This is a genomic window from Ruegeria sp. (assembly GCF_965199275.1).
GTDB lineage: Bacteria > Pseudomonadota > Alphaproteobacteria > Rhodobacterales > Rhodobacteraceae > Ruegeria.
This window is the reverse complement of the sequence record NZ_CBDAQX010000009.1, coordinates 57,282-171,134: the sequence shown is the minus strand read 5'-3', so window position 1 is coordinate 171,134 and position 113,853 is coordinate 57,282. Positions and strand designations below refer to the sequence as shown.

Sequence of the window (113,853 nt, the reverse complement as noted above, 5' to 3'; positions counted from 1 at the left end):
ACGAAAGCAAACTGGTGACTGTCTGGGCCGGGTTCTCAACCAAATGGTACGGAGAGCTGGCTCAGAACGAAGCGTTTCTGGACGCGGCATGGGTGACGATCCGGGTGGCGGTGTTCTCATCGACGCTGGCAACCATTCTGGGTACCGCCGCGGCCTATGTCCTGGTACGCGGAGGGCGCTTCTTTGGCCGCACCCTGTTCTCGGGAATGATCTATGCGCCGCTGGTCATGCCCGAGGTGATCACAGGTCTGTCCCTGTTGCTGCTCTTCATCGGCATCGGATTGGACCGGGGGATTCTGACCATCGTTCTGGCCCATACGACCTTTTCGATGTGCTTTGTGTCAGTGGTTGTTTCCTCGCGTCTTGTGACCTTTGACCAGTCGCTGGAAGAGGCCGCCTTGGACCTTGGCTGCTCACCCGCGCAAGCGTTTCGTCTGGTGACCCTGCCGATCATCGCGCCGGCGGTGATCTCAGGCTGGCTGTTGGCGTTTACCTTGTCGCTGGATGATCTGGTGATCGCGTCCTTTACTTCGGGTCCGTCTGCCACGACTTTGCCGATCAAAATCTTTTCGGCCGTGCGGCTTGGTGTTAGCCCTGAGATTAACGCGCTGTCGACCCTCATGATTGCTGTTGTGACCATCGGCGTCATCACTGCCTCATTGGTCACCAAGCGTGCCATGATGCGGCAAAAGCAGGATGAGATGGCCGCTATGCGCGCCGAATGAAACGGATATTTCCAGACTACACCTATGGTGATGGGCCAAGGCAGGGGTGCTGGTGGGACGAAACTATTGCCGCCCCCAATTGGCCCGAACAGCAGGGTGATTTGCAGGTTGATGTAGCCGTCATCGGCGGCGGTTTCACCGGAGCTTCAGCCGCATTGCATCTGGCGGATGCCGCCGTGTCTGTCGCAGTGTGTGAGGCCGAAACACCCGGTTGGGGGGCTTCGGGACGCAATGGTGGGTTCTGCTGTTTGGGTGGATCAAAACTCAGCTACAAGGCAATGTGTCGTCGCTATGGAGAAGTCGCGGCGCAAGCGTATTCCGAGGCTGAAAGCGACGCGGTGCAACTCGTCGAAAGCCTTCTGGACCGCTACGGGATCGACGTGGATCGGCACTCCAAAGGCGAGACGCAACTGGCCCATTCCCACCGCGCGATGGAGGCGCTGAGGCACAATGCCGAAGAGAAGGGCATACTGCATGAAGCTGCTGATCTACCCGGTCTGGGCCTGAACGGGCCGTTTCACGGTGGATACACAACTCCAGTTGGGTTCGGCCTGAATCCCCGGAAATATCTTTTTGGCCTAACCCAAGCCGCGCAGGCACAAGGCGCAGTGTTTTTTCAGAACAGCCCCGTTCTGAGCGTTAAAAAGACCGCGTCAGGTTTTGCTGTACAAACCCCAAAGGGCCAAATCCGAGCCGACAAGGTGTTGGTGTGCACCAATGGGTACTCCAGCGAAGATATCCCGGCCTGGATGTCGGCTCGTTACATGCCTGCCCAATCCACTGTGCTGGTCACTCGTCCTCTGACACCGGACGAGAAGGCGGCGCAGGGTTGGACCTCGGATCAGATGTCCTACGATACGCGCAATCTCTTGCACTATTTCCGCCTGATGCCGGATGGCCGGTTCCTGTTTGGCATGCGGGGCGGGCTGCGGTCCTCACCCAAATCCGAGGCGGCGATCCGAATGCTGGTGCAGCGCGACTTCAAGCGTATGTTCCCAGCGTGGTCCGAGGTGTACGTCACTCATATCTGGTCGGGCATGGTATGCATGTCGCGCGATCTAGTGCCCTTTGTCGGGCCGGTTCCGGGGCAGGCAGGGATGTTTGCGGGCTTTGCCTATCATGGTAACGGAGTCGCCATGGGCACCTATAGCGGCCGGGTCTTGGCGCGGTTGGCGCTGGGTCAGACCAGCGGAGTGACAAATGTCATGTCCGAGACAGCCCGACGCTTTCCTTTAGGCCGGTGGCGGCGCGCTCTGATGCCACCCGCCTATGCCGCCATGGGGCTGGCCGATCTGTAATCCGCCGCTAAAAGCCGTGCGGAAACAACCCATCGGCGCTTGAGGCCTGCGTGAAAATACTGGAACGTGTGGCAGATCCCATGAAACCCGACCGGAGGGCAGAAGATGAAAATTGGCGGCGTTCACTACCACTCGATCTGGCGCGACGCTGAAAGCGGCGAGGTCAGGATCATCGACCAGCGCTGGCTGCCGCACGATTTCCGGATCGCCACGTTGTCCTCGCTGGCCGAGTTTGAGGCTGCAATCCGCGAGATGTGGGTGCGTGGCGCGCCTCTGATCGGGGCGACCGCTGCCTATGGTATGGCGGATGCGATGTCTCGTGACCCTTCTGATCAGAACTTTGAACATTCAGCTTCGGTTCTGAACGCGACCCGGCCAACGGCGGTGAACCTGAACTGGGCGTTGCAGCGCTGCCGGGAGGCCCTGCTGCCTCTGCCAATTGATCAACGCGCCGCCGCGGCCTGGGCGCTGGCGGATGAAATCTGCGAAGAGGATATCGAGATCAATCGCCGGATCGGAGAACATGGGCTTGCTTTGATCCGCGACATCGCCGCCCGCAAACCCTCGGGTGAGCCGGTGCGCCTGCTGACCCATTGCAATGCCGGGTGGCTGGCCACCGTGGATTGGGGCACTGCGACCAGCCCAATGTATCAGGCGCATAACGCTGGTTTGCCGATCCATGTCTGGGTCGATGAAACACGACCCCGGAACCAGGGGGCCTTGACTGCGTGGGAGCTGGGCGAACATGGCATCAGCCATCAATACATCGTCGACAATGCAGGCGGTCATTTGATGCAGCATGGTCTGGTCGATCTGGTGATCACCGGGACGGATCGAACAACCTCGACCGGCGATGTCTGTAACAAGATCGGCACCTATCTGAAAGCCCTGGCCGCGCATGACAACAACGTGCCGTTCTATGTGGCCTTGCCTTCACCCACCATCGATTGGACGCTGCGGGACGGGGTTGCCGAAATCCCGATCGAGGACCGACCGGACCGCGAAATCTCGCATGTGTTCGGCATGACAGAGGACGGCATCGGAGAGGTTTGCGTGATCCCCGAAGGCTCGGATGTGGGCAACCCTGCCTTTGACGTCACGCCGAACCGTCTCGTCACCGGCTTGATCACCGAGCGGGGCGTCTGCGAAGCCAGCGCCGAAGGTCTGGCGGCCATGTTCCCTGAAAAGGTTGGCCAAGCCGCCTGAGCGCAGAAAGACAAGGATACAAAAGACATGATCGAAAACATGTACAAGGCGCAGGCCGCCGCAGACTGGCGTGCGGCTGCCGGGGCCGATCCGGCGGATCAGGAATTGGCAGAGCGGGTCTACACTTCGCGCCTCATCGGTCAGAACCCGGATCTGCTGATGCATGGCGGGGGTAATACGTCGGTCAAGCTAGAGCGCCCCGATCTGTTCGGCGAGATGCGGCCGGTTCTGCACGTCAAAGGCTCGGGCTGGGATCTGGACACGATCGAAGCGCCCGGACTGCCCGGTGTCTGGCAAGAGCCACTGTTGAAGCTACGCACACTCGATAAGTTGTCGGATGAAGACATGGTGAACTATCAGCGCTCAAGCCTGCTGAATTCGGCCTCGCCCAACCCGTCAGTGGAAACGCTGCTGCATGCCTTCCTGCCACACAAATACGTCGATCACACCCACGCGACGCCGTTTCTGATCCTCGCCGACTTGCCCAATGCCGAGGAGGTCTGTCGCGAGATTTTCGGCGACCGGCTGGGGATCGTGCCTTACATCATGCCCGGTTTTAGCCTCGCGAAGGCGGCGGCGGATGTGTACGACGCCAATCCTGATGTTGAGGGGCTGCTGCTTCTCAAACATGGTCATTTCGCCTTTGGCGCCACCGCGCAGGAAAGCTATGATAAGATCGTTCAGCATACCAATGAGGTCGCGGACTATCTCGGCCTGACCGAACTTACGCCAATTGGTGAACGTCTACCTGCAAGCGGGCTGGATATTTTGCCCGTCTTGCGCGGTGTGATCGCCGAGGTCACGGCGGATCGGGACGGTGCGATGCCTGTCTTTGATCTGAGAAATGGCCCTGTGACACATGCGTTTATGGCGCGCGGCGATGTGGATGCACTGGCAACGCGCGGCATGGCCTCACCGGATCACGTTCTGCGCACCAAGGGCTGGCCGCTGGTGCTGAAACAGGCGGATTTGGCTAACCGAGAGAGCATCAAGGCCAAGGTCGAAGCCTTCGCTGCGGATTATCGCGCCTATTTCGACCGTCAGGCCCCTGAGGCTGCGGGACCCAAGACCATGCTGACCCCTGATCCCAAACATGCGTGGATCGAAGGGATCGGTGTTCTGGGGATAGGGGTGAACGCCAAGGCGGCCTCAGCCTCGGCTGATCTGGCCGAGCAGAACATCCGCGTGCGCGCTGTCGCAGAAGATGCGGGCGGGTTCTATCCCATCGGTGAAAAGGACATGTTCGATTGCGAATATTGGTCGTTGGAGCAGGCAAAGCTGGGCAAAGGCACCCCTCCGCCGTTTCAGGGCCGGGTCGTCATGGCGACCGGAGGGGCAGGCGCGATTGGTCTGGCAACCGCCAAGGCTTTTGCCGCCAAGGGGGCGAATGTCGTTCTGGTGGATCGGGATCAAGCGGCTCTGGATGCCGCACTATCCCAGTTGGGTCGCTGGCATTCGGCCTGCGCGCTCGACATCACGCAAGCTGACGCTGCCGAAACCGCGATGACCGCTGCGGTCGCCGCTTTCGGGGGGCTGGATATTCTGGTGTCCAATGCGGGTACGGCCACAGGCGGCGCTCTGGTCGAGCTGGAGGATGCTGCCTTCCGCGCGGCTTTCGAGTTGAACTTTTTCGCGCATAAGGCCTTTGCCACCGCCGCTGCCAAGCTGATGCAGGATCAGGGGCGTGGTGGGCAGATCTTGTTCAACATCTCCAAACAGGCGGTCAATCCCGGTCGCAATCTAGGCGCCTATGGAACCCCCAAAGCCGCCACGATGTTCCTGATGCGGCAACTGGCGCTGGAACTGGCGGGGTCTGGTATTCGGGTCAACGGGGTCAATGCCGACAAGATACGTTCGGGTCTGCTGACGGATGCGTTCATCAAGGAACGCGCCGCCGCGCGGGGTGTCAGCGAAGAGGTCTATATGGGCGGTAACCTTCTGGGCCGCGAGGTCGAGGCGCATCATGTCGCCGAAGGCTTTGCCAATCTGGCCTTGATGGAGCGCACGACCGGCCACGTTATCACGGTCGATGGTGGCAATACCGAGGCCGAACTGCGCTAGCTTCGCCCCCAAAAAAACCACTGCGCGCGACCGATGAACGGCCGCGCGCAGGAAAAACGTGTCAAATGCGGCGTTAGAAATGCGCCGATTGAGTGGCCGGGTTTTTCGCAACCGGCGGGGCGAACTTGGTCAGGTCGATCCCTTCAACCGAGGCTTTGTATTCCTCGATCGTGGGCGTCCGGCCCAGAATGGCCGACAGGACAACAACCGGGGTCGAGGCCAGCAGGGACTCACCTTTCTTGTCCGGCGCATCTGCCACGACGCGGCCCTGGAACAGGCGTGTCGAGGTCGCCAGAACCGTGTCGCCCTTGGCGGCCTTTTCCTGGTTGCCCATGCAAAGGTTACAGCCGGGACGTTCGAGATACAGGATGTTCTCGTACTCGGTCCGCGCCTTTTCCTTCGGGAACAGGTCGTCGAATTCGAAGCCTGAGTACTTCTCAAGCACTTCCCAGTCGCCTTCTTCCTTCAACTCGTCGATGATGTTGTAGGTCGGGGCTGCGACGACCAGTGGGGCCTGGAACTCGACCTTGCCGGTTTCCTTTTCGAGGTTCTTCAACATCTGGGCCACGATCTTGATGTCGCCCTTGTGCACCATGCACGAGCCGACAAAGCCCAGGTCCACATGCTTTTCAGCATTGTAGTACGAGATCGGGCGGATCGTGTCGTGAGTATAGCGCTTCGATACGTCGGCGTTGTTGACATCCGGGTCTGCGATCATCGGTTCAACGATCTGGTCCAGATCAACGACTACCTCGGCGAAGTATTTCGCGTTATCATCGGGGCGCAGCGCTGGCTTTTCGCCCGACTTGATCTCGGCAATGCGTGCATCGGCGATGTTGATCAGCTTTTGCAGCATGCCGTTCTCATGCTCCATGCCCTTGTCGATCATGATCTGGATGCGGGACTTGGCCAGTTCCAGCGAACCGATCAGAGTCTCGTCATTCGAGATACAGACCGAGGCCTTGGCCTTCATCTCGGCAGTCCAGTCGGTGAAGGTAAAGGCTTGGTCGGCCAGCAGCGTGCCGATGTGAACCTCGATCACGCGGCCTTGGAACACGTTGTCGCCATGCTGTTCCAGCATCTGCGCCTGGGTGGCATGCACCACGTCGCGGAAATCCATATGCTCGGCCATCGTGCCCTTAAAGGTCACCTTGACCGATTCAGGGATAGGCATCGAGGCCTCACCTGTGGCCAGCGCCAGCGCCACGGTACCCGAGTCCGCCCCGAAGGCCACGCCTTTGGACATACGAGTGTGGCTGTCGCCGCCGATGATGACCGACCAGTCATCCACGGTGATGTCGTTCAGCACTTTGTGGATCACGTCGGTCATCGAATGATAGACGCCTTTCGGGTCACGCCCGGTGACGAGGCCGAAGTCATTCATGAACTTCATCAGGCGGGGGGTGTTGGCTTGCGCCTTAGCATCCCACACAGAGGCCGTGTGACAGCCGGACTGATACGCCCCGTCGACGATGGGCGAGACAACGGTTGCCGCCATCGACTCAAGCTCTTGCATGGTCATCAGGCCGGTTGTGTCCTGCGAGCCGACGATGTTGACCTTGACGCGCACGTCCGATCCGGCATGCAGGGTTTTGCCGGGCGTGGTGCCAACGGCGTTCTTGTTGAAGATCTTTTCAACCGCGGTCAGGCCCTGGCCCTCGTGGCTGATTTCTTTCGACGGAGCAAAGACCAGCGGTGCCGCTACACCCAGTGCTTCGGCCGCGAATGTCTGCAGTTTCTTACCGAAAACGATGGCGTAGGAACCGCCTGCCTTCATGAATTCAACTTTTTGCGGCGTGAAGGACGAGTTCACGTCGACTAGCTCTTCCCCGTCTTCGCTCAGCAGTTTGTGGTCTTTGGTGTTGATCTTCAGAACCGTGCCAGTGGCAACCGAGTACTTTTCTTCCAGGATCGGGTTGCCGTCATTGTTCAGGATTGCGTTGCCATCCTCATCCACCTTTTTGACCCAGTTCTTCAGGTCCAGTCCGATGCCGCCGGTCACGCCGACGGTGGTCAGGAAGATCGGCGAAATGCCGTTCGTGCCTGCAACGATGGGGGCGTAGTTGACGAAGGGCACATAGGGGCTGGCTTGTTTGCCGGTCCATAGGGCCACGTTGTTCACACCCGACATACGGGACGAGCCCACACCCATGGTGCCTTTTTCAGCAATCAGCATGACGCGCTTGCCGGGGTGTTTCAGCTTGAGCGCTTCGATCTCTTGTTGCGCGGTCTCGGAGATCAGGCATTTGCCGTGCAATTCGCGGTCCGCGCGCGAGTGTGCCTGATTGCCGGGCGACAGCAGGTCGGTCGAGATGTCACCCTCGGCGGCGACATAAGTGACGACTTCGATCTCTTCGTCGATGTCAGGCAGTTTGGTGAAGAACTCGGCCTTGGCGTAGCTTTCAAGGATGTCTTTCGCGACGGCATTGCCAGCATCGAGCGCAGCTTTCAGCCGGTCGGTATCCGCGTCATACAGGAAGACTTGAGTCTTCAGCACCTCAGCCGCCTTGCCCGCAATCGCTACATCGTCACCCAATGCCAGATCCAGCAGTACCTTGACCGAGGGGCCGCCCTTCATGTGAGACAGCAGCTCGAACGCGAAATCCTGCGAGATTTCTTCGACATCGGCCTGACCCAGAATGATCTCTTTCAAAAACGCCGCCTTCTCACCCGCGGCGCTGGTTGTGCCAGGCAGGGTATTGTAGATGAAGAAATGCAGCGAGTCCGCGCGGTGTTCGTTTTGAGAGTCGCGGATCTGGTCAATGATCTCTTTTGTTAGGGCACCGTCATCGACGGGTTTGGGGTTCAACCCCTGCTCTTTGCGTGTTTCAATCTCGGCAAGGTAATCAGTATACAGGCTCATGGCTATCCCGACGTATTGGCGTTAGAAGGTGCTTGAGGTCCCGGTCTCAGACATGGATCTGACGCCCGGATATGCTCTTTGTATGCGGCGGTATACTAAATCATCAGGGATTGCAAGTTGCGATACTGGGACAGGTTGCCCCAGGCGCGATGTGTTATTCCCGGAACGCCCGCGTGAAGTAGTCGGTCAGCGGCTTGGTCAGGTAGGACAGCGGAGTGCGCTCATCCGTTTTGATCATTGCCTCCACCGGCATGCCCGGCAGAAGAGTTTGCCCATTCAGGCGATCCAGCTGACCGTCATCGGGGACCAGCTCGGCCTGGTAGAAGGTAAAGCCTGTGCCCTCGTCGGTAAATGTGTCCGCTGAGACATTGATAACATGGCCATCAAGTTCCGGGGTTTCCCGCTGGTTGAAGCTGGGAAAGCGCAGGGCGACTTCTTGCCCGCGAAACAGCTGGTCCACGTGGATCGCATCAACCTTGGCTGCCACCAAAAGGGGCGTATCCTGCGGCACCACATACATCATCTGTTCAGCCGGTTGGATGACCGACTGTAGGGCGAAAACCTGACTGTCATAAACGGTTCCCGAAACGGGCGCGCGAATATCCAGACGCGAGAGGCGCTCGGTCAGCGATAGGCGCCGTTCAGCAAGCTCGGCGATGCGCGTCTGTGCGTCACGCAGCGTTGTGATCGCTTCTTCGCGGCGGGTCGCGTTCAGCTCCAATATCTGGATTTCGGTCGAGGCGATCTGCCCTTTGAGCCGGGCTATGGTCGCTTCGAGCCGCCCGATGGCGCCGGTCAGGTTGGCCTCTTCCCGTTGCAAGGCCGATACGCGGCTGGCTTGTGTGAGGCCGCGCTCCAACAGGTTTTCCTGATCCTTCAATTCTTCACTGATTAGCTCAATCTGCGCGCGCGCTGCGGTCAGTTGTGCTTGCGTGCCGTCAATCTCGCTTTCGATTTGGGTCTTTTGCCGATTTAACTGTTCTGTTTTCTGCGCCAGAGTTTCTGCGCGGGCGTCAAACAAGCGCTGTTGACCAGCGATGAGGTCGGGACTGATAGATTCCCGATCTTGAACCTCGCGCAGCTTTAACGCCAACTCCTCGGAAGTGGCGCCATCGCGTTCCGCTTCCAACCGGGCCTGACGGCTGAGCAGTTCGAACAATTGCGTCTCAACCACGGTCTTTTCCGAAGCCAGAAACGTATCATCCAGACGCAGCAGAAGTTCGCCGCTTTCCACCAGGTCCCCGTCGCGCACAAAAATCTCGCCGACGACCCCGCCATCGGGATGCTCTACCACCTGACGGTTGCTTTGCACCTCGATCACACCTTGTGAGATGATCGCACCGGCCAGTTGGGTCCGAACGCTCCAGATGCCGATGCCCACAACAAGGATGAGCAGCGCAACAAAGCCCACAGTTGCAGGGAAGGTTATGCGCCAACTGCGGCGCGCGGGAGGGTTGCTCATTTCTCACCCACTTTATTCCTGACTTCCGACATTTTTTCGTATAAGTCATTGATATTATTATGCCTTGGTTGCCAAAAGGCACTACACGGACTTTTTTCGCCAGCGATTGTTTCGGAGTGTTGAGGGAGCTCAGGCTTTGGTCTGGCCAGTTTTTCGGGTGCGCCCGGGGGGTATCTTGAAAGGGGCTTCGTTCCAGGTCAGGCCGACGCAGGTGAGGATGCGTCTGGCATCGACCGTGGCATGGCTTGGCATGCCGTAGCGGTCAGGGGTGCCTTTGTGGCGCAGGATCGAGAGCTGCAATGCGTTCAACTCGTTGCGGATACGAGCCGGGCTCATCGGGTGTCCGAGCAGGTCCAGATGCTTGCGCAGGTGCTGCAGGCAGCAGAAGGCCATGTAGCAGATGGCGATATGGGCCCGGACCCGACGCGGCGACCAGTGATAGATGGGCCGGATTTTCAGATCGTGCTTGTTGGTGCGGAAGCAGGCTTCGATCTCCCACAACTGGTGATAGCGGGCAATGACGTCCTGTGCCTCCAGTTCGTCCGCACCATGAACAACAATGGCATGCAGCCCGTCCCATTGTGCCGCTGCCTTGATCTTTGCATCATCCAGCGTGACGTCCCCGCTGTCGGGGAAGGCCAGGAAGCGGCCATATCCCCGGCTGCTGAAGCTGCCGGGTTTGCGAGAGCGCTTGAGCTTCTTGTGCAGCTTTTCGATTGCCTTGTCGCGCTTGTGGGCATCATTGCGTGCCCGGGTGGGTGACCAGGTCACAATGACCCGCGCTCCCTCCTGGTCGATCACCTTGTACCAGCCCTTCTCGGTTGCCTCTTCAGAACCGTGTCCAGCCCAAGGCTGGCGTCCCTCCGGGCTCAAAATGTTCGCCTTCACGGCGGCCGGGGCGGACTTCATGCGATAGCCGAGGATGTAGGGCAGACCCTTGTTCTGCAACATCTGCTGGTTGTCCTTGCTGAGCATGGCGGCATCGGCCACGAACGTGACCCTGGCCACGTCGAAGCGTCCCTCCAACGCCTTCAGCGCAGCTTCCAGCGTATGACCTTCCCAGGTGTTTCCCGGGAAGAGTTCATAGCCCACAGGCAGCCCATCGGAGGTGACGATCAGCGCCAGCATGACCTGAGCGCGGTGATGCTTGCCATCCTTGCTGAAGCCCTTGGCCAGAAGATGATCCTGCTCGACCCCGTCCGCATCCTCGGCCGGGTCCTCGCGCTCGGTGTCAAAGGCCAGGGTCGTGCAATCGTAGAACAGCACGGTCACTGGCCCGCCCAGCAACTTCTCTGCCGCCGCGTGAGAGGTTTTGCAAATCCCGTCTATCACCGGCGTATTGATGTAATCCATGCTCCGATAGACCACGTCCAGATTGAGCGTGATGCCTGCCTGGTTCTCCAACGCCTCCACGGTCGCGCGCTTGCTCTCGGGCTGTGCGATCCGCGCCATAACCAGCTCTTTCACAATGCGATTGGCACTTTTACGCGCCGCCCCCAGAAGGGCCCCCCAACCCAGTTGGTCATACATCGTCCCCATGACATCCCGCAGACCCAGAGAGACCCGCGCCTCCTCACGGCACTCGGCAAGATCAACGCCAAGCTTGTCCGGCCGCGGAGCGCGGCGCACCAGCGCCTGCAGATCGGCATATTCCGTGGGCGTGAACAGTTCCATTTGCGGCGAGCGATCAATGCGTAATTGCTCCATCAAGCGGCCCGCCAGACGCTTGATATCCTCAATCTCGCTGTCGTTATGGGCCACACCCACATGGCGCAGGATCTTCTGGCGTACCTTGGAGCCGGTGCGGACGGATTCAACGATCTGGATCCGTGTGCGGTTGAGCTTTGCGTCATGTTTGGTGCGGATGAACATGGGCGAAGAGGTTAGCCATCTGAAGGCCCATGTCAATACTTTTTATAATAATGGGGCACTACAACGCGCCTCTGAGCAACCACACCTGAAAACAAACCAAAAACCCAGTCAGATCAACAAAAAGGTCGGAAGTCAGGCTCTACCACCTGACGGTTGCTTTGCACCTCGATCACACCTTGTGAGATGATCGCACCGGCCAGTTGGGTCCGAACGCTCCAGATGCCGATGCCCACAACAAGGATGAGCAGCGCAACAAAGCCCACAGTTGCAGGGAAGGTTATGCGCCAACTGCGGCGCGCGGGAGGGTTGCTCATTTCTCACCCACTTTATTGAGGTGTCGTTTGATTGCACCGGCGTTCTGAACCATCGAACCCAGAACTTCGTCCCGGCTGCCTGCTTTTACGATCTGGCCTTTCTCGACCACGATCAGGTCATCACATTCGGAAATTGCCTGCGGGCGGTGTGTCATGATGATTGCGGCCTTGCCGCTTTTCTTGAGGCTGCGCACCGCGCGGTTCAACGCCTCGGTACCGTCGGCGTCCAAGGCTGAGTTCGGCTCATCCAGGATCAGCAGAACAGGATCGCCATAGAGCGCACGCGCAAGCGCGATCCGTTGTTTCTGACCGCCGGACAACTGGCTGTCATTGCCTTCCAGAAAGGTGTCATAACCCTTCTCCAAAGACATGATCAGCTCATGTGCGTTTGCCTTCTTGGCGGCGGCGACAACAGCGGCGTCATCGGGTTGTTGCGACATCCGGGCGATGTTCTCTGTCACCGTTCCGTTGAACAGCGTGACCTGCTGCGGCAAATAGCCGATGTAGTGGCCCAGATCATCTGCTGCATATTGATCTAATGTCGCGCCACCCAAGCGAATCTCGCCCGCTGCGGGGGTCAACAGACCCAAAAGCGCCTTGGCCAGAGTTGTCTTGCCCGAGCCACTTTTGCCGATCACACCCAGCGCCTTGCCGGGTTCCAATAGCAGCGAGGCATTGCGCAGGGTTGGCTTTTGAACGCCGGGCGGAATGACCGTCAGACCTTTTGCGACGAGACGCGCCTCGGGCACGGGCAGCTTGGTTTTGGTCTGCTCGGGTGGGGTTTCATCGAGGAAAGTGCCAAGACGAGACCACGCGGTTCGCGCGTTTTCGATCAGACCCCATTGGCCCACCGCCATTTCCACAGGTGCCAAAGCCCGGCCCAGCAAGATCGAACCCGCGATCATGGCCCCCGCTGTCATCTCGTTGCGCAACACCAGCCAAGCGCCAAGCGCTAGCATCGCGGATTGCAGGAACAGGCGCAGCGATTTGGTCAAAGACGTGAAACTACCGGTCCAGTCGCTGGCCGAGATGCTCTGTGACAAGGCGTTGCTGCGCTGTGACAACCAGCGCTGTGCAACGTCGCCCTGCATGCCTTGCGACCGCACAACTTCGGCGGCTTGCCGCGCTTGTTCCGCAAAGGCATTGGCCCGGCCTGAGGCAACCTGTGCTTCGGCCACCTTCTGTTTGGTCAGGATCTGGTTGAGCAAGGCAATGACGATCAGCAAGGACCCACCAGCAACCGCTAGCCAGCCGAGCAACGGGTGGAACAGGAAGATCGCGGCTAGAAATACAGGCGTCCACGGAATATCCATAACGGCGAGGAAAACAGGTGACGCGCAAAGCGACCGCACGGCCTCCAGATCCCGCAAGGCCGTTGCTGGGGCCGAGCGGATCTGTGGATACAGTGCCCGCCGAATGGTTCCGTCAAAAACCCTCTAGTCCAGTGAGGATTGGAACTTGGCTCCGAACCGTGCCACGATCCGGCCGCGCGCGTAATCCAGCATGGCCATCAGACCGTATAGTAGCCCAACCAGCAGAAACAGCGCCGTAAGCGTCTCGACCGAGCGCGAACTGAGAACCCGGTCATAGACCTGCAGCATGAACAGCGGCCCGGTCAGCATTAGCAGGTTGACGAAGATGCTGAATAGAAACGCGACACCCAGAAACGATACGCTCTGGTTGCGCACGCTCTGAAGCTCTCGCCTCGGGTTGGGCGGTTTGCGGTTTGTCTGTTTCAAATCAATGTCCCCGACACGATGTCCAGCCTGATGCGGCTACGTTTTTTTACCGCGAACCGAGTCTCGAAGAAAGAGTTAGGGTATGCAACTCGATCGTCAAAGGACCAGCGAAATCCGGCCAAACGGCCAAAATCTGGCCGGTTCCCGTCGGGTCCAGCAATCCAATTAGGCATTGCAAGTTTTAGAATGATTTGGATTATCAAGGGCACGTTGATCGCGCTTCGTCGATCACCCGCCATCCGTGCGGGTTAAAAAAAGAATTGGGGAGACTACAATGAAAGTGAAACACTTGTTGGTCGCAGCCAGTGCCATGGCCCTATTGGCTGGCACTGCCTCTGCGGAAACGCTTCGCTGGGCACGCGCAGGCGACTCGCTGACGATGGACCCGCATGCGCAAAACGAGGGTCCGACCTCAGCCATGGCGCATCAGATCATGGAAACGCTGGTGATGCGCGACCATTCCGGGGCGCTTGTGCCGTCGCTGGCGACCGAGTGGGCCCCGTCTGAGGAAAACCCTAACGTCTGGGTGTTCAAACTGCGTGAAGGCGTGACCTTCCATGATGGCGCCGAGTTCGACAGCGAAGACGTTGTCTTCTCGCTCAACCGCGCGATGACGCCGGATTCGGACTACAAAGAGCTGCTGGCCTCGGTCAAAGAAGTGCGCGCGCCGGACAAATACACGGTTGAGATCGAAACCGACGGTCCGAACCCGATCATGCCCAACAACCTGACCAACATGTTCATGATGGACAAGGCCTGGGCCGAGGCGAATAACGCCGTGAAGGTGCAGGACTATGAAGGGGGCGAGGATACATTCGCCGCCAAGAACGCAAACGGTACCGGCCCGTACAAGCTGGTCAGCCGTGAACCCGACGTGAAAACCGTTCTGACCGCGAACGAGAACTACTGGGGCAAGGATGAGTTCCCCCTGGAAGTGACCGAGATCATCTATACCCCGATCCAGAACGCCGCGACCCGGGTTGCTGCTTTGCTGTCGGGGGAGGTCGATTTCATTCAGGACGTCCCCGTTCAGGATCTGGCCCGCGTTGCGGATACCGATGGTCTGGACGTACGGACTGCGCCTCAGAACCGGGTGATCTTCTTCGGCATGAACATGGGGGATGCCGATCTGGGTTCGGACAATGTGGACGGGAAGAACCCGCTGGCAGACGTACGCGTGCGTCAGGCGATGTCCAAGGCCATTAACCGGGATGCCATCAAGCAGGTCGTTATGCGCGGCCAGTCGGCCCCTGCTGGCATGATTGCACCGCCTTTCGTGAACGGTTGGGATGAGGGCATGGACAGTTCCTCCACGACCGATATCGAAGGCGCCAAGGCGCTGATGGCCGAGGCTGGGTATCCAGATGGGTTCTCGATCACGCTGAACTGCCCCAATGACCGCTATGTCAACGACGAAGCGATATGTCAGGCTGCCGTTGGCATGCTGGCGCAGATTGGCGTTACGGTGAATCTGGATGCCAAACCCAAGGCGCAGCATTTCCCGCTGCTCTCGAACCTCGAGACCGACTTCTACATGCTGGGCTGGGGCGTTCCGACCTACGACTCCGAGTATATCTTCAACTTCCTGGTTCACACCAAGGGTGAGAAATACGGCTCGTGGAATGCGACTCGCTACAACAACCCGGATCTGGACGCCAAGATCCAGGGGCTGGCCTCTGAAACGGACCTTCCGAAGCGTAACGCGCAGATCGCCGAGATCTGGCAGGTTGTGCAGGACGATCAACTGTATATCCCGATTCACCATCAGGTGCTGAACTGGGGTATGAAGTCGAATGTCGGCACAATTGTTGAGCCGGAAGATTCGCCGAAGATCAAATACTTCACCATGAACTAAGGTTCAGGGTGCAAGACAGGGCAGGGCGCGGACCAGCGCCCTGTCATTTGGTGTTTCACGACTGTTCACCTAAAACAGAGAGGTATCGCCATGACCTTCAAGGCAACGGCCATCGGTTTGGCCTTTTTAGCCGCAAGCGCCGCTCAGGCAGCCGAGTTCAAATGGGCCTCGACCACCGATCCACAGACCATGGACCCGCACGCCGTCAACTCGGCCGCTGTTCTTGGGTTCCTCAACAATGCCTACGAAGGACTGGTCCGCCGCGGCAAGGACATGAGCGTCGAGCCCGCTTTGGCCACTAGTTGGGAATCGATCGGAGACGGCGAAGGCTGGCGGTTCACCCTGCGCGAGGGCGTGACGTTCCACGATGGCAGCACATTCGACGCGGAGGACGTTCTGTTCAGTTACCAACGCGCCTCGGATGAAGTTTCGGATACCCGCAGCTGGTTCGCACCGATCAGCGAGGTCAGGGTGGTCGATGACTACACCGTCGATTTCATGACCACAGCACCCAACCCGCTATTCCCGTCGTCCATTGCCAATTGGATGATCATGGATCAGGGCTGGGCTGAGGCGAATGATGCCGCTTTGCCCGACAAGGAAACCGGGAACTACGCGACGCTGAATGCCAACGGCACCGGTGCGTTTCAGATCACCGCACGCGAGCCCGGTCTGCGCACCGTTCTGGAACCTTTTGAAGGTTGGTGGGGTGAGGCAGAGCACAACATTACCCGCGCCGAATTCAACCCGATCCAGAACTCTGCCACCGCCGTCGCAGCCTTGCTGTCCGGCGATGTAGATATGATTGAGCCCGTTCCGATTCAGGACGTGGCGCGCCTTCAGGGCAATGATGAGGTCGAGGTCATTCAGGGGATTGAGGCCCGCGTGATCATGCTGGGCTTTGACCATCAGGCCGAGGCCCTGAAATACACCGACGATGCTGGCAAACCCAACCCGTTCCAGGATGCGCGTGTGCGTCAGGCCGTGGCGCATGCGGTGAACGTCGATGCCATACTTGCCACGATCATGCGCGGCAATGCCGAGGCGGCCTCACAACTCGTCAGCCCAGCGATGAGCGGTTACTCAGCAGCCAATGCAGAGCGCCCCGCCTATGATGTCGAGGCCGCAAAGGCCTTGTTGGCCGAAGCTGGATACGCTGACGGATTCTCGTTCGGCCTCAAATGCCCCAATGACCGCTATCTGAATGACGAGGCCGTCTGTCAGGCGATTGTCAGCATGCTCGCACAGATCGGCCTAACGGCTGAGCTGGACGCGATGCCGGTGCGCAACTACTGGCCCGAGCTGCGCGAAGACAATTATGACATGTACCTGCTGGGCTGGAGCCCGGGCACGTTCGACGCCGAACACCCCGTGCGTTTTCTGGTCGCGACCCCAAACGAAGAAAAAAAGCTGGGCAGCTGGAATTTCGGCGGCTTCTCGAACGCACGTGTCGATGAACTTCTGCCGCAGATTCAATCCGAACTGGATGAAGGCACGCGTCAGGCCATGTTGGACGAGGTCACCAGCATCATTCAGGATGAACAGGTCTATGTTCCGATGTATGTGCAGCCTCTGGTCTGGGGGACGCGCAGCAATATCGAGTTGACCCAACGGCCGGACAACTTCTTCATCCTACGGTGGGTGACCGTAAACTGACAACGCGGTTCAAGGGGCCGGGTCGTTCTGGTCCCTGTTTCGTTAGCGGTATCTTGACCATTTGGTCAGACGCGGCCTAGACAGGCCGATCAACCGGGGATTCTGAATGTTCGCATATATTGTTCGAAGGATGTTCCAATCCGTGATCGTTTTGCTGGTCGTGGGTCTGGTCGCGTTCTCGATGTTTCGTTTTGTCGGCGATCCGATCGACAACATGCTGGGTCAGGAACGCACACAGGCCGATATCGACCGGCTGAGGACGGAACTGGGCCTCGATCAGCCGTTTGTCGTGCAATACGCAAAGTTCTTGCAAGGCGCGGTTCAGGGCAACTTCGGCGTGTCCTACCGTCAGGGCCGTCCGGTCTCGACCATCATCGCCGAACGTGCGCCCGCGACGCTTGAGCTGGCCTTCGTGTCAGGCTTCCTCGCCATCACCATGGGCATCGCGTTGGGCGTCTTCACCGCGATCCGACGACAAGGGGTTGCGGCGAATATCATCATGACGGTCAGTCTGATCGGGGTCTCTCTGCCCACCTTCCTGATCGGGATATTGCTGATCTACATATTCTCGGTCGAACTTGACCTCTTACCCAGTTTCGGCAGGGGTGAGACGGTCATGATCGGGGGCTGGTCAACCGGGTTTCTGACCACCTCGGGCCTGAAGGCGCTGATCCTGCCCGCGATTACGCTGGGCCTGTATCAGATGACCCTGATCATGCGTCTGGTGCGGTCAGAGATGCTTGAGGTCCTGCGCGCCGATTACGTCCGTTTCGCCCGCGCCCGAGGGCTTTCGGACAGGGTGATCAACTTCCGCCACGCGCTGAAAAACACGCTGGTGCCGGTGATTACGATCACGGGTCTGCAATTGGGCTCGATCATCGCTTTTGCCATCATCACCGAGACGGTGTTTCAATGGCCCGGTGTCGGACTGCTGTTCATCAACGCGATCCAGTTCGTCGATATTCCCGTCATGGCCGCCTATCTGATGCTGATCTCGGTCATGTTCGTGACGATCAACCTGATCGTCGATCTTCTTTACTATGCCATTGACCCGCGCCTGCGTGTCGACGCGAGGGCCACATGACCGATACGATCGAAACCCCGCAACCCGTCTCCAAGTCGCGCTTTGCCAAAGCGTGGGACAGCGATTTTGCATGGTCCTTCCGGCATTCGCCCGTGGCTGTCATCGCCTCGGCCGTTGTGCTGATCCTTGTGTTTTGTGCCATTTTCGCGCCCTTGATCGCGCCTTACAATCCGTTCGACCCGGCGACGCTGAACCTGATGAACGGCTTCACACCGCCGGGCACACCGAATGCGTTTACGCAGGAAACCTTCCTGCTAGGCACGGACGATCAGGGCCGAGATGTGTTCTCGACCATCCTCTACGGGCTGCGCATTTCCTTGTTCGTGGGGGCTGCTGCCGTATTGCTGGCTCTGATCATCGGAGTCGTTCTGGGGCTGGTCGCAGCCTATTTTGGTGGCTGGGTCGAGACGCTGATCATGCGGGTCGCTGACGTTCAACTGACCTTTCCGGCCATTCTGGTCGCCATGCTGATCTTTGGTATCGCCAAGGGCGTGACCCCTCCGGAATATCGCGATGAGATGGCGATCTACGTGCTGATCATCGCCATCGCCTTGTCAGATTGGGTACAGTTTGCGCGCGTCGTCCGCGGCGCGGCGCTGGTCGAGAAGAACAAGGAATATGTGCAGGCTGCGCGACTGATTGGCCGTGGCTCGATCCCGATCATGTTCCGACACATCCTGCCTAATGTCCTCAGCCCGGTTCTGGTCATCGCGACGATCTCCCTGGCGCTGGCCATCATCGCCGAGGCGACGTTGAGCTTCCTTGGTGTCGGCGCGCCTCCGACCCAGCCATCTCTAGGGACGCTGATCCGTATCGGGCAGGGGTTCCTGTTCTCGGGGGAGTGGTGGATTCTGTTCTTCCCCGCCTGCACCCTTCTGGCCCTCGCCCTGTCCGTGAACCTGCTGGGCGACTGGCTGCGCGATGCGCTGAACCCTAAACTGCGGTGATTTCATGAGCCTTCTGACCATCCAAGACCTCACCGTCGAATTCCCAACACGCCGCAAGCTGTTCACTGCGGTGGATCACGCAGACCTGTCCGTCGAGCCGGGTGAAATCCACGGTTTGGTGGGCGAATCTGGCGCAGGCAAATCCACCATCGGTGCCGCCGTCATGGGGCTGCTCGAACGTCCCGGACGGATTGCCAGCGGTCAGATCAAGCTGGGCGGCGAACAGATCAGTGGCCTTGACGCCGAGGCTATGCGCGGCCTGCGCGGCAAGAAGATCTCGATGATCTTTCAGGACCCGCTGACTTCGCTGAACCCTTTGTTCACGGTGCGAGAGCAACTGACCGAAACCATCCTTGCCCATCTGGGCGGGTCCGAGGCCGAGGCCAATCAACGCGCCCGCGACCTGATTGACCGGGTGGGGATTCCGGACCCTGATACGCGTCTGAACCAATACCCGCACCAATTCTCGGGCGGGATGCGCCAACGGGTGGTGATCGCCTTAGCACTTTGTACCGAACCGGATGTGATCATCGCGGATGAGCCGACCACGGCGCTGGATGTCTCGGTTCAGGCGCAGATTCTGGATCTGATCAAGCAATTGGCGCGGGAACGGCAGGTCGGTGTTATTCTGATCACCCATGACATGGGCGTCATTGCCGATACGACCGACCGCGTGACCGTCATGTATGCAGGCAAGGTTGTCGAAACCGGGACAACCGCGCAGGTGATGGGGCAGCCCCAACACGAATACACGCGGTCGCTGATCGCAGCGGTGCCACGGCCGACGCTCAAGCTGCACCGGTTTCCTCAGATCAGCTATGGCGGGCGTGAGACGCGCTTTGCGATCGAGGATATGGCGCGCCATTGGCCGAAAGTGGACAATGACACGTCCAAGCCCGTGTTCGAAATTCGCAACCTGACCAAACGCTTCCTGCAACGGCGCGGTCTTTTGCCTTGGGACCGGACCTATTTCACCGCTGTCGATGATGTGAGCTTTGATATCCGTGCGGGCGAGGTGTTCGGCGTTGTGGGTGAATCCGGCTCGGGCAAGTCCACCGTGGCGCGGATGATTGCTGGCTTGTACCCGGTCGATGGCGGCTCGATCATGTTTGATGGGCAGTTGGTCAGTGATTTGGGCGACAAAGCCGTTCAGGATGCTTATCGCAAGAACATACAGATGATCTTTCAGGATCCCTATTCCTCGCTGAACCCCAGAATGCGCGTGGACGAGATCGTGGCAGAACCGATCCGCCATCACCGCCTTATGAGCGGCTCAGACGTCAAACGTCGGGTGGATGAGCTGTTGGATCAGGTGGGTCTGGGTTCGGAAGCGGGCTTGAAATACCCGCATGAGTTCTCGGGCGGGCAGCGTCAGCGTATCTCGATCGCACGCGCTTTGGCGACACAACCTCGGTTCCTGATCTGTGATGAACCAACCAGCGCGCTAGACGTCTCGATCCAGGCTCAAATCCTGAACATCCTGAAGGACCTGCAAGAACACCTGGGCCTGACGATGCTGTTCATCAGCCACGATCTGCCGGTCGTGCGGCAGATGTGCGACCGCGTTGCTGTGATGAAGGCAGGGCAGATGGTCGAGATCCAAGAGACCGATGCCCTGTTTGCCAACCCGCAGACGGACTACGCCAAAGAACTATTGCACCTGATGCCGCGACTGGATGATCTGTCGACAGAAGGACTGGGCGTTTAAGTCTTGGTGTTGGGGTCCACATAAGTCCAGCGATAGGCGGGCGGGGTTGGTCCCTTGTTGCGGCCACCTTGCTCCATCTGCTCCCACGCGTGAGTCAGGATACCTACCGAGCGGGACAGACAGAACAACCCGCGCGCCAAGGGTGGGGCAAAGCCCAACTCGGCATAGATCACTGCCGTCGCGCCATCGATATTCATGGGGACGGGTTTGCCTTTGCGATGGGCCAGCTCGGCCTCAATCGCCTGCCCGATCCGCATGAAATCACCGCTGCATGCCCCTTGTTCGACGGCTTCGGCGACCAGCGCCATCAGGCGCGGGGCGCGCGGATCGGTCGGGGTGTGAAAGCGATGGCCAAAGCCCGGGAGGATCTTTCCGTGAGTGGTGATCCAGTCGTCCAATGCTTCCCCCAGATTGCCCGAATGCTCTACAACAAAGTGATAGAGTTGCACCGCCTGCTCTCCGGCCCCGCCATGCACATCGCCCAGCATGTTGACCGCGCTGGCCATCGCGTTGTTCAGGGGCAGACCGCAGGTGACTGCCATGCGGGCGGCTGCGATTGAAGGCGCTTGCGGACCGTGATCGACCGCCGCAACCAAAGCTGCTTCGAACAAACTAGCTTGTGCTTCGGTCGGTTTCTCGCCGCGCAGCATGAACCAGATCATTTCGGCGAAACTCAGATTGCCGATCAAATCCTGGATTGGCTCTCCGCGCAGGTGTATCCGGCCAGGCTCCATGTCGATGATCGAGGTTTGCCACCAATCGGATACATCGCTCATATGATGCCCTCCTTTTTCAGGGCGTTGATCGCATCCTGCGACAGCCCGAGTTCAGACCAGATTTTGAAGTTGTCTGCACCCAATTCCGGCGGCGCGGTCTCAGGATGTTTGCGCGCGCCGTCCATGACAATAGGGCTGCCAGCGAGCTGTAGGTCTTCACCGTGAATGTCCAGCGTACCGATCAAACCCCGCCCAGATAATTGCGGGTCGTCGAGTGCATCGGCGACGGTCAGAACCTGCCCGGTGGGCACTCCAATATCGTTCAACTCTCGCACCCATTCCTTTGCCGGTCGCGTGGTCAGCGTGCGCTCCAATTCCGCGCGCAAGGCGTGACGGTTGGTCTTGCGATCTTCTCGTGTTGTGTAGGCTGGATCGTCCAGTAGGTCGTCTCGACCCAGATGCTGAGCAAGCGCCTGCCATTGTTCATCGCGGTTGGCGGCAATGTTGATCGGACTGTCTGCAGTAGCAAAGGTGCCCGAGGGGGCCGAGGTTGTGTTTTCGTTCCCATGCGCGGCCGGCGTGACGCCCCCGATCAGGTGGTTCGAGACGACCCAACCCATCGTAGAAATCACCGCCTCGGTCATAGCAACATCCAGAAACGCGCCACGTGGGGTCGCGTTCAGGGCGGATGAGATGGCGAATGCTGCGGTCAGGCCACCAACCGTATCAGCCAGAGGGTAGCCAACACGATAAGGGGCCGTGTCCGGCGCGCCGGTGATGGACATGACACCGCTGACCCCCTGAACGATCTGGTCATAGGCTGGATCATCGCGGCGGGGTCCGTCCTGCCCAAAGCCGCTGATCGCGCAGTAGATCAGTTGCGGGTTCTCGGCTTTCAGAATTTCAAAGCCCAGACCCAATCGATCCATAACACCGGGCCTGAAATTCTCGACCAATACATCCGCCGAGTGAACCAGACGTTTCAGCAGCGCCTTGCCCCGATCGGATTTCATGTCCAGCGTGACGGATTTCTTCGCGGCATTCTGCGCCAGAAAACTGATCCCCATGCCCGCCTTATTGCGCTCAGGATCGGCGCCCAACACCCGGGCAAGATCGCCTGAGTCAGGGCGTTCGACCTTGATCACCTCGGCGCCCATTAATGCGAGCTGATAGCAGCAATACGGGCCGGCAAGCACGTTCGTCAGATCCAGAACGCGGATGCCGGCCAGAGGGTCAGTCCCCATCCGCAATCCCCGCAGCCCGTGCCCGCGCACGGCGCGCGCGGTAGCTTGGCAGCAGCACCAGAAGGACGGCGATCACCAGCAGGCCTAGGGTCATCGGGCGTTCCCAGATGAAAGCGATACCGTCATAGAGCTGCATCGAGCGGGCAAAGTTATCTTCCATCATTCCGCCAAGGATGAACCCGATCAGAAGCGGGGCGAGGGGGTAGTCGGCGAATTTCAACGCGGTGGCGCAGATGCCGAAGCCGACGAGGAGCAGAAGCTCGGTTGCGTTGTTCTGGCCGATATAAGCGCCCATCAGGGTGAAGAACAGGATGAACGGGATCAGGAAATTGCGCGGTACGGCCAGCACTTTGGCGATGTAGGGGATCAGCGGCAGGTTCAGGATCAGCAGCACCAGATTGCCGATGAACATCGACATGATGACGGCCCAGAAAATCTGAGGCTCATCCACCATCAGGCGCGGGCCGGGTGTCACGTTCAGCGCGATCAGAGCGCCCAGCAGGATGGCCGTCGTGCCCGACCCCGGGATGCCCAGCGTTAGCAGTGGTACGAATGACCCGGTACAGGCCGCGTTGTTGGCAGATTCCGGTGCGGCCAGACCTTTGATCGAGCCTTTGCCAAACTCTTCCTGTTCCTGCTTCGGTGCAATATTGCGTTCGACCGCGTAGCCAAGGAAGCTGGCAATTGTCGCCCCAGCCCCAGGCAAGACGCCGATGAAAAAGCCCTGAACTGACTGACGGCCAATGACGGGTGCAATTGCTTTCGCTTCGTCCTTGGTGATGCGGAGGTCCTTGATTTCTCCGTCGTCGCCTTTCAGGTCTTTGGGTTTCAAGACGAGAAACAGCGCCTCGGGCAGGGCGAACATCGCCATAGCCAGCGTAATGAAGCCAAAGCCAGACTGAAGGTCCATGATCCCCATGGTGAAGCGCGGCAGGTTGAACAAAGCGCCTTCGCCCACGGTTGCCATGATCAGGCCGAGGATCGTCATGATCATGGCTTTGGCAACCTGACCCGACCCTGCGAAGGCCGCGATGGCGGACAGGCCCACGACCATAAGGGCGAAGTATTCAGCCGAATGGAACAGCAACGCGACTGAGGACAGTGCTGGCGCGAAGACCATCAACAGAATGGCGCCGAGCGTACCACCGGCGAAACTGGCGATGGCCGCGATGGTCAGCGCTTTGCCTGCCTTGCCTTGTCGCGCCATCGGGTAGCCGTCGAAACTGGAGGCCACGGTGCCTGCGACACCCGGCGCGTTCAGCAGGATGGAGGAGGTCGAGCCGCCGAAAATCGCACCGTAGTAGACGCCTGCCAGCAGGATAAGGGCCGCCGATGGATCACCCATTGAAATTGCGACGGGGATCATGATGGCGATGATCGACATCGGGCCAAGGCCCGGCAGCATGCCGATGAAGGTGCCGATAAGACAGCCGGCAATGACCATCAGCAGGTTTTGGATTGAGAATGCCGTTTGCAGGCCGATCAGAAGTCCTTCAAGCATGTCAGCCTCCGAAAATGCCCGGCAGGGGGCGCATGTAGATGCCCAGGACTTCCTGAACCAGATACCAGACCGCGCCTGTGGCGATGAAGGCGACCGGCAGCATGATGTGCCACTTGCGCTCGCCCAGAATGAAGGAGCCAAGGATCAGGAAGGCAGACGTTGAGATCAGAAAGCCGACGGGCCGCAGGCACAGGGCGTAGATCACCATCAGGGCCAACAGCATCAGGGCCTGATCCAGATGGTAGTCACCCAGACGACGGTAGTCGATATCCGCCGCTTTCGGCTCGGATTTTTCGAAGCCTAGTAGGATGATCGTGCAGGCGATGATGCCCAGAACAGACAGCACTTTGGGGAAGGTGCTTGGCCAAATAGGGTTGCGCTGCATGAAGGGGGGCAGGCTGCCATCCATCGTAAACCAGGCGGCGTAGCCATAGGCCAGACAGACCCCAAGCAAAACAAGCGCGATCCAGCGATCCAGCGCCATGACATCCCCTCCCTCGTGTTTTTTGTTGATTGTGGCAGAGCGGACGGGCCGCTCTGCCGTGAGTGGTGCTTAGAGGAAGCCCAGTTTTTTCATCAGATCGCTTATCTGCTGTTCTTGCTGCTCGAGGAAGGTCGAGAAATCGTCGCCCGAGTTGTGGATGTTTACCCAACCATTGCGCGCGCGCACTTCTTCCCACTCGGGGGTGTCATACATCTTGGCAATGGCGTCTTGGTAGGCGGCCAGCTTGTCTTCGGGTAGGCCGGGCGCTGCGAAGAAACCGCGCCAGTTGACGAAGGTGGTATCGATGCCCTGTTCCTTCATGGTCTGTGCGTCGGGCGCTGCGTCCACACGCTCATCCGCAGTCACACCGATGATTTTCACCTCGCCTGCATTGGCCAGATCAACCGCTTCCGAGAAGCCGGTGGAAAGCGCTGCGATCTCACCCGACAGCAAGGCTGCCATGGCTTTGCCGCCTGCATCATAAGGAATGTACTTGACGCCAAGCGCGTCCTTACCCGCTGCTTCCATCACCATGGCCGCAACCAGATGGTCCATTCCGCCCGGTACCGAGCCACCCCCGATAGCTGTTGCACCCGGGTCCGCGTCATAGGCGGCCAGCAGGTCCGCCATCGAATTAATCGGGCTGTCCTTACCGACAACAATGGCCGCGTAGTCGCCGATTGTGCCCGAGACCAGCGTCAGGTCGCGGAAGTTGTGCGGGAACACACCCGTCAGTGAGCGGATCACGATGGGGGTCGAGTTCACCATCAGCGTGCCATGGTTGCTGTCGGCGTTCTCGATCAGGTAGCCGATGGCCTTACCGCCGCCGCCGCCCGACATGTTCTCGTAAGACGCGGTGCCGACAAGCCCCGCTTTGGTCAGCGCTTCACCCGTACCACGGGCGGTACCGTCCCAGCCGCCGCCTGCGCCGCCGGGGATCAGGAAGTGGATGCTGTCCACGACCTCGTGGCCGTCAGCCAGAACAGGTCCCGCAAGACCAACAGCGGCCACAGCCGCGATCAGGGCGCGACGGCCCAGTTTGAAAGTTGTCATGATGTCCTCCCATTTGACAACTGGCCGCTTGGCGGCACAGATTGAGGTCAAGAAAACACATCAACCTGACATCAACCTGTCATGCGCGAAAATACTGCGAACGCCTCATGAAATTCCTGCTGGTCGAAGACAATATGGACCTCGCGAACGCTATCGGTTCGCGGATGCGACTGGACGGCCATGTCGTTGATCACGCTGCAACTTTGGACGATGCGACCGCGTTCGTCGAGGCTGAGGAATATGACCTGATCCTACTGGACATCATGCTGCCCGATGGGGATGGGCGCGATTTCCTCAAACGCCACCGTGCAAGTCATCTGGACACACCTGTCATCGTTTTGACCGCGCGCAGCCAGGTCTCGGATCGAATCGGGTCGCTGGATCTGGGGGCCGACGACTACGTCACCAAACCCTTCGATCACGCAGAGCTTGAGGCCCGCTGCCGCGCCGTTCTGCGCCGCAAATCTGGGATCGCTAAATCAACCATCGAGATCGGCGGTATCGTCTTCGACCCGGTTGCCGGTCACCTGATTGTCGGCGGTGAGACCCTGTCGCTGCGCAACCGGGAACTGCGCCTGTTGGAGTTCTTCATCAATGCGCCAGGTCAGGTGTTCTCGAAACAAAAACTGGCGGACAGGCTGTTTTCCTATGACGACGATGTCTCGGACAATGCTATCGAGGTCTACGTCGCCCGCCTGCGCAAACATCTGGAGCGATCGGAGCTGAAGATTACTACGTTGCGTGGCTTGGGCTACAGGCTGGATCATGTCAGCTAGCCCCGCGGTTTCAGGATCTCTGCGCAACCGTCTGGTGCTGACCCTGATTGGCGGTGCGGCCGTTCTGGCGTTGCTTTTGTTCTTTACAGTACGCAGCTATGCCGCTCGCGTCGCGCAGCAAGGGCAGGACAATATCCTTGGCGCCTCGGTCACCTCGATCCTCGATGCCGTTGCCCTGCGGGACGGAGAGCTTGAGGTCGACATTCCCTACGCTGCCTTCTCGATGCTCAGCACGCCGTCGGATGATCGGGTGTTCTACGCCATCTTTCAGGATGGTAAACTGCTGTCCGGTTACGACGATCTTTCAGCCACGAATGGTACGCCCAACGGCGAATGGACGTTTCAATCGGGCCAAGTGCGCGGAGAGACCATTCGCCAGGTCAGCGCCAGCCGCACTTTGGTAGGGCTAGGAACCCGGACCGAAGTCGAAGTGGCCCTTGGTCAAACGCAAGACGCATTGGCCGAAACCCTCAGGCAGATTTCACGAAACGCGGCGTATCTGGGGATCGGCTTTTTTACCTTGGTCGCCGGGTTATCATTCTGGGCAACGTCAGCCACCATCGGACAGTTGAACAAGCTGACGACGTCGGTGACTCGCCGGGGCCCACAAGACCTCAGCCCATTCAGAAAACCGGTGCCGCGGGAAATGGCCCCGCTAGTGTCGTCGCTGAACTCTTTGATGGGGCGTTTGGATCAGTCGCTCAGCCAGTCCGAGGATTTCATAGCCGAGGCGGCACACCGGGTCCGGACGCCATTGGCAACGGTTCGATCCTATGCGGATACAACCTTGCAACGTGTTGAAAAAGAAGAGAATAGAGAGGCTTTGCGTTCAATGGTTCGGGCGATTGACGAAAGCTCTCGGGCGGCGGGGCAATTGCTGGATCACGCAATGATCACTTTTCGCGCCGATCATCTGGAGCGGGAAGAGATTGATCTTGTCGCCCTCGTCCGCGATCTGGTTCAGCGCCTCACACCCATTGCCGAGATGAAGGACCTTTCCCTGACATTGGTCGGAGACCCCGTTGTGATCTATTCGGGCGATCCGATCCTGATCCAGAATGCGGTACGCAACATGGTCGACAACGCGCTAAAATATGCCCCTGCCGAAAGCGTGGTCGAGATCGAGGTCTCGCAAGGGACGCAAGCGCAGATCAGCGTGCGCGATCAGGGGCCGGGCTTTCCACCAAGCGAAATTGACACGCTCACCCGGCGGTTCGAGCGCGGTAAGAACGCGGCCGGGACCATTGGCTCGGGGCTTGGTCTGACCATCGTTCAGGATGTCGCGAAGGCCCATGGCGGCGATCTGATCCTGACCAACCGAAAAGGCAAAGGCGCATGCGTTACCTTATTGCTTTGATCCTCACACTTCTGAACTCAGTTTGCGCGGCCGAGGAGTGGGAAGACCAGCGGGTGTTCAACGCTGCCGCTGATGGTCCGCGTTTGCGCATCATCTCCAGCACCGACACCGCGCTTTTCGCGCCGTTGATAGAGGGGTTCCTGACGCAAAACCCGGACGTCTCCGTAGAGTATCTGGTGACCGGAACCGCCGATCTGAATGCGCGTGTGCGGTCAGCGCCTGAGGCGTTTGATGTTGTCATTTCCAGCGCGATGGATCTGCAGCTGAAACTTGCGAATGATGGGTTTGCAATGCCTTTGAAGGATATGCCGGGCGCGGAATGGGCCCAGTGGCATGACAGCCTGTTTGCCTTTACCCAGGAACCGGCGGCCATCGTCATCAACCGTGCGGCCTTCGCAGGGTATCCCGTTCCGCAAACCCGGCAGGAACTGATCGAGGCCCTGCGCGCGCGCCCCGAAGCCTTTCGTGGAAAGGTCGGCACCTATGATATCCGGCAATCTGGCTTGGGTTATTTGTTCGCTACGCAAGATGCTCGCGCGTCTGAGACCTTTTGGCGTCTGATGGAGGTCATGGGCGGGCTGGACCTGCGTCTGTATTGCTGCTCGGGCGACATGATTGACGATCTGACAAGTGGCTCGATCGCGGTGGCGTACAACGTACTTGGCAGCTACGCAACGGCACGGGTCGACGGCAAAGAGGTGCTCGAGGTCATTCTGCCCAGCGATTTTCAGACCACCATGATGCGAACGGCAATGGTGGTGAAAAACACGCAATATCCTGCTGTCGCCGAGGCGTTTGTCCGCCATCTGATCGTTGCAGGACCTGAGTTGGCACCTTTGCCGTTGCTCACGTCACAGCAGGCGCAAGAGAGCGCGGTAATTACGCTGGAACCTGCTTTGCTGACTTACCTCGACACGCTCAAACGCAGGAAATTCCTGACGGCCTGGGAAGACGCCGTCATTCAGAAATAGCGCGATCCTCAAGGGCCTTTAGCTCAAGCTGCAGGCCCTTTTCATAGTCTGTTGATCCGTTCTCAAACCGCCACAGGCAATAGGCTGCCATTCGCCACGCATACCACGGACGCAGCGCTTCGTAGCGGGCAACTGTTTCGGGGTCGCCATATGCGGTCAGGAACTGCGCGTTCTCATCTGGGCTCAGTGGAGCGCCGCGATAAAGATGCTGCATGGCGGGCGATAGGAACAAGGCCAGATCTTCGCAGGGATCGCCAATTGCCGGGCATTGCCAGTCGATCAGGGTTAGGTTGGAGCCGTCTACCAGAATGTTCCCGGCCACAGGGTCGCCGTGGATAAGACACGTTCTTTTTGTTGGCGGCACAGGGTCCTCGGGCCGCATCGCTGTGACGCGATCTCGCAAGCGGGAGGAACATAACGCCAAAAGCTCGGCCCCGTGGCGAGCAAGATCAGCGCTGCCGTTCCGTCCTGTAGGCAGCGGCAAGTCGACCGTCGCGCCATGCAATCTGCGCAGCAAAGAGGCGACCTGAGCCGTGTCACTTTCCCACGGGCGACCCGGCGCGTGATCGTACAGAACCCAGGCGTCGCCCTGATGCTGCCCCGTTGCCCGCAACCAGGGTACGAACCCGTCCTGCTCAAACGCGCGCAGACACAGCGCTTCGAGGTGGGCGTCATTGCGGAACATGGGGTTGCGCAGTTTGGTACGGTAAAGCTTCAATACCGTGTCGCCACTCTCGCCCAGAACCTTCCACACCATATTTGTCCGACCCCCGAACAGAGGTTCGAATTGCACGGACCCCGTGATCAGCCCGCGCGTGCGCAGCTGGTCAATCAGGTCTGGTAGAGGCGCGTTGACATGGGGCAGGGGATGTACCGCTCAGCAAGGGAATCGTGATTTGCCAAGGTTTGGACTGCCAGCCCGATCAGATCAAGCGCCTGTTCGGATCGCCGTCACCTCGTCCGAGCGGACAGTGGCCCCACTTTGCAGGGACAGATGCACCGCTCCATCAGCGATTTGCGCCTCAACCACGCGGTTGTAGCTAGCGGCCAATCGCTGCGATAACAGTTCGTCATTCTTGTAACTCTCCAACGTGGCGGAATACGTGCCCTGTCCCAGCGGATCGCCAGAAGCATCGGTGCCGGCCCAGAGGAGTTCGGTGTCTGTGTGATTGACTGGAATGCGGTCGATTACGGTACCGGTTGAATTGCGGATCACCATGATGGCTTCATCACTTGTTGCATCGGCCTGAGCAAACAGAGTGACCGGCTGGCCTTCGAATCGAAAGGCTGAAGCGGATCGAACATCAACGCCCACCCAATTGGAAAGCTCACTCAGCTTTTGCCCACCCAAGGCCGTGCTCAGGGAAGACAACAGGTCATTGGTCTGAACCTGCTGTTCGACCATCGAGAACTGGGCCAGCTGAGATGCGTATTCCGAGGAATCCATAGGCTCCAACGGGTCCTGGTTTCGCGCTTGTGCGGTGAGCATCAGCAGAAAGGTCTCAAAATCCGAGGTCAGCTTGGATGCCTGCGAGGCAGCCGAGGTCGGGGTCAGTATCGGGGTCTGAGCGGAACTTGTAGGAGTGATCATCTGTCAAAGCCTCATATCAATGCCACGACCCGAGAGATTTCGGGGAAGGATTGGAGCGTTTGGCGCATCCGGCTCGGTCGAATGGGAAGGGCCATAGTCCTTTGCCTTCGGGTTTGCGGTATCATCCTGCGCATCGTCCGATGTGCTTAGGTCAAACGAGATGTCGCCATATCCAAGGCTTTGGAATTCAGCCTCCAAAACGGCGAGATGTCGGCGCATCAGGTCCAGCGTTTCGGGGCGCTCGGCCGTTATGGTCAAAACCATCCCATCCTCGCGACCGTTGAGTGTGATGGAAACTCGCCCCAGTTCCTCGGGGCTGAGTGCAATCTCGATCGTACCGGAACCCGCGCGAACCTGAATCGCTGCCGCCATCTGCCCGGAGATGGCTCGGGTGATTTCAGCTCTGGCAGCCTGCGTTGCGGGCTGCGCAAGCGAAGCCGAGTCGCGGACGTTTTGAAGCAATGGCTCTTCGCGCGTGGCAATCACACCATCAGTTTCGAGAATCGCCGTGGCGGTTTCGGCATTTGCGTTCCGCACAGACGCCATCACCTGCATCTGGGCGAGAGTCGGCGAGGATCTGGTGGGTTGAGGCGTGCTTGGAGCCGCATTTATCTGAGGCAAAGCCGCTGTTTCAGCGGGTAGCGCCGAAGCTGAGGGTTGCGCCCGTTCAGCTGGAGCAGGCTGCACCGCAATCGGCTTTGTAGGCAAGACATGACCGTCCGACGCCTTGGCGGAAACCGGTTGGACCGAGTTGGGGTGTGGCTGAACAGGAGAACTGCGTGTGTTTTCCACCTCTGGTCGTTGCGGTGAAGCAATTGAAACCTGATGTATTGCGCCAGTGTCGGTCTTTGGTGCCTCTGTCCTATCGAGTTTCGGCGGAATAGGAACGGATTCAGACTCTTGCGGCACTTGCGTCACGCTCGGCAGGGGCAGTGCGGTCAGGTCTTCAAACACATGTTCCTCAGGAGCGTCGGGCTGGACTGGCAGATGGTCTTTCAGCACGCCTTCGGGGGCAGGATCCTCGGGCATGATGTCTTGTTCAACAGCGGTTTCATCCTCAGCCGCGACCTTGGGTTCAGGCTGCGACGTCTCTTCCTCCAGAACATCCTGAAAGCGTGTGGATGCCTCGGATGCGGCTTCGCGCGTCGCCGGTTTCGTGGCCGCAGTTTGCGTTGGTGTCATCAGCGTAAGAGGGTTGGGCATTTTGCTCCGGCTCCGTCGTGGTTGACCGTCAAACTGCCCAAAGGAAGTTACGTTTATTTTAACCGCTTTCGTCTTTGATCAAGATTGTTCGATACAATTTTCGGAGAAGCCGATGAATATTCCTCCCCTCCAGTTGATGCCGCCGCCGCCCTCAGCTCAAGACCGCCTGCAAGCCGCCGCGGTCGAGCTTGAGGCGGCGTTTCTGGCCGAAATGCTGAAATCTGCGGGCTTGGGAAAAGCACGCAATTCGTTCGGCGGCGGGGCAGGCGAGGACCAGTTCTCGTCCTTTCTTGTGCAGCAACAGGCCCGGCAAATGGCGCAATCTGGCGGTGTTGGCCTGTCTGAACTTCTGTTTCAATCCTTGATGGAGAATTCCGATGACACATGAGCCTAACCTTCTGATCAAATCACTGGAGGAGGTCCTTGATCTTGAGCGCTCCGCGCTTGTGGACGGTGATCTTGAGCGACTCAATCATATGGTCCCTGAAAAAGAGAAACTGATTGGTGCGATCAACGATCTTCAGGTGCTGAGCAACGATGATCTACTTCGCGTCCATAAAAAAGTGGAACGCAATCAAGCGCTTCTGAACAGCGCGGCCGAAGGGATTCGCGCGGTTGCCAGCCGCATGGCAGAGCTGCGCCGCGTGCGGCAGGAATTCAGCACTTATGGGGCCGACGGGCAACGCAACGGCTTTGCCGTGCGGAGCCAGGTAGAGCTTGAAAAACGCGCATAGGGCCAGAGTTAATTCAAATCCAAAATTTTGAGTCGGGCCGCTTTAGCACTCCGTTAGGGGATCGAGGTCAAAGGTGGTCCTGCACCTGAAACAGCGGGTGGCGCGATGTGTCGGACGGCGCATCGCACAGGTCAGAAAGACATCAAAGCCCGCTTGTCTAGCGGGGTGATCTTGGGCGCTGAAGCCCTAACGCAAAAGGATGGCACTATGTCCAGTATTCTGACAAACAACGGCGCGATGGTTGCGCTGCAGACTCTGAAATCGGTCAACAAAAACCTCGAGATGACACAGAATGCGATCTCGACCGGCAAGGATGTCGCAACAGCAAAAGACAACTCGGCCGTCTGGGCGATTTCCAAAGTGATGGAATCGGACGTCAAAGGCTTCAACGCGATCAAAGACAGCCTCTCGCTGGGTGAATCGACGGTCGCTGTTGCGCGGAACGCGTCTGAAACCGTGACTGACCTTCTCACCCAGATGAAAGAAAAGATAGTCGCGGCGCAGGAAGACAACGTGGACCGCGGCAAGATCAACGTGTAGAAAAGCGTGCAATTTTGACCCCCTAAGCGGGGAAATCGGCGTCCAAATTTGACCCCTCCCTATGGTTGTAGACATCCTTTTCATTGAGCAGTCGATGGAGAGGCAAGCGGGATGATTTGCGTGGAAACTATTAGAAAAGTGCGTCGCTTACACCTGATCGAAAAAAAGAGCATCAAGGAAATTTGCCGTTCGCTCAATTTGAGCCGTGCAACGGTTCGAAAGATAATCCGATCGGGAGTGACGGAGTTCAAATATGAGCGCAAATCGCAGCCATACCCGGTGCTCGGGCCTTGGCGCGCGCGTCTGGATGAAACGCTTGAGGAGAACGAGGCGCTTCCGAAGAAACACCGCAAGCGGATGACCAAAATCTGGAAGGAACTCTCCGATGATGGTTTTGGCGGCGGGTATGACAGTGTTCGACGCTACACAAAGAATTGGCGCATTGCGCACGGCCGACAACAGGCGCAGGCGTTCATCCCGCTGATCTTTGATCCTGGGGAGGCGTACCAGTTCGACTGGAGTGTGGAGACGGCTTTGATGGACGGTGCACTCACGACCGTGAAGGTTGCCCATTTCAAACTTTGCCATAGCCGCATGCCATTCTCCATTGCCTATCCGCGCGAGACGCAGGAGATGGTCTTTGATGCCCACGACGAGGCCTTCAAATTCTTTGGTGGAGGCTGCATCAACGGGATCTACGATAACATGACGACCGCCGTCGATGCGATCCTGTCGGGCAAGGAAAGAAAGTTCAACAAGGCATTCTCCCGGATGTGTTCTCATCATCTGGTGAACCCGATCGCCTGTACGCGCGCGGCCGGTTGGGAGAAGGGTCAGGTTGAGAATCTGGTCAAGGAGAGCCGCGCCTATAGTTTTACACCGCGTCTGGAGGTGGCCGACTTCGATGAATTGAATGCCCGGCTGCAAAAAGACGCGATCAAACGCGCAAAAGAACTGCGGCATCCGGAAAACCTGGAGGTGACGGTCTGGGAGGAGTTCCAGCAGGAAAAGCCGCTGCTGACGCATCTGCAGAAGCCCTTCGTCGGGTTCCGTGAAAAGACGGTCGCCGTGAGCCGAACCTGCCTGATCAACTTCGAAAGAAACAAATACAGCGTTGAGGCAAGAGCTGTTGGACGTCAGGTCCAGTTGCAGGTCTACGCCACGCGGATTGTCCTGCGCCAAGACGGTGAGATTGTCGGAGAGCACGAACGGTGCTTCGGCCGAGGAAAAACGATCTTCAACCCTTGGCACTATGTGCCCGTCCTCAAGCGCAAGCCTGGCGCTCTGCGCAATGGAGCACCGTTCCGTGACTGGGACCTACCACCGGCAATGACGCAGATCTGGACCCATCTGCGGGGCACATCCGACGGAGACCGGCAACTTGCCGATATTCTTTTCGCTGCTTACCAGCACGACATTGATGTGGTCGAGGCTGCCTGCGAAGAAGCTCTAAAATCTGGCCTGCGCAAGGCCGATGCGATCCTGAACATTGTCTCTCGGCGCACCAATCCCCCGCCGCCAAAGGCGATTGAGCCGCCTGCCCACCTGCAGCTGAAAATGGCACCGATCGCGGATTGCGCTCGCTATGACAGGCTTGGAGGCTCCCATGCAACTGCGTAAGGAAATTCTCGAACTTGCCCGTCAACTGAAGTTGCCAGGCATCGTCAACTGCTTTGACGAAGTGATGCAGGCCGCAGCCAAAAACAACTGGCGGCCCCAACAGGTCGTGGCCGAACTCCTCACGGCCGAACTGGCCGAAAAGACTGCGCGCTCGATCCGGTATCAGATGGGTGCCGCAAAGTTCCCGGTCTGCAAGTCCTTACCTGAGTTCGACTTCACGGTCAGCCCCGTCAACGAGGAAGTCGTGCGCAATCTTCATGACGGCGATTTTATGGACCAGGCCAGGAATGGCGTGCTGGTCGGTGGAACCGGATCGGGCAAAACGCATCTCGCAACAGCGATCGGGGGCCACGCGGTCAATAACCGCCGGCGGGTCAGGTTCTTCAGCGCTGTGGATCTCGCGAACAAGCTGGAGGCTGAACATCGCGAAGGCAACGCCGGGCGGCTCAGCGAGCAGCTGATCCGCGTCGACCTCGTGATTATAGACGAACTCGGTTATCTGCCGTTCGCAGAGTCTGGTGGACGATTACTCTTCCATCTCATCAGCAAACTGTACGAGCGAACGTCTATTCTGCTAACAACCAACCTCGCATTTGCTGAATGGCCGAGTGTGTTCACAGATGCCAAAATGACCACTGCTCTCCTGGATCGACTGACACACCATTGCGATATCATCGAAACCGGGAACGAAAGCTGGCGAATTAACCACCGCGACTAACCTCGAAATCGGGGAATAAATTCAAAACAGACAGCAGGTCAAACCTTCAGTCGAGCTACGCTCTCTTTTCGGTTTGACCTGCTGTCCACCCCCTCCTGAATCAACCTAAACACGACCCCCTCAACGCCCCTCTTAGCTCCAAGGGGGGTCAAATTTGGACGCCGATGGGGGGTCATTATTCAATGCCGATTGACAATCAACGATGATGTGACTGCACTGAAGAACCAGATCACTTCAGTCGTAGGGGCTGCCCAGTTCAACGGTTTGAACCTTGTTGATGGTTCGGCTGGCTCGGCGTCTATTTCCTGACTTCCGACATTTTTTCGTATAAGTCATTGATATTATTATGCCTTGGTTGCCAAAAGGCACTACACGGACTTTTTTCGCCAGCGATTGTTTCGGAGTGTTGAGGGAGCTCAGGCTTTGGTCTGGCCAGTTTTTCGGGTGCGCCCGGGGGGTATCTTGAAAGGGGCTTCGTTCCAGGTCAGGCCGACGCAGGTGAGGATGCGTCTGGCATCGACCGTGGCATGGCTTGGCATGCCGTAGCGGTCAGGGGTGCCTTTGTGGCGCAGGATCGAGAGCTGCAATGCGTTCAACTCGTTGCGGATACGAGCCGGGCTCATCGGGTGTCCGAGCAGGTCCAGATGCTTGCGCAGGTGCTGCAGGCAGCAGAAGGCCATGTAGCAGATGGCGATATGGGCCCGGACCCGACGCGGCGACCAGTGATAGATGGGCCGGATTTTCAGATCGTGCTTGTTGGTGCGGAAGCAGGCTTCGATCTCCCACAACTGGTGATAGCGGGCAATGACGTCCTGTGCCTCCAGTTCGTCCGCACCATGAACAACAATGGCATGCAGCCCGTCCCATTGTGCCGCTGCCTTGATCTTTGCATCATCCAGCGTGACGTCCCCGCTGTCGGGGAAGGCCAGGAAGCGGCCATATCCCCGGCTGCTGAAGCTGCCGGGTTTGCGAGAGCGCTTGAGCTTCTTGTGCAGCTTTTCGATTGCCTTGTCGCGCTTGTGGGCATCATTGCGTGCCCGGGTGGGTGACCAGGTCACAATGACCCGCGCTCCCTCCTGGTCGATCACCTTGTACCAGCCCTTCTCGGTTGCCTCTTCAGAACCGTGTCCAGCCCAAGGCTGGCGTCCCTCCGGGCTCAAAATGTTCGCCTTCACGGCGGCCGGGGCGGACTTCATGCGATAGCCGAGGATGTAGGGCAGACCCTTGTTCTGCAACATCTGCTGGTTGTCCTTGCTGAGCATGGCGGCATCGGCCACGAACGTGACCCTGGCCACGTCGAAGCGTCCCTCCAACGCCTTCAGCGCAGCTTCCAGCGTATGACCTTCCCAGGTGTTTCCCGGGAAGAGTTCATAGCCCACAGGCAGCCCATCGGAGGTGACGATCAGCGCCAGCATGACCTGAGCGCGGTGATGCTTGCCATCCTTGCTGAAGCCCTTGGCCAGAAGATGATCCTGCTCGACCCCGTCCGCATCCTCGGCCGGGTCCTCGCGCTCGGTGTCAAAGGCCAGGGTCGTGCAATCGTAGAACAGCACGGTCACTGGCCCGCCCAGCAACTTCTCTGCCGCCGCGTGAGAGGTTTTGCAAATCCCGTCTATCACCGGCGTATTGATGTAATCCATGCTCCGATAGACCACGTCCAGATTGAGCGTGATGCCTGCCTGGTTCTCCAACGCCTCCACGGTCGCGCGCTTGCTCTCGGGCTGTGCGATCCGCGCCATAACCAGCTCTTTCACAATGCGATTGGCACTTTTACGCGCCGCCCCCAGAAGGGCCCCCCAACCCAGTTGGTCATACATCGTCCCCATGACATCCCGCAGACCCAGAGAGACCCGCGCCTCCTCACGGCACTCGGCAAGATCAACGCCAAGCTTGTCCGGCCGCGGAGCGCGGCGCACCAGCGCCTGCAGATCGGCATATTCCGTGGGCGTGAACAGTTCCATTTGCGGCGAGCGATCAATGCGTAATTGCTCCATCAAGCGGCCCGCCAGACGCTTGATATCCTCAATCTCGCTGTCGTTATGGGCCACACCCACATGGCGCAGGATCTTCTGGCGTACCTTGGAGCCGGTGCGGACGGATTCAACGATCTGGATCCGTGTGCGGTTGAGCTTTGCGTCATGTTTGGTGCGGATGAACATGGGCGAAGAGGTTAGCCATCTGAAGGCCCATGTCAATACTTTTTATAATAATGGGGCACTACAACGCGCCTCTGAGCAACCACACCTGAAAACAAACCAAAAACCCAGTCAGATCAACAAAAAGGTCGGAAGTCAGGAGACGGTCGCCGTGAGTCGAACCTGCCTGATCAACTTCGAAAGAAACAAATACAGCGTTGAGGCAAGAGCTGTTGGACGTCAGGTCCAGTTGCAGGTCTACGCCACGCGGATTGTCCTGCGCCAAGACGGTGAGATTGTCGGAGAGCACGAACGGTGCTTCGGCCGAGGAAAAACGATCTTCAACCCTTGGCACTATGTGCCCGTCCTCAAGCGCAAGCCTGGCGCTCTGCGCAATGGAGCACCGTTCCGTGACTGGGACCTACCACCGGCAATGACGCAGATCTGGACCCATCTGCGGGGCACATCCGACGGAGACCGGCAACTTGCCGATATTCTTTTCGCTGCTTACCAGCACGACATTGATGTGGTCGAGGCTGCCTGCGAAGAAGCTCTAAAATCTGGCCTGCGCAAGGCCGATGCGATCCTGAACATTGTCTCTCGGCGCACCAATCCCCCGCCGCCAAAGGCGATTGAGCCGCCTGCCCACCTGCAGCTGAAAATGGCACCGATCGCGGATTGCGCTCGCTATGACAGGCTTGGAGGCTCCCATGCAACTGCGTAAGGAAATTCTCGAACTTGCCCGTCAACTGAAGTTGCCAGGCATCGTCAACTGCTTTGACGAAGTGATGCAGGCCGCAGCCAAAAACAACTGGCGGCCCCAACAGGTCGTGGCCGAACTCCTCACGGCCGAACTGGCCGAAAAGACTGCGCGCTCGATCCGGTATCAGATGGGTGCCGCAAAGTTCCCGGTCTGCAAGTCCTTACCTGAGTTCGACTTCACGGTCAGCCCCGTCAACGAGGAAGTCGTGCGCAATCTTCCTGACTTCCGACATTTTTTCGTATAAGTCATTGATATTATTATGCCTTGGTTGCCAAAAGGCACTACACGGACTTTTTTCGCCAGCGATTGTTTCGGAGTGTTGAGGGAGCTCAGGCTTTGGTCTGGCCAGTTTTTCGGGTGCGCCCGGGGGGTATCTTGAAAGGGGCTTCGTTCCAGGTCAGGCCGACGCAGGTGAGGATGCGTCTGGCATCGACCGTGGCATGGCTTGGCATGCCGTAGCGGTCAGGGGTGCCTTTGTGGCGCAGGATCGAGAGCTGCAATGCGTTCAACTCGTTGCGGATACGAGCCGGGCTCATCGGGTGTCCGAGCAGGTCCAGATGCTTGCGCAGGTGCTGCAGGCAGCAGAAGGCCATGTAGCAGATGGCGATATGGGCCCGGACCCGACGCGGCGACCAGTGATAGATGGGCCGGATTTTCAGATCGTGCTTGTTGGTGCGGAAGCAGGCTTCGATCTCCCACAACTGGTGATAGCGGGCAATGACGTCCTGTGCCTCCAGTTCGTCCGCACCATGAACAACAATGGCATGCAGCCCGTCCCATTGTGCCGCTGCCTTGATCTTTGCATCATCCAGCGTGACGTCCCCGCTGTCGGGGAAGGCCAGGAAGCGGCCATATCCCCGGCTGCTGAAGCTGCCGGGTTTGCGAGAGCGCTTGAGCTTCTTGTGCAGCTTTTCGATTGCCTTGTCGCGCTTGTGGGCATCATTGCGTGCCCGGGTGGGTGACCAGGTCACAATGACCCGCGCTCCCTCCTGGTCGATCACCTTGTACCAGCCCTTCTCGGTTGCCTCTTCAGAACCGTGTCCAGCCCAAGGCTGGCGTCCCTCCGGGCTCAAAATGTTCGCCTTCACGGCGGCCGGGGCGGACTTCATGCGATAGCCGAGGATGTAGGGCAGACCCTTGTTCTGCAACATCTGCTGGTTGTCCTTGCTGAGCATGGCGGCATCGGCCACGAACGTGACCCTGGCCACGTCGAAGCGTCCCTCCAACGCCTTCAGCGCAGCTTCCAGCGTATGACCTTCCCAGGTGTTTCCCGGGAAGAGTTCATAGCCCACAGGCAGCCCATCGGAGGTGACGATCAGCGCCAGCATGACCTGAGCGCGGTGATGCTTGCCATCCTTGCTGAAGCCCTTGGCCAGAAGATGATCCTGCTCGACCCCGTCCGCATCCTCGGCCGGGTCCTCGCGCTCGGTGTCAAAGGCCAGGGTCGTGCAATCGTAGAACAGCACGGTCACTGGCCCGCCCAGCAACTTCTCTGCCGCCGCGTGAGAGGTTTTGCAAATCCCGTCTATCACCGGCGTATTGATGTAATCCATGCTCCGATAGACCACGTCCAGATTGAGCGTGATGCCTGCCTGGTTCTCCAACGCCTCCACGGTCGCGCGCTTGCTCTCGGGCTGTGCGATCCGCGCCATAACCAGCTCTTTCACAATGCGATTGGCACTTTTACGCGCCGCCCCCAGAAGGGCCCCCCAACCCAGTTGGTCATACATCGTCCCCATGACATCCCGCAGACCCAGAGAGACCCGCGCCTCCTCACGGCACTCGGCAAGATCAACGCCAAGCTTGTCCGGCCGCGGAGCGCGGCGCACCAGCGCCTGCAGATCGGCATATTCCGTGGGCGTGAACAGTTCCATTTGCGGCGAGCGATCAATGCGTAATTGCTCCATCAAGCGGCCCGCCAGACGCTTGATATCCTCAATCTCGCTGTCGTTATGGGCCACACCCACATGGCGCAGGATCTTCTGGCGTACCTTGGAGCCGGTGCGGACGGATTCAACGATCTGGATCCGTGTGCGGTTGAGCTTTGCGTCATGTTTGGTGCGGATGAACATGGGCGAAGAGGTTAGCCATCTGAAGGCCCATGTCAATACTTTTTATAATAATGGGGCACTACAACGCGCCTCTGAGCAACCACACCTGAAAACAAACCAAAAACCCAGTCAGATCAACAAAAAGGTCGGAAGTCAGGAGACGGTCGCCGTGAGCCGAACCTGCCTGATCAACTTCGAAAGAAACAAATACAGCGTTGAGGCAAGAGCTGTTGGACGTCAGGTCCAGTTGCAGGTCTACGCCACGCGGATTGTCCTGCGCCAAGACGGTGAGATTGTCGGAGAGCACGAACGGTGCTTCGGCCGAGGAAAAACGATCTTCAACCCTTGGCACTATGTGCCCGTCCTCAAGCGCAAGCCTGGCGCTCTGCGCAATGGAGCACCGTTCCGTGACTGGGACCTACCACCGGCAATGACGCAGATCTGGACCCATCTGCGGGGCACATCCGACGGAGACCGGCAACTTGCCGATATTCTTTTCGCTGCTTACCAGCACGACATTGATGTGGTCGAGGCTGCCTGCGAAGAAGCTCTAAAATCTGGCCTGCGCAAGGCCGATGCGATCCTGAACATTGTCTCTCGGCGCACCAATCCCCCGCCGCCAAAGGCGATTGAGCCGCCTGCCCACCTGCAGCTGAAAATGGCACCGATCGCGGATTGCGCTCGCTATGACAGGCTTGGAGGCTCCCATGCAACTGCGTAAGGAAATTCTCGAACTTGCCCGTCAACTGAAGTTGCCAGGCATCGTCAACTGCTTTGACGAAGTGATGCAGGCCGCAGCCAAAAACAACTGGCGGCCCCAACAGGTCGTGGCCGAACTCCTCACGGCCGAACTGGCCGAAAAGACTGCGCGCTCGATCCGGTATCAGATGGGTGCCGCAAAGTTCCCGGTCTGCAAGTCCTTACCTGAGTTCGACTTCACGGTCAGCCCCGTCAACGAGGAAGTCGTGCGCAATCTTCATGACGGCGATTTTATGGACCAGGCCAGGAATGGCGTGCTGGTCGGTGGAACCGGATCGGGCAAAACGCATCTCGCAACAGCGATCGGGGGCCACGCGGTCAATAACCGCCGGCGGGTCAGGTTCTTCAGCGCTGTGGATCTCGCGAACAAGCTGGAGGCTGAACATCGCGAAGGCAACGCCGGGCGGCTCAGCGAGCAGCTGATCCGCGTCGACCTCGTGATTATAGACGAACTCGGTTATCTGCCGTTCGCAGAGTCTGGTGGACGATTACTCTTCCATCTCATCAGCAAACTGTACGAGCGAACGTCTATTCTGCTAACAACCAACCTCGCATTTGCTGAATGGCCGAGTGTGTTCACAGATGCCAAAATGACCACTGCTCTCCTGGATCGACTGACACACCATTGCGATATCATCGAAACCGGGAACGAAAGCTGGCGAATTAACCACCGCGACTAACCTCGAAATCGGGGAATAAATTCAAAACAGACAGCAGGTCAAACCTTCAGTCGAGCTACGCTCTCTTTTCGGTTTGACCTGCTGTCCACCCCCTCCTGAATCAACCTAAACACGACCCCCTCAACGCCCCTCTTAGCTCCAAGGGGGGTCAAATTTGGACGCCGATGGGGGGTCATTATTCAATGCCGATTGACAATCAACGATGATGTGACTGCACTGAAGAACCAGATCACTTCAGTCGTAGGGGCTGCCCAGTTCAACGGTTTGAACCTTGTTGATGGTTCGGCTGGCTCGGCGTCTATTTTGGCCTCTTTGGATCGGGACAACACCGGTGCTGTAACAGCTTCTTCTATCACTGTGGCCGGTCAGAACCTGTCGACAGGTGGCTATACTTCAGCGGCGGTTTTCGACGGCTCGACCGGCTCGTCGACAGCCAATGACCGCGTTGGTGCCACCATTGCCGCTGGTGCTACATCGGCAACCGTACTGGTGACCGATGAGTCCAGTGGTGCTTTCGCGGCGGGCGATAAGGTGGTTGTCGCTATTGATGATCAGGTTGTGTCCTACACCGTGTCTGCGGCAGATGCGGCAGCCACCACAACCGGTGACCTTGTTGCCGTTGGTTTGAAAGCCAAGATCGAAGAATTAGGCATAACCGGTCTGACCGTTGACTACGACTCGGGCACGGCAGGTACTCTATCTGTTACGAATGGCACGGGTTCAGATGTTTCGTTCTCTGCGCAGTACGTGAACGCAGGCTCGGGTGGTCTGGGTGCGCTGACTGGCATTGACGTGTCGACCGGTCCGGGAGCAACCGCCGCGCTGGCAGCCGTTGAATCGCTGATCGACACCTCGATCGACGCTTCGGCCGCATTCGGTTCGGCCCAGGGCCGGATCGAGACCCAGAAAGAGTTCATTTCGAACCTGACAGACTCGTTTAAATCGGGCATCGGCTCGTTGGTAGACGCCAATATGGAAGAAACCTCGGCCCGGTTGCAGGCGCTGCAGGTGCAGCAGCAGCTGGCCACCCAGTCGCTTTCGATTGCCAACCAGGCGCCGCAGTCGATCCTGTCTCTGTTCCGCTAAATCCGGAACCTGGCCGGGGCGTAAACACCGCGCCCCGGTCCTGACTGCCTGAAGACGGCCTATTGGAAGGATTTCAAGTGACACCGCAAAGCTACGCTCAACGCGCCTATGCGCAATCTGTCGCTCCGACCCGCACGCCGCGGGACACGGAGTATGAGGCGATCTCGAAGATCACGCATCGGCTCAAGGCAGCGGCAGCCCGGAAGGCAACGGATTTTTCCGAATTTGTGCAGGCATTGCATGAAAATCGGCGGTTGTGGACCGTGCTGGCGACCGGCGTGGCGGACTCAGACAACTCGCTTCCGAAGGACCTACGCGCGCGGATTTTCTACGTGGCCGAGTTTACGGAGCAGCACAGCGCACAGGTTTTAGGGAACACTGCGACGGTAGAACCTTTGCTGGAGATCAACATGGCCGTTCTGCGCGGTCTGCGACACATGAGGGCCGCCGGATGAGTGGCCTGGTTCTGAAACTTGCCCCGAAAGAGCGGGTGTTGATCAATGGTGTAGTGATCGAAAATGGAGACCGCCGCAGCCGGTTTTCGATCATGACACCACAAGCCAACGTTTTGCGACTGCGAGATGCGATCCACCCGGACGAAGTCACAACGCCTGTACGCCGCGTTTGTTACGCTGCTCCTGACTTCCGACATTTTTTCGTATAAGTCATTGATATTATTATGCCTTGGTTGCCAAAAGGCACTACACGGACTTTTTTCGCCAGCGATTGTTTCGGAGTGTTGAGGGAGCTCAGGCTTTGGTCTGGCCAGTTTTTCGGGTGCGCCCGGGGGGTATCTTGAAAGGGGCTTCGTTCCAGGTCAGGCCGACGCAGGTGAGGATGCGTCTGGCATCGACCGTGGCATGGCTTGGCATGCCGTAGCGGTCAGGGGTGCCTTTGTGGCGCAGGATCGAGAGCTGCAATGCGTTCAACTCGTTGCGGATACGAGCCGGGCTCATCGGGTGTCCGAGCAGGTCCAGATGCTTGCGCAGGTGCTGCAGGCAGCAGAAGGCCATGTAGCAGATGGCGATATGGGCCCGGACCCGACGCGGCGACCAGTGATAGATGGGCCGGATTTTCAGATCGTGCTTGTTGGTGCGGAAGCAGGCTTCGATCTCCCACAACTGGTGATAGCGGGCAATGACGTCCTGTGCCTCCAGTTCGTCCGCACCATGAACAACAATGGCATGCAGCCCGTCCCATTGTGCCGCTGCCTTGATCTTTGCATCATCCAGCGTGACGTCCCCGCTGTCGGGGAAGGCCAGGAAGCGGCCATATCCCCGGCTGCTGAAGCTGCCGGGTTTGCGAGAGCGCTTGAGCTTCTTGTGCAGCTTTTCGATTGCCTTGTCGCGCTTGTGGGCATCATTGCGTGCCCGGGTGGGTGACCAGGTCACAATGACCCGCGCTCCCTCCTGGTCGATCACCTTGTACCAGCCCTTCTCGGTTGCCTCTTCAGAACCGTGTCCAGCCCAAGGCTGGCGTCCCTCCGGGCTCAAAATGTTCGCCTTCACGGCGGCCGGGGCGGACTTCATGCGATAGCCGAGGATGTAGGGCAGACCCTTGTTCTGCAACATCTGCTGGTTGTCCTTGCTGAGCATGGCGGCATCGGCCACGAACGTGACCCTGGCCACGTCGAAGCGTCCCTCCAACGCCTTCAGCGCAGCTTCCAGCGTATGACCTTCCCAGGTGTTTCCCGGGAAGAGTTCATAGCCCACAGGCAGCCCATCGGAGGTGACGATCAGCGCCAGCATGACCTGAGCGCGGTGATGCTTGCCATCCTTGCTGAAGCCCTTGGCCAGAAGATGATCCTGCTCGACCCCGTCCGCATCCTCGGCCGGGTCCTCGCGCTCGGTGTCAAAGGCCAGGGTCGTGCAATCGTAGAACAGCACGGTCACTGGCCCGCCCAGCAACTTCTCTGCCGCCGCGTGAGAGGTTTTGCAAATCCCGTCTATCACCGGCGTATTGATGTAATCCATGCTCCGATAGACCACGTCCAGATTGAGCGTGATGCCTGCCTGGTTCTCCAACGCCTCCACGGTCGCGCGCTTGCTCTCGGGCTGTGCGATCCGCGCCATAACCAGCTCTTTCACAATGCGATTGGCACTTTTACGCGCCGCCCCCAGAAGGGCCCCCCAACCCAGTTGGTCATACATCGTCCCCATGACATCCCGCAGACCCAGAGAGACCCGCGCCTCCTCACGGCACTCGGCAAGATCAACGCCAAGCTTGTCCGGCCGCGGAGCGCGGCGCACCAGCGCCTGCAGATCGGCATATTCCGTGGGCGTGAACAGTTCCATTTGCGGCGAGCGATCAATGCGTAATTGCTCCATCAAGCGGCCCGCCAGACGCTTGATATCCTCAATCTCGCTGTCGTTATGGGCCACACCCACATGGCGCAGGATCTTCTGGCGTACCTTGGAGCCGGTGCGGACGGATTCAACGATCTGGATCCGTGTGCGGTTGAGCTTTGCGTCATGTTTGGTGCGGATGAACATGGGCGAAGAGGTTAGCCATCTGAAGGCCCATGTCAATACTTTTTATAATAATGGGGCACTACAACGCGCCTCTGAGCAACCACACCTGAAAACAAACCAAAAACCCAGTCAGATCAACAAAAAGGTCGGAAGTCAGGAATGGTGTAGTGATCGAAAATGGAGACCGCCGCAGCCGGTTTTCGATCATGACACCACAAGCCAACGTTTTGCGACTGCGAGATGCGATCCACCCGGACGAAGTCACAACGCCTGTACGCCGCGTTTGTTACGCTGCTCAATTGGTGCTGTCTGGTGATATGGAGCCTGATCAGGCGCGCCAGCAATTGCTGCGCCGGGTTGAGGAACTAAGCCAGGTGTTCACGGATTCAGACAGTCGTCGTGTTCTGAGCGAGGCGACCGAAGCTCTGGTGGCCGAGCAATACTATAAATGTCTCAAATCTCTCCGCTCTTTGCTGCCACGGGAAGAGCGGCTGATGGCGTACCAACAATGACGTTCCAGCCTGTCATACCCTCTGGAGGCATTGTCGGCTGGCGTTTTTTGCAGCGGACCTATGACGCACAGCTGGAGAGCTTTACGAACTCCAGCGTCAACCAGAGGGACAGGCAGTATTTTCTGGAAAACATAAGCAAGGTTCAATCCGCCGAAGACCTTGTGTCGGATCGTCGGTTGCTACAGGTTGCTTTGGGCGCTTTCGGGTTGGAAGAGGACATCAACAATCGGTTCTTCATCCAAAAGATATTGGAGGATGGAACCAAAGCCGATGATGCCCTGTCCAACCGATTGTCCGACAAGCGGTATCGCGAGTTTTCTCAAGCGTTCGGTTTTGGCCCCGGAGAGGTGCGCAAGACCGGTCTGATTACGAATATGGAGAAGATCGCCGAAGACAATCTGGTGTCCCGTTTCGAAGTTGCCGTGGGTGAGACGAATGGGACAATGCGGATTTCCCTCTACGCGCAACATGCACTTGGCGAATTGGCTGCCGGTGACAGCAGCGCGGATACGAAATGGTTCGATTTGATGGGCTTGCCACCCTTGCGCAGCATGATGGAGACCGCACTTGGCCTGCCATCCTCGTTCTCACAGCTCGATCTGGACAGGCAACTAGAGGTGTTCAAGGACCGTTTGACAGGCTTGACCGGGTCTGATGATCCGGCCCAATTCACCGAGCCTGAAGCTATTCAGAAACTGACGGATACCTATCTGGCGCGCAGTCAGATCGCGCAGTTGCAAAGCACAATATCACCGGCGCAGACCGCTTTGATTTTGTTGGGTGCGGGCTAGAGTTGGTGCTTATTGCACCAATCGTCAGGGTGGTGGAATGGGACCCAATCTAGACTTCGCATCATATGGTCGAACCAAATCAAGCGCAGCGAGTTTGATAATTCGCCGAGGCTAAGCTGGATCATCGACCTCAACATCTGCCGCCGTTCTCAGGGCAAAACACGTGACTGGCTGGGACACGTTGCGCAGTTTGATATCACCAAGTGGGATTGCATTGCAGCATGCGGGCTCAATATCTTGCGAGACGACAATACGGTAGCCGGTCGATTTGCTATGCTCACCCAGGCGCGCTGCGACGTTGGCGGCTTGTCCGATGACGGTGAAATCCAGCCGTTCGCGCGAGCCGACATTGCCGTAGGTCACCCGGCCATAGGACACGCCGATTGAGCAGTCGCAGTGGATATCAGGATCCGCGGAACGCAGTTCGGCGAGCTTTTCGACGATTTCTGTTGCCGCCTGTTGGGCATTCGCACGGGCCTGCGCGGGTTCCTCACCCGCTGGGAAAACGGCCAGAACGGCGTCGCCGATGAATTTCAGAACTTCGCCCCCGTTTTCATCCACGATACCCGAGACCGTCTCAAAGAACTCGTTCAGCAGATTGATATAGGCATCCCGGTCAAGGCTCTCCTCCAGGCTAGTCGAGTTTCGCAGATCGCAGAACATGATGGCCGCATCAATCTCATCTCCGTCGCCGCGTCGGATCTCTCCGCCCAGCACACGCGCGCCTGAGCGTTTGCCTACATAGGTTTCCAGCAGAACCTGTGCGTTTTCACGCTGCATAAACACCTCGTAAAAGCGGGCGATAACGGCAGAGCATTCGAACACCAGACCAAGGTTCTCCGTCGTGAAGCCGTCGGGATGATCGCAGCTGAGCGTTAGTACGTTTGTTCGACCGTCCGAGAAGGGCAGCGGCATGGCGACATAGTCCGTGGCCCCTTTGGCCCGTAGATCCTCGATGATGGGAAAGCTGTTATGCGGGTTTTCGTCATTTACCCTTTGGCGCACGCCGCCCAATCCGTTCGAGACATGGCGCAAAGGGCTGTTGATGAATGCGGGGTGGTCGTAGATTTCATAGGTGGGCGCGCGGGTCAGGATCTCATCCTCACCCTTTTCCCAAATGAAGTGTTTGCCTGCGATCAGGGGGTGCAAGGACCATGCCAGAATGCTGAGGCGCTGGATCGCTATCCCGTGTTCCAGCATCTTTTCGGCCAACGCCTTGGTGAACGCTTCTGGTGTATCCGACAGGGACGCCCCACGCATCAGCCAGTCGATCAGCGGACCGCTGATATTGGTGTTTTCGGTGTCGCGTAGTTGGTTCTTGCCCAGGTCGATATCCGTATAGGCACTGGGCATAAAACCAATATGCCCCCGAATTGCAGCACTCTCTGGCAGGGCGTCATCATAGGCCCATACCGAATTGGCCAAGCGATCTCCGGGCAGATTTATATCGTGATAGGTGGCGGTTCCTTTGAAAGGGCAAAAGGTCTGCAGGCCGGTTTCACCGCTCAGGTCGACGCAAACATCCGCACGCGGGACGTAGATCGTCGGTGGCAGCCGGGTTTCATACATCACCTTGGCATTCCGGCTTTCGGCCAACAGGATGCCATCGCGAAAAATCGCGACCCTGTCGGACAGATGTTCTACCGAGATATCATAGCCGTTGGATTTTGGTGTGGTGTGGACGTTCATCGCCATCCCTCCCTTGCCCGGGGTCTCTATAGAATGGGCGTTTTGGTCGGGCATTCCAAGAGGGGCGCGGATTCTAAACCATCTGGATGACGTCTTTTTCGATCGAAAGCATATAGCCCTTCTTGGCGATATTCTTGACCAGCAACTCACTGACCATCTGATTGCCCAATGCGTCGCGCAGCCGTTTGATACGGGTAGCGCCTGCGGCCTCGTCACAATCGGCAGCATCGCGACCCGAGATCGTCGCCTCGATCTGCGCGCCTGACAGGACCTCATCATCCAATCGGGATTCCGCCAGCACCGAGAGGGTCTCCATCGCCGCTGGGGTCAGTTTGAAATCCATGTTGTTCAGGTAGACGGTGTTCTCCTCGCGACTGATCAGCAGGGATGTCACCTGAATGCCGGTGCGTTCGATCTGTGCCATGCGCCGGTTCAGCAGTGCAAGCATCACCAGAAACACGAGGGCCGAGATCATCATTGCGCATGCAAAAACCAGCAGCACGTAAATCACCATGCGGTAGCTGGACAGCGTATCGGCAAAGGCCGTACCCGATTGGGCCAGAATCTCAAGCAACCGGATTTCGGTTTGTGAGGTCAGATCTGCCTCGACAAACAACCTTTCGACGCGGGCGTTGAATGCGTTGGCATCGGGCAGTGTCCAGAACAGGAACAGCGCGGCGGTGATCAGGATCACGACAATGGCGGCAATGCCCAGACCGACAAGGCGCACGCCCGAGCGTCGCGCCTCAGAAACGGAGATAGAATTTTCCGGCATTGGCCTTCCTTTGATCCAACCCTTCCGGCCCGAAGACGGACTGGACATTCAGCAGGGTCCACCCTGAACCGCTGAGGCGCTGGGCGACTTCACTCGTTGCCTGACCCTTGTCGCAGGACGAAACCTGCATCACGCCGTAGTGCAGGCGCAGCGGGTTGTCCTGTTTCGCCTTGTAGTCGGCATAACACTCCGCGGCCAAGACCACCGGGGCCATCGATATCAGCGCAGCTGCGACCAGAGAAGAGAAGATCTGTTTCATAAGCTGCATCCTGCGCACGGCTTGGGCTGATATTCAATGACCAAAGGGGTTTGCGGCGCCTGATATCCAATAACACGGGGCCGATATTGCTTGTCTGAGGGGGGTGGACCCAGTGTTGAGGCATCAAAGACGCGGTCCATCACGGGGTCGCCAAAATCTCGGAAAGGACAGGCATCATGCACAAGAAATTCATCGCTCTGATCATCGCGACGGCTATGGCGATTACCGGCGTATCGGCCTCAAAGGCGCGCGCCGCGGATACGGGGGATATCCTCGGGGGGCTGGCCGCGATCGCGATCATTGGCGCAGGGGTGCATTACTATAACAAGGAAAAGCGCAAGGATCGTGAGAAGGCAGCGCGGCAATACAACCACGTGCAAACTGCGCCTCAGGTCAAACACCACAAGGTGAAGCCTTTGCCTAGGCACGTGGCACGCTATGACCTGCCACAACGCTGCTTGCGCCAGCATGACAATTACGGGAAACGTCCGCTGCTGGGAACAAACTGTCTCAAGAAGCACTACAAACATGCCAACAGCCTGCCGCAAGAGTGCAAGGTCGGGTTCTGGAATGGCAACAAGGTGAAGCGGGCGTATGAACCTGCATGCCTGCGCCATCACGGATACCGCGTCGTTTACAAGTAACACGGTCGAGCAGGAGCGGTGCGAAACAGCACCGCGCTGAGAGAGGGTGCGCAAGCTGCCCTCTCTTTTTTGTTGCGGCGGCTGTGAAAACGCGGTTTTCCGAAGGGATGACAAAACCGACTTATGAACTTGAACAGGGGCTGCAGGCGCAGGGCCATATCCGGATAGCAGGCGTGGATGAGGTCGGGCGCGGCCCGTTGGCTGGACCTGTGGTTGCCGCCGCTGTGATCCTGAACCCAGACGATATTCCTGACGGGCTGAACGATTCTAAGAAGCTCTCGCTCAAGCGACGCACAGTGTTGGAGGCAGAGTTGCGGGACCGGGCCGAGATCGCCGTGGCCGAGGCCTCGGTCGCGGAGATTGATGAGCTCAATATCCTGCGCGCCTCGCATCTGGCCATGTTTCGCGCGGTGCAGGCACTGGAACCAGCGCCTGATTACCTTTTGATCGACGGGAACATGATTCCCAATGACCTGCAGATCCCGTCTGAGGCCGTGATCAAGGGGGATGGCAAATCTGTGTCGATTGCGGCGGCTTCGATCATCGCGAAAAACTGGCGCGATCAGCTGATGGTGGATTTAGCGCAACAGCATCCCGGCTACGGCTGGGAGGCAAACGCCGGATATCCGACAAAACAACACCGCGAGGCGCTGCAAAATCTTGGCGTGACCCCACATCATAGGCGTTCGTTCAAGACGGTACACAATATCTTGTATCAAGAGTAAATCGTAAGTCGCTGATTCAAAAAAGAAATTGACGGCGAATCGTCTTTGACTCATCCTTGTCTCAACCAAATGAGCGCAAAAGCGCCGTGGATACTTGAGGCAGTGATATGACAACGACCACCAAAAAGGGCGCAAAAGCGCTCCCTTTAAACACGATTCTTTCTGGGGACTGCATCGACGTGATGAACAGTCTGCCCGAGGCGTCGGTTGATCTAATCTTCGCGGATCCGCCCTACAATCTGCAGCTGAAAGGCCAGTTGCATCGCCCTGACAACAGCCAGGTGGATGCGGTCGACGATCACTGGGACCAATTCTCAAGCTTTGGTGCTTATGACCAGTTCACGCGTGAATGGCTGAAGGCGGCGCATCGTCTGCTCAAGCCGAACGGCGCGATCTGGGTGATCGGCTCGTACCACAACATCTTCCGCGTGGGCTCGGCCCTGCAGGACGCGGGATATTGGATTTTGAACGACGTCGTATGGCGCAAGTCGAACCCGATGCCGAATTTCCGCGGCAAGCGGTTCACCAATGCGCATGAGACGATGATCTGGGCCTCGAAGCGTGAAGGCGCGAAATACACGTTCAACTACGAAGCTTTGAAAGCGCTGAACGAAGGCGTGCAGATGCGCAGTGACTGGGTTCTGCCGATCTGCACCGGGCATGAGCGCCTCAAGGACGAAAATGGCGACAAGGCGCATCCGACACAGAAGCCGGAGTCTCTGCTGCACCGCGTTCTGATTGGCTCGACCAATCCGGGTGACGTGATTTTGGATCCGTTCTTTGGCACAGGTACGACTGGGGCCGTCGCCAAGATGCTGGGACGAGAGTTCATCGGTATCGAGCGCGAAGAAAGCTATCGCAAGGTGGCCGAGAAGCGGATCTCGAAGGTGCGCAAATTCGACCGCGAGGCGCTGGAAGTCAGCGCCAGCAAACGCGCCGAGCCGCGCGTTCCTTTCGGCCAGTTGGTCGAACGTGGGATGCTGCGCCCGGGCGAAGAGCTGTATTCGATGAACCAGCGTCACAAGGCGAAGGTTCGCGCGGATGGCACGCTGGTAGGCGACAACGTCAAAGGCTCGATCCATCAGGTTGGTGCCCATCTTGAGAACGCACCTTCCTGCAACGGCTGGACTTATTGGTGCTTCAAACGCGATGGCAAGACCGTGCCGATCGACGTTCTGCGCCAGCAGATCCGGGCCGAGATGCACAACTGATATCACGAAAACCGCCGGTGCCTGTGGCCTGACACAAGGCACTACGCCTTGCCCCGCCGTTCTCGGCGGGGTCTTTTGTTTTCCAGTCAGAGGTGATTGCATGGGCGCGTCGCCAGTACTGCCTCAGAGGTTCCTGTCATGAGCGAGACAACTGCCAGCCCATCCAGACTGGAACGGTTAGCCGTTACCCAGCCGGATGTTGTGGATCTGGACAACAAATACACCGAAGCCGCAATGCAACGGCACAAGCAGGAGGGTCTGGAACTGGCCGTCCGCGCCCGGTGGATCGCCATGGCTTTGACCGGGGTTTTGTTGATCTTTCTGAACCCGCAATGGGAGGTTCTTTGGTATCATTTCATCCTGCTTCTCATCTGCGCCAATGGCTGGTTGATCCGGCGCGCAGGGCGGGTTGGGCAATCGCGGACCGAGCTTTTGCTGATCTTTGTCGATCTCCTGATCATGACGCTTGGGATGATTGTGCCGAACCCATTCAGTGATGATGTGCGGCCGTTGGCGATGCAGTACCGGTTCGATAATTTTCAGTATTTTTTCATCATCCTAGCTGCCGGTACACTGGCCTATTCGTGGCGTACGGTTGTCGCGATTGGCTCCTGGACAGCACTGATTTGGACGGCGGGTTGGATCATTGCCTGGTGGGTGGCCACGCCGATACCGGGGATCAGCCAGAAGGTGGCCGCGGCTCTGCAGGGCTATCCGGACGTCGCTGAGCTGTTGGATCCCAACAGTTTCGATATCCCGCAGCGTATTCAGCAGGTGATCGTGTTCGTCATGGTTGCGGTGACGCTTGGCGTGTCGATGCGACGGCTAAATCGCTTGTTGATGAGCAATGCAGGGCTGGAGCGGGAAAGGGCGAATCTGTCGCGTTACTTCTCGCCCAATGTGGTCGATGAACTCAGCCAGAATGACGAGCCGCTAAAGCAGGTGCGCAAGGCGGATATTGCGGTGCTGTTCATCGACATTGTGGGCTTTACGAAATTTGCAGCCGGACGGGACCCCTATGAGGTGATCGAGGTGTTGCGCGGGTTTCATGCTCGGATGGAGGCTGAGGTGTTTCGCCATCATGGCACTTTGGACAAATATCTGGGTGACGGGCTAATGGCGACTTTCGGCACGCCGGTCGCAACGCCTTTGGACGCAAGCAATGCGCTGGGCTGTGCGCGCGCGATGGTTGGCGTCATCGACGATTGGAACCAGGAACGGCTTCGTGCGGGAGAGCATGATATCCACGTCGGGATCGGCGTGCATTTTGGTTCGGTCGTTCTGGGGGATATCGGGGCCAACCGGTTGGAATTTGCTGTGATTGGAGATGCGGTGAATGTCTCGGCCAAGTTGGAGGCGATGACCCGTGATTTTCACGCCCGGATCGTGATCAGTGAGGCTTTGCGGGAACAGGCATTGCGCGAGGATCCGAATGGTGGAGCGTTTATGGAAGGGTTTCAGAAACGCCAGGGTCAGACCGTTCGCGGTGTAGAAACCCCTATGGATATCTGGGTGTTGTGAACGGCTCCCGCCTGTTTGGGCAGCATCAAAGATGCAGCCCCTCCAGTTGGGTCGGGCAGCGCGCGGTGCGCGCTGCGGTCACGCCCTTGGGCCGGGGTTCAGTGCTTTGTTGTAGGGGTGCCAGTCAGTGATCTCGGGGTAGTAGCGCCGCCGCCAGGCGCGGACGCGCGGGTTCATGACGCGGCGCCACAGCGGCGGGAACATCGCGGTGACGGTCATCACCGGATAGCCGTAGGGCAGTTGTGGTGCGTCCTCTTGCGCGTGGTTTTGCAGCAGCGGGAAGCGACGATTGGGTTTGTAGTGGTGGTCTGAGTGGCGCTGCAGGTTGATCAGCAACCAGTTCGACGCTTTTTGCGAGGCGTTCCATGAATGCCGGGGCAAAACGTGTTCGTATTTGCCCTCGCCCAAGTGTTTTCGCGTCAGGCCGTAGTGTTCCACGTAGTTGACCAGCTCTAACTGCCAGATCGCGACGCCCGCTTGCAGCAGGAACAGGGCGAGGCCGGGCCAACCTCCGATCAGGGCGGCGAGGGTTAGCATTCCGGTTTGCAGTGCCCAGTAGCGCCAGAACGGGTTCGAGCGGTCGGTCCAGGGGCGATCCTTGCGGGCTAGTTTGTCTTGCTCGGCCCGAAAAGCTGAGATCAGGCATTGCAGCAGGACGCGGGGGTAGAAGCGGTGGAAACCTTCGTTGTAGCGCGCCGTCACCGGGTCGCGCGGAGTGCCGACATGGCGGTGATGGACCAGCAGATGCTCGGACCGGAAATGAGAATAGAGGACCATCGCCAGAAGGAAATCGCCCAGCCAACGCTCAGATCGGGATTTCTGGTGCATCAGCTCGTGGCTGTAGTTGATCCCGATCGTGCCTGAAGTGACCCCCATACCGAAGAACAGCCCGATTTTCGACCAGCTCGACAAGTGATCGCTATGGGTCGCGAACCAGATCAGGCCAAACAGCGTGAGGAATTGGATAGGCGCCCAGAGCTTGGTCAGAAGGATATACCAATGCAGCGCATCATCGGGGGTTTCAGGGTCGGCGTTTTGTAGGTTGAGGCCGGTCAGGCGGTCCAGAACCGCAAAGGCCCACCATGTGGAGAGCGGGATCAGTAAAACCCACCAGCCCCCTGCAAATGCCGTTGCCCAGACCAGCGGGATCAACAGGAAGGACACCCAATAGGGAAGGGCGGCTTGCCAGCGCGAGAGGGTTTGAGTCGCGATCATCCATGATGCTCCGAATAGGCAGATGCACCGTAGCCGGACGGACCGAGCTTGCCCAGCGGGCTCATTGACCCCGCCACATGTCGTAGGCTTTGCGCATCACTGTCGGCAAATCGCTAGGCTTGAAGTCATACTTGGGCAATAGGGTCAGCCCGTCGGGTTCGGTGCCCTCGGGCAGCGGTGCGGTCCAGATTTGCAGCACCAGATGGAAATGCGTGAACGTATGGCGCACCTCGCCGTTCAGCGCGCGCCACTCTGCCGAAAACGGAGGGGCCTCGGAAGGGGCCTCGGACCAGTCCGAGCCGGGCCAGCCCAACATGCCACCCAGCAGACCCTTGTCGGGGCGGCGTTCCAGCAGGAACGCTCCGTTTGGGTGTTGCGCAATGTAGACATGGCCGAATCGCGTGGGTTTCGGCTTTTTGGGCGATTTCTTCGGCAGCTCCGTCTGCGTGCCTGCAGAGCGTGCAAGGCAGGGGGTCTGCACGGGGCAGATTCCACAGGCTGGGGATTTGGGCGTGCAGATTGTGGCTCCCAGATCCATTACGGCTTGAGCGTAGTCTCCTGGGCGCAGCTCGGGTGTCAGAGCGGCGGCTTTCTCTTTCAGAACAGGTTTTGATCCGGGCAACGGGTCGTGAATATCGTAGAGCCGGGCCATCACCCTCTCGACATTGCCATCTAGCACGGTTTCGGGCTGGTCAAACGCAATGGCCGAGATCGCGGCGGCGGTGTAGGGGCCGATCCCCGGCAGCTCCAACAACGCGCAATAGGTGTCGGGGAACTGTCCGTCGTGCTTCTCCGCTACAACACGGGCGCACTTCAGCAGGTTGCGGGCGCGGGCATAGTACCCGAGGCCCGCCCATTCCCCCATGACCTGATCATCGGGGGCGGCAGCCAGCGCCTGCACGGTCGGCCAGCGCGTGGTGAAGCGGGTGAAATAGTCCCGCACAGCGGCGACGGTTGTCTGTTGCAGCATGACCTCGGACAGCCAGACCCGGTAAGGGTCCGGCACCACGCCTGCGGCGCGATCGGCAGGGCCGACACGCCATGGCATCTCGCGCGCGTGGCGGTCATACCAGTCGAGCAATTCAGCGCTCAGGTTAAATTCGGGGCTGTCACGCAAGTTTTATCTATCTCACTGTCGGGTTTCGCTGGCGCCTGCTGGCCTGCCTACTACAATAGCGGTGCAGGAGTTGGAAACCAGATGCAGCGCAGACGTTCTTCGACCCGCGGGTTCAAACGCACCGCGACATTGCTGAACGATCAGATCAGACGCGCCGGCGAAAGCCGGGGCTTTGCCGTTTCGCGCCTTCTGACCCACTGGGCCGAGATCGTGGGCCAGGACACTGCCGCCATCGCAAGACCCGTGAATGTGGGCTATGGCAGGAACGGGATGGGGGCGACCCTGACCGTGCTGACAACAGGGCCGCAGGCCCCCATGCTGGAAATGCAGAAAGAACAACTGCGCGGCAAGGTGAACGCCGTCTACGGCTACAATGCGATCAGCCGAGTGCGCATCACCCAGACCGCTCCGACCGGATTTGCCGAGGGGCAGGCCAGTTTCGACCACAAGCCGAAACAAGCGAAACCAGAGATCAAACCTGAAATCATGGCCGAAGCGGGCAGGGTCTCGCAGGATGTCCATGATGAAGATTTACGTGCGGCCCTTGAACGTTTGGGCCGCAACGTTTTATCCAAGCAGAAATGCTGAGAAAGGGCTGAGAATGAGCCGTATTGCAACCGTAATCTGTGCGGCTGTCGCCGTAGCCGCTGGTGGCTATTGGATGACAGCTTCGAACACGTCTTCCGTCAATCCTTTGGTTGGCAGCGCCATCGCGCAAGAGGCCAATCTCGACACCTCTACGATCATCGAGATGGTGCAAGGGGCCGAGGATGCGCCGGTCGAGATCATCGAATATGCCTCCTACACTTGTCCGCATTGCGCCACCTTCCATCAGGGTGCCTATAAGCAGCTGAAGAAGGACTTCATCGACACCGGCAAGGTCAAGTTCATCTATCGTGAGGTCTACTTTGACCGCTATGGCTTGTGGGCGTCGATGGTTGCGCGCTGCGCAGGGCCTGAGAAGTTTTTTGGCATTACCGATCTGATCTATCAGGGCCAGTCCGAATGGACCCAAGCAGGTGGTCCAACCGAGATCGTGGACGAGCTGCGCAAGATCGGCCGTCTGGCGGGTATCGACAATGACCAACTTGAGGCCTGCCTGCAGGACGGCACGCGCGCCCAGACTCTGGTGGCGTGGTATCAGGAAAACGCTGAGCGCGATGATGTGACGGGCACTCCGTCCTTTGTTGTGAACGGCAAGAAGGTTTCGAACCAGTCCTATGAGGATTTCAAGAAGCTGATCGAAGACGAATTGGGCAGCTAATTGCTCTTTGGTCGGCCTGTTCTCGGGCCGACCATTTCCGTCACTTAGGAGATGGGGCCGCTTTCAGGATCATCTCTTTGACCTGCTCGGGGTCGTTCACTTGCAGCCGGACGGGCAGGGTGACGACCTTGTTGCGGAAAGCTTGCGGCAGGCGCACTGCGTCTTTTTCCGTTGTAACCATCTGAGCGCCAAGCAGGCGCGCCTCGTTTTCAAGCCGGGTCATCAGCGCCGAGGTCAGTGGTTGATGATCGTCGAGCGCCTCGGCACGCAAGAGCTCGGCCCCTTGCTGGCGCAGGGTCTGAAAGAATTTCTCAGGGTGGCCGATCCCGGCAAAAGCCAGAACCCGCGATCCAGCCCAGTCCATGCCGGTTTGCAACGGCGCGACAACGCCCGTTGCATGGGGCACCGTTAGCTTGTGACCCCATCGTGCCGCGAAGTGCTCTTGCGCTTGCGTATCGCCCAATGACAGAACCAGATCGGCGCGTTTCAAGCCGACCTCTACGGGTTCGCGCAGAGGACCGGCGGGCAGGCACAGGCCGTTGCCGAATCCACGCTGGGCATCCACCACAATGATCGAGAAATCCTTAGCGACCGCGGGATTTTGAAAGCCATCATCCAGAACAATCACGCTTGCGCCCGCCTCGGCCGCGGCGCGCGCACCCGCGGCACGGTCCTTGGAGACCCAAACCTCGGCGAACATGGCCAGCAGAAGCGGCTCATCCCCGACCTGCGCGGCGCTGTGTTTGGTGGGGTCAACCCGAACAGGGCCTTCCAGCGACCCGCCATGGCCGCGCGTGACGACATGCGGCTCGTGCCAGGCATTGCGCAGCTGTTCCAGCACCCAGATCACCGTAGGGGTCTTGCCGGTTCCGCCAGCATTCAGGTTGCCGATGCAAATCACTGGCACACCCGGCTGCAGTCCAGAATTAGAGCCGACCCGTCGCGCAGTGGCCGCCGCATAAAGCCGCCCCAATGGGCTGAGCAGTCGGGCACGCAGCGCCGGGCGCGCGGGGTCCGAGTTCCAAAAGTCAGGGGCGCGCATTGTGGTTACTCCGCTGGTCCAGAAGGTCCTGCAGCATGTCGACTAACAGCTCGGCCTGAGGTGCCCCTTCGGTGATCGCCTGCCATCCCGCCAGCGCCATCCCCGCCGCGCGATCCGGGGCCAGAAGGGCGACGACCGCATCTCCAAGCTCGGTCGCGGTTTTGACCGGATGGGCGGCACCGGCCTCGGCAAGGCGAGCATAAACCGACTGATAGATATCGATATGAGGGCCATAGATAACCGCCGATCCCAGTGCGACAGCATCCAGCGGGTCCTGCCCGCCCGCGCCGCGTTCCAGCGAGCTAGCCATGAAGGACACCGGTGAAACGCGTTGCCAAAGGCCAAGATCTTCGGGCTCAGAGCTGACAATCACCTGCGTCGTGTCCTCGATAGGGCCGCCGTCATCCCAACTGGAACAGCGCAGATCCATGGTTTCAAGCCGCCGCTGCAGCGGCGCGGCCTCGGCCCGATCCGCCACGTGCAAGATCAGCGCCAATCGCGGCAGAATGCGCAGCGCTTGCCGATGGGCACTGAGGACCGAGATGAACTCTTTCGCCTGAACCCGCGCGGCCAGCCAGACCGGACGTCCGGCGAGGGCGTGGTTGGTCTCGATCAATTCGTCCTCGGGCCAGGGGTGCGGGTTCGGACTGAACTGCAGTGGGGGCGCCTTGCGCACTTTGGAGGAAGCAACCCCCATCCGCCGGATCTGGCGGGCCGTTTCGTCGGTGGTGGTGAGGATATGCTCGAAGCAATCGAACGTATATCTGCTGATATCCGGCAGCCACCGCGCATTGCGGGACAAGACGACGTCCAACTGCGCCTCGATCAGAAGCATCGGGATTTTGCGCTCTTCCGCGCGGGTAATGATGCTGGGCATCAATCCCCCTCCGACCCAAAGACCCAGATCGGGGTGCCAATGGTCCAGAAAGGCCCGCGCCGCCCCGGTTTGTTCGGCGGGTAGGTTGACCATGGGAAAGGGGCTTCCGGTCCAGCGGCTCAGGTCGATCTCTGGCGGGGTGCTCAGCAGAATCGACAGGCCGGGTCGGGCCTGTTGCAGTCTGAGGCAAAAGTCACTGATCGCACGCAAGCGGTCGCGTGTTGCGATGTGAACCCAGACAAGCTCTCCGTCCGGGCGGGGCTGATCTGGTCGGATGTTTTGCTGTGCACCCCCCCACGACAGGACCCGGTAGGCCGCAAGACTCAGAGATCGCGGTTTGCTCATGGGGCGATGCCAGGGCCGTTCGGATCAAGCCGGGACGAAAGCTGGTTGTGGATGTCCTGCGCCGCGGCCAGAACGCCGTTTAGCCGAGGCTGCGCGTTGTTGAACCGAAGGGGCTGGCCCGCGCGGTCGGTGCAGATCCCTCCTGCCTCGCGAATGATCAGGTCGCCCGCCGCAATATCCCATTCCCAACTGGGTCGCAGGGTCAACATGCCGTCAAAACGCCCCTCACCGACCAGGGCCATGCGATACGCCAGCGACGGGCGATAGGCACGGTCAAACTCCGGCACCTCGCCATCACACCAATGGTGGCTGTTCATGTTGGGCTTGGCGGCCAGAATGGTAGCGGAGCTGAGGGCTGAAGCCCCCGAGGCACGGATTGGCGCACCGTTCAGGGTCGCCCCCTGACCTTTCGCCGCCGCATAGAATAGGTCGCGCAGGGGCAGGTAGATCACAGCGGCGGTGACTTCTCCGTGCTCAGTAACGGCCAGCGAATGTGCCCAGGTGCGCGAGCCTTCGGCAAAACTGCGGGTGCCGTCAATCGGGTCGATAATGAAGGCGCGGTCCCGCGACAGGCGCTCCGGACTATCCTCGGTCTCTTCGCTGAGCCAGCCATAGTCGGGCCGCGCCGTGGGCAGCATCTGTTCCAGCATTTCGTTGACGGCCAGATCGGCCTCGGTAACCGGCCCGGCACCGTCGGGCTTGTCCCAACGCTGCGCCTGCGCCCCCGAGAAACGGGTCGCGATCTCTCCGGCCTTCCGTGCGGCGTCAATCAGCAGTGGCAGGTCAGTTGCCGGCAAGGGTCATCCCCTCGATCAGCACCGAGGGCACAACGCGCGACAGATAAGGGCGCGCATCATTGGCCGGGATGATCCGTTTCAGCATGTCGCGCAGGTTGCCCGCGATGGTGCACTCATTGACCGGATGCGTGATCTCGCCATTCTCGACCCAAAAGCCAGAGGCCCCGCGCGAGTAGTCCCCCGTATTGGGGTTAATCGTCGATCCGATCATCGAAGTGACCAGCAGCCCGGTTCCCATATCGCGCATCAGATCCGCGCGGCTTTGGGTGCCTTGGGTCAGGCTGAGATTCCAGTTGCTGGGCGAGGGCGGCCCCGAGACGCCGCGCGCTGCATTGCCTGTTGAGGTCATGCCAAGCTTGCGGGCGCTGGCCAGATCAAGCGTCCAGCCGGTCAGCACTCCGTTCTCGACAATCGCCCGGCGGCGCGTTGCCAGCCCTTCGGCGTCAAATGGGCGCGAGCCTGAGATACGTGGGCGGTGCGGGTCTTCAACCAGCGACAGATGTTCCGGCAATACCTGTTCGCCCAGACAATCCTGCAGCCACGACGCCCCACGCGCGATCGCTGCGCCGTTGCTGGCGGCCAGTAAGTGCCCGATCAACGATGATGAAATGCGCTCGTCAAACAGTACCGGAAAACTGCCCGTTGCGGGCTGGCGCGCGCCAACCTGTTCGACCGCGCGTTCCCCGGCCTTGCGTCCGATCTCCTCGGCGTCCCGCAGGTCGGCTTGGAAGGTGCGGCTGTCGCCGTCATAGTCCCGCTCCACTCCGGTGCCTTCGCCCGAAATCGCAACGCAGGATGTTGATCGGCTACTGCGCGCATACCCGCCCGAGAAGCCGTTGGTGGCGGCCAGATGCACCCGATGTGTGCCATAGCCCGCCGCCGCATCCGAGACTTGCGATACGCCGGAAACAGCCAGAGCTGCGGCCTCAGCCGACAGCGCATCTTGCATCAGCGCTTCGGCAGAGGGTTCGGGGGAGGGATCAAAGAGCTCAAGCGCGTCGAGATCCCAGCTGTTGGTCAATTCCTCGCTGGCCGCCAGACCGGTAAAAGGATCTTCGGGCGCTTCGCGCGCCATGGCGATGGCCCGTTCGGCCATGGCCGTCAGCGTTTCGGGACGGCTGTCAGAGCTTGAAACAATGGCCTGTTGCTTTCCCAGAAACACCCGAAGCCCCAGATCGGTGCCTTCTGAGCGTTCCGCATGTTCCAGCGCGCCGCCACGTACCTCGACCGATACGGAAGATCCGTCGATCACGATGGCATCTGCCGCCTCTGCCCCGGCGAGGCGTGCGGCGTCAAGCAATTGCTGGCTGATTTCTTCTGGTGTGCGGGTCATGCGGCCTCCGGATGTGTTGCCAAGGACCTAGCCTTGCACCGCGCCTCTCGCAAGACCCTGACGGTATTGTGTGGGAGGGCCGATCACTGGCGGCCCTCCCGGATAGCATTACTTAATGCGCTGACCATTGGCCTTAATCTGACCGTCTTCAGTGAATTCGATTGTCGAATTCAGCGTGTCGGGTTCATCACCCGGAACAGCCATCATGCCCATCATCATACGCGCACCCAAGGCGTCGTTGTCGGACATCAGGCCCATGCCGATCAGTTTGTCGATCAGTGCGTTGGCCCCAACCAATTGCAGGTTCGCAACGCCAGTCGGAATGGGCATGCCGAATTCGTCGAGATTCTCGTTGTCCAACGTGAAATCACCGTCCCCGGTCAAGCGCGCGCCAACCATCGAGACCAGCAATTCGTTGATTTTCAGCGAATGCAGCTCGGCTGGGACTTCTGCTTCTTCTTCAAGGGCTGCAGCCTGCTCAGGATCGAAGATGTTCAACAGAGCTTTCGCCGTGCCGGTCGTGTCCAGCGCAATGGTGGCCGGATCGCGCGGCAGGTTGCCTGCCGGGTCGAAAATGCTCCAGAGGACATCTGACATGGTGAAATCGGTCAGGTTCAGGCCGAAGGCGAAGGGCGCGGCTTCCTCCGATTCTTGCACTGGGATGTCCAGGTTCAGGCCCGCCTTCGCCATTGCGATCTCGATCGGGAAGGGCAGGTCACCGGTGGTCACCGCCAGTTTCGCGTCATTCTGTTCAAGGTCATAGGCTACATGTTCGCCATCTACGCTGGCCTCAAGTCGACCACCTTGCGACGAGCTTGCCATGGTGAATTGCTCACCTTCGCTAACGCCGCTGATGTCTGTCTTGCCCGAGCCATAGGCGACCATGCCGGAAAAGGCGAAGCCTGCGTCATACAGTGCCTGCGGGTCGGCCAGATCAAACCCAGAGGGCAGGACACTGTCGCCGCTGGATGTCAGGCCGTTCAGTACCCCATCAATCAACCCCGATTCCCCGGTTTCAGGGTCTTTGAAGCTGAACTTATAGGCCATTTGGTCGGCGTCTAGGGTCTGCGTGATCTCGCGATTTTCGCCGATCAGCATGCGCGATGTGCCTGCCATATCCTTAAATTCGATACCGCCTTCCAACGCATCTTCGGGAATTGGCTCGTCTCCGCCCTCGATCGAATCCAACACAATCCCGAGGGCTGCTGCCGAGTAGTCATAGGTCATGTCGGACGGATCACCTGACACAACCATTTCCAAATCTGTCTGGCTGTAGGTCAGGTTTGCTGTGAACTTTTCATCTTCGACGCCGCCCGAAATGACCATCGGAAAGCTACCGGGGAAGCCGACGTTGACGGTGCCATCGCCGTTTTCGGTCAACGTGACCTCGGGCATGGTCATCTGGAACTGGCCGTCCTCTTCGGGGAAGTCCATGGACAGGGTCATATCGTTGATGGTCATGACATCGCCAGCACTGCTGGGTTCGCCCTCGACCGTGTAACCTACGGACCGGAAATACTCTTGCCAGTCGTTCCAGACGTCATTTGCAGTCAGGTCGGCATATGCACCTTGAGTTGCGACGGCATAGGCCAGAGCGGCGCCACAGCTGCGGCGGATGAAAACAGACATAAGGTAACCCTTCTTGATCAATTTGCGCGCATGGTCGGGCTTGTGGCAGGCATCGTCAAGGGGGCAAGGGCTGGACCCTTTCCCCGTTTCCGCGTTACGCCTGTAGCCAAAGGTCAGCCCAAGACGTGAGGAGCGTTAAATGCAGGGAAAAACAGTACTCATAACAGGGGCCAGCCGCGGAATCGGTGCCGAGGCCGCGCGCGTGTTTGCCGCAGCGGGGGCGAATGTCGCGCTGGTGGCCCGTAGTCATGATCAGATTGACGCGCTTGCGGCCGCTTTGGGCGACAATGCGATGGCACTGGCCTGCGACGTCAGCGATTTCGGGCAGGTCGAACAGGCGGTGGCCGATTGCGTCGCGCGTTTCGGCGGTTTGGACGTTCTGATCGGCAACGCCGGTGTGATCGAGCCGATCTTTCACCTGTCAAATGCCGATGTCAGTGCGTGGAGCCAGGCCATAGATATTAACCTGAAGGGTGTTTTCTACGGAATGCGGGCCGCTCTGCCGGTGATGCGGGCGGCGGGCGGTGGGACCGTTCTGACCGTCTCCTCAGGCGCTGCCTCGAACCCGGTTGAGGCCTGGAGCCACTATTGCGCCTCGAAAGCCGGCGCGAAAATGCTGACGGAATGTCTGCATCTGGAAGAGGCTCACAACGGCATCCGCGCCATGGGTCTGTCGCCAGGAACAGTGGCAACCGATATGCAGCGCGTCATCAAGGCCAGCGGCATCAACCCCGTCAGCCAGCTGGACTGGGATGTTCACATCCCGGCGGATTGGCCCGCAAAGGCACTGCTGTGGATGTGTTCTTCGGACGCCGACGAATATTTAGGGGCCGAGATTTCCCTGCGCCAGGACGACATTCGCCAAAGGATCGGTCTGACGTGATTGAACTGACTAAGGAAGACGGGTTGTGGACCGCCACGATAAACAATCCGGGCAAGGCCAACGCACTGACAGGCGCGATGCTGACCGAACTGGCCGAAATCGCCGAGGCCGCAACCGAGGCGCGCGCCCTGATCCTGACCGGCGCTGGCAAGGTCTTCAGCGCTGGTGCTGATCTGGAGGAAGCCCGCGCGGGGCTTGCAACCTCGGACGTCTGGGAGCGGTTGTCGGGTGCAATCGCGGCGCTGCCCTGCCTGACCGTTGCGGCACTGAACGGAACGCTGGCGGGCGGTGCAAACGGCATGGCCTTGGCCTGCGATCTTCGAATCGCGGTGCCTTCGGCCAAGTTCTTCTATCCGGTGATGAAGCTTGGCTTTCTGCCGCAACCCTCCGACCCCAAACGCATGGCCGCATTGATCGGTCCGGCGCGCACCAAGTTGATTCTGATGTCGGGCCAGAAGGTCTCGGCTGAGGAGGCGTATGCGTTCGGTCTGGTGGATCGCATCGTCTCGCCGGACGAACTAATGCCGGCGGCGCGCGAGCTGGTGGCCGACAGTCTGGCGGCCAAACCAGAAATCGCAGCGGGGATTGCAAAGCTTTGTCGCTGAGGTTGTCCGCAGTCAGGCTGCGCGTCGCTGATCCGGTTCGTCTGGCCGGATTCTATCGGGATGTTTTGGGTATGTCTGTGCAGGAAGTCGGCGAATCCCGGCGTGTAGGATACGCTGGCGAAGATGCTGATCTGCTGCTGTTACCGGGGGGTAGGGGGTATTCCCACGATCAGGGGCATCGCTATTGGAAGATTGGGATCACTCTGCCCGATGTCGATCTGGCCGCCGATACGCTTCGAGCCAAAGGCTATATTGTCAGCGAGCCACGTCAGTTCCTCGATATTGGGTATATGGCGCATCTCAGCGACCCTGAAGGCTTTGTGATCGAGCTTTTGCAGCATGATTTTGAAGGCAACCGCCCGGAAAATGCTGCCGACCCTGCGGCCCCGTTCGCCGGGGCGCGAGTGGGTCAGATCACCTTGCGCACAGGAGATATCTCTGCCGAGGATACGTTCTGCCGCGCTCAGGGTATGAAGCTTCTGTCGATGCAGGATGTGGCGGCCTATGGGTTTGACCTGCATTTCTATGCTTTCACGCAAGAGGCTCCGCCCGATCCTGACCTTTGGGCGGTCGAGAATCGCGAATGGCTCTGGAAACGACCCTACACAACGCTGGAGTTCCAGCATGTGCAAGGAGCCCAATTCGCGCCTGTTCCCGATTATCAGGGGATCGAGGTCGAGGGTCTGCCCGCCGCACTATCGGATGCGTTTGGCAATTCGGTTCTGCCCGGCTGATCAGCGCCCGCGCCGTTTGCCCGGAACTTTCGAACGGAAACCGGGCGGACGTTTGCGTACCCAACCTAGGAATTTCTCGAGCCTTGGATGGGCGCGCAGGGCCTCAACCGTGTTGAAGCTACGCGCCAGCTCTGCCTCAGACAGGGTGGCGTGGACCTCTTTGTGGCAGATCTGGTGCAGCAGAACGGTTGGTCCGCCCTTGCCTCCTTTGAGTTTTGGGATCAGATGATGCAGGCTACCGCCGCCATCGGGAATGGGGCGGTCGCAAAGCGGGCAGATCGGATCACTGTTCGTCATGGTTGGGAATGATGCGCCTGCGGGCGGCGAAGGCAAGAGGGCGAAGATGGCGCAGGCAGTGGTGATCGGGGCAGGACCGGCCGGGCTGATGGCGGCCGAGCAGATTGCCCTTGCCGGTCACTCGGTTCTGGTGGCCGAGGCCAAGCCCTCAGTCGCGCGCAAGTTCCTGATGGCCGGCAAGTCGGGTTTGAACCTGACCAAGGATGAGCCCCTTGAGACACTGATCCAATCGTATGATGAAGCCGCAGACTGGCTGCGCCCGATGCTGGCCGAGTTCGACGCGCAGGCCGTGCAGGACTGGGCGTGCGCATTGGGGCAAGAGCTTTTCACCGGTTCAACAGGCCGTGTTTTTCCGACCGTTATGAAGGCCTCACCCTTGCTGCGTGCATGGCTGGCGCGTCTGGCTGATCGCGGTGTCGAGATCCGAACCCGCTGGCGCTGGACCGGGTGGGAGGGGGAAGCGCTGGTTTTTGATACCCCGGATGGTCCGCAACTGCTGCAGCCCGACGCAACCGTGCTTGGCATGGGCGGGGCCAGCTGGGCGCGGTTGGGCTCGGACGGGGCCTGGGCGCCATGGCTGGCAGATAAAGGTGTGCAGCTTGCGCCATTTGCACCCGCAAATGCTGGGCTTTTAGTCGACTGGTCGGATCACATGGCTGCGCATTTTGGCGCGCCGATCAAAGGGGTCGCGCTACAAGCCGGAACCAGGCGCACACGGGGCGAGGCGGTGATCTCGGCCCGCGGTTTGGAAGGCGGGGGCATCTACTCCATCTGTAAGCCGGCGCGAGAGGGTGCGCCTCTGACGATCGACCTGATGCCTGACTTGCCCACCTCAGAAGTGGCCGCGCGTCTGGCAAAACCGCGCGGCAAGATGAGCTTGTCTAACCATCTGCGCAAAGCTCTAAAACTGGGGCCAGTGCGAACCGCGTTGCTGATGGAGTTTGCTCGCCCCCTTCCAGACGCGCCCGACGACATGGCCGCACTGATCAAAGCCCTGCCGATACGCCACGCAGGATTGCGCCCGATGGATGAGGCGATCTCAACTGCCGGAGGCATCACACACGCTGCATTGACCGACGGATTGATGCTGACCGCGATGCCCGGTGTGTTCTGCGCCGGAGAGATGTTGGATTGGGAGGCACCCACCGGCGGCTACCTTCTCACGGCCTGTCTGGCGACGGGGCGCTGGGCAGGAAGGTCGGCGGGCGACTGGTTGAACCGCTAACGCGACCGGGCCAGCATTGCCAGCCGGATCATCGCGCGTTCGACCAAGGCCATCGCGGGGGCCGTTTGCCCGGCCGAGCGTAGCGACAGGTCGGTATCTGTCAGCACTGTCAGCGCCGTCTGCAGCTTTGGCGCGCCCCACCCTTGAGCCTGCCGTAAAATACGGTCGCGTCTTTTGCCGTAGACGGGCGGGCGCAACTTGCCAATCCCTTGCGCCGCCCCACCGGGGTCGGAAGCGCAAGCGTAAAGCGTACGGAAATGCCGGGTCGCGCCGATACACAGCGTCACCCCATTGGTGCCCTGCGCCTGCAGGCGACGGATCAGCGGCCCGATCTCTCCGGCACGGCCTTCGGCGACCACGTTCAATACATCATCCAGCGCGGCCTCGGTCGAGCGGGGCGCGCAGGCTTCGATGTCTTCGAGGCTGAGTTCGCTATCGTCGCCGCGTTTATACAGCGACAGCTTCTCGACCGTTTGGGTGAAATCACCGGGGCTGAGGCTGACCGCCAACTCTCCCAGCGCCGACATCGCGTCGCGCGGGATGTTCTGCAAGCCGGCCCGAGTCAGAATGCGTTCAACCTCGGCCCGAGAGGGCGGATCGTCGTAAATGCCCACAGCATAGGCCGCCGGGTGCGATTCGAAGGCCTTGCGGATTTTCGAGCTGGCTTTCAGCTGGCCTGCTGTCACGATGATCTGAGCATCGCCGGGGGCCCAATCCTCAAGCGCGGCGAGGATCGAGGGCGCGGCGGTATCTGTTGCCTCTTCCACGAACACCGCGCGGGCGCCGGGGAAAAATCCAACCGCTTTGATCGCATCCAGCAATAGCGCTGGGTCGCCGCGCAGATCGCCGCCGGGCATCCGGGTCAGGCGCATTTCTTCTTCGGCGTTTGCACCAAGCAGCGCGGTCAGCACCTGTTGGCGCTTCAAAGCCACGCGCATAGTGTCGGCGCCGTAGATCAGCAACCCGGTCTTGTTCGCGTCCGGTCTGGCAAAATACCCGTCAGCCTCGCGCGGGCTCAACTTCATGAGGTCAGGCCCGGCGTCGCATAGAGGCGATTGACGATCTGGTCGGACAGAATCACCATCAGGCGCTCTCGGGCGTCGCGCTCATCCGCCAGGGTCGAAACGGTGGAACCTGCCGCCGAATAGCCCACGAAATCCGTGACTTCGCCCGAGGCTAGAATCTGCCCGGTTTCATTCGATTTCAGCGTGTATTCGGCGCGCCCGTCGATGGACAAACGGTTGATTTCGTTGGTGGACGTGATCGCAGCAGCCTGGACGGCGGTCTCAACACGGACATCCAGACGGTAGGCATTGCCCGACTTCGCACTGCGCCCCAGCTTTTGTTCGAGGTTTTGAACCAGCAGGTAACTCTCGACCGTGTTCGGGGCCGATACTTCAACCCTACCAAAGAGTTCCGACCCCGCCCCACCGGGCGCATAGATCGGTTCAAACCCGCAGGCGGCCCCAAGAAAACAGGCAGCCAGCGGGGCAAACAAAAAACTTCTGCGGTTAAACGACGACATTCACGATCCGGCCCGGGACAACAATCACCTTCTTCGGCGCGGATCCCTCCAACGCCTTTTGCACAGCTTCGGTGCTGAGTGCGATTTTTTCAACCTCATCCTTGGGCATATCCTTGGGAACGCTGATTTCCGCGCGGCGTTTGCCGTTGATCTGGATCGGCAGGGTGATGGTGTCATCGACCAGCATCGCCTCATCCGCGATCGGCCAAGCAGCTGTTGCCACAAGACCCTCACCACCCAGCAGCTGCCAGAGTTCCTCGGACAGATGCGGCGTCATCGGCGACATCAACTGCGCCAAAGTCTTAGCGGCTTCGCGCTTGGCCTCGGTTCCTGCTTTCGACTTCGCCAGAGTGTTGGTGAAGGCATAAAGCTTGGCGATCGAGGCGTTGAAGCCAAAGGATTCGACTCCCCCCGAAACATCATGGATCGCCTTGTGCATCTCGCGCAGCAGGGTTTCGTCTTCTCCATTGCCCGGAACGTCCGACTCGGCGATCTCGGACGCGATGCGATGCACACGGCTAAGGTGCTTGAACGCGGCCTCGGCGCCGGAAGCTGTCCATTCCACGTCCCGCTCGGGCGGCGAATCGGACAGGACGAACCAACGGGCAGTATCTGCGCCGAAGGCCGAGATGATGCTGACTGGGTCCACGACGTTTTTCTTGGATTTCGACATCTTGGCCGAAGGGATGATCTCGACCTCGGTGCCATCGGCCAATTTGCCGTCGGTCACATCCTCGGGCAGGTGATAGACCGGGCGGCCATTGGCGTCGCGCGTTTGGTAGATCTCATGCGTGACCATGCCCTGCGTAAACAAAGCATTGAACGGCTCAATGGCCTTTTTCGGAAGATGGCCGGTGATCTGCATCGCGCGGGCGAAGAAGCGGGAATAGAGCAGGTGCAGAATCGCATGTTCAATCCCGCCGATATACTGGTCGACATTCATCCAGTACTCGGCCTCAGCCAGATCGGTCGGGGTTTCCGCGCGGGGCGCTGTGAAGCGCGCGTAGTACCAGGACGAATCGACGAACGTGTCCATTGTATCAGTTTCACGCTTGGCCGGAGCGCCACAGGACGGGCAGGGCGTATCCCGCCAGCTAGGGTGACGGTCGAGCGGATTGCCCGGGATCGAGAAGTCGGTGGCTTTGCCGTTGCCGTCATCATAGGGCAGCTCAATCGGCAGGTTCTCTTTCTTCTCGGGGACCGTGCCGCATTTTTCGCAGTGAACCACGGGAATCGGGCAGCCCCAGTAGCGCTGGCGGCTAAGACCCCAGTCGCGCAGGCGGAATTTGGTGACACCTTCGCCCCAACCGGCCTTTTCGGCAAAATCGACGGTGGCGTTGATGGCCTCTTCGCCGGTTGCCTCAGTCAGGCCCGCAAAATGGTTGACCCAGCGGACTTTCTCGGTTTTTGGCGGAACGAATGCGAGCTTGTCGACCGGAGACTCATCGTCCAGCGCAAAGAACGTATCGACCACGGGCAGGCCGTATTTGCGGCAGAAATCCAGATCGCGCTGGTCATGGGCCGGGCAGGCGAAAATCGCGCCGGTGCCGTAATCCATCAGGATGAAGTTTGCGATCCAGACCGGCAGTTCCCAGTTCGGGTCCAGAGGGTGCTTGACCTTGATGCCAGTGTCATAGCCCAGCTTCTCGGCAGTCTCGATGGCCTCTTCTGTGGTGCCACCTTTGCGGCATTCAGCAACGAATTCAGCGACTTCTGGGTTTTCAGCCTCAAGCTGTTTGGCAATCGGGTGATCTGGTGAGATACCGACAAAAGACGCGCCCAGCAGGGTGTCGGGGCGAGTCGTGTATACGGTGATCGGCTCACCTCCATCGGTGCGTTCAAAGCCAAATTGCAGGCCACGCGACTTGCCGATCCAGTTCTCCTGCATCAGGCGGACTTTAGCGGGCCAGTTCTCAAGCGTGTCCAGGGCGTCCAGCAGCTCTTCGGAATAGTCCGAGATCTTGAAGAACCATTGCGTCAGCTCGCGCCGTTCCACCAGCGCGCCCGACCGCCAGCCGCGCCCGTTTTCCACCTGTTCGTTGGCTAGGACGGTCATATCGACTGGGTCCCAGTTCACCACCGCGTTCTTTCGATAGACCAGACCGGCTTCGAGCATATCGAGGAACAGCGCCTGCTGCTGGCCATAGTATTCCGGGTCACAGGTGGCGAATTCGCGCGACCAGTCGATCGACAGGCCCAGAGGCTTCATCTGCCCGCGCATGTCGGCGATGTTGCCATAGGTCCAGTCTTTGGGATGGCCGCCGATCGCCATCGCGGCGTTTTCTGCCGGCATCCCAAACGCGTCCCACCCCATCGGGTGTAGGACGTTATGGCCGGTCGCCAGCTTGTGCCGCGCGATCACGTCACCCATCGTGTAGTTGCGCACGTGACCCATGTGGATTCGGCCAGACGGGTAGGGGAACATCTCAAGCACGTAGTATTTCGGCTTGTCCGCCTTGTGGTCGGCGGTGAAGATTCCGGCCTTGTCCCAGGCCTCTTGCCATTTTGCTTCGATTTCACTGGCCGAGTAGCGCGACATCATGCGGTCCTTCGTAACTGAAAACGCCGGGTAGGAACCCGGCGTGGTCTTTAGAGCGATTTTGAGCGGGTTGCTAGAACTTGTTGTCTGCAATCCGTAGCTGTCTTGCGCGCGAGAGGATCGCATCCTCGACCGCGCGGGTGGTTGCGGCGCTGACCGGAGAGCCCCCGCTGGACTGCAGCGCAACCGAAAGGGAGCGCGCCGCAAGCGCCGGGTCACTTATATGCACGGTGGCGCGATACTGCCGCCCACCGCCCGGAGGGGTGCCGTAACCCGTTACGATCACACCGGTAAAGGGATCAACCTCTTGCACGGGCAGGAAATTCAGAACATCCAGAGACGCCGCCCATAGGTAACGGTTCACGTTGGTAGTCTGCTCGGCATTGTTGGGGCCGAAGATATCCCAGATCGACGTGCGTTCTGGATCATTCAGCTCGCGCTCATCGGTGCGGGTGCTGTTGGAAGTAAGTAGGTCCGGGTTCGTAACGGCGCTGCGATTCTGTCCGCATGCTGCAAGAGTGGCGGTCAGAAAGATCAAACCCAAAGTCGTCGGCAAGCGCATCGTCGGTCGGTCCTGTTTCGCTATAATTGCGGTCATTGGAAGCTACTCCTAGCCAAGGACCCTTTGCGCAACAAGCCTATTCTTATCAAATCCCACTATATCCGCGTGACAGGGCGGTGATCAGGACTGTGGCATCCTTGCACCAATCCAACTTCAATGCGGCCCCGGTATTTAGGCCAACCTGTCGAGAACATTCTGAATTGTCCGGTGTAGGTAACATGCCAATTGTCCGCTTCAGTTGATTGCGCGGTGGCCCAATTCGGAGGGAGCCGTAGGCGACCGTAGATTTGGGCCACCGCGTTCGCGCCACGTCGAAGCGGGTCACGCGACTTTGTGTTTGCTATCCTCCTGTGTGATGGGTGATCCGTCAGGCTGGTAGCGGCCAATGCATCTCGGGCCGTGGAAGATGACCAGTTGACCATCGGGGTATTCGTGGACCCTGACCTTCGCCTTGACGAAATGATGACGGTGCCTGTCTGCCGCGATCTGCATGACCAGGCCCTTGTAGCGCACCGTATTGTCGTTGCCGACGACGCGGTCTTCCTGCACACACAGGGTGTCGCGCACATTGCCTGTAAACGGCACGAAGGCCGAGGTCGTATCCTCCGGCTCCTTTGCAAACAGGGCATTGTGTTCGGGAAGATAGACCTCTTTCAGGAACTGATTGGCCTCTTCAATGGTTGTGATCCCATGGGACCGCAGTTCCTGCGGCAATCGGTTCTGGAACGTGCCAAACATGCGTTCAGACCGTCCACGGGCCTGCGGTGAATAGGCCGGGATCAGCTCAATGCCGAGTTGCTGCAAGGCGCGCCCGACCTGGGTCAGATTGTCCTTGTCCACTTTGCCGCCCGCTTCGGGCGTATGCCAGTAATGAGAGCCCCGATCGGCATAGAGCGAGCAAAACAGACCTTGCGCCTCGATCACCTCTGTCAGCCCCTGAAAACTGCTCATCGTCCCTTCTTCCTCGACAAAGAATGCCGAATAAACCCGGTTGGTGGCATCGTCCATGGTGACGATCAGATCCCACCACTGACCCGGAACCCATTCATGGCTGGAGCCGTCCTGATGCAACATCATGCCAACCATCGGACGGCGGGGCCGCTTGCGCCGATGGGCACCTCGTCGGGGTGCTGCCTGAACCCGGCCGTGGCGCTGCAGTGTAAGCCGCACCCAGTTGTAGCTCTGTGTGAAACCATGGTGGGCCACCAGCTTCTCGTGGAAATGCTTCGGCGTGTAATCCCAGTACTTGGTATCAAACAGTTCAAGCATCTCCATGACCTTATCCGTGGCAACACGATTGTTGGCCAGTTTGCCAAGCCGACGGTCGTACAGACCTTCTGCACCATCCGCCTCAAATCGATCCTCCCAACGCCTGACGGTGCGCACGGATACACCCAGTATCTCAGCCGCCTGTTCTTGCGTCAGCTTGTTCGCGCTTCGCCGCGAATACACATCTTCAAACTTCATCAGTCGAACTTCCTGTAACACTTCTGCTCGGTTCATAACGCCTCCTCTCAGAGACAGAATAGAACCGGACAGATCGCATGTTACATACACCGGACATATCGCGTGTTAGCGACACGGTATTTAGGCCAACCTTGCACAAAGGGGGGGAAAAGAGCGAAACGATGACCGTGCTGAGACATATGCTTTGCATGTGTCGAGTAGATAAACTTTTTGAAACCGAGGGAAACAAGATGAAAAAAGTTCTCTTCGCAACGACGGCGCTGGTAGCGACCGCAGGCGTTGCAGCAGCTGAAGTTAACTTCAGCGGTTACGGCCGGTTCGGTCTGGGTTACCAGGAAGACCGTACGCAAACCACCACCCTTACCGATGCTGGCGCCGACGGCGTGCCGGGTACTTCCGATGATGTGTCGTATGCAGGTACGACTGAGTCTGACGACGTTATCCTGGTTTCGCGCTTCCGTCTGAACATTGACGGCATCGCAGAAACCGATGGCGGCGTTCGCTTCGAAGGTCGTATTCGTGTACAGGCTGACGACGATGGCCAAGGTGAAGCTGGTACAGCTCAGCTGAACGGCGCACGTTACTCGGTTATCTTCGGTGGTCTGCGTGTTGACGCTGGCAACATCGCCGGTTCGTTCGACAACCTTGCAAACTACTACGGCTACGAAGTTGGTCTGGAAACATTCCTGGGTCAGTACTCGGGTGTTGACTATAGCTTCGCAACCTACAGCTCGACCGGTGCAGGCGTAAACGGCGTCTTCTTCCAGTACGCTGTTGGTGACTTCGCGTTCGGCGCGTCGTATGACCAAGCTGCAACCATCACCGCAAGCAACCATGTTGCTCCGGTTCCGCCAGCAACCGTCGGTACACTTGACCTGACCGAAGAAGATGGAGACCGTTGGGACATCAGCGCGACCTACACCTTCGACAACATCACTGCCGCTCTGGCCTACGGTCGTCAGACCGACGGTGGTTCGGGTGACGACCCAAGCCTGCTCGTTTTCACCTTGGGTGCTGAGTTTGGTGACTTCGCAGGTACTCTGTTTGTTGCAGACGATAACACCGAAAACACCGAAGTAGATGCCACCGACGGCACTGCATACGGTCTGTCGGTTGCCTACAACGTTGGCGCTGCAACCACTATCCAGTTCGTCTACGGTGACGGTTCGGCTGATGGCGATACCCGCAACGTTGGTATCGGCGCTCACTACGACCTGGGTGGCGGTGTATCGCTGCGCGGTGGTATCGGCCAGATCAAAGAAGGTGAAGCAGACAGCTTTGTCCGCGCCGACTTTGGTGCCCAGTTCAACTTCTAAGTTGATCTGAACCACACGGTTCTAGGGCGGGTCTTCGGACCCGCCCTTTTCTTTTGCGCCGACATGGTGTTTGTCTCGCTGCAAACCAGATTTGAGGATCATCATGTCGCTGTCAGAGATTTCCGCCCGTATCGCAAAAGCCGAAGCCAAAGCAGGCCGGGCTGCCGGGTCGGTGAAGCTGATCGCCGTATCCAAGGTACAGCCAAATGAGCGTGTGCAGGATTTGCTAGAGCAAGGCCACCGGTGCTTTGGAGAGAACCGCGTGCAGGAAGCGGCCGGTAAATGGCCCGCGTTCAAGGAGCAATTCGAAGGCGTTGATCTTCACCTCATCGGCCCGCTGCAAACCAACAAAGCCCGTCAGGCGATGGAGCTTTGCGACGCTATCCACTCGGTCGATCGCCCGAAACTGGCCAAAACTCTGGCGCGCTTGGCGCAGGAGCTGGGGTCCTGCCCAGACCTCTTCATCCAGGTCAATACGGGGGAAGAGGAACAGAAGGCCGGTATCCTCCCCGCAGATGCGGATGGGTTCATTGCAGAATGCCGGGCGCTGGACCTGCCCATACGCGGTCTGATGTGCATCCCGCCGGTCGAGGAAGAACCCGCTCTGCATTTTGCTTTGCTGGCGAAGATTGCCGACCGCAACGGCCTCCAGGGTCTTTCGATGGGCATGAGCGGCGATTTTGAACAGGCGATAGCGCTGAGGGCTACCCACGTGCGCGTTGGCTCGGCGATCTTTGGCGAACGGGTCAGACCTCAGGAATGATCAGGCGCGTGCCGGGTGTGATCCGCTCGGCTATCCAGCGCAGGTGGTCGCGGCGGAAAGCGACACAACCCTCGGTCGGATAACCCGGTCTCCGCCATTGGTGCAGGAAGATGGCAGAGCCTTTGCCCGGCACTGCATTCGGCCAGTTCCAATCGGTCAACAGCACCAGATCATAGAGAGGGTCCGCGCGGCGCAGCCGTTCATGGCTGAACGGATAGGGGGCAGTGACCAGTTGGTTGTAGCGATTGTCGTTCGAATCGTCCGACCACAGGTCTTGCGGGCCGATCGGAATAGCCCATGACGTGGGGGCCGAGATCCGATCCGCGCGGTATAGCATGCCGACAATGCGATGAACACCGACTGGCGTGGCGCCATCGCCTTCGCGTTTAGTGCTACTTCGCCCGCCTTTCCCGATCGAGCAGGGAAAGGACCGCCCCCGGAACCGAATGCCCCGTGGGGTCAGCACCAAGTCTGCGGGCGTCACAGCAAATGCCCGGATTTCGCGGCCTTGGTCTCAAGATATCCGCGGTTATGGGCGGTCTCCCCGACTTTCAGCGGAACCCGCTCGGCGACGGCGATCCCCGTGCGCTCCATCATGGCGATCTTCGCGGGATTGTTGGTCAGCAATCGGACCGAGCTGAAGCCCAGCGATTTCAGAATATCCGACCCGAGGCGGAAATCGCGCTCATCATCTTCAAACCCAAGGCGGTGGTTGGCTTCGACCGTGTCAAAGCCCTGATCCTGCAAGAAATAAGCGCGCATCTTGTTGGCCAGCCCGATTCCGCGCCCTTCCTGATTCAGATAGAGCAAAACTCCGGCTCCCTCGGCACCCATCTGAGCTAGCGCGCCGCGCAGCTGAGGGCCGCAGTCGCATTTCAGACTGCCCATGATGTCGCCGGTAAAACAGGCCGAATGAAGCCGTGCCAAGACGGGCTTGCTGCGATCCGGTCGCCCGACCTCGACCGCGTAATGCTCTTCCCCGCCGTCTTCGGGGCGGAAAACGTGCAGCCGGCCAGCCTCGGAAACTTCCATCGGCAAGCGCGCGGCGACAACGGGGTGCAGGGCGCTGCGATCTGCCAGATGAGGCGCAGCGCGTGTGTGATCGATGCAGGTCAAGCCATGGGTTGCCACGAAATTACGGCCGTCTTCGACCGGCAGCACCACGGCGGCAGGCAGCAATCGGGCCGATTTGGCCAGCGCGATGGCAATACGGTGCAAATTGGCATTGCCCTGCCTTTCAGTCATCAGAGGCCCTTTCATCGGCGTATTCAGATCGTCCGATGGGTCCGCCACGGCTTGTACCCATGCCATGTCTGCATCCGCCGGGATCAACACCCGCGCCAGATCGCCGTCGTAAGCGCGTGCTTTCAGCGTTTCCGCCCGTCGCCCGGTGATCGCCACCACAGGTGCCCCGCCCAAACTGCGAAGATCGGCCAGTCGCTGGGGCGTGAGCGTCTCGGCCGAGATGGCCAGAACGCTGCCGCCATTGTCATCCACCAGCACGATTGGCACGCCCATCCGCAGGTCAGCCCGCGCGCGCGCCAGCAATTCGGTGATATCGGGGATGAGACTCATCTATGTTACCCTATAACGTTCGACCCTTTTCCTAGCGCTTTCGGCTGGAATTGTGAAACATTTCCGCTGCGTCTGACACGAAGGCGTGAGACGGTTGCAGTATATCTTGTTGATTGCATATTCCACGCGCAAGTGATGGGAAAGGCTTTGGAGGACCCAAGAATGGCTCAGCTCAAGAAAATCCTGTTGGTGGATGATGACGAGGACCTGCGCGAGGCGCTCAGCGAGCAACTTGTGATGACCGAGGATTTCGACGTGTTCGAAGCCTCTGACGGAGCGTCCGCGATGGAGCGTGCGCGCGAAGCGATCTATGACCTCGTGATTCTGGATGTGGGTCTTCCCGACACGGACGGTCGAGAGCTGTGCCGCCTTATGCGCAAGCAAGGCGTCAAAAGCCCGATCCTGATGCTAACGGGCCATGACAGCGATGCCGACACGATCCTGGGTCTTGATGCCGGTGCCAATGACTATGTCCCCAAACCGTTCAAATTCCCGGTTCTGCTGGCCCGCATTCGCGCCCAACTGCGCCAGCATGAACAGTCCGAAGACGCCGTATTTGTGCTTGGCCCCTACACGTTCAAGCCTGCCATGAAGATGTTGATCACTGAGGAAGACCGGAAGATCCGTCTGACTGAGAAAGAAACCAACATCCTCAAGTTCCTCTACCGCTCGACCGATGGCGTGGTGGCACGCGATGTCCTGCTGCATGAGGTCTGGGGCTACAACGCAGGCGTGACAACTCACACGCTGGAGACGCACATCTACCGTCTGCGTCAGAAAATCGAGCCTGATCCCTCAAATGCTCGCCTTTTGGTCACAGAGTCAGGTGGATATCGACTTGTATCTTGATCCGAGGTGGATTGATTTGGATCAAAGTGATACCCTGAAGTCATAATTAGGTTACTCCCAACCCGTGCATGTCCGGGTGTAGAAAAGCGTGCAATTTTGACCCCCTAAGCGGGGAAATCGGCGTCCAAATTTGACCCCTCCCTATGGTTGTAGACATCCTTTTCATTGAGCAGTCGATGGAGAGGCAAGCGGGATGATTTGCGTGGAAACTATTAGAAAAGTGCGTCGCTTACACCTGATCGAAAAAAAGAGCATCAAGGAAATTTGCCGTTCGCTCAATTTGAGCCGTGCAACGGTTCGAAAGATAATCCGATCGGGAGTGACGGAGTTCAAATATGAGCGCAAATCGCAGCCATACCCGGTGCTCGGGCCTTGGCGCGCGCGTCTGGATGAAACGCTTGAGGAGAACGAGGCGCTTCCGAAGAAACACCGCAAGCGGATGACCAAAATCTGGAAGGAACTCTCCGATGATGGTTTTGGCGGCGGGTATGACAGTGTTCGACGCTACACAAAGAATTGGCGCATTGCGCACGGCCGACAACAGGCGCAGGCGTTCATCCCGCTGATCTTTGATCCTGGGGAGGCGTACCAGTTCGACTGGAGTGTGGAGACGGTTTTGATGGACGGTGCACTCACGACCGTGAAGGTTGCCCATTTCAAACTTTGCCATAGCCGCATGCCATTCTCCATTGCCTATCCGCGCGAGACGCAGGAGATGGTCTTTGATGCCCACGACGAGGCCTTCAAATTCTTTGGTGGAGGCTGCATCAACGGGATCTACGATAACATGACGACCGCCGTCGATGCGATCCTGTCGGGCAAGGAAAGAAAGTTCAACAAGGCATTCTCCCGGATGTGTTCTCATCATCTGGTGAACCCGATCGCCTGTACGCGCGCGGCCGGTTGGGAGAAGGGTCAGGTTGAGAATCTGGTCAAGGAGAGCCGCGCCTATAGTTTTACACCGCGTCTGGAGGTGGCCGACTTCGATGAATTGAATGCCCGGCTGCAAAAAGACGCGATCAAACGCGCAAAAGAACTGCGGCATCCGGAAAACCTGGAGGTGACGGTCTGGGAGGAGTTCCAGCAGGAAAAGCCGCTGCTGACGCATCTGCAGAAGCCCTTCGTCGGGTTCCGTGAAAAGACGGTCGCCGTGAGCCGAACCTGCCTGATCAACTTCGAAAGAAACAAATACAGCGTTGAGGCAAGAGCTGTTGGACGTCAGGTCCAGTTGCAGGTCTACGCCACGCGGATTGTCCTGCGCCAAGACGGTGAGATTGTCGGAGAGCACGAACGGTGCTTCGGCCGAGGAAAAACGATCTTCAACCCTTGGCACTATGTGCCCGTCCTCAAGCGCAAGCCTGGCGCTCTGCGCAATGGAGCACCGTTCCGTGACTGGGACCTACCACCGGCAATGACGCAGATCTGGACCCATCTGCGGGGCACATCCGACGGAGACCGGCAACTTGCCGATATTCTTTTCGCTGCTTACCAGCACGACATTGATGTGGTCGAGGCTGCCTGCGAAGAAGCTCTAAAATCTGGCCTGCGCAAGGCCGATGCGATCCTGAACATTGTCTCTCGGCGCACCAATCCCCCGCCGCCAAAGGCGATTGAGCCGCCTGCCCACCTGCAGCTGAAAATGGCACCGATCGCGGATTGCGCTCGCTATGACAGGCTTGGAGGCTCCCATGCAACTGCGTAAGGAAATTCTCGAACTTGCCCGTCAACTGAAGTTGCCAGGCATCGTCAACTGCTTTGACGAAGTGATGCAGGCCGCAGCCAAAAACAACTGGCGGCCCCAACAGGTCGTGGCCGAACTCCTCACGGCCGAACTGGCCGAAAAGACTGCGCGCTCGATCCGGTATCAGATGGGTGCCGCAAAGTTCCCGGTCTGCAAGTCCTTACCTGAGTTCGACTTCACGGTCAGCCCCGTCAACGAGGAAGTCGTGCGCAATCTTCATGACGGCGATTTTATGGACCAGGCCAGGAATGGCGTGCTGGTCGGTGGAACCGGATCGGGCAAAACGCATCTCGCAACAGCGATCGGGGGCCACGCGGTCAATAACCGCCGGCGGGTCAGGTTCTTCAGCGCTGTGGATCTCGCGAACAAGCTGGAGGCTGAACATCGCGAAGGCAACGCCGGGCGGCTCAGCGAGCAGCTGATCCGCGTCGACCTCGTGATTATAGACGAACTCGGTTATCTGCCGTTCGCAGAGTCTGGTGGACGATTACTCTTCCATCTCATCAGCAAACTGTACGAGCGAACGTCTATTCTGCTAACAACCAACCTCGCATTTGCTGAATGGCCGAGTGTGTTCACAGATGCCAAAATGACCACTGCTCTCCTGGATCGACTGACACACCATTGCGATATCATCGAAACCGGGAACGAAAGCTGGCGAATTAACCACCGCGACTAACCTCGAAATCGGGGAATAAATTCAAAACAGACAGCAGGTCAAACCTTCAGTCGAGCTACGCTCTCTTTTCGGTTTGACCTGCTGTCCACCCCCTCCTGAATCAACCTAAACACGACCCCCTCAACGCCCCTCTTAGCTCCAAGGGGGGTCAAATTTGGACGCCGATGGGGGGTCATTATTCAATGCCGATTGACAGTCCAAATGACACCGATTGCATTTTGACCGATATCCGACTGCCCGACACGACCGGCGTTCAACTGGCGCGCGACCTGAAGCAGATCGCCAAGGAAACGGGACTGGACAAACCGATCACGACGATTGCAGTGACGGCCAATGTGATGCCTGAAGATCTGGATGAATACACGAACGCTGGCTTTGACGCGGTGGTCTCCAAACCTCTGGATGAGCGTGCACTGTATGGTGCCATGCGGGCCTCACTCGGGCAGCTATCGCCTGAGATATCGTACATTCCAAATACCGATGACACCAAGGAACGCCTGAGGAAATTCCTGAGCAATGAAGAGTTGGATCAGGTTTTCCTGACATTCCGAGAGTCGCTCGAAGATTGTTATGTCGAGCTTAAGAAAGCGCAGGGGCAGGGCGACAGGGACCGGATCGAGTTCCTCGTTCACCGAGTGTACGGCAGTGTGTCCAGTTTTGGTGAGACGGAATTGGCCGCCAAGGCACAATCGGTCGAGGGGCTTTTGCGCAGCGGTACCGAGAATTATAGCGCAGAGTTGGACAAGCTTATTCAATCCTGCGGAGTTGTCATTCAGGGTCTGAAGCGACAGGCCTCGTGATGCGGTTTCTCAAAGTGCGGCCTGCGCCCGTTCGATCATCACCACTGATGCCGGGTCGCCACCGCGTAGCGTGTCGGCAGATTTGAACCCATCGATGGCCTGGGCAAAACGCCCGGCCCTGAAATGGGTCAGGCCAGATTCGTAGGCCGCGATCCAAGCAGGCGGTTCAGACGTGTCAGCAGTCATCGCGATCAGTTCAAACACGACCAATTCCTCGGACCGGCCCGCGATCTCCATCGTGTCCAGTTCGCGGGCGATGATCGCGTTGCCCGCTTCGCGCCGGGTTTCGGGGCCGATCAGGATTGCTGTGCCGTAGCTTTTATTCACGCCCTCCAACCGGCTGGCGACGTTCACCACGTCGCCAATGGCGGTGTAGTTCAAGCGATGCTCGGACCCGATATTGCCAACCAGTGCTTCGCCGCTGTTCAACCCGATCCGCACATGCAAAGCCTCGTCCGACTGGCTTTGCAGTGCAGAGTTTTCAATGTCTTCTACCAGTTCCAAAGCCGCGCGGCAGGCGTGTTCCGCGTGGTTCGGATTCTGCCTTGGCGCACCCCAGAAGGCCATCACTGCGTCGCCTATGAACTTGTCGAGCGTCCCGTCATGGCGTTCGATCGTTGAGGAGGCCGCGTTGAAGAACGGCTCCATCAGTTCCACGACCTTTGGGCCATGTTTCTCGGCCAGACCGGTGAAGCCAGACACATCGCAGAACAGAACAGAAATCTGCTTGGTCTCGCCTCCGGGTTGCGATTTCACACCGGCGGCGACCAGCATTTTCACCAGATCGGTCGGCACATATTTCCGAAACGCCGAAAGCCCGGCTGCCATGCTCGCCGTCGCAGCCGAGAGGTTCTCAAGTTCTACCAAACGTGAAGGACGGCGTGAGACCTGCTCGACATCAAACCGCTCAATCCGGCTGAGGTCTTCGGCGACACGCGACAGCGGATTGGCAACGACCCGGCGCACCAGCCAGATTGCGGCTATTGTGGCCAAGGCCACCACACCCAGAAGGATGTAAACCAGATTTATCAGCGTCCGGTCGATACCTGACAGAAAGGCCGATTCCGGGATGACCGTCGCCACACGCCAGCCATAGAACCCCAGCGGTGTCAAAGCGACCGCATAGGCCACGTCGTCGTACACGACCCGTTTTGTCAGGGTGCCCGCAACAACCCCGTCTGCCTCGGCCAGCAGTTTCTGGCCAGAAAGTTTCGCCACTTCGTAGAGCTCGCCCTCGCCCATGCGGGCGGGGGTGATTTCGTCCGCGTTGGGATCGGGCACGGCAATGACCTTGCCATCGGCGCTGAGGATAAAGGCCGCGCCGAACTCACCGGGGCGCAAAGACCCCAAAAAGCGGGACAGGCGGTCGGTATCAATGGCAACCGACAGCACGCCTTGCCGCTGGCAGCGTACGTCGATTGGGCCGGAATAGGCAAACACCGTCTTGTCGCTGTTTGGCAGATCACGCACTTCGATCCAATCCGGTGTGTCGCGGTCGATGAAGTTGTCATACCATGGGTGTTCACGTGGGTCGTAATCTGTCTCGGCAAAGCTGCGTTCTTCGAACTGAATGTCGCCGGGGATGAAGATATAGCGGTCCCGGCGCAGCTTCCTGTCGTGAATGTTCTCGTCGATTTCGATCATCTCAAGCCCGCTATCCCCCAGCCGGTGGGCTGCAAAGAAATTACCGTCGGGCCAGCCAAAGGTGATCCAAGAGATATTTGGCTGAGATTGCAGCTGAGACAGAAACACAAATTCCCGTTTGTCGGCCTGACGTGTCTCGATCACGTTCTGAATGAAGATCGTCCGGACAGCTGCCCAGGCAGCTTCGGCGGATCTGAGGGTCAGACCAACCTCGATCCGGACCGTGTTCGAGATCTGGCTGTTGATCTCGGCGGCCAACATCTGGCTATTGTCACGCGCTGTTGTCCACCACAGGGAGTGCACAATGAAGGTCGACACTCCGATGGACAAAGCGACGAGCATTGACACAGCGATCCCAACGGTGACACGCATTGAAGCTCCACGACGGCCGATAGTGACTGGCGCTGCGATGCGGACAGTCAGGTTCGAGGCCAAGTCTAGGGGCTGCAACCGTCAGTTGCCAGTTGGTTTCAAACTGCGCGCTAACTTGTGTAGTTGGCGAGAGGAGCGGTTGGACAGAAAAACCGGCAGATCGACGAGCGGGTCAATCTGCCGGTGTTTTTGGTATTTTAGGTCAGCTACGACCTTTCCATGGAACCAGCACGTTCTCGGCTTTGCGCATCAGGATATCAATGCCGTAGCCGATAATGCCGATCAGCACGATGCCCATGATCACGATGTCGGTCAGCTGGAATTTCGAGGCCGCGATGATCATCATACCAGCCCCTTTCTGCGCCGCGACCAGCTCCGCCGCAACAACCGTGCCCCAGCAGACGCCCATCGCGACCCGCGCACCCGTGAAGATCTCGGGCAGAGAGTTCGGGACGATCACATGACGCATGATCTGCCATTTGGATGCACCCAGCGAATAGGCCGCGTGGATCTTGGAGATATTCACCCCCGAAACCCCCGCACGGGCGGCAATGGTCATGATCCAAAGGGCAGCAAGGAACAGCAGAACGATCTTGCCGGTCTCCCAGATTCCGAACCAGATGATGACCAGCGGGATCAGCGCCAGCGGAGGGACAGGTCGCATGAACTCGACAATCGGGTCGAACCAACCGCGGAACCAGCCCGACAAGCCCATCGCATAACCCAGCGGAATACCCACGATGGCCCCGGCGATGAAGCCTGCGATTACTCGCAGCAACGACCAGCCTAAATGCTGCCAGAGCGAGAAGTTCTGATAGCCTTCATTGGCGATCTCGAAGAAACGCGCGACGACCGTTTCCGGCGCAGGAAGCCAGATCGGGTTCATTTGCAAACCCCGTGCTGGGGTAAAGCTGATAGCGCCCTTCCCGGTCAGCGATACAGTGCCGTCGCCAACATTGACTTTTGCGTCAGGACCGATCGGATTGCCATTGATCGCGATGATCTTTGCGCCATCTGCGCGTTTGGCGTCGTCGTTCTTGTCAAACAAGATGGTCGAGGACCGCCCGGTTGGCGCAGCAAATGCATCGTCTTTGGCGAAGCCCGTACCGGGATCAACCTCGAAGTCTTCTGCATCTTCTCCGAAGGGTGGGACGCGGATGAAGACGGTGGCGTCATCAGTCGTGCCGTCTGCATTCTCGACCGTGTAGGTGAATTGGGTTTCCCCCACAAACGGCCCCGGAACATGTAGCGGGATCAGTTTCGATCCTGTGAATGCCGCCCAGATTACGAAGATAACCAGAATCGAGATGATCGAGGCTGCGCGATCCGCGCGCACAGCGCTTTCATCGCCAAAGGTCACAGTTTTCAGGCTGGTAAAGTCCTGACGGCTTTGCAGGCCCTTGCGCAGCAGGTGAACGATCAGAAACGCGCCGCCGAACAGGCCTATATAAAACAGAAGTACGATCATGATGCTTGCTCCGTCCGGCCCATGATTTCTTCTTCCATTTCCCAGATCATCGACAGGATTTCATCTCGGGTTTCAGCGAAACCTTCGGATTTTTTGACATCGCGAAGGTCGGCGTTCACGCCGCGTTCCGCGAAAGGCAGGTTGTATTCCTTGTGAATACGCCCCGGACGCGGGGCCATCACGATCAGGCGTTCGCCCAGCAACAGGGCTTCTTCGACCGAGTGGGTGATCAGGATGATGGTCTTGCCTGTCTCTTTCCAGAGTTTCAGGACCAGGCCCTGCATCTTTTCCCGGGTCAGCGCGTCCAGCGCGCCCAAAGGTTCATCCATCAGGATCACGTCCGGCTCATTCGCCAGACACCGGGCTAGGGCCACGCGCTGCTGCATACCGCCCGACAGCTCATAAACGGCCTTTTCCTTAAAATCCTGAAGGCCGACGACCTCAAGAAGATGGTCCGAGATCTTATCGCGCTCTTCCTTGGGCATGCCCTTCATGCGCGGGCCGAATTCCACGTTTTCGCGCACGTTCATCCATTCGAACAAGGCGCCTTTCTGAAACACCATGCCGCGTTCCGCGTCCGGCCCTTCGACCACGTGGCCATTTAGCTCGACCCGGCCCGAGGTGGGCGCTAGGAAGCCCGCGACGATGTTCAGCAACGTTGTCTTGCCGCATCCCGAGGGCCCGAGGACCGAGACCAACTCACCTTCTTTAAGGCTGAGCGTGACGTCCTGAAGGGCCTGTACCGAGGTGCCGTTGGGCAAGTCAAAGCGCATGGACAAATCAATGATGTCCAGTTCAGGCATTCCGTTTCCTTCCTGCTGTTGTTTCCGAAGGCCAGCCGGATGACCGGCCCCCGGAATATGTATGTTGTATTAGTTGGACGCGGCCGCCAGCGGCGCGCTGTTTACAGCGCCCTCATAGGAGTCCAGCGCCGAGTCGATGCTGCCCGCATCCACAAAGACATTGGCAACGCCGCCCATGAACTCATGCGCGCCACCACCCAGCCATTTGTCAGACAGCTGCTCTTCGGCGGAGGGGAAGGTGAAGGTCGCGATGGTCGCCTCGGCATCGGCCAGGTCCATACCTGCATCCTTTGCGATCACGGCCAGCATCTCATCCTTGGAGTCACCGGCGTTCCACTGCGCGTTTGCGTCAGCAGTCACTTTGAGGAACTTGGACAGCAGTTCAGGCTCTTCCTGAATGAACGAGGTCGGTGCACTTGTTACGTCGAACACCAGAATGCCAAGCTCTTCCTTTTCGGCGCCGGTCAACAGGATGTTGCCGTGGTCGAGCATACGACGCAGCGCGCCACCCCAGCCGCAGACCATGTCCAGGTTACCCTGAGCAAAGGCTGCCGCGCCATCGGCGGGTGCCATGTCGACGATTTCGAGCGAGCTGGTATCAACACCGAAATGGGCCATCTGAGACAGGAACCCGTAGTGCGCGGCTGTGCCGATCGGAACACCGACTTTCTTACCGTTCAACTCTCCGGCGTTGGTCTTGTCGATTTCCAGAGCTTCGGCGACGACGCAGTTGTCATTGTCCGAATAGCTAACAGCAACGTCTACGGCCTGAAGGTCCTGACCAGCTGATGTGGCCACAACGAAGGGCGGAACGCCTTGGCTCACGGCGATCTGAACGTCACCGGATGCCATAGCAGCCGACATCGCAGTCCCGGTGTCGAAGGACACCCAGTTGATCTTGACGCCCATCTCTTCTTCATAGGTGCCGTTGGCCTTGGCGTATTGGAACGGCATTGGCCATTCCAGGAAATAGGCGACGGTGATTTCATCCGCAGCCGCTGCTTGTGATGCCGAGAAGGCGGCAAGACCGGCGCAGGCCGTTGAGAGCAGATACTTTTTGATCATTGGTTTATATTCTCCCTGTTTTGATGATCATTTTTTATGTGGTCCGCCTTTTTAGCGGACCGATGCCTGAGACAATAGACCCAAGATGGTGAAACAGCGAAACAAATTGTGCTGCGGCGCTGTAAAAACCGGGGGCAGAGCTGCGAAATTGAGCGCGAATGCGCGTAAAATCCATATGGTGACCCTGCCGGGAATTGCTGTTTGTTTTCAACATGGTCTCATGGTGAGGCGCCCCTGCGCGCGGTTGTGCCAAAGACGCCTGGTCAAGCGGGCTTGCGCGGGTGCCTGTCGCGGGAATCGACACCTCTGATCGCTGTTCCAAAGCGGGCGTCATAGTAGATCCCGTTCCTCCAACACCTTGCGCGCGACGCGGAAGCATTCAAGCGATTGAGGAACACCGCAGTAGATTCCGACCACGTGAATGATCGACTGAATTTCCTCTCTGGTAACGCCGTTGTTCAGGGCGCCGTTGCAGTGGATTTCCCATTCATGCATCTTGCCCAACGCACCCAGCATGGCGAGGTTCATCATCGAGCGCGTCTTGGCGTCAATCGTGTCGTCGCCCCAACCAAAGCCCCAGCACCAGGCGGTCATCGCCTCCTGAAACGGGCGGGTAAAGTCATCCGCCGCCGCCAGGTTCTTCTCTACATATTCTGCGCCCAGGGTCGATTTGCGTTGCTTCAGCCCGGTTTCGAACAGGGTGTCATCCATAGGTCTTCCTCGTGATTATGCGACCCGTTGACTATTGGTCAGCCAATCCGGCAGACGGGTCTCCTGCCAGATGGGACTTGCCTTTATATCCAAATTCAAAAGCAATGAGTCGCACGTCAACCTGCACAGTGGCAGGTTCTACCGTACGGAATCCAAAAGCGTTTCAGGTCAGGCGGGTTTGTCTACGCCGTCCCGCATCCATTGTTGCAGCCGGGCGATGGAATGTTCGCTCATCACGCCGCATTTGGGATCCAGAACCAGTGGGCCGGGCACATAGCCCTTGGACTTGAGGCCGCGATACACGGATTCGACCAAGCGAATATCCTCGGCCACTGTGGTTTCGCGATCCTGTACGGCCAGCCCGCGGATCACATCGCTTTCATGGCCGCCTTCCGTATACCAGCCCCGCCAGACGGTGCATGTGTCCACGGTTTCGGCGCGCCAGTGATAGGTGTTCAGCACATTCCCCGGATAGCACTGGAATGAGAACATGGGCCAGAGGAACCACGATTGATAGTCTCCGGCATGAGGCACCGACAGGTCGATCGGATAGGTCATCTTTTCCAGCGCCTGACACTCGGTCGTGTGGCGCAGCACGTAGCCGCCTTGTTCGTCTGGCCGGATGTCATAGGTTTCCGGCTTCACCACGCCCTCCGCAAAGGTGGGGTGGTTCGATGGGCAGTGGTAGCACTCCGAGTAATTCTCGACCGAGACCTTCCAGTTGCAATCCTCCGGAATCTCGACCCATTCCAGCGGCGCGAGGTCATCTATATGGGGTACGAATTCGGCAATCTCTTCGCGCACGCCGGGATACCAGTCGTCCATCGGGGCGGCATCTTTGTCGAGATTGACGAAGATGAAGCCCAGAAAAATTTCGGTCCGAACCTCGGTCAGACAGATTTTTTCCCGTTCAAAGCCTGGGACCGACTTGATGTTGGGTCCTGCGCGCAGCCCGCCCGTTAGTTCATACGTCCATTGATGATAGGGGCAAACCACAACGCGAGTGTTGCCGGTTCCGGTCACCATCTCATGCGCGCGGTGTTGGCACACGTTGTAGAAGGTGCGCACCACCTCATCCCTACCGCGAATGGCAAACAGGTTCTGACCAGCAATCTGAAAGGCAAAATAGTCACCCACATTCGGGATATCGGCCGCATGTCCTGCGAATTGCCATGTCCGCGCCAGCAGCCCGTTCATCTCATCTTCGAAGACGGCGGGATCGGTGTAGTAGCGGGCCTCGAGCGAGTGGGTGAGCGGCTTGGTCATGATGGATCCTCAACTTGGAAACCGAGGGGCTTGCCTTGGGTAGCGTTCATTTGTGTCGTTATGTGTTGACCGTGGTACATTTGTTTGATTATCAAATCCACAGAAATCTGCGACTCTGGAACAGGAATCCTGCGATGTCCAAGAAAGAACTGCCCGAACGCGCAAAGGTCGTCATTGTTGGCGGCGGGGTCATGGGCTGCGGCCTAGCCTACCACCTTGGCCACGAAGGATGGGGGGAGGAGACCATCCTGCTGGAAAAGGCCGAGCTGACCAGCGGCTCGACCTGGCATGCGGCGGGCCAGATTACTCATTCCACAAGCTCTTATGGGCTGGGCAAGATGGTCGACTACAATATCGGCCTCTATTCGAAAACGCTGGAAGAAGAGACCGGTCAGGCTGTCACGTGGCACGGTTGCGGCTCGTTCCGGCTGGCCTATACCGAGGATGAGATGGACTGGCTGCGCCACACGTTGTCCGTCGGTCGCGCCCTTGGCTTCAATATTGAGCTGGTAGGGCCCGAGTTCATTGCCGAAAAGCACCCGTTCTACAATCTCGATGGAGTCCTAGGCGCGCTGTATACGCCCGATGATGGCCATGTTGACCCTTCGAACGTGACTATGGCCATGGCGGCGGGTGCGCGGCAGAAAGGTGTGAAGATCTTCCGCCACTGCCGCGCGACCAACATCACGCGGAACGATGCAGGCGAATGGGTGGTCGAGACCGAACAGGGCACGATCACCTGCGAACATGTCGTCAACGCGGGTGGCACCTATGCGCGGCAGATGGGCGAATGGTCCGATCTGCAGCTGCCCATGACCTCGATGACACACCACTATTTTGTCACCGAGAACGTGCCTGAATTTCAGGATCTGGACACGGAACTGCCGGTGATCCGCGATGACAAGATGGTCTCGGGCTATATCCGGATGGAGCAGAAGAAGGGCCTGATCGGGATCTATGAGAAAGAAAACTCGAATTCAGTGTGGCATGATGAATGTCCTTGGGAATACGAGAACTGGCTGTTTGAGGCTGACTATGACCGCGTGATGCCATGGCTTGAGAATTCGCTGGAGCGGATGCCGATCTTTGCCGAACTGGGCATCACACGTGAGGTGCACGGCGCAATCAGCCACCCGCCCGATGGCAACCCGATGGTTGGCCCGGCACCGGGCGTCAAGAACTACTGGTGCTGCTGCGGTACCCAGATCGGGATCGGATGGGGACCTGGTCTGACCCGCGAACTGGCAAAATGGATGGTTCACGGGGCCGCCGATATCAACATGCGCGACTATGACCCGCGCCGCTTTGGCAGCTACGCCAAGAAAGACTGGCAAGTCGTCAAGGCGCATGAGGACTACAAACTGCGCCATGAGATCCCCTTTCCGCATTTCAATCGTCTTGAGGGGCGTCCGATCAAACCGTCTCCGCTATATGAGATCCTCAAGGACAAAGGCGCGGTTTATGAGGAAGTCTTCGGCCACGAGCGTCCCCGTTGGTTCGCTCGCAATGGCGTGGAGCAGCGCGACCACTACTCGTTCCGCCGCAACGAAGTCTTCGAGATGGTTGCGCTGGAATGTCAGGCCGTGCGTGAGCGCGTGGGGATCATGGACGTGACCGCCTTCACCAAGGTTGAGCTCTCGGGGCCGGATGCCTATGCGCTGCTGGATCGCCTGACCGCGAACAAGATGCCTCAGAAAGACGGCTCGATCACGCTGACGCACTTTTTAAACCGCAGAGGGCGGATCGAGCTTGAGACCACGATCGTGCGCATGACCGAAGATCGCTACTATCTTGTCTGCGCCGCGTTCTTCGAGCAACGCCTTGTCGATCACCTGAACCAGAACCTCGCGGGAGAGACCGTCTCCGTCAAAACGCTCTCCGAAGATTGGTCGGCTTTGTCCCTGAACGGGCCAAAATCCCGCGAGGTGCTGGCCAAATGCACCAATGCCGACCTGTCCAATGCCGGTTTCCGGTGGCTGTCCGCACAGGAAATCACTGTCGCCGGGCACAAGGTTTGGGCCTTCCGCATGTCGTATGCGGGTGAATTGGGCTGGGAATTCCACATGCCGGATGAAGCTTGCGTTGACGTCTACAACGCGCTCTGGGCCGCGGGTGAGGCATTCGGGATCGAGAACTACGGCTCGTTCGCGATGAACAGCTTGCGGATGGAGAAAGCCTTCCCTGGCGCTGGTGAACTGACCAATGAGGTCACTTTGCCCGAGGCGAACGTGGGCCGATTCTTCAAGCTGGACAAAGAGTATCTGGGGGTTAAAGCCACCCGCGCCAGCGCCGCACAGGCCCAAGCCGGGCAAATGCCTTGGATCTGCGCTTATCTGGAAATCGAGCCGGACGGCATCGAAGATGGTCATGGGGGTGAGGCAATTCGCATCGACGGCGAGGTCGTAGGCGCGACGGCTTCGGTTGCCTATGGTCATAGCGTCGGCAAGATCCTCGCCTTTGCTTTCGTCAAGCCACATGTGAATGTCCCGGGCACCGAGGTTGAGGTCGTGATCGCCGGCAGCCCGCGCAAGGGGCGTGTCCTTGGTGAAGCGGCCTATGATCCGAAGTCCGAGCGTCCCAGAACGGACGCTCCAGCCGCTGTTCCGGCATAAATACGAAGGGGGCAGGGCGCGCGCACCTGCCCTTTCAACAAGCTCTGTGCCAAAAGGAAGTCTAAGTTGAAGATCACCCGCATTGCCGTTTGGGAAGTCCCTCTGACCAGCCATGAAACCTATTACATGGCGGATGGGAAAACCTGCGATACCACGACTTCCGTGGTTCTGCGGCTTGATACGGATACAGGCTTGCACGGCTGGGGGGAGGTCTGCCCGATCCCTCACTACCTGCCGGCCTATTCCAAGGGTGTCGTTCCGGCCGTGACCGAGTTGGCGCCGGTCCTGATCGGCGCCGATCCCGTTGGGCCCGAGGCTTTGATGGAGAAGTTGAACTCATACCTTCCAGGCCACGGCTATGCGAAATCGGCCATTGATACGGCGCTTTGGGATCTGACGGCGCAGGTTGCCGGTCTGCCTTTGCACAAACTGTTGGGTGGGCGGCAGGTCAAGGATATGCCGCTCTATCACTCGATCACGTGCGTCGCGCCGGATGAGATGGCCCGGATGGCGCGCGACGCGCATGACAAAGGTATGCGCCAGTTTCAGGTCAAGCTGGGCGCAGATGCAGACTGGCAAACGGATGTCGAACGCCTGGCCAAAGTGCGTGAGGCCGTCGGCCCCGGCCCGCTGGTCTATGGCGATTGGAACTGCGGCAGCGATGCGTTGACCGCGATCCGCGTGGGGCGTGCGGCGGCCCATCTGGATGTGATGCTGGAACAACCCTGCGCGACGCTGGAAGAATGCGCCCACGTGCAGCGCTCAACCGATCTGCCGATGAAGATTGACGAGAACGCCTTAGATATTGCCTCGGTCATTCAGGCGCATCAGTTGGGTTGTATGCAGGCCGTTGCGTTGAAACTGTCCAAGATGAGCGGCCTGTCCGCTATGCGTCAGATCCGCGACCTGTGTCTGACCGAGGGTACGCAGATGTGTATCGAGGATACCTGGGGCAGTGACATCACTACCGCTGCGCTGTTGCATTTGGCGGCCTCGACCCCGGCGCGCGGGATCATGAATACCTGTGACCTCAGCCACTATGTCGGACCCCGCCTTGCGCCGGATGGGCCCGTGCGCGAAAACGGCCGTATTGCCCCACCCGAAGGGGTTGGGCTTGGGGTGACCCCCGATACCGAAGTCTTGGGTCAGCCCGTTGCGATCCTTGACTAAGCTGACTAGCCCAGTTGTCCGGTTTCTATCTGTAAAGCGCTTGAGATCGCAATGTCCTGAGCCGCTAGCCCGGTCAGATCCGCGATGGTGATCTGATCAGCCGAATGCCGACCGGGATGCGCTTCAGACAGAATGTTCCCGAATTTGGTGACATCGGCCTCGGTCAGGCGGCCAGTCTTGGCAAGGGTCTGGAACTCTCCGTGATCCAGACATTGATCCGGTGAATCGCAGACCAGCAGATCGGCGCGGGCGACCAGATCGGCCTCAAGCTCCTGTTTGCCGGGGCAGTCGGCGCCAATGGCCGAGATATGTGTGCCGGGTTGTACCCAGTCGTTTGCGATCAGAAAGCTCTGCGCAGGTGTTGTCGTGATGATGGCTTGCGCCGTCTTGCAGGCCGAGGGCAGGTCATCGGCGCGTTCAGCCCTTAGCCCCATTGCGATCAGGTCTTCGGCTGTCGCCTTAGCCTGATCCGGGGACCGCCCCCAGATATGGAAGGACAGACGGCGATCCGCGATCAGCTGTTGCAGGCACTGCGCCTGATGACGGGCCTGCAAGCCGGTGCCGATGATCAGCACGTTCTCAAACCCTTCAACCGCAAGCGCCTGCGTTGCCAATGCTCCGCCGATACCGGTGCGGATATCGGTCAGCCAGCCTTCGTCCTGCAGAAACGCCACCGGCGCGCCGGTTTTGGTTGAAAAGACAAGGTTCATACCGTTCGAACTGGGCAAGCCTTTGGAGGGATTGTCGTAAACCCGGTCGCCATCTTGTTGACGAAGATGTCGTCCCCCTCAATATGGCCGGATTTGACGTGACAATCCCCTGCGGCCTCGGGGAAGCCCAGATAGGTGACGGGCGGGGTCTGAACCCGCCCCTGCGCGACAGCGATATAGGCCGCGCGGATCGCATCAACGGCCCTTGAAAAATCGAACCGATCCTGAATCTGCGCCTTGTCCAGCTGGATCATCTGTGCCCCTCTCAGGCGGCGCTGTGGCGGGTCAGAAAGCCCGAGAATTTCCCGAGACCCGCTACCAGATCCGCCGTGGGATTGGTGTAGCCCAGACGCAGCCAGCCCTCCATGTCCATGGCGCTGCCGGGGGTCAGCATCACGCCGTCTTCTTTCAGCAACGTCACGCACAGCTCACGCGAGGACATGGGCAGGTCGTATTTCAGCAAGGCGGTGGTGCCGGACTTTGGCTTGACCCACGAGATCAGAGGCTCCTGCGCGATCCAGTTTTCGACGATCTGCAGGTTCTCACGGGTGATCCGCTGCGCGCGATCCAGAATTTTGTCGCGGTTTTCCAGCGCCATAGCGGCCAAAAGCTCATCGACCTGACCGACCGAGATGGTGTTGTAATCACGGTGGATCATTACGTCATGCAGCATATCCTTGGGCCCCGCGATCCAGCCAACGCGCAGACCGGCCAGAGAATAGGCTTTGGACATCCCCGCTGTGCTGATCCCCTTTTCGTAAAGATCAGCGACCGCCGCGGTGAAGCCATCCCCGGTCTGATCGGTGCCGCGATAGACCTCATCACACAGCAGCCACGCACCGACGCTGCGCGCGATCTCGACGATCTGTTCCAGCATTTGGCGGTCCATCAACGCGCCCGTTGGGTTGTTGGGGTTGTTGATCGCGATCATTCGCGTGTCGGGGCGGATCATGGCGCGCAGCTCATCCAGATCGGGCAGGAACGCGTTTTCGGGCTTCAGGTGCAGCAACTCGATCTCGGCGCCGATGCTTTCGGGGATCGAGTAGTGCTGCTGATAGGTCGGGATCACCGAAATCACGTGATCCCCGCGGGCGATGAGGGTCTGATGCACCAGAGAATTCGCCCCGATGGTGCCATGGGTGGTCAGGATATTCTCGGGTGTCTGGTTTTCGTACAGGCCGCAAATCGCACCGCGCAACCGGTCCGAGCCTTCGATCGCGCCATAGGTCATCTTCATCGCCGACAGGTCGTTCAGGATGCTGTTGTGCTGGCCGGCCATCTCGAACAGCTCACCTAGAGTGATGGATTCCACGCAGGTTTCCGCAAGGTTGAGCTCGCATTTCGTCTCATACTCATTCATCCACATTTCGACGCCGAAAGGTCTGATATCCATGGGTCTCTCCTCCTGCTCTCAGTTAGGCCGAAGCCGCGTCATAGACGGCGCGGGCCATGAAGATGTCCTCTAGCCCCAACCCGATTGAGCGGAAGAAGACGGGTTTGTCGCCAGACGGCCTCCTGCAGGCCTCAACCTGCAATTCGGCCAGATCACCGCGAATGCTGCCCGGTTGCCAACCGGCCTCGGCCGCCAATTTCATCTCTCCGGCTGAACCGGGCGTGGTGGCGCGATAGTCGCAATAGACCTCGGCTGTTGTCAGGAAAGCCGGGTCGACCTCATGCGCGTTGGCGACATTGGTGCTGATCGAAGTGACCAATGTTCCAGCGGCCACTGACGCGGTGTCGAACACGGGCGTACCGGACGAGGTGCAGAGCATGACGACATCCGCTCCCTGACCGGCGGCTTCCGCGCTGTCAGCCAGTTGGACACGGCTATCTGTCGCCTGCCACTGCCCTGCCAACTCTGCGTTTTGCGCAAGGTTGGGGGAACAGACGCGAATGACGCCCCAGTCGCGCAGGGCCAGCACATGTTTCAGATGCGCTTGCGCCACCTTTCCGGAGCCGATGATCGACAGAATCTTTGCCTCGGGGCGGGCGAGGTGGTCGACGGCCAAAGCGGTTGTGGCCGCGGTGCGTTCGGTCGTCAGTTCACCGGAGTCGCACAGCATCAAGGGCTGGCCGGTTTCCATCGACATGAGAACTGTCCAAGCGGTGATCACGGGCTTACCGGGGCGCACCAGATAGGGCGAGAGTTTGGCGCCAAACAGATCGGCCCCGGTGCTTGCCCCCAGATAGGTGATGAAATCGCCCTTGTCTTCGGGGAACAGCGTCAGGGTTTGCGACGGTTGCACGGCTTGCCCGCGCCCAAGCTCGGTAAACAGAGCGCGCATCGCGGCCAGCGCGTCAACTGAGGGCAAAAGAGCGGCAACGTCTGAGGCGTTTAGCACGATTGCGGATTTGGAGGTGTCGGTCATGACGGAGTCCTTGGTCTTTCGGTGTGGGGCAATCCCCGGTGTGTCTTAGTGGGCGGGATGCTGGCAGGAAATGCCCTTTCATCCACGTGGGGGTCAGGCCCCGGTGTCTTTGAGCACCGACAGGAAAGTCGGCAAGCCTATGTTGCGGCCACTGATGACGACGATGGCGCGATTGGGGGCCATTTCACGAACTTCGGGGCTGAGCGCTGCGATCACCGCGGTGATCGAGCCGCCCTCGACGATCATCCCCTCAGTATCGGCAAACCGGGCCATTTCGGGCACCAGCGCGTTCTCGGGGATGAGAACGGCACGATCCATGAAGTCGCGAATGATCGGGAAGGTATAGCGATTGCGCAGGCCGATTGCCCCCGTGATGCTGCTGGCGAGGCTTGGGAATTCCTCGACATGAACCGGTTTGCCCGCCTCAAGACTGCGCACCATGCCCGGTTCGACCTCCATCGACGACCCGACAACGGAGATCTTGGGTGAGATCGACTTGGTGGCCAGCGCAATGCCAGACAAAAGACCGCCACCGGACAAGGGCGCGATGATCATGTCCGCATCGGGCAAGTCGGTCAGCGCCTCGAGTGCGATCGTGCCTTGCCCCGCGATCACATTCAGATCGTCAAACGGATCTGCCCAGGTATAGCCGTGCTGCTCCATCAGCCGATCCGCGTGATCCTGCGCCTCGTCCTGCGTGTCGCCATGCACGATCACCTCGGCCCCAAGGTCGCGCATCGCCTGACGTTTGTTTTCGGGACAGAGCGAGCAGACAACCACACGAGCCGTGATCCCCAGACGTTTGGACAGATAGGCGACGGCCCTGCCGTGATTGCCGCTGGACACGGCAATGATCCCACGCGCGCGTTCCTCGGCGGTCAGTTGCAGAATGCGGTTTGAGGCTCCCCTTAGTTTGAAGCTGCCTGTGGTTTGCAGGTTCTCCAGCTTCAGCCAGATTTCAAAACCCGCGCGCTCCGACAGGGCCTCAGAAAACGCCAGGGGTGTCTTACGCACGATGGGCGCGATCCGCTGCGCGGTGCGCATGATCTCTTGCAGCGAGACATTGTTGTCGGGGGTCGTCATGTCAGGGGTCCTGCCGTTTCGTTCAATGCCATCGGGACACCATGTCAGAAATCGGATGCGAGAAAATCCGTTTTTTCTGAAGTGAACTTATGGCGGTGCAAAAGTGACGGCGTTCAGGTTTGAGTTTCCGCCAGCGCGGCCAGAAACAGATCTACGCGTTTGTCCCCGTGGCCCTTGCGGGAGACCAGCTGAATATCGGTGTCATAGGCAAAGACCTGCGGTAGAACTGATTTCAGCTCACCTCGCTCTATCCATGGCTCGCAGGCGTGACGGGGCAGGTAGCCGAGGTAAAGGCCGCTAAGGACCATCGCTAGCATCGCCTCCATTGTGGCCGCAGTTGCAGTGCTGGTGAAAGGCCCAGGTGCCTGGTGTCGGTCGCGATCATCAAAGCTGCGTTTGGAATACCGCGCTTTGGTCACTGCCTTTTCGATTTCGTCTGGGTCATACAGATCATAGATCGGATTTAACCGGCCGCAGCACAACAGCTGCTGTTCGACATAGACTGTTTCGGCGCGCAGCGAGGGGGACAATTCCTGAAATGGCCCGATGGCGATGTTGAGTTCATTGTTCAGCAAGGCGCGCTCCATTTGAGGGGCGCTCATGATGGTGATGTTCAGCGAAATCTCCGGCGCTTGCGCGGCGAACCTTTGGATCACCTTGTAGATCGGGCAGGAGAGATTGGTCAGAATCGCATCGTCCATCGCAATGTTGAATTGACCCTGCATGTCGCTCGTATAGGCCTGAACCGACCTGTTGAAGGACCCGATCGCAACGCTGAGCGAGCGGAGTTCCTGATACACAAGATGCCCCCCTTCGGTCAGCTGAAACCCACCGCGTCCGCGGTCACACAGGCGAAAGCCCAGCCGCGTTTCCAGGTTCGAGATTGCGGCGCTGACGGCAGACAAGCTCATGTTCAGCCCATATTGCGCGGGGGAAAGCCCTCCGGCCTCGACGACATGGGCAAACACCTGCAAAAGCTTCATGTCCGCATCTTGCAAACGCAGTTGAACAGCGGACGTTCCGCCCTGATTAGCCGTACGCAAGTCTTGGGTCTTGTCTTTCAATTGTTACGCCCATCGCTGATCCGGTTTCACCACTATCTTTAAGTTAGGACGAACAAGAGGTGCAACTCTCAGAGCGTGTGGAACCCGGAATAGCTGAAACGCCAAAACCCTAAGAGCCGCAAGGCGGCCTTCCACTTTAAGTACATGGCGCAGAGTCCAGCATCAAAACCTGTGACCTAACACCAAGGGTCAGGAAGCAAATCCTAAAAATGACTGTCGCTGCGAGCGCGATTGCAGAAAGGAAGACTTTGGTGGCGATCATAACGTGTCGCCACGCGTATCCAATCTCTGAACCTACCAAACAGGATCTCAAATCTCCGCCTGGCGGTGCATTGCGCAGCGATGTCCCGAAAGGGGATCACCATTGTCAATTCCTCGCCATGTTCGGCAGCTGGGCCGACCATCATTCGAGTAAAGTGCTTTCCTCGCTCCTACGTTTCCATCGACTGTAGAGCGTCTTGTGCGGACCTTAGACCTCGTGCGCGGCTCGCTATCGTGTTCCACTACGATTGATGAAGAAAATCTTGCTCAGCACTCGTTCATCATCGACCCGTGGCCTGCCGTGCGACTTCGGGAAGAAATGGGAAAGCTTGGCCATCTGCTCGTCGCTCCGCCGGATCAGATCGCTCATGCCATCGCTCCGTGTTCCAAGACGTGCATGATGCAACGCATCGAAAATCAATGCATCCTGACTCTATGGCCTGACTTGCGTTCCTTTTATTCGGATAAGGCTCCCTAGACCGCCCGCACATACGCCAACCAGAATAGCAATCACGAGCTCAAGAGCTTCGATTTGCGCAAATTGAAAACCGGCAAAGACCAGTGTTTCGAACACGCCGACAAGTCCGCCCAGCGCCGCGCCAAGCCAAATTTGTCTGGTCATCATTCCCAGCGCCAACCCAAGGATGCCGGGCAGGCTGAGGATGTTTCCACCGATTGTCCCAAGTATATCTAACATCTCTGCCCCCTTCTTAATCGGCGCTGGTGTTGAGGAAGGACCGGATGTCATTGCCAGACACCGCCGCCTGTTTATGCAGCGGTTTGCCGTCAACCGCTTCGGCTATGTCCTGATAGGTCTCAAGATATCCCGGCGGCAGGCTGTGAGCGATGCCCTGGTGGCAGTCGATACAGGTCATCCCGGTGTCAATCGCACGCTGGTGCTCGCTGGCGGCGCGTGTTTCCTGCAAGGTAAAGTCCATATAGTCGAAGTTGTGACAGTTCCGGCATTCGCGGCTATCAGACTCTTTCATCTTCTTCCAAACGGCCGAGGCCATTGCCAGACGGTGATCCTCGTATTTCTCGGGGGTGCTGATTGTGCCTGCGAGCTCGTGATAGACATCTTTCACGGCCATGATCTTGGCTTTGATCTTGTGGTTCCACTCATCCGGCACGTGACAATCCGAACAAATCGCGCGCACGCCCGAGTGGTTGTTGTAGTGGATCGTCTCGCGGTATTCACCCAGGTTGGTTTCCATCGTATGGCAGGACACGCAGAACTCTTCGGTATTGGTCAGTTCAAGCGTCCAGTGAAAGCCACCCCAGAACAGGATACCCCCAAGAAAACCGGCCAAGATCAAAAACCCCGAACTGAACAGAACAGCCGGAGTCCAGAACGCGTTCCACAAGCGACCGATCCAGCCGCGTTTTTCAGGAGAGTCTGCCATCTTGGTGCTCCTATGATGTTTGTCCAGCGGTTTGTCTGGTATTTTTGATCTTGAAGGCTGGGAAGTCCTCGAATATCCAATTGTTTTTCAATGTGTTGTAGATGATGGTCAGGAGCTTTCGAGCGGTGGCGATGATGGCTTTTCCCGACCCGCGCCGCTCCTTGATGCGGCGGTAGAACGTGTTGAGATAGCCGGAATATCGGATGGCGCTGAGCGTGCATTGCACCAGCGTCGTACGCACCAGCTTGTTGCCCTGCTTCGTAATCCTGCCGTGTATTTCAACGCCGTTTGAGGCGGCAACACGCGGCACGATCCCCACATAAGCGGCCAGTTTGTCGGCGGTGGCAAAGTCGTTCACATCGCCAATCCCGGACAGGAAAATCGCAGCGGCCCGCGCTCCAATGCCCTTGATTGAGGTGATTTCCTCAAACCCATCAAGCGCTGCAGCGGTCTCTTCCAGCGCCTTATCCAGCCTGCGGATCGCGGCACTCAACTGCAACGCCTGATCCCGCAGCTCCGTCAGTTCGATCCGTTCGACGTCGCTGAAGCGTTCAATCTCCAAAGCGCGCAACCGTTTGTCCGAGAAACCCGCCTTCTTGAGTTTGATCCCGTGCCGATTGAACATGCCATGGATCTTGTTGAGTACCCTGGTACGCGATTTCACCAACATGTCTCGAGTCTGTGCCAGAGAGGCCAGTTCGGTTTCACCTGCACGTTTCAGGCGTGTCTCGGGGAGCATGTCTTTAGACAGGAACGTCGCCAGAGCGCGCGCATCGTTGCGGTCGGTTTTCTTCACCGATTTGCGGATCACCTGGAACTGGCGTGGGTTCACCACGACGATCCGGCCCACGCAGGGGCGAATTTCTCGGCAGAACCATGCCGAGTTGCCGGTCGCTTCTACCGCCACTTCATCCTCCGCATCCACGCTCAGGCAGAACCGCTCAAGATCAGCCGCCGCGAGTTGAAACGTCTCAAACGCCTCTGAGCCATCCCCACCAATGCGGCAGATCGTGAAGGAATTCGTATGTAAATCGACACCAATAAAGGCCATGTGCTATACTCCCATCGTTGGGAGGCGGAACCCCGGATGGGGCGTGAACGGCCAAACCAAACTCCTATTCGAGGTCAGGGCAACAGCCCACGCCTCAGGATGGTCGTTCGGAAACAGGTGAAGGGTAATCTCCTTTACAGGGTCAAACGCCCTAGATTGCTCATACATCCTGAAACCTATCCGCCTCTCCCAACTCAATAACAGAATCAGGAATTTTGACCGTTCACAGCACATTCATCCCATCTCCCCTGACTTCCGACATTTTTTCGTATAAGTCATTGATATTATTATGCCTTGGTTGCCAAAAGGCACTACACGGACTTTTTTCGCCAGCGATTGTTTCGGAGTGTTGAGGGAGCTCAGGCTTTGGTCTGGCCAGTTTTTCGGGTGCGCCCGGGGGGTATCTTGAAAGGGGCTTCGTTCCAGGTCAGGCCGACGCAGGTGAGGATGCGTCTGGCATCGACCGTGGCATGGCTTGGCATGCCGTAGCGGTCAGGGGTGCCTTTGTGGCGCAGGATCGAGAGCTGCAATGCGTTCAACTCGTTGCGGATACGAGCCGGGCTCATCGGGTGTCCGAGCAGGTCCAGATGCTTGCGCAGGTGCTGCAGGCAGCAGAAGGCCATGTAGCAGATGGCGATATGGGCCCGGACCCGACGCGGCGACCAGTGATAGATGGGCCGGATTTTCAGATCGTGCTTGTTGGTGCGGAAGCAGGCTTCGATCTCCCACAACTGGTGATAGCGGGCAATGACGTCCTGTGCCTCCAGTTCGTCCGCACCATGAACAACAATGGCATGCAGCCCGTCCCATTGTGCCGCTGCCTTGATCTTTGCATCATCCAGCGTGACGTCCCCGCTGTCGGGGAAGGCCAGGAAGCGGCCATATCCCCGGCTGCTGAAGCTGCCGGGTTTGCGAGAGCGCTTGAGCTTCTTGTGCAGCTTTTCGATTGCCTTGTCGCGCTTGTGGGCATCATTGCGTGCCCGGGTGGGTGACCAGGTCACAATGACCCGCGCTCCCTCCTGGTCGATCACCTTGTACCAGCCCTTCTCGGTTGCCTCTTCAGAACCGTGTCCAGCCCAAGGCTGGCGTCCCTCCGGGCTCAAAATGTTCGCCTTCACGGCGGCCGGGGCGGACTTCATGCGATAGCCGAGGATGTAGGGCAGACCCTTGTTCTGCAACATCTGCTGGTTGTCCTTGCTGAGCATGGCGGCATCGGCCACGAACGTGACCCTGGCCACGTCGAAGCGTCCCTCCAACGCCTTCAGCGCAGCTTCCAGCGTATGACCTTCCCAGGTGTTTCCCGGGAAGAGTTCATAGCCCACAGGCAGCCCATCGGAGGTGACGATCAGCGCCAGCATGACCTGAGCGCGGTGATGCTTGCCATCCTTGCTGAAGCCCTTGGCCAGAAGATGATCCTGCTCGACCCCGTCCGCATCCTCGGCCGGGTCCTCGCGCTCGGTGTCAAAGGCCAGGGTCGTGCAATCGTAGAACAGCACGGTCACTGGCCCGCCCAGCAACTTCTCTGCCGCCGCGTGAGAGGTTTTGCAAATCCCGTCTATCACCGGCGTATTGATGTAATCCATGCTCCGATAGACCACGTCCAGATTGAGCGTGATGCCTGCCTGGTTCTCCAACGCCTCCACGGTCGCGCGCTTGCTCTCGGGCTGTGCGATCCGCGCCATAACCAGCTCTTTCACAATGCGATTGGCACTTTTACGCGCCGCCCCCAGAAGGGCCCCCCAACCCAGTTGGTCATACATCGTCCCCATGACATCCCGCAGACCCAGAGAGACCCGCGCCTCCTCACGGCACTCGGCAAGATCAACGCCAAGCTTGTCCGGCCGCGGAGCGCGGCGCACCAGCGCCTGCAGATCGGCATATTCCGTGGGCGTGAACAGTTCCATTTGCGGCGAGCGATCAATGCGTAATTGCTCCATCAAGCGGCCCGCCAGACGCTTGATATCCTCAATCTCGCTGTCGTTATGGGCCACACCCACATGGCGCAGGATCTTCTGGCGTACCTTGGAGCCGGTGCGGACGGATTCAACGATCTGGATCCGTGTGCGGTTGAGCTTTGCGTCATGTTTGGTGCGGATGAACATGGGCGAAGAGGTTAGCCATCTGAAGGCCCATGTCAATACTTTTTATAATAATGGGGCACTACAACGCGCCTCTGAGCAACCACACCTGAAAACAAACCAAAAACCCAGTCAGATCAACAAAAAGGTCGGAAGTCAGGAATAACAGAATCAGGAATTTTGACCGTTCACAGCACATTCATCCCATCTCCTTTCAATCATACGTTGGATTAGTTGCTGTGGGATGGTTCAAACAGGTTATCGACCAAGGTAGGCGCATTTACCTGCGGCACGTGACACTGGTTGCAGAAATACCTGGTCCCTGCGATGTGATCCAACTCATTGCCGTCGCGATCGAGATAGTGGGTCATCGACAAGGTGGGCGCGTTGCGTTCGCCCGCAACTGTCCAGTCATGGCAGGAAAGGCACTGGTTGGTCCGCGTGTCGATCTGGTATTGTTCGATCGAATGCGGGATCAGCGGCGGCTGCTGCCGGTAGTTCCGGACAATGCGTCCTTCCATCGTTTTGTGAACGCGATCCAGCGGGACCGTTTCATCCACTTCGCCGCCTCGCAGGGTCTCAACCTGGGCGGATTGCGCAAGGGCGAACCCGCTGAGGAGTACGACTGGGATCAGGGCGGCGACGCCTGTCAGGATTGGCTTGTTCATCTGTGCACTCCCTTAGATTGGTCTAGCCGTGCCCGCATCGGACGCGGGAACGGGATCGAAAGGTGCGACGACTTGGTCGTCGAACCGGTGAGTAAATTTGAAGACATCCACGGCACATACATCGATGCAGCGGCCGCAATTCGAGCAATCAGGCGACAGGATCAGCGGCGTCGCATCCGGTTTGCCTTTCAACGCTGGCGAGATGACCTGGTTCTCCGGGCAGACGGCGTAGCAATCCATGCAGTCATTGCACGCCGTCCGGTTGGAGGCGCTGACACGCAGCAGGCTTTTACGGCCGATCAGGCCATAGAAGGCGCCGACCGGGCAGATATGGCCACACCAATCGTGACGGGCGACGACCAGATCAAAGATGAAGATCGCAGCGATCAGCGCCCAGACAAAGCCCGCGCCGAAAATCAGTCCGCGATGCAGCATGGTGATCGGATTGACCAACTCCCACGCGATGACGCCAGTCAGGCCCGAGACGATCAGGACCGTCGCCAGTATCCACAGACGGGTGGTGCGTTTGGGTTGCCAGCCTTTGGGCAGGTCCAGCTTGCGGTGCAACCAGTTGGCGGCATCAGTCACCGGGTTGATCGGACAGACCCACGAACAATAGACGCGCCCGCCGATCAGCGCATAGGCGACAAGAACGATGATCCCGCCAATAAGGGCGGTCAGTTCCGGCCAGTGCCCGGCCACAAAGCTTTGCAGCAGCACAAAGGGATCGGTTAGGGGCAAAACGCCAAGGGTCAGCGACCCCGCCAACGTCCCCTGAACGATCCAGATGCCGAACCAAGGCCCCAGCAGAAAGAGCGCTAAAAAGAACAGTTGGCTTGTCCGACGCAGCAGTAGGAATCTATGCGCACCGATCCAGCCTTTGGCCTCAATAGCCTCCCGACCAACGGAAACATGAGTGTTCGCGCTCATTGGCCTGCCCCCGGTAGGTTATAGGAGGGCGCAAAGCCGCCCGGTGCGGCCAGATTGTCAGTACCCGGCCCCGGCAGGCGGTCGGGTAGGTCGATCAATCCGTCCACAAGCGGACCGCCGTGGCTTTCTTTTTTTTCCCAGCCCTTGCGATAGTGGTCCGCGCTGCTGCCGCGCGCCAATCGGGCGGGCAGTACTTTGATCGCAGCTTCGGGTAGAACACAGCTTTTCTCGCACATACCGCAGCCGGTGCAGCGGTCGGCATGGACGGTGGGAATGAACATCGCATGGTGGCCTGAACGCGCGTTGTGCGCGGTTTCCAGTGTTATCGCCTCGTCAATAACGGGGCAGACGCGGTAACAGACATCGCAGCGCAGACCGAGGAAGTTCAGGCAGTTTTCCTGATCGACCAGAACCGCAACGCCCATGTTGGCATCATCGATATTGTCCAAACCCGGGTCCAGCGCGCCGGTGGGACAAGCGGCGACACAGGGGATGTCATCGCACATCTCACACGGCACATCGCGGGCGGTGAAATAGGGCGTACCGGTTGCAACGGCATCGACCCCAAGCTCAGCCAGTTTCAGGGTATCGTAAGGGCAGTCCCGCACGCAGAGACCGCAGCGAATACAGGCTGCCAGGAACTCTTTCTCCGACAATGCGCCAGGCGGGCGCAAGGCTTCCGCCGGGAGCGCGCGGGCGTCGCGCGCCAACCAGGCCAGCAATGACCCGGCGACTACGCAGCCACCTGCCGCGCGCGCGGTATCCTGCAGGAAGCGGCGCCGTTGCGGCGAGAGAGGAGTACCGGTCAGGGACATGGGGACAACCTTTGCGATCCTTCCCGGTTAAGCGCGCTCGACCTTGCAGGCGCATTTCTTGAAGTCGGTCTCTTTCGAGAGCGGGCAGGTTGCGTCCAGCGTCAACTTGTTGGTCAGCTGATGCTCATCGAACCAGGGCATGAAGACCAGACCGCGCGGCACCTTGTTGCGCCCACGAGTCTCGACCCGGCTGGTGACCTCGCCGCGGCGGGTGGACAGAACGATCTCTTGTCCACGGCGCAGACCCCGATCTTCGGCGTCCTGTGGGTGCATGTAGACAACCGCGTTTGGATAGGCGCGGTGCAGCTCCGGAACCCGGCGAGTCATCGAGCCCGAGTGCCAGTGCTCCAGCACGCGGCCCGTGGACAGCCACAGATCAAATTCTTCATCGGGCTCTTCGGCGGCGGGTTCGTAGGGGGCAAAGATGATGCTAGCCTTGCCATCGGGCTTACCATAGAACTTCACGCCCGCGCCTTCGGGCACGTAGGGGTCATAGCCTTCGCGGAAACGATAGAGCGTTTCCTTGCCGTCCACGACCGGCCATCGCATACCGCGCGCCTCGTGGTACATCTCGAAGGGTGCCAGATCGTGCGCATGACCGCGCCCGAAATCGGCATATTCTTCGAACAGACCTTTCTGGACATAGTAACCGAAATGTTCCGCATCGTCGTTGTGGAAGCCTTCGGCCGTCTCAGACAGCGGGAACTGGTCGATCTTGCCGTTGGCATAGAGCACGTCGTACATGGTCTTGCCGCGATGCTCGGGCATGGTGGCCAGCAGTTCTTCGCCCCAAACCTCTTCGACGGTGAAGCGTTTGGAGAATTCCATTAACTGCCAGAGGTCCGATTTCGCCTCACCCGGCGCTTGCACCTGTTGCCGCCAGAACTGGGTGCGACGCTCGGCATTGCCATAGGCGCCTTCCTTTTCGACCCACATGGCGGTGGGCAGGATCAGGTCGGCAGACACGGCTGTGACCGTCGGGTAGGGGTCGGACACGGTGATAAAGTTTTCCGGGTTGCGGTAGCCGGGAAAGCCTTCTTCGTTGATATTGGGCGCGGCCTGCATGTTGTTGTTGCACTGCACCCAATAGGCGTTCAGGTCACCATCCTTCAGTTTGCGGTGCTGCAGAACAGCGTGGAATCCGGGTTTGTCCGGGATGGTGCCAGCGGGAATGTTCCATGCGGTTTCGCAAATCTCACGATGTTTGTCGTTCGTCACCACCATGTCGGCGGGCAGACGGTGGGCGAAGGTGCCAACCTCACGTGCAGTGCCACAGGCCGACGGCTGGCCGGTCAGCGAGAACGGCGAGTTGCCCGGCTCTGAGATCTTCCCGACCAGCAGGTGCACATTATACATCAGTGAGTTCACCCAAGACCCACGTGTGTGTTGGTTAAAGCCCATGGTCCACAGGCTCATGACCTTACGGTTGGGGTCGGCATATTGCTGGGCCAGACGCTCCAGCTGATCGGCAGGTACGCCCGACAGCTCGGACGTGTATTCCAGCGTGTATTTCGAAACCGCCTCGGCATATTCCTCAAAGCTGATCGGTTCCATCTTGCCGCCATTTGGGTTCTCGGCTGCTTCCTGCAGTGGATGGTTGTCGCGCAGGCCGTAACCGATATCGGTGACGGTTTTGGTGATGTTGACGTGGTTCTTGACGAAGTCTTCGTTCACCGCGCCGTTCTGGATGATGTAATTGGCGATGTAGTTCAGGATCGCCAGATCGGTCTGAGGTGCGAACACCATCCCATTGTCGGCCAGCTCGAACGAGCGATGTTCGAAAGTGGACAGCACATGCACCTCGGAACCCGGTTTGGTCAGGCGCGTGTCGGTGAGGCGCGACCACAGGATCGGGTGCATCTCCGCCATGTTCGAGCCCCACAAAACGAAGGTGTCAGCGTGCTCAAAGTCGTCATAGCAACCCATCGGCTCGTCAATGCCGAAGGTGCGCATAAAGCCCACAACGGCCGATGCCATGCAATGCCGCGCGTTGGGGTCGATGTTGTTCGAGCGGAACCCGGCCTTCATCATCTTGGCAGCCGCATAGCCTTCCCAGACGGTCCATTGGCCAGAACCGAACATGCCAACGCTGGTCGGGCCCTTCTTGGCCAGTGCCTCTTTCCATTTCTCGGCCATGACGTCGAAGGCTTCGTCCCAGCTGACAGGTTCGAATTCACCGTTCTTGTCGTATTCGCCATTGGTCTTGCGCAGCAAAGGCGTGGTCAGACGGTCCTTGCCGTACATGATCTTGGACAGGAAGTAGCCTTTGATACAGTTCAGGCCGCGGTTCACAGGCGCGTCCGGGTCACCCTGAGTGGCCACCACGCGACCTTCCTTGGTGCCGACCAGAACCGAGCAACCCGTGCCGCAGAACCGGCACGCCGCCTTGTCCCAACGAATGTCAGACGTGCCGACTTGCGCCTGCGCTGCGCCTGTGGCCAGCGGAAGACCAGCCGCCGAAGCGGTAGCGGCGGCAGCAGTTGATTTCAGGAAGGTCCGGCGGGATTCAGAGATGGCCATGGCATGGGTCTCCGGTTTCAGGTCTGGCAGGAAGCATTAAGATGCGGACGGGTCTCCGCGAGGTCTTCGAAATGGTGATAGGTCAGGGTCAGAGAGATCACGCCCGGGATCTGGTGCAGATCCATGATCGTCTCGGAGGCCAGCTTTTCGGGCGTGTCCTCGACCACGACGACAACACGGCCATCTTCGGCAGTGGCATGGATTTCGACACCGTCAAACCCTAGCATCGCCTCCTGGGCGGTTTGCGCGACGTCGGGGGCGACATGGACAAGGCATCCGCAGATGTTCATTGCAAGCTCTCCTGGGGGAGTATTTCGTGGCGCTCAAATCGGATTGTATTCGCTGGGCACGCGCTGGCGCAGGCACCACAACCGGTGCAGGCCTCTTGGTCAACGGCTGGTTCCGACCGCCCCCCAAGTAACAGTTTGAAACCGATCGCGTTGCTGTCGCAGACGTCCTGACACACACGGCAGCTCACGCCATTCATCGAAAGACATCCTGCTGTGACATGGGCCCGCCACGGCCAATCACTCAGGTTTTCGGGTTTCAGTGCACCGGTTGTACAGGCCTCGGCGCAGGCGCCGCAGAACGTGCAGGGCGAGGCTTCAAGGCTGACAACTGGCCAGCCCTGCCGATCAAAGGTGATGATGTGTTCGGGGCAAGCCGAGATGCAATCATTGCACTGGACGCACAACTCAAAAAAGTGGTCCTGATCCGCGCCGGGCGGAATGATTGCTGTCCGGTCTTCGCGCAGCGGAGCGCCACGCAGAAAGGCACGGCGGCTGGCTAGCTTATTCATAGGCTTGCGGTCCGCTGTTGATCTCGAGACTTACCAAACTCTTTATCGAACTGTCGCAGGCCAAAAATTGACCTATGTCATGTTCAATTTGATTAATTCTTGATCGTTCTTAAAACTTTGCACATTTCACGCATAAGAAGAAGAGAATTTGTTTCTAGCCCCATTTTTCACCGGTGCATCTCAATCCAGGCGGATCATCGAGTCCCTTCGATAAACGCCTCGGTTCAGATTGTTTTAAAGCTCGCAGTGTCACATTGAGGCCAGCGAAAGCGTCTGCACTTTCAAAACCCCGCCTTGTTTATCTTTTCACAATTCAAAGTTTATACCGGCCTCTGCGGTAAAATACTGAATCCCTCGGTTTCTGGGCAAAGCAGGGAGAATTGAAAAATTGAGTTGGCTGAGCGATAGGAAAAATATGCAGAAAACACCTGCCACTCACAGCTAAGATGCGTTTTCGTTCCCTGGGGAATTCACAAAATTTCTAGCAAAATTTGTGCATAGGAAAGAAGCTGGGCGAAAAGACCCGCTGCTCGCAAACTACCGAACACTCGTGACAGTCGCCGATTGGTCTTTTGTCTTTTTCTGGCGTTGGAGAAGGCGCGAGCATGGCGGCACCAAGCGCTGCATCTGGCGCAAGATTCGTATAGGGATCTACGAGGAAACGCGTGAAGTGCGGGCAGTCGAGGTCACGACGAGCTATGCAGCCCCCTCTCGGTAGCATCCTGTGGATGTGCCTGCCGGGCAATCGATGCCCCATGTTAGTCGGAGATGATTGATCAAATCCCGGCCGATCAGACCATCGGATCTGTGACCACCAAAGCCATGCGCCACCCTGCCGCATGACCCGCTGTCGCACATCCCTTAACCCCAAAATGGCCACACCTATGTGAAGTTCAAACATGACTTCTGCAGGTGAACAATGGACGCGCTACTGCTGTCCCGTATTCAATTTGGGGCAAACATATCTTTCCATATCCTCTTCCCGACGATCACGATCGCATTGGGATGGGTGCTGCTGTTTTTCAAACTGCGCTTCAACGCAACGAAAGACACCAAATGGATGGATGCCTACCGCTTTTGGGTGAAGGTCTTCGCCCTGTCCTTTGCGATGGGTGTGGTCTCGGGCATCACCATGTCGTTTCAGTTTGGCACAAATTGGCCCGGCTTTATGGAGACCGTGGGCAATATCGCCGGGCCGTTGCTGGCTTATGAGATCCTGACGGCTTTCTTCCTCGAGGCAGTGTTCTTGGGCGTCATGCTGTTCGGCTTTTCACGCGTGCCCAACTGGCTGCACACAACCGCGACTTTCCTCGTGGCGTTCGGAACGACTATGTCTGCATTCTGGATTTTGGTCCTGAACAGCTGGATGCACACCCCTGCCGGGTTCGAAATGCGGGACGACGTTGCCTTTGCAACCGATTGGTCGGCAATTATCTTCAACCCATCAATGCCTTACCGACTGACCCACATGCTGCTGGCCAGCGGCCTGACGGTGGCATTCCTGGTGCTTGGCTTCTCGGCCTTCCGCTGGCTGCTCGGAGATCGCGGGCTGGACGTGCGGGCAACCTTTATGACCGGCGCTTGGCTGGGCGCATTGTTGATCCCGGTGCAAATCTTCATGGGAGACATGCATGGGCTGAACACTCTTGAATATCAGCCGCAGAAGGTCGCCGCGATGGAGGGCAATTGGGAGACGCAATCAAACGTACCGCTGGTGCTGTTTGCCATTCCCGACGAGACCGTGCGTGAGAACCACTATGAGGTCAGCATTCCAAACCTCGCTTCGATCATTCTGACACATAAGGTAGGGGAATTATATACTTAAGTAACATTTTTATAGTGGACTGTCGCATATTGACGCGATAAAAACGAAAACCGCGCAAGGTATTTTAGCACTCTGCGCTCTCTTTAATCAGGCTTCTTGATACTCATTGGCCGCATGAATGCAGCCCTGATTTCATCCAATGACATTTCAGGCATGTCGATTTCTTCTTCCAACTCAGCCTTGGTCGGTTGATATTTGTTCGATCTGATGTGCAGATCGGCGGGTTCAGGCAGGTCTGCATTGTAACGTTGGTTTGTCATGCGAATTCCTAAATTGAATACATTGGTTTTAGCCGAGAAGTTCTCGCAAGCGGGTTTGGATTGGTTCAATTTTAGCCAGTTCGGTCAACAAAAACTCTACGTTGTCGGGGCCGTCGGCCTGACGCGCCCGCACAATACTGTCGTAATCAATTTCCAACAAATCACAAAACTCCCGACCTGTCATTGCCTCATCGATTGAAATTCTCTTCTTGAATCCTTCCCAGATCGCTTGCTTGTCTTCTTGATTGAAAGCACAAAAGTGTGCCTGGAACCGATATTGAATATGCTGGGCGTTGCGTTGAATGAACCCGTGCATTGACTGCCTCTCTGCGCTAGCTTTTTTTGTGTCGAACACATGACCGTCCTTCAACTCAACTATATGGCAGTTTTGCTCGCCTTTTCGGCGCTTGAAAACCATAAAGTCAGGCTCTGATCCCGAAAAATCCAAGGTCCGACTTCGTTTAATTTCACGTTTTCGGGCAAGCAACACGCCCTCAGGCATGATTTCTTGTTCCAAAAAGGTGTCCAGATTAGGGATGTTGGGAACAGCTTCCACGATCATCGATTCCAGTTCTGACCCCGATGAGATTACAGCTGACTGTATCTTGCTGGCCAATTCACCTAACGCTTCATTCCCAAACAACCGGGCGTAAGAACCAGATGTGTTCTTTGGTTTGGCATCCCGTAATCGTGCCATAATCTAACCGTTCAAGTCGCAACCAAGGAAGGTGCGGCCATGGTTTCGTGCCGCTTGCAGAACCGAAAACGACCCGGCAGCCGGATCAATTACAAAATCGCCTTCGTGGCTCACGGCGGCCATGAGTTGACCTTGTATGTCTATTGGTTTGGAATGTGGGTGATCCCGCTGGGATACTTGTTCTTGAATTACATCTGGAATGTTATGTATTTTCCACACGCCTTTTGCCTTACGCGGCTGTTTCTGTAGTACTATGCAGTATTCTCCTCTGCGCCGAGTGCGATAGCCCATACCAAATGTACCCTTGTTCCACGTTAAAAGATCCACAATGTCCAGCCTCGTTCCGTCCAGCCACGGGTGAATACCTTGGCAAAGGTGAAACTTATCCACCCATAAAAAGAGATGGCCTGATGGGATAAGCGTACGATCTATTCCGCGAATAAAATTGGCGATGGCCTCCTCCGGCATTTGCTGTAGGGCGCTGCGGCGTTTTCCACGAACTTTGCCTTCGTTCCCATATGCCAGCTTTTCAAGCACGCCACGGTATTGGGGATCGAAGAATGCGACTGGAACTGCGTCCGCAGGTATAGCGGAAAGGAACTCAAGACCGTCCATCTTAAGGCGCGTGTTGGGCTTAAGGACATCGGGAAGCACCAGCTTTGGCACGGTCACCGTGCGCGTGTTGGAAAATACCCCGGCAGTACTTTGCGAAGTTCCGACGCTCATGACCGCGCTCCGCTATTCAATCCGTTATCCTCGATTAGCTTCTTGTAAGGCAGGTTCTTTCCAGCCATCCCATGCACAACGCCGCCCATTTGGTCGATTGTATCCTTTGGCCTGTTGTTGTGACGGTGCTGAAACTCGTCCACATAGCGTTGCAGATGCTTGGGCGACATCTTGTGATAGACGCCATTATAACCCCGCTTCATAGGAGCCCAAAAGCTTTCCAGCCCGTTGGTGTGCGCCTGATCGCGGACATATTCACCCACTGAGTGCTTTACCACCTCATGCGGCCTGTCAATGCCCTTGTAGGCACTAGCCTCATCGGTATAGAGTGTTGCTCCTTCGACGGCATGCTCGTTCACAAACCCCTGCAAGGTCTCTTTGTCTGTGCTCTCTACCACTTTGGCAACAACCTGACCCGTTTCGCGATCCCTGATACCAGCAACAGCAGCCTTGCCAACAGCGCCACGTCCAGCCTTGAGTTTCTTCTTCGCGTGTTTGTTGCCTTCCTTGCCGCCTATGTAGGTTTCATCTGCTTCGACTGGGCCATTAAACCAAGGCATGTTTGCCTCCATTGCAGCCCGAAGACGATGCAGCATGAACCACGCGGACTTCTGCGTAACACCAAGCTCACGGTGCAACTTCATCGAAGATACGCCCTTAAGGTTAGTTGTGAACAAGTAAATACCAATGGCCCATGTGCGATATGGTAGCCGGGTATTCTCAAGGATCGTGCCGACCCGAACCGTAAACATGGGTTTTTTGGAGCACTCACGACACCTGTGCGTCATGCTTGGATGCCTGATGCCTGACTGCACGTTGAAAGAACCGCAATGCGGGCAAAACGGACCATCTGGCCAATGTAGTTCCTCAATCCACTTACGCGACTTTTCTTCATTACCGAACATTGCAGCAACCTGTAGGAAGGTCAGGCCCTTGCGGTTTGATTTTCCCGGTGCTTTTGTCATTTTTACACTCCTGAATGTTATTAAAATGTAACAAATGCGTCGGAGTCCGTCAATCATAAATGTTACTTAAGTATATAATTCCCCAAAGTTATGGCTAGCGCCGAAGGCGTCACCATGACGGATATTGACGGGCACAAGCTTTTGGACGCTGTGGGCGGCTTGTGGAATACCAATCTGGGCTATTCCAACCAAGCGATCAAAGAGGCCATCACCAAGCAGATGGACGAGATGCCTTATCTGTCGATGTTCGGCAATTCCAGCGGGCCCGCCATCGAACTCGCCTACCAGCTGGCAGAATGGTTTGCCCCCGACGGGCTGAGCCGTGCGTTCTTTACCTCGGGTGGGTCGGACAGTGTCGAAACCGCTCTGCGGCTGGCGCGGCAATATCAGCGCCTGCGTGGATACCGGGATCGCACCAAATTCATCAGTCTCAAGAAAGGGTATCACGGCACGCATTTTGGTGGGGCGTCGGTGAACGGCAATCAGGTATTTCGCAAAGCCTATGAGCCTCTGCTACCCGGGTGCCGCCAAATTCCCGCACCTTACCTGTACCAAAATGTTTTCGGCGTCGAGGACGAGGATCGTCTGGCCGATCTATGTGCCGCCGCGCTGGAAGATGAAATTCTGTTTCAGGGCCCAGAAACGGTCGCCGCCTTTATTGTCGAGCCGGTTTTGGGGGGTGGTGGCGTCATTCCTCTACCGGGTGATTTCATGAAGCAACCGCGCGAAATCTGCAGTCGCCATGGCGTCCTGCTGATCGCGGATGAAGTCATAACGGCCTTTGGGCGTACGGGATACTGGACAGGGTCTCGACTGCACGGCATCCAGCCAGACATGATGTGCACCGCAAAAGCAATCACCAATGGGTACTTCCCCTTTGGCGCCACCATGATTTCGGATGCGGTCGCAGAAGTTTTCGAAACCTCGCCGGATGCAGACGGTATCATTGGCCACGGATACACGTATTCCGGTCATCCTGTTGGTGCTGCAGCTGCCTTAGCCACCCTTCGCGAGACGGAACGGTTGAACGTGGCCGCCAACGCCGGACAGGTGGGCGCTTACCTGAAGACCGCTCTTGAAACCCTGATGTCCACTTGCCCCCGGATTGGGGACATCCGTGGCCAAGGGTTGATGTTGGCAATTGAACTGGTAAGGGATCGGGCAACGAAAGACCCTGAAATCGCGCCTGAAATGCGCCGCATCTATCAAGAGCTCTACGACGATGGTGTTCTGGTACGGATCAATGCAAACAACATCATTCTTTCGCCGCCGCTTATCTTGACGATGCAACAGGCCGACCAGATCCTAGGATGCCTGCGTTCGGTGCTGTTAAGCGAACGGTAGACTAAAACACCAATTAATCCGAAACGAAAAAGGGTGGCCCGCAATGGCGAACCTCTTACCGGAAATGTTGTTGATCATGTGCGAACAAGGGCGTGATCGGCCACCCCTAAATCTGATTTGAGTGCTTTCGAACCCTACCGCGCAGCGAATGAATGTCGACTTCAAACCAAGGGTATCGGGAAGGTTGAAAATGCATCGTCCTGCGGCGCATATCCCAGAACCTTACAGGTTTCGGTCAAATCCAGTCGCTTAAATCGATTGTTGGATATACCATGAGCGATGAAACTCCCGTTGATCTCCGCTTGGATGGCGCGGTCAATCAGGTGAGTTGCATCACGATGACTAAGCCATGCGCTGAGATCGCGCTTGGTTTCAAGTGGCGGGCCGTCAGCAGGCTCGAACGCCCCTATCCGCAAGGAGACGCAGGACATGCCGTGCCGCGTAGAATAGAGTGAACACAATGCTTCCCCGTAACACTTGGAGACGCCGTAAAGATTGGCTGGTGCAACAGCCATCCCCGGCACAATCTGTCGGTCTACAGGGTATCCTTCAATAGTTTGCGCACTACTGGCGAAGACGAAACGATCGACCTTTGCCTTGCGAGCAGCTTCAATCAAATACGTTG

Annotated in this window: 103 protein-coding genes and 9 pseudogenes (2 of these 112 running past the window's edge); 50 read left to right on the top strand and 62 right to left on the bottom strand. The window is 58.4% G+C overall.

Annotation, left to right across the window (positions count from 1 at the left end):
• From ACOERD_RS06590 to ACOERD_RS06575, 4 genes are all read left to right on the top strand, one after another.
• Window positions 1-725 carry the 3' portion of an ABC transporter permease gene (locus ACOERD_RS06590; RefSeq protein ID WP_419738456.1) on the top strand. Its footprint begins 94 nt before the window's first position, so the window shows 725 of its 819 coding nt (coding positions 95-819); the start codon falls outside the window, past its left edge; its stop codon occupies window positions 723-725.
• Window positions 722-2,023, top strand: coding sequence for an NAD(P)/FAD-dependent oxidoreductase (locus tag ACOERD_RS06585; RefSeq protein ID WP_419738455.1), 1,302 nt, complete (start codon window positions 722-724; stop codon window positions 2,021-2,023). The genes ACOERD_RS06590 and ACOERD_RS06585 overlap by 4 nt, the downstream gene beginning before the upstream one ends.
• Window positions 2,024-2,128: 105 nt before the next feature.
• The gene (gene mtnA, locus ACOERD_RS06580) at window positions 2,129-3,229 is read left to right on the top strand and encodes an S-methyl-5-thioribose-1-phosphate isomerase (protein WP_419738454.1); all 1,101 of its coding nucleotides are present in this window, start codon (window positions 2,129-2,131) and stop codon (window positions 3,227-3,229) included.
• Between the two features lie 27 nt (window positions 3,230-3,256).
• Window positions 3,257-5,290 carry a bifunctional aldolase/short-chain dehydrogenase gene (locus ACOERD_RS06575; RefSeq protein ID WP_419738453.1) on the top strand — a complete coding sequence of 678 codons (2,034 nt, stop codon included), beginning with the start codon at window positions 3,257-3,259 and terminating at the stop codon, window positions 5,288-5,290.
• Between the two features lie 73 nt (window positions 5,291-5,363).
• Here ACOERD_RS06575 and ACOERD_RS06570 read toward each other — a convergent pair whose 3' ends face one another.
• From ACOERD_RS06570 to ACOERD_RS06560, 3 genes are all read right to left on the bottom strand, one after another.
• Complete coding sequence (locus ACOERD_RS06570; protein ID WP_419738452.1) at window positions 5,364-8,153, bottom strand: bifunctional aconitate hydratase 2/2-methylisocitrate dehydratase; 2,790 nt, start codon at window positions 8,151-8,153, stop codon at window positions 5,364-5,366.
• Between the two features lie 154 nt (window positions 8,154-8,307).
• Window positions 8,308-9,615: an HlyD family type I secretion periplasmic adaptor subunit gene (locus ACOERD_RS06565; protein WP_419738451.1), complete on the bottom strand. Its 1,308-nt coding sequence runs from the start codon at window positions 9,613-9,615 to the stop codon at window positions 8,308-8,310.
• 129 nt (window positions 9,616-9,744) lie between these two features.
• On the bottom strand, window positions 9,745-11,487 hold the full coding sequence (locus ACOERD_RS06560) for an IS1634 family transposase (protein WP_419737624.1): 1,743 nt from the start codon (window positions 11,485-11,487) through the stop codon (window positions 9,745-9,747).
• On the opposite strand from ACOERD_RS06560, the gene ACOERD_RS06555 reads away from it, so the two are divergent.
• Entirely contained in the window at window positions 11,480-11,674 is a 195-nt protein-coding gene (locus ACOERD_RS06555; RefSeq protein WP_419738450.1) for a hypothetical protein, read from the top strand. The genes ACOERD_RS06560 and ACOERD_RS06555 overlap by 8 nt on opposite strands.
• A gap of 123 nt (window positions 11,675-11,797) precedes the next feature.
• Here the strand turns inward: ACOERD_RS06555 and ACOERD_RS06550 are convergent.
• A pseudogene (locus ACOERD_RS06550) lies at window positions 11,798-13,423 on the bottom strand (type I secretion system permease/ATPase).
• A 391-nt stretch (window positions 13,424-13,814) separates the two neighbouring features.
• Between ACOERD_RS06550 and ACOERD_RS06545 the strand changes: the two are divergent.
• The 5 genes from ACOERD_RS06545 (at window position 13,815) to ACOERD_RS06525 (ending at window position 20,790) form a co-directional block, all read left to right on the top strand.
• A complete protein-coding gene (locus tag ACOERD_RS06545) occupies window positions 13,815-15,395 on the top strand; it encodes an ABC transporter substrate-binding protein (RefSeq protein WP_419738449.1) in 1,581 nt (526 codons plus the stop codon).
• A gap of 90 nt (window positions 15,396-15,485) precedes the next feature.
• Window positions 15,486-17,051: an ABC transporter substrate-binding protein gene (locus tag ACOERD_RS06540; protein WP_419738448.1), complete on the top strand. Its 1,566-nt coding sequence runs from the start codon at window positions 15,486-15,488 to the stop codon at window positions 17,049-17,051.
• A gap of 106 nt (window positions 17,052-17,157) precedes the next feature.
• Entirely contained in the window at window positions 17,158-18,135 is a 978-nt protein-coding gene (locus ACOERD_RS06535; protein ID WP_170375660.1) for an ABC transporter permease, read from the top strand.
• A complete protein-coding gene (locus ACOERD_RS06530) occupies window positions 18,132-19,082 on the top strand; it encodes an ABC transporter permease (RefSeq protein ID WP_419738447.1) in 951 nt (316 codons plus the stop codon). The genes ACOERD_RS06535 and ACOERD_RS06530 overlap by 4 nt, the downstream gene beginning before the upstream one ends.
• A gap of 4 nt (window positions 19,083-19,086) precedes the next feature.
• A complete protein-coding gene (locus ACOERD_RS06525) occupies window positions 19,087-20,790 on the top strand; it encodes an ABC transporter ATP-binding protein (protein WP_419738446.1) in 1,704 nt (567 codons plus the stop codon).
• Here ACOERD_RS06525 and ACOERD_RS06520 read toward each other — a convergent pair.
• The 5 genes from ACOERD_RS06520 to ACOERD_RS06500 form a co-directional block, all read right to left on the bottom strand.
• Window positions 20,787-21,566: a citryl-CoA lyase gene (locus ACOERD_RS06520; protein WP_419738445.1), complete on the bottom strand. Its 780-nt coding sequence runs from the start codon at window positions 21,564-21,566 to the stop codon at window positions 20,787-20,789. The genes ACOERD_RS06525 and ACOERD_RS06520 overlap by 4 nt on opposite strands.
• A complete protein-coding gene (locus ACOERD_RS06515) occupies window positions 21,563-22,750 on the bottom strand; it encodes a CaiB/BaiF CoA transferase family protein (RefSeq protein ID WP_419738444.1) in 1,188 nt (395 codons plus the stop codon). The genes ACOERD_RS06520 and ACOERD_RS06515 overlap by 4 nt, the downstream gene beginning before the upstream one ends.
• A complete protein-coding gene (locus tag ACOERD_RS06510; protein ID WP_170471470.1) occupies window positions 22,740-24,251 on the bottom strand; it encodes a tripartite tricarboxylate transporter permease in 1,512 nt (503 codons plus the stop codon). The genes ACOERD_RS06515 and ACOERD_RS06510 overlap by 11 nt, the downstream gene beginning before the upstream one ends.
• 1 nt (window position 24,252) lies before the next feature.
• Window positions 24,253-24,735, bottom strand: a complete 483-nt coding sequence (locus ACOERD_RS06505; protein WP_170460001.1) for a tripartite tricarboxylate transporter TctB family protein — start codon at window positions 24,733-24,735, stop codon at window positions 24,253-24,255.
• Window positions 24,736-24,804: 69 nt separating this feature from the next.
• Window positions 24,805-25,788 carry a tripartite tricarboxylate transporter substrate-binding protein gene (locus ACOERD_RS06500; protein ID WP_170375647.1) on the bottom strand — a complete coding sequence of 328 codons (984 nt, stop codon included), beginning with the start codon at window positions 25,786-25,788 and terminating at the stop codon, window positions 24,805-24,807.
• Window positions 25,789-25,895: 107 nt separating this feature from the next.
• Here ACOERD_RS06500 and ACOERD_RS06495 point away from each other — a divergent pair, with 107 nt between their 5' ends.
• From ACOERD_RS06495 to ACOERD_RS06485, 3 genes are read left to right on the top strand one after another with little or no spacing between them, the layout of a single operon-like run.
• The gene (locus ACOERD_RS06495) at window positions 25,896-26,564 is read left to right on the top strand and encodes a response regulator transcription factor (protein WP_170460004.1); all 669 of its coding nucleotides are present in this window, start codon (window positions 25,896-25,898) and stop codon (window positions 26,562-26,564) included.
• Complete coding sequence (locus ACOERD_RS06490; RefSeq protein WP_419738443.1) at window positions 26,554-27,921, top strand: sensor histidine kinase; 1,368 nt, start codon at window positions 26,554-26,556, stop codon at window positions 27,919-27,921. Before ACOERD_RS06495 ends, ACOERD_RS06490 begins: the two co-directional genes overlap by 11 nt.
• Before the next feature lie 53 nt (window positions 27,922-27,974).
• Window positions 27,975-28,892 (top strand): ABC transporter substrate-binding protein, encoded by a 918-nt coding sequence (locus ACOERD_RS06485; protein WP_419738442.1) that lies wholly within the window; start codon window positions 27,975-27,977, stop codon window positions 28,890-28,892.
• Here ACOERD_RS06485 and ACOERD_RS06480 read toward each other — a convergent pair.
• From ACOERD_RS06480 to ACOERD_RS06470, 3 genes are all read right to left on the bottom strand, one after another.
• Complete coding sequence (locus tag ACOERD_RS06480) at window positions 28,879-29,685, bottom strand: phosphotransferase family protein (RefSeq protein ID WP_419738441.1); 807 nt, start codon at window positions 29,683-29,685, stop codon at window positions 28,879-28,881. The two genes, ACOERD_RS06485 and ACOERD_RS06480, sit on opposite strands and share 14 nt — an antisense overlap.
• A 135-nt stretch (window positions 29,686-29,820) precedes the next feature.
• Window positions 29,821-30,483, bottom strand: coding sequence for a flagellar hook capping FlgD N-terminal domain-containing protein (locus ACOERD_RS06475; protein ID WP_419738440.1), 663 nt, complete (start codon window positions 30,481-30,483; stop codon window positions 29,821-29,823).
• A gap of 3 nt (window positions 30,484-30,486) precedes the next feature.
• On the bottom strand, window positions 30,487-31,686 hold the full coding sequence (locus ACOERD_RS06470) for a flagellar hook-length control protein FliK (RefSeq protein WP_419738439.1): 1,200 nt from the start codon (window positions 31,684-31,686) through the stop codon (window positions 30,487-30,489).
• Window positions 31,687-31,798: 112 nt separating this feature from the next.
• Between ACOERD_RS06470 and ACOERD_RS06465 the strand changes: the two genes are divergently transcribed.
• The 6 genes and pseudogenes from ACOERD_RS06465 to ACOERD_RS06440 form a co-directional block, all read left to right on the top strand.
• On the top strand, window positions 31,799-32,074 hold the full coding sequence (locus ACOERD_RS06465) for a rod-binding protein (RefSeq protein WP_419738438.1): 276 nt from the start codon (window positions 31,799-31,801) through the stop codon (window positions 32,072-32,074).
• Window positions 32,064-32,420 carry a flagellar biosynthesis protein FlgN gene (locus ACOERD_RS06460; protein WP_419738437.1) on the top strand — a complete coding sequence of 119 codons (357 nt, stop codon included), beginning with the start codon at window positions 32,064-32,066 and terminating at the stop codon, window positions 32,418-32,420. Before ACOERD_RS06465 ends, ACOERD_RS06460 begins: the two co-directional genes overlap by 11 nt.
• A 207-nt stretch (window positions 32,421-32,627) precedes the next feature.
• A pseudogene (locus ACOERD_RS06455) lies at window positions 32,628-32,951 on the top strand (flagellin); the annotation flags it as partial.
• Window positions 32,952-33,071: 120 nt separating this feature from the next.
• Entirely contained in the window at window positions 33,072-34,580 is a 1,509-nt protein-coding gene (gene istA / locus ACOERD_RS06450; protein WP_419738436.1) for an IS21 family transposase, read from the top strand.
• Window positions 34,567-35,298 (top strand): IS21-like element helper ATPase IstB, encoded by a 732-nt coding sequence (gene istB, locus ACOERD_RS06445; protein ID WP_419737606.1) that lies wholly within the window; start codon window positions 34,567-34,569, stop codon window positions 35,296-35,298. The genes istA (ACOERD_RS06450) and istB (ACOERD_RS06445) overlap by 14 nt, the downstream gene beginning before the upstream one ends.
• 195 nt (window positions 35,299-35,493) lie before the next feature.
• Window positions 35,494-35,601 (top strand): annotated as a pseudogene (locus ACOERD_RS06440) (flagellin); the annotation flags it as partial.
• A 113-nt stretch (window positions 35,602-35,714) separates the two neighbouring features.
• On the opposite strand, the gene ACOERD_RS06435 reads toward ACOERD_RS06440, so the two are convergent.
• Window positions 35,715-37,457: an IS1634 family transposase gene (locus ACOERD_RS06435; protein ID WP_419737624.1), complete on the bottom strand. Its 1,743-nt coding sequence runs from the start codon at window positions 37,455-37,457 to the stop codon at window positions 35,715-35,717.
• Here ACOERD_RS06435 and ACOERD_RS06430 point away from each other — a divergent pair.
• Window positions 37,450-38,157 carry a Mu transposase domain-containing protein gene (locus ACOERD_RS06430; protein ID WP_419738434.1) on the top strand — a complete coding sequence of 236 codons (708 nt, stop codon included), beginning with the start codon at window positions 37,450-37,452 and terminating at the stop codon, window positions 38,155-38,157. The genes ACOERD_RS06435 and ACOERD_RS06430 overlap by 8 nt on opposite strands.
• Window positions 38,144-38,440 (top strand): ATP-binding protein, encoded by a 297-nt coding sequence (locus ACOERD_RS06425; RefSeq protein ID WP_419738435.1) that lies wholly within the window; start codon window positions 38,144-38,146, stop codon window positions 38,438-38,440. The genes ACOERD_RS06430 and ACOERD_RS06425 overlap by 14 nt, the downstream gene beginning before the upstream one ends.
• Window positions 38,441-38,525: 85 nt before the next feature.
• On the opposite strand, the gene ACOERD_RS06420 is transcribed toward ACOERD_RS06425, so the two are convergent.
• On the bottom strand, window positions 38,526-40,268 hold the full coding sequence (locus ACOERD_RS06420; protein WP_419737624.1) for an IS1634 family transposase: 1,743 nt from the start codon (window positions 40,266-40,268) through the stop codon (window positions 38,526-38,528).
• Between ACOERD_RS06420 and ACOERD_RS06415 the strand changes: the two genes are divergently transcribed.
• The 5 genes and pseudogenes from ACOERD_RS06415 to ACOERD_RS06395 all read left to right on the top strand — a co-directional run.
• Window positions 40,261-40,968 carry a Mu transposase domain-containing protein gene (locus tag ACOERD_RS06415; protein ID WP_419738434.1) on the top strand — a complete coding sequence of 236 codons (708 nt, stop codon included), beginning with the start codon at window positions 40,261-40,263 and terminating at the stop codon, window positions 40,966-40,968. The two genes, ACOERD_RS06420 and ACOERD_RS06415, sit on opposite strands and share 8 nt — an antisense overlap.
• Window positions 40,955-41,686 (top strand): IS21-like element helper ATPase IstB, encoded by a 732-nt coding sequence (gene istB, locus ACOERD_RS06410; RefSeq protein ID WP_419737606.1) that lies wholly within the window; start codon window positions 40,955-40,957, stop codon window positions 41,684-41,686. The genes ACOERD_RS06415 and istB (ACOERD_RS06410) overlap by 14 nt, the downstream gene beginning before the upstream one ends.
• A 207-nt stretch (window positions 41,687-41,893) precedes the next feature.
• Window positions 41,894-42,772: a flagellin gene (locus ACOERD_RS06405; protein WP_419738433.1), complete on the top strand. Its 879-nt coding sequence runs from the start codon at window positions 41,894-41,896 to the stop codon at window positions 42,770-42,772.
• A gap of 77 nt (window positions 42,773-42,849) precedes the next feature.
• Complete coding sequence (flaF, locus tag ACOERD_RS06400; protein WP_419738432.1) at window positions 42,850-43,227, top strand: flagellar biosynthesis regulator FlaF; 378 nt, start codon at window positions 42,850-42,852, stop codon at window positions 43,225-43,227.
• Window positions 43,224-43,409 (top strand): annotated as a pseudogene (locus ACOERD_RS06395) (flagellar biosynthesis repressor FlbT); the annotation flags it as partial. The gene flaF and the pseudogene ACOERD_RS06395, both read left to right, overlap by 4 nt.
• A gap of 112 nt (window positions 43,410-43,521) precedes the next feature.
• Here the strand turns inward: ACOERD_RS06395 and ACOERD_RS06390 are convergent.
• Window positions 43,522-45,264, bottom strand: a complete 1,743-nt coding sequence (locus ACOERD_RS06390) for an IS1634 family transposase (RefSeq protein ID WP_419737624.1) — start codon at window positions 45,262-45,264, stop codon at window positions 43,522-43,524.
• Window positions 45,265-45,410: 146 nt separating this feature from the next.
• Between ACOERD_RS06390 and ACOERD_RS06385 the strand changes: the two genes are divergently transcribed.
• Together ACOERD_RS06385 and ACOERD_RS06380 are read left to right on the top strand one after the other, a co-directional pair.
• On the top strand, window positions 45,411-45,755 hold the full coding sequence (locus ACOERD_RS06385; RefSeq protein WP_419738431.1) for a flagellar biosynthesis repressor FlbT: 345 nt from the start codon (window positions 45,411-45,413) through the stop codon (window positions 45,753-45,755).
• Window positions 45,752-46,546 (top strand): DUF1217 domain-containing protein, encoded by a 795-nt coding sequence (locus ACOERD_RS06380; protein WP_419738430.1) that lies wholly within the window; start codon window positions 45,752-45,754, stop codon window positions 46,544-46,546. Before ACOERD_RS06385 ends, ACOERD_RS06380 begins: the two co-directional genes overlap by 4 nt.
• 111 nt (window positions 46,547-46,657) lie before the next feature.
• On the opposite strand, the gene ACOERD_RS06375 is transcribed toward ACOERD_RS06380, so the two are convergent.
• The 3 genes from ACOERD_RS06375 to ACOERD_RS06365 form a co-directional block, all read right to left on the bottom strand.
• On the bottom strand, window positions 46,658-48,235 hold the full coding sequence (locus ACOERD_RS06375) for a DUF427 domain-containing protein (protein WP_419738429.1): 1,578 nt from the start codon (window positions 48,233-48,235) through the stop codon (window positions 46,658-46,660).
• A gap of 73 nt (window positions 48,236-48,308) precedes the next feature.
• The gene (locus tag ACOERD_RS06370; protein WP_170460025.1) at window positions 48,309-49,010 is read right to left on the bottom strand and encodes a winged helix-turn-helix domain-containing protein; all 702 of its coding nucleotides are present in this window, start codon (window positions 49,008-49,010) and stop codon (window positions 48,309-48,311) included.
• The gene (locus ACOERD_RS06365; protein WP_419738428.1) at window positions 48,982-49,269 is read right to left on the bottom strand and encodes a hypothetical protein; all 288 of its coding nucleotides are present in this window, start codon (window positions 49,267-49,269) and stop codon (window positions 48,982-48,984) included. Before ACOERD_RS06365 ends, ACOERD_RS06370 begins: the two co-directional genes overlap by 29 nt.
• A gap of 176 nt (window positions 49,270-49,445) precedes the next feature.
• Between ACOERD_RS06365 and ACOERD_RS06360 the strand changes: the two genes are divergently transcribed.
• The 4 genes from ACOERD_RS06360 to ACOERD_RS06345 all read left to right on the top strand — a co-directional run bounded on the left by ACOERD_RS06360 (window position 49,446) and on the right by ACOERD_RS06345 (window position 53,370).
• Window positions 49,446-49,913, top strand: a complete 468-nt coding sequence (locus tag ACOERD_RS06360; RefSeq protein ID WP_419738427.1) for a hypothetical protein — start codon at window positions 49,446-49,448, stop codon at window positions 49,911-49,913.
• Window positions 49,914-50,020: 107 nt separating this feature from the next.
• A complete protein-coding gene (locus ACOERD_RS06355; protein WP_419738426.1) occupies window positions 50,021-50,638 on the top strand; it encodes a ribonuclease HII in 618 nt (205 codons plus the stop codon).
• 107 nt (window positions 50,639-50,745) lie between these two features.
• Entirely contained in the window at window positions 50,746-51,849 is a 1,104-nt protein-coding gene (locus ACOERD_RS06350) for a site-specific DNA-methyltransferase (protein ID WP_170471442.1), read from the top strand.
• Between the two features lie 138 nt (window positions 51,850-51,987).
• Window positions 51,988-53,370, top strand: coding sequence for an adenylate/guanylate cyclase domain-containing protein (locus tag ACOERD_RS06345; RefSeq protein ID WP_419738425.1), 1,383 nt, complete (start codon window positions 51,988-51,990; stop codon window positions 53,368-53,370).
• Window positions 53,371-53,448: 78 nt separating this feature from the next.
• On the opposite strand, the gene ACOERD_RS06340 is transcribed toward ACOERD_RS06345, so the two are convergent.
• On the bottom strand, window positions 53,449-54,585 hold the full coding sequence (locus tag ACOERD_RS06340; RefSeq protein WP_419738424.1) for an alkane 1-monooxygenase: 1,137 nt from the start codon (window positions 54,583-54,585) through the stop codon (window positions 53,449-53,451).
• Between the two features lie 61 nt (window positions 54,586-54,646).
• Window positions 54,647-55,702 carry an A/G-specific adenine glycosylase gene (mutY, locus tag ACOERD_RS06335; RefSeq protein ID WP_419738423.1) on the bottom strand — a complete coding sequence of 352 codons (1,056 nt, stop codon included), beginning with the start codon at window positions 55,700-55,702 and terminating at the stop codon, window positions 54,647-54,649.
• 81 nt (window positions 55,703-55,783) lie between these two features.
• Between mutY and ACOERD_RS06330 the strand changes: the two genes are divergently transcribed.
• Together ACOERD_RS06330 and ACOERD_RS06325 are read left to right on the top strand one after the other, a co-directional pair.
• On the top strand, window positions 55,784-56,290 hold the full coding sequence (locus tag ACOERD_RS06330) for a DUF721 domain-containing protein (RefSeq protein WP_419738422.1): 507 nt from the start codon (window positions 55,784-55,786) through the stop codon (window positions 56,288-56,290).
• Window positions 56,291-56,303: 13 nt separating this feature from the next.
• The gene (locus ACOERD_RS06325; protein WP_170552315.1) at window positions 56,304-56,966 is read left to right on the top strand and encodes a DsbA family protein; all 663 of its coding nucleotides are present in this window, start codon (window positions 56,304-56,306) and stop codon (window positions 56,964-56,966) included.
• Between the two features lie 40 nt (window positions 56,967-57,006).
• Here ACOERD_RS06325 and lpxK read toward each other — a convergent pair whose 3' ends face one another.
• The 5 genes from lpxK to ACOERD_RS06300 form a co-directional block, all read right to left on the bottom strand.
• Window positions 57,007-58,008 (bottom strand): tetraacyldisaccharide 4'-kinase, encoded by a 1,002-nt coding sequence (gene lpxK / locus ACOERD_RS06320; RefSeq protein ID WP_419738421.1) that lies wholly within the window; start codon window positions 58,006-58,008, stop codon window positions 57,007-57,009.
• Window positions 57,995-59,230, bottom strand: coding sequence for a 3-deoxy-D-manno-octulosonic acid transferase (locus ACOERD_RS06315; RefSeq protein ID WP_419738420.1), 1,236 nt, complete (start codon window positions 59,228-59,230; stop codon window positions 57,995-57,997). The genes lpxK and ACOERD_RS06315 overlap by 14 nt, the downstream gene beginning before the upstream one ends.
• On the bottom strand, window positions 59,227-60,027 hold the full coding sequence (locus ACOERD_RS06310; protein WP_419738419.1) for a 3'(2'),5'-bisphosphate nucleotidase CysQ: 801 nt from the start codon (window positions 60,025-60,027) through the stop codon (window positions 59,227-59,229). Before ACOERD_RS06310 ends, ACOERD_RS06315 begins: the two co-directional genes overlap by 4 nt.
• The gene (locus ACOERD_RS06305) at window positions 60,014-61,360 is read right to left on the bottom strand and encodes a TldD/PmbA family protein (protein ID WP_419738418.1); all 1,347 of its coding nucleotides are present in this window, start codon (window positions 61,358-61,360) and stop codon (window positions 60,014-60,016) included. Before ACOERD_RS06305 ends, ACOERD_RS06310 begins: the two co-directional genes overlap by 14 nt.
• A gap of 108 nt (window positions 61,361-61,468) precedes the next feature.
• Window positions 61,469-62,989, bottom strand: a complete 1,521-nt coding sequence (locus ACOERD_RS06300; RefSeq protein ID WP_419738417.1) for a DUF2125 domain-containing protein — start codon at window positions 62,987-62,989, stop codon at window positions 61,469-61,471.
• 139 nt (window positions 62,990-63,128) lie between these two features.
• Between ACOERD_RS06300 and ACOERD_RS06295 the strand changes: the two genes are divergently transcribed.
• From ACOERD_RS06295 to ACOERD_RS06285, 3 genes are read left to right on the top strand one after another with little or no spacing between them, the layout of a single operon-like run.
• Window positions 63,129-63,872, top strand: a complete 744-nt coding sequence (locus ACOERD_RS06295) for an SDR family oxidoreductase (RefSeq protein ID WP_170766733.1) — start codon at window positions 63,129-63,131, stop codon at window positions 63,870-63,872.
• The gene (locus ACOERD_RS06290; protein ID WP_419738416.1) at window positions 63,869-64,477 is read left to right on the top strand and encodes an enoyl-CoA hydratase/isomerase family protein; all 609 of its coding nucleotides are present in this window, start codon (window positions 63,869-63,871) and stop codon (window positions 64,475-64,477) included. Before ACOERD_RS06295 ends, ACOERD_RS06290 begins: the two co-directional genes overlap by 4 nt.
• The gene (locus ACOERD_RS06285; protein WP_419738415.1) at window positions 64,468-65,211 is read left to right on the top strand and encodes a VOC family protein; all 744 of its coding nucleotides are present in this window, start codon (window positions 64,468-64,470) and stop codon (window positions 65,209-65,211) included. Before ACOERD_RS06290 ends, ACOERD_RS06285 begins: the two co-directional genes overlap by 10 nt.
• Here ACOERD_RS06285 and ACOERD_RS06280 read toward each other — a convergent pair whose 3' ends face one another.
• Window positions 65,212-65,508: an HNH endonuclease gene (locus ACOERD_RS06280; RefSeq protein WP_170552338.1), complete on the bottom strand. Its 297-nt coding sequence runs from the start codon at window positions 65,506-65,508 to the stop codon at window positions 65,212-65,214.
• A gap of 46 nt (window positions 65,509-65,554) precedes the next feature.
• On the opposite strand from ACOERD_RS06280, the gene ACOERD_RS06275 reads away from it, so the two are divergent.
• Entirely contained in the window at window positions 65,555-66,733 is a 1,179-nt protein-coding gene (locus ACOERD_RS06275; RefSeq protein WP_419738414.1) for a TIGR03862 family flavoprotein, read from the top strand.
• Here the strand turns inward: ACOERD_RS06275 and holA are convergent.
• The 5 genes from holA to ACOERD_RS06250 all read right to left on the bottom strand — a co-directional run bounded on the left by holA (window position 66,730) and on the right by ACOERD_RS06250 (window position 72,862).
• A complete protein-coding gene (gene holA, locus ACOERD_RS06270; protein WP_419738413.1) occupies window positions 66,730-67,758 on the bottom strand; it encodes a DNA polymerase III subunit delta in 1,029 nt (342 codons plus the stop codon). The genes ACOERD_RS06275 and holA overlap by 4 nt on opposite strands.
• Window positions 67,755-68,258 (bottom strand): LPS assembly lipoprotein LptE, encoded by a 504-nt coding sequence (lptE, locus tag ACOERD_RS06265; RefSeq protein WP_419738412.1) that lies wholly within the window; start codon window positions 68,256-68,258, stop codon window positions 67,755-67,757. Before lptE ends, holA begins: the two co-directional genes overlap by 4 nt.
• Entirely contained in the window at window positions 68,245-70,797 is a 2,553-nt protein-coding gene (gene leuS, locus ACOERD_RS06260; RefSeq protein ID WP_419738535.1) for a leucine--tRNA ligase, read from the bottom strand. The genes lptE and leuS overlap by 14 nt, the downstream gene beginning before the upstream one ends.
• A gap of 73 nt (window positions 70,798-70,870) precedes the next feature.
• Entirely contained in the window at window positions 70,871-71,359 is a 489-nt protein-coding gene (locus ACOERD_RS06255; protein ID WP_170638427.1) for a DUF3576 domain-containing protein, read from the bottom strand.
• A gap of 321 nt (window positions 71,360-71,680) precedes the next feature.
• The gene (locus tag ACOERD_RS06250) at window positions 71,681-72,862 is read right to left on the bottom strand and encodes an ISNCY family transposase (RefSeq protein WP_419737631.1); all 1,182 of its coding nucleotides are present in this window, start codon (window positions 72,860-72,862) and stop codon (window positions 71,681-71,683) included.
• A 194-nt stretch (window positions 72,863-73,056) separates the two neighbouring features.
• Between ACOERD_RS06250 and ACOERD_RS06245 the strand changes: the two genes are divergently transcribed.
• Together ACOERD_RS06245 and ACOERD_RS06240 are read left to right on the top strand one after the other, a co-directional pair.
• Window positions 73,057-74,142: a porin gene (locus tag ACOERD_RS06245; RefSeq protein ID WP_419738534.1), complete on the top strand. Its 1,086-nt coding sequence runs from the start codon at window positions 73,057-73,059 to the stop codon at window positions 74,140-74,142.
• A 103-nt stretch (window positions 74,143-74,245) separates the two neighbouring features.
• A complete protein-coding gene (locus ACOERD_RS06240; protein ID WP_419738411.1) occupies window positions 74,246-74,905 on the top strand; it encodes a YggS family pyridoxal phosphate-dependent enzyme in 660 nt (219 codons plus the stop codon).
• Here the strand turns inward: ACOERD_RS06240 and ACOERD_RS06235 are convergent.
• Both ACOERD_RS06235 and ribA read right to left on the bottom strand, forming a co-directional pair.
• Window positions 74,889-75,389, bottom strand: a complete 501-nt coding sequence (locus tag ACOERD_RS06235; RefSeq protein ID WP_419738410.1) for a L,D-transpeptidase family protein — start codon at window positions 75,387-75,389, stop codon at window positions 74,889-74,891. The genes ACOERD_RS06240 and ACOERD_RS06235 overlap by 17 nt on opposite strands.
• On the bottom strand, window positions 75,386-76,480 hold the full coding sequence (gene ribA / locus ACOERD_RS06230) for a GTP cyclohydrolase II (protein ID WP_419738409.1): 1,095 nt from the start codon (window positions 76,478-76,480) through the stop codon (window positions 75,386-75,388). The genes ACOERD_RS06235 and ribA overlap by 4 nt, the downstream gene beginning before the upstream one ends.
• 162 nt (window positions 76,481-76,642) lie before the next feature.
• Here ribA and ACOERD_RS06225 point away from each other — a divergent pair, with 162 nt between their 5' ends.
• From ACOERD_RS06225 to ACOERD_RS06210, 4 genes are all read left to right on the top strand, one after another.
• Window positions 76,643-77,329 carry a response regulator transcription factor gene (locus tag ACOERD_RS06225; RefSeq protein WP_170375588.1) on the top strand — a complete coding sequence of 229 codons (687 nt, stop codon included), beginning with the start codon at window positions 76,643-76,645 and terminating at the stop codon, window positions 77,327-77,329.
• Between the two features lie 193 nt (window positions 77,330-77,522).
• On the top strand, window positions 77,523-79,031 hold the full coding sequence (gene istA / locus ACOERD_RS06220; RefSeq protein WP_419737605.1) for an IS21 family transposase: 1,509 nt from the start codon (window positions 77,523-77,525) through the stop codon (window positions 79,029-79,031).
• Window positions 79,018-79,749, top strand: coding sequence for an IS21-like element helper ATPase IstB (gene istB, locus ACOERD_RS06215; protein WP_419737606.1), 732 nt, complete (start codon window positions 79,018-79,020; stop codon window positions 79,747-79,749). Before istA (ACOERD_RS06220) ends, istB (ACOERD_RS06215) begins: the two co-directional genes overlap by 14 nt.
• A gap of 164 nt (window positions 79,750-79,913) precedes the next feature.
• Complete coding sequence (locus ACOERD_RS06210) at window positions 79,914-80,549, top strand: response regulator (RefSeq protein WP_419738408.1); 636 nt, start codon at window positions 79,914-79,916, stop codon at window positions 80,547-80,549.
• A gap of 9 nt (window positions 80,550-80,558) precedes the next feature.
• On the opposite strand, the gene ACOERD_RS06205 is transcribed toward ACOERD_RS06210, so the two are convergent.
• The 6 genes from ACOERD_RS06205 to ACOERD_RS06180 form a co-directional block, all read right to left on the bottom strand.
• Window positions 80,559-82,565, bottom strand: a complete 2,007-nt coding sequence (locus ACOERD_RS06205; RefSeq protein ID WP_419738407.1) for an adenylate/guanylate cyclase domain-containing protein — start codon at window positions 82,563-82,565, stop codon at window positions 80,559-80,561.
• A 202-nt stretch (window positions 82,566-82,767) separates the two neighbouring features.
• A complete protein-coding gene (locus ACOERD_RS06200) occupies window positions 82,768-84,033 on the bottom strand; it encodes an ABC transporter permease subunit (RefSeq protein WP_419738406.1) in 1,266 nt (421 codons plus the stop codon).
• On the bottom strand, window positions 84,030-84,836 hold the full coding sequence (locus tag ACOERD_RS06195) for an ABC transporter ATP-binding protein (RefSeq protein ID WP_170376956.1): 807 nt from the start codon (window positions 84,834-84,836) through the stop codon (window positions 84,030-84,032). The genes ACOERD_RS06200 and ACOERD_RS06195 overlap by 4 nt, the downstream gene beginning before the upstream one ends.
• 69 nt (window positions 84,837-84,905) lie before the next feature.
• Entirely contained in the window at window positions 84,906-85,901 is a 996-nt protein-coding gene (locus tag ACOERD_RS06190) for an ABC transporter substrate-binding protein (RefSeq protein WP_419738405.1), read from the bottom strand.
• Between the two features lie 330 nt (window positions 85,902-86,231).
• On the bottom strand, window positions 86,232-86,612 hold the full coding sequence (locus tag ACOERD_RS06185; RefSeq protein ID WP_419738404.1) for a carboxymuconolactone decarboxylase family protein: 381 nt from the start codon (window positions 86,610-86,612) through the stop codon (window positions 86,232-86,234).
• Window positions 86,613-86,780: 168 nt separating this feature from the next.
• Entirely contained in the window at window positions 86,781-87,878 is a 1,098-nt protein-coding gene (locus ACOERD_RS06180) for an aromatic ring-hydroxylating oxygenase subunit alpha (RefSeq protein ID WP_419738403.1), read from the bottom strand.
• Between the two features lie 134 nt (window positions 87,879-88,012).
• Here ACOERD_RS06180 and ACOERD_RS06175 point away from each other — a divergent pair, with 134 nt between their 5' ends.
• Both ACOERD_RS06175 and ACOERD_RS06170 read left to right on the top strand, forming a co-directional pair.
• Window positions 88,013-90,490 (top strand): FAD-dependent oxidoreductase, encoded by a 2,478-nt coding sequence (locus tag ACOERD_RS06175; protein WP_419738402.1) that lies wholly within the window; start codon window positions 88,013-88,015, stop codon window positions 90,488-90,490.
• Between the two features lie 66 nt (window positions 90,491-90,556).
• On the top strand, window positions 90,557-91,660 hold the full coding sequence (locus tag ACOERD_RS06170) for a mandelate racemase/muconate lactonizing enzyme family protein (protein ID WP_419738401.1): 1,104 nt from the start codon (window positions 90,557-90,559) through the stop codon (window positions 91,658-91,660).
• Window positions 91,661-91,665: 5 nt separating this feature from the next.
• Here the strand turns inward: ACOERD_RS06170 and ACOERD_RS06165 are convergent, their stop codons facing one another.
• The 12 genes and pseudogenes from ACOERD_RS06165 to ACOERD_RS06110 all read right to left on the bottom strand — a co-directional run bounded on the left by ACOERD_RS06165 (window position 91,666) and on the right by ACOERD_RS06110 (window position 101,703).
• Window positions 91,666-92,370: an ornithine cyclodeaminase family protein gene (locus ACOERD_RS06165; protein WP_419738400.1), complete on the bottom strand. Its 705-nt coding sequence runs from the start codon at window positions 92,368-92,370 to the stop codon at window positions 91,666-91,668.
• Complete coding sequence (locus tag ACOERD_RS06160; RefSeq protein ID WP_419738399.1) at window positions 92,367-92,624, bottom strand: hypothetical protein; 258 nt, start codon at window positions 92,622-92,624, stop codon at window positions 92,367-92,369. The genes ACOERD_RS06165 and ACOERD_RS06160 overlap by 4 nt, the downstream gene beginning before the upstream one ends.
• Before the next feature lie 11 nt (window positions 92,625-92,635).
• Entirely contained in the window at window positions 92,636-93,763 is a 1,128-nt protein-coding gene (locus ACOERD_RS06155) for an aminotransferase (protein WP_419738398.1), read from the bottom strand.
• Between the two features lie 22 nt (window positions 93,764-93,785).
• Window positions 93,786-94,739, bottom strand: a complete 954-nt coding sequence (locus ACOERD_RS06150) for an ornithine cyclodeaminase family protein (protein ID WP_419738397.1) — start codon at window positions 94,737-94,739, stop codon at window positions 93,786-93,788.
• A 93-nt stretch (window positions 94,740-94,832) separates the two neighbouring features.
• A complete protein-coding gene (locus tag ACOERD_RS06145) occupies window positions 94,833-95,822 on the bottom strand; it encodes a pyridoxal-phosphate dependent enzyme (RefSeq protein ID WP_419738396.1) in 990 nt (329 codons plus the stop codon).
• Window positions 95,823-95,935: 113 nt separating this feature from the next.
• Window positions 95,936-96,886, bottom strand: coding sequence for a LysR family transcriptional regulator (locus ACOERD_RS06140; RefSeq protein WP_419738395.1), 951 nt, complete (start codon window positions 96,884-96,886; stop codon window positions 95,936-95,938).
• Between the two features lie 205 nt (window positions 96,887-97,091).
• Window positions 97,092-97,209, bottom strand: a pseudogene (locus tag ACOERD_RS06135) (IS5/IS1182 family transposase); the annotation flags it as partial.
• Between the two features lie 170 nt (window positions 97,210-97,379).
• Window positions 97,380-97,517: pseudogene (locus tag ACOERD_RS06130) on the bottom strand (transposase); the annotation flags it as partial.
• Window positions 97,518-97,580: 63 nt separating this feature from the next.
• Complete coding sequence (locus ACOERD_RS06125) at window positions 97,581-97,844, bottom strand: hypothetical protein (protein ID WP_170472389.1); 264 nt, start codon at window positions 97,842-97,844, stop codon at window positions 97,581-97,583.
• 13 nt (window positions 97,845-97,857) lie between these two features.
• Window positions 97,858-98,550, bottom strand: a complete 693-nt coding sequence (locus tag ACOERD_RS06120) for a NapC/NirT family cytochrome c (RefSeq protein ID WP_419738394.1) — start codon at window positions 98,548-98,550, stop codon at window positions 97,858-97,860.
• 10 nt (window positions 98,551-98,560) lie between these two features.
• Complete coding sequence (locus tag ACOERD_RS06115) at window positions 98,561-99,601, bottom strand: IS110 family transposase (RefSeq protein ID WP_419738393.1); 1,041 nt, start codon at window positions 99,599-99,601, stop codon at window positions 98,561-98,563.
• Between the two features lie 359 nt (window positions 99,602-99,960).
• Window positions 99,961-101,703 (bottom strand): IS1634 family transposase, encoded by a 1,743-nt coding sequence (locus ACOERD_RS06110; RefSeq protein WP_419737624.1) that lies wholly within the window; start codon window positions 101,701-101,703, stop codon window positions 99,961-99,963.
• On the opposite strand from ACOERD_RS06110, the gene ACOERD_RS06105 reads away from it, so the two are divergent.
• Entirely contained in the window at window positions 101,696-101,845 is a 150-nt protein-coding gene (locus tag ACOERD_RS06105; RefSeq protein WP_419737963.1) for a hypothetical protein, read from the top strand. The genes ACOERD_RS06110 and ACOERD_RS06105 overlap by 8 nt on opposite strands.
• A gap of 64 nt (window positions 101,846-101,909) precedes the next feature.
• Here the strand turns inward: ACOERD_RS06105 and ACOERD_RS06100 are convergent, their stop codons facing one another.
• From ACOERD_RS06100 to napF, 6 genes are read right to left on the bottom strand one after another with little or no spacing between them, the layout of a single operon-like run.
• Window positions 101,910-102,347: a nitrate reductase cytochrome c-type subunit gene (locus ACOERD_RS06100; protein WP_419738392.1), complete on the bottom strand. Its 438-nt coding sequence runs from the start codon at window positions 102,345-102,347 to the stop codon at window positions 101,910-101,912.
• 12 nt (window positions 102,348-102,359) lie between these two features.
• On the bottom strand, window positions 102,360-103,277 hold the full coding sequence (gene napH, locus ACOERD_RS06095) for a quinol dehydrogenase ferredoxin subunit NapH (protein ID WP_419738391.1): 918 nt from the start codon (window positions 103,275-103,277) through the stop codon (window positions 102,360-102,362).
• Window positions 103,274-104,092 carry a ferredoxin-type protein NapG gene (napG, locus tag ACOERD_RS06090; RefSeq protein WP_419738390.1) on the bottom strand — a complete coding sequence of 273 codons (819 nt, stop codon included), beginning with the start codon at window positions 104,090-104,092 and terminating at the stop codon, window positions 103,274-103,276. Before napG ends, napH begins: the two co-directional genes overlap by 4 nt.
• 27 nt (window positions 104,093-104,119) lie before the next feature.
• Window positions 104,120-106,612, bottom strand: coding sequence for a nitrate reductase catalytic subunit NapA (gene napA / locus ACOERD_RS06085; RefSeq protein WP_419738389.1), 2,493 nt, complete (start codon window positions 106,610-106,612; stop codon window positions 104,120-104,122).
• Window positions 106,613-106,629: 17 nt separating this feature from the next.
• Window positions 106,630-106,902 carry a chaperone NapD gene (locus ACOERD_RS06080; RefSeq protein WP_170641165.1) on the bottom strand — a complete coding sequence of 91 codons (273 nt, stop codon included), beginning with the start codon at window positions 106,900-106,902 and terminating at the stop codon, window positions 106,630-106,632.
• On the bottom strand, window positions 106,899-107,411 hold the full coding sequence (gene napF / locus ACOERD_RS06075) for a ferredoxin-type protein NapF (RefSeq protein WP_419738388.1): 513 nt from the start codon (window positions 107,409-107,411) through the stop codon (window positions 106,899-106,901). The genes ACOERD_RS06080 and napF overlap by 4 nt, the downstream gene beginning before the upstream one ends.
• A gap of 589 nt (window positions 107,412-108,000) precedes the next feature.
• Here napF and ACOERD_RS06070 point away from each other — a divergent pair.
• Both ACOERD_RS06070 and ACOERD_RS06065 read left to right on the top strand, forming a co-directional pair.
• Window positions 108,001-108,108 (top strand): annotated as a pseudogene (locus ACOERD_RS06070) (IS5/IS1182 family transposase); the annotation flags it as partial.
• A 222-nt stretch (window positions 108,109-108,330) separates the two neighbouring features.
• Window positions 108,331-109,212: pseudogene (locus tag ACOERD_RS06065) on the top strand (cytochrome ubiquinol oxidase subunit I); the annotation flags it as partial.
• Window positions 109,213-109,319: 107 nt separating this feature from the next.
• On the opposite strand, the gene ACOERD_RS06060 reads toward ACOERD_RS06065, so the two are convergent.
• From ACOERD_RS06060 to ACOERD_RS06045, 4 genes are read right to left on the bottom strand one after another with little or no spacing between them, the layout of a single operon-like run.
• Window positions 109,320-109,496: a hypothetical protein gene (locus ACOERD_RS06060; RefSeq protein ID WP_419737675.1), complete on the bottom strand. Its 177-nt coding sequence runs from the start codon at window positions 109,494-109,496 to the stop codon at window positions 109,320-109,322.
• Window positions 109,497-109,524: 28 nt separating this feature from the next.
• Window positions 109,525-110,193 carry a hypothetical protein gene (locus tag ACOERD_RS06055; RefSeq protein ID WP_419737676.1) on the bottom strand — a complete coding sequence of 223 codons (669 nt, stop codon included), beginning with the start codon at window positions 110,191-110,193 and terminating at the stop codon, window positions 109,525-109,527.
• Window positions 110,194-110,196: 3 nt separating this feature from the next.
• Window positions 110,197-110,919, bottom strand: coding sequence for a DNA methyltransferase (locus ACOERD_RS06050; protein ID WP_419737677.1), 723 nt, complete (start codon window positions 110,917-110,919; stop codon window positions 110,197-110,199).
• On the bottom strand, window positions 110,916-111,884 hold the full coding sequence (locus ACOERD_RS06045; protein WP_419737678.1) for an IS1595 family transposase: 969 nt from the start codon (window positions 111,882-111,884) through the stop codon (window positions 110,916-110,918). The genes ACOERD_RS06050 and ACOERD_RS06045 overlap by 4 nt, the downstream gene beginning before the upstream one ends.
• An 81-nt stretch (window positions 111,885-111,965) precedes the next feature.
• On the opposite strand from ACOERD_RS06045, the pseudogene ACOERD_RS06040 reads away from it, so the two are divergent.
• Window positions 111,966-113,228: pseudogene (locus tag ACOERD_RS06040) on the top strand (aminotransferase class III-fold pyridoxal phosphate-dependent enzyme); the annotation flags it as partial.
• A 161-nt stretch (window positions 113,229-113,389) separates the two neighbouring features.
• On the opposite strand, the gene ACOERD_RS06035 reads toward ACOERD_RS06040, so the two are convergent.
• On the bottom strand, window positions 113,390-113,853 hold the 3' portion of the coding sequence (locus ACOERD_RS06035; protein ID WP_419738387.1) for an NAD-dependent epimerase/dehydratase family protein. The gene runs 268 nt beyond the window's last position; the window shows 464 of its 732 coding nt (coding positions 269-732); the start codon falls outside the window, past its right edge — the gene reads right to left on this strand; the stop codon is at window positions 113,390-113,392.

Bases quoted from the DNA above. Each gene is read 5' to 3' on its own strand.
- ACOERD_RS06570 (WP_419738452.1), bottom strand. From the start codon at position 8,153: ATGAGCCTGTATACTGATTACCTTGCCGAGATTGAAACACGCAAAGAG.
- ACOERD_RS06255 (WP_170638427.1), bottom strand. From the start codon at position 71,359: ATGCGCTTGCCGACGACTTTGGGTTTGATCTTTCTGACCGCCACTCTT.
- ACOERD_RS06420 (WP_419737624.1), bottom strand. From the start codon at position 40,268: ATGTTCATCCGCACCAAACATGACGCAAAGCTCAACCGCACACGGATC.
- napF (WP_419738388.1), bottom strand. From the start codon at position 107,411: ATGAATAAGCTAGCCAGCCGCCGTGCCTTTCTGCGTGGCGCTCCGCTG.
- ACOERD_RS06555 (WP_419738450.1), top strand. From the start codon at position 11,480: ATGAACATGGGCGAAGAGGTTAGCCATCTGAAGGCCCATGTCAATACT.
- ACOERD_RS06175 (WP_419738402.1), top strand. From the start codon at position 88,013: ATGTCCAAGAAAGAACTGCCCGAACGCGCAAAGGTCGTCATTGTTGGC.
- ACOERD_RS06495 (WP_170460004.1), top strand. From the start codon at position 25,896: ATGAAATTCCTGCTGGTCGAAGACAATATGGACCTCGCGAACGCTATC.
- lptE (WP_419738412.1), bottom strand. From the start codon at position 68,258: ATGTCGTCGTTTAACCGCAGAAGTTTTTTGTTTGCCCCGCTGGCTGCC.
- ACOERD_RS06360 (WP_419738427.1), top strand. From the start codon at position 49,446: ATGCACAAGAAATTCATCGCTCTGATCATCGCGACGGCTATGGCGATT.
- lpxK (WP_419738421.1), bottom strand. From the start codon at position 58,008: ATGCGCGCCCCTGACTTTTGGAACTCGGACCCCGCGCGCCCGGCGCTG.
- ACOERD_RS06250 (WP_419737631.1), bottom strand. From the start codon at position 72,862: ATGAACCGAGCAGAAGTGTTACAGGAAGTTCGACTGATGAAGTTTGAA.
- ACOERD_RS06200 (WP_419738406.1), bottom strand. From the start codon at position 84,033: ATGATCGTACTTCTGTTTTATATAGGCCTGTTCGGCGGCGCGTTTCTG.
- ACOERD_RS06195 (WP_170376956.1), bottom strand. From the start codon at position 84,836: ATGCCTGAACTGGACATCATTGATTTGTCCATGCGCTTTGACTTGCCC.
- ribA (WP_419738409.1), bottom strand. From the start codon at position 76,480: ATGAGTCTCATCCCCGATATCACCGAATTGCTGGCGCGCGCGCGGGCT.
- ACOERD_RS06585 (WP_419738455.1), top strand. From the start codon at position 722: ATGAAACGGATATTTCCAGACTACACCTATGGTGATGGGCCAAGGCAG.
- ACOERD_RS06330 (WP_419738422.1), top strand. From the start codon at position 55,784: ATGCAGCGCAGACGTTCTTCGACCCGCGGGTTCAAACGCACCGCGACA.
- ACOERD_RS06120 (WP_419738394.1), bottom strand. From the start codon at position 98,550: ATGGCAGACTCTCCTGAAAAACGCGGCTGGATCGGTCGCTTGTGGAAC.
- ACOERD_RS06390 (WP_419737624.1), bottom strand. From the start codon at position 45,264: ATGTTCATCCGCACCAAACATGACGCAAAGCTCAACCGCACACGGATC.
- ACOERD_RS06185 (WP_419738404.1), bottom strand. From the start codon at position 86,612: ATGGATGACACCCTGTTCGAAACCGGGCTGAAGCAACGCAAATCGACC.
- ACOERD_RS06375 (WP_419738429.1), bottom strand. From the start codon at position 48,235: ATGAACGTCCACACCACACCAAAATCCAACGGCTATGATATCTCGGTA.
- ACOERD_RS06210 (WP_419738408.1), top strand. From the start codon at position 79,914: ATGGGGGGTCATTATTCAATGCCGATTGACAGTCCAAATGACACCGAT.
- ACOERD_RS06045 (WP_419737678.1), bottom strand. From the start codon at position 111,884: ATGACAAAAGCACCGGGAAAATCAAACCGCAAGGGCCTGACCTTCCTA.
- ACOERD_RS06365 (WP_419738428.1), bottom strand. From the start codon at position 49,269: ATGAAACAGATCTTCTCTTCTCTGGTCGCAGCTGCGCTGATATCGATG.
- ACOERD_RS06060 (WP_419737675.1), bottom strand. From the start codon at position 109,496: ATGACAAACCAACGTTACAATGCAGACCTGCCTGAACCCGCCGATCTG.
- ACOERD_RS06525 (WP_419738446.1), top strand. From the start codon at position 19,087: ATGAGCCTTCTGACCATCCAAGACCTCACCGTCGAATTCCCAACACGC.
- ACOERD_RS06565 (WP_419738451.1), bottom strand. From the start codon at position 9,615: ATGAGCAACCCTCCCGCGCGCCGCAGTTGGCGCATAACCTTCCCTGCA.
- istB (WP_419737606.1), top strand. From the start codon at position 79,018: ATGCAACTGCGTAAGGAAATTCTCGAACTTGCCCGTCAACTGAAGTTG.
- ACOERD_RS06500 (WP_170375647.1), bottom strand. From the start codon at position 25,788: ATGACAACTTTCAAACTGGGCCGTCGCGCCCTGATCGCGGCTGTGGCC.
- napG (WP_419738390.1), bottom strand. From the start codon at position 104,092: ATGTCCCTGACCGGTACTCCTCTCTCGCCGCAACGGCGCCGCTTCCTG.
- istB (WP_419737606.1), top strand. From the start codon at position 34,567: ATGCAACTGCGTAAGGAAATTCTCGAACTTGCCCGTCAACTGAAGTTG.
- ACOERD_RS06160 (WP_419738399.1), bottom strand. From the start codon at position 92,624: ATGATCCAGCTGGACAAGGCGCAGATTCAGGATCGGTTCGATTTTTCA.
- leuS (WP_419738535.1), bottom strand. From the start codon at position 70,797: ATGTCGCGCTACTCGGCCAGTGAAATCGAAGCAAAATGGCAAGAGGCC.
- istB (WP_419737606.1), top strand. From the start codon at position 40,955: ATGCAACTGCGTAAGGAAATTCTCGAACTTGCCCGTCAACTGAAGTTG.
- ACOERD_RS06350 (WP_170471442.1), top strand. From the start codon at position 50,746: ATGACAACGACCACCAAAAAGGGCGCAAAAGCGCTCCCTTTAAACACG.
- ACOERD_RS06150 (WP_419738397.1), bottom strand. From the start codon at position 94,739: ATGACCGACACCTCCAAATCCGCAATCGTGCTAAACGCCTCAGACGTT.
- ACOERD_RS06295 (WP_170766733.1), top strand. From the start codon at position 63,129: ATGCAGGGAAAAACAGTACTCATAACAGGGGCCAGCCGCGGAATCGGT.
- ACOERD_RS06275 (WP_419738414.1), top strand. From the start codon at position 65,555: ATGGCGCAGGCAGTGGTGATCGGGGCAGGACCGGCCGGGCTGATGGCG.
- ACOERD_RS06325 (WP_170552315.1), top strand. From the start codon at position 56,304: ATGAGCCGTATTGCAACCGTAATCTGTGCGGCTGTCGCCGTAGCCGCT.
- ACOERD_RS06515 (WP_419738444.1), bottom strand. From the start codon at position 22,750: ATGGGGACTGACCCTCTGGCCGGCATCCGCGTTCTGGATCTGACGAAC.
- ACOERD_RS06100 (WP_419738392.1), bottom strand. From the start codon at position 102,347: ATGAACAAGCCAATCCTGACAGGCGTCGCCGCCCTGATCCCAGTCGTA.
- mtnA (WP_419738454.1), top strand. From the start codon at position 2,129: ATGAAAATTGGCGGCGTTCACTACCACTCGATCTGGCGCGACGCTGAA.
- ACOERD_RS06505 (WP_170460001.1), bottom strand. From the start codon at position 24,735: ATGGCGCTGGATCGCTGGATCGCGCTTGTTTTGCTTGGGGTCTGTCTG.
- ACOERD_RS06435 (WP_419737624.1), bottom strand. From the start codon at position 37,457: ATGTTCATCCGCACCAAACATGACGCAAAGCTCAACCGCACACGGATC.
- ACOERD_RS06080 (WP_170641165.1), bottom strand. From the start codon at position 106,902: ATGAACATCTGCGGATGCCTTGTCCATGTCGCCCCCGACGTCGCGCAA.
- ACOERD_RS06430 (WP_419738434.1), top strand. From the start codon at position 37,450: ATGAACATGGGCGAAGAGGTTAGCCATCTGAAGGCCCATGTCAATACT.
- istA (WP_419737605.1), top strand. From the start codon at position 77,523: ATGATTTGCGTGGAAACTATTAGAAAAGTGCGTCGCTTACACCTGATC.
- ACOERD_RS06540 (WP_419738448.1), top strand. From the start codon at position 15,486: ATGACCTTCAAGGCAACGGCCATCGGTTTGGCCTTTTTAGCCGCAAGC.
- ACOERD_RS06475 (WP_419738440.1), bottom strand. From the start codon at position 30,483: ATGATCACTCCTACAAGTTCCGCTCAGACCCCGATACTGACCCCGACC.
- ACOERD_RS06225 (WP_170375588.1), top strand. From the start codon at position 76,643: ATGGCTCAGCTCAAGAAAATCCTGTTGGTGGATGATGACGAGGACCTG.
- ACOERD_RS06300 (WP_419738417.1), bottom strand. From the start codon at position 62,989: ATGTCTGTTTTCATCCGCCGCAGCTGTGGCGCCGCTCTGGCCTATGCC.
- ACOERD_RS06545 (WP_419738449.1), top strand. From the start codon at position 13,815: ATGAAAGTGAAACACTTGTTGGTCGCAGCCAGTGCCATGGCCCTATTG.
- ACOERD_RS06510 (WP_170471470.1), bottom strand. From the start codon at position 24,251: ATGCTTGAAGGACTTCTGATCGGCCTGCAAACGGCATTCTCAATCCAA.
- ACOERD_RS06340 (WP_419738424.1), bottom strand. From the start codon at position 54,585: ATGATCGCGACTCAAACCCTCTCGCGCTGGCAAGCCGCCCTTCCCTAT.
- ACOERD_RS06530 (WP_419738447.1), top strand. From the start codon at position 18,132: ATGACCGATACGATCGAAACCCCGCAACCCGTCTCCAAGTCGCGCTTT.
- ACOERD_RS06305 (WP_419738418.1), bottom strand. From the start codon at position 61,360: ATGACCCGCACACCAGAAGAAATCAGCCAGCAATTGCTTGACGCCGCA.
- ACOERD_RS06155 (WP_419738398.1), bottom strand. From the start codon at position 93,763: ATGGATATCAGACCTTTCGGCGTCGAAATGTGGATGAATGAGTATGAG.
- ACOERD_RS06370 (WP_170460025.1), bottom strand. From the start codon at position 49,010: ATGCCGGAAAATTCTATCTCCGTTTCTGAGGCGCGACGCTCGGGCGTG.
- ACOERD_RS06280 (WP_170552338.1), bottom strand. From the start codon at position 65,508: ATGACGAACAGTGATCCGATCTGCCCGCTTTGCGACCGCCCCATTCCC.
- ACOERD_RS06490 (WP_419738443.1), top strand. From the start codon at position 26,554: ATGTCAGCTAGCCCCGCGGTTTCAGGATCTCTGCGCAACCGTCTGGTG.
- ACOERD_RS06125 (WP_170472389.1), bottom strand. From the start codon at position 97,844: ATGTTAGATATACTTGGGACAATCGGTGGAAACATCCTCAGCCTGCCC.
- ACOERD_RS06205 (WP_419738407.1), bottom strand. From the start codon at position 82,565: ATGCGTGTCACCGTTGGGATCGCTGTGTCAATGCTCGTCGCTTTGTCC.
- ACOERD_RS06345 (WP_419738425.1), top strand. From the start codon at position 51,988: ATGAGCGAGACAACTGCCAGCCCATCCAGACTGGAACGGTTAGCCGTT.
- napA (WP_419738389.1), bottom strand. From the start codon at position 106,612: ATGGCCATCTCTGAATCCCGCCGGACCTTCCTGAAATCAACTGCTGCC.
- ACOERD_RS06105 (WP_419737963.1), top strand. From the start codon at position 101,696: ATGAACATGGGCGAAGAGGTTAGCCATCTGAAGGCCCATGTCAATACT.
- ACOERD_RS06520 (WP_419738445.1), bottom strand. From the start codon at position 21,566: ATGAGCGATGTATCCGATTGGTGGCAAACCTCGATCATCGACATGGAG.
- ACOERD_RS06460 (WP_419738437.1), top strand. From the start codon at position 32,064: ATGACACATGAGCCTAACCTTCTGATCAAATCACTGGAGGAGGTCCTT.
- ACOERD_RS06535 (WP_170375660.1), top strand. From the start codon at position 17,158: ATGTTCGCATATATTGTTCGAAGGATGTTCCAATCCGTGATCGTTTTG.
- ACOERD_RS06355 (WP_419738426.1), top strand. From the start codon at position 50,021: ATGACAAAACCGACTTATGAACTTGAACAGGGGCTGCAGGCGCAGGGC.
- ACOERD_RS06115 (WP_419738393.1), bottom strand. From the start codon at position 99,601: ATGGCCTTTATTGGTGTCGATTTACATACGAATTCCTTCACGATCTGC.
- ACOERD_RS06560 (WP_419737624.1), bottom strand. From the start codon at position 11,487: ATGTTCATCCGCACCAAACATGACGCAAAGCTCAACCGCACACGGATC.
- ACOERD_RS06470 (WP_419738439.1), bottom strand. From the start codon at position 31,686: ATGCCCAACCCTCTTACGCTGATGACACCAACGCAAACTGCGGCCACG.
- ACOERD_RS06110 (WP_419737624.1), bottom strand. From the start codon at position 101,703: ATGTTCATCCGCACCAAACATGACGCAAAGCTCAACCGCACACGGATC.
- holA (WP_419738413.1), bottom strand. From the start codon at position 67,758: ATGAAGTTGAGCCCGCGCGAGGCTGACGGGTATTTTGCCAGACCGGAC.
- ACOERD_RS06050 (WP_419737677.1), bottom strand. From the start codon at position 110,919: ATGAGCGTCGGAACTTCGCAAAGTACTGCCGGGGTATTTTCCAACACG.
- istA (WP_419738436.1), top strand. From the start codon at position 33,072: ATGATTTGCGTGGAAACTATTAGAAAAGTGCGTCGCTTACACCTGATC.
- ACOERD_RS06245 (WP_419738534.1), top strand. From the start codon at position 73,057: ATGAAAAAAGTTCTCTTCGCAACGACGGCGCTGGTAGCGACCGCAGGC.
- ACOERD_RS06240 (WP_419738411.1), top strand. From the start codon at position 74,246: ATGTCGCTGTCAGAGATTTCCGCCCGTATCGCAAAAGCCGAAGCCAAA.
- ACOERD_RS06415 (WP_419738434.1), top strand. From the start codon at position 40,261: ATGAACATGGGCGAAGAGGTTAGCCATCTGAAGGCCCATGTCAATACT.
- ACOERD_RS06465 (WP_419738438.1), top strand. From the start codon at position 31,799: ATGAATATTCCTCCCCTCCAGTTGATGCCGCCGCCGCCCTCAGCTCAA.
- ACOERD_RS06190 (WP_419738405.1), bottom strand. From the start codon at position 85,901: ATGATCAAAAAGTATCTGCTCTCAACGGCCTGCGCCGGTCTTGCCGCC.
- ACOERD_RS06165 (WP_419738400.1), bottom strand. From the start codon at position 92,370: ATGAACCTTGTCTTTTCAACCAAAACCGGCGCGCCGGTGGCGTTTCTG.
- ACOERD_RS06425 (WP_419738435.1), top strand. From the start codon at position 38,144: ATGCAACTGCGTAAGGAAATTCTCGAACTTGCCCGTCAACTGAAGTTG.
- napH (WP_419738391.1), bottom strand. From the start codon at position 103,277: ATGAGCGCGAACACTCATGTTTCCGTTGGTCGGGAGGCTATTGAGGCC.
- ACOERD_RS06055 (WP_419737676.1), bottom strand. From the start codon at position 110,193: ATGGCACGATTACGGGATGCCAAACCAAAGAACACATCTGGTTCTTAC.
- ACOERD_RS06180 (WP_419738403.1), bottom strand. From the start codon at position 87,878: ATGACCAAGCCGCTCACCCACTCGCTCGAGGCCCGCTACTACACCGAT.
- ACOERD_RS06380 (WP_419738430.1), top strand. From the start codon at position 45,752: ATGACGTTCCAGCCTGTCATACCCTCTGGAGGCATTGTCGGCTGGCGT.
- ACOERD_RS06575 (WP_419738453.1), top strand. From the start codon at position 3,257: ATGATCGAAAACATGTACAAGGCGCAGGCCGCCGCAGACTGGCGTGCG.
- ACOERD_RS06315 (WP_419738420.1), bottom strand. From the start codon at position 59,230: ATGAGCAAACCGCGATCTCTGAGTCTTGCGGCCTACCGGGTCCTGTCG.
- ACOERD_RS06145 (WP_419738396.1), bottom strand. From the start codon at position 95,822: ATGACGACCCCCGACAACAATGTCTCGCTGCAAGAGATCATGCGCACC.